Origin of the sequence: Sphingobacterium sp. UBA6645, assembly GCF_002455685.1 — a bacterium.
Classification (GTDB): Bacteria; Bacteroidota; Bacteroidia; order Sphingobacteriales; family Sphingobacteriaceae; genus Sphingobacterium; species Sphingobacterium hotanense.
Window position 1 is genome coordinate 288358 of sequence record NZ_DKLH01000045.1, and the last position, 115293, is coordinate 403650.

Here is a 115293-nt window from a genome sequence, read left to right on the forward strand (position 1 = left end):
TATCGCGTGCAGAACTTTGTGGGCAAAGTTCATCGTGTGTTGATCGAAGGATTCTCTAAACGTTCAGATAAAGACTACTGCGGTAGAAATGACCAGAATACAATGGTTGTTTTCCCGGTAGATGAACGCTATAATGTAGGCGACTACGTTAATGTATTAGGAGAAAGCTGTACATCAGCAACATTGATCGGAAAGATCGTAGACTAATATTTCAAAATAGAAGCTTATAAATGGATCATCAAGATATAAAGAATAGGTTTGGAATAATTGGAAATTCACCCTTATTGAATCGTGCAATCGATATTGCACGCCAAGTGGCACCTACCGATATATCGGTTTTGATTCAAGGGGAAAGTGGTTCAGGTAAAGAGGTTTTTTCACACATTATTCATCAATTAAGTGGCCGCAAGCACGGGCCGTTTATTGCGGTGAACTGTGGTGCGATTCCTGAAGGAACAATCGATTCGGAGCTTTTTGGTCACGAGAAGGGTTCATTCACCGGTGCTCATGAGGCTCGTAAGGGATACTTCGAGGTAGTCGATGGTGGTACCATTTTTTTGGATGAAGTTGGCGAGTTGCCCTTAGGTACTCAAGCTCGTTTGCTCCGTGTGTTGGAAAGTGGCGAATATATCCGTGTTGGATCTTCTAAGGTGCAGAAAACAAATGTGCGTGTTGTAGCTGCAACGAATGTCGATGTCTATGAAGCGGTAAAGAAGGGTAAATTCCGTGAGGACTTATATTACCGGTTGAATACTGTTCCCTTGCGTATCCCGCCTCTGCGTGAGCGTAAGGAAGATATCTATTTGCTGTTCCGTAAGTTTGTCGTAGATTTTGCTGATAAGTATAGGACACCAGGCATACAATTGACGCCTGATGCTCAAGATTTATTGTCCAATTACTCCTGGCCGGGTAATGTTCGCCAGTTGAAAAATATTGCCGAGCAAATCGCTGTACTGGAAAAGGAACGAGTTGTTACTGCTCAAATATTGAGCAACTACATCCCTATCGAATTGCATACCACATTGCCGATGCCGGTAAAGGATGCGAATAAAGAGAATTTTTCCGAAAGAGACCTGTTGTATAAGGTGCTTTTTGATATGAGAAAAGATATGGTCGATTTGAAAAAGCTCGTGGTTGAATTGATTCAGAATGGTTTCAATCCGGGGACTATTGAACAGAACTCGCCATATATCAATCAATTATATCAAGAAGTTCGTCCTGCAACAACGAATATTGTTAATGACGATTATGCGATCGCGCAGCCTCCAACATTAACGATCCACAAGCCGAATCAGCCGAATGGCAACAAGAACGATTATTTAACTTATGATACAGAAGATGTTGAGGAAGTTGAGGAATCATTATCTTTGGTAGACAAGGAGTCTGATTTGATCAAAAAGGCCCTGAGAAAGCATAAAGGTAAGAGGAAGGCAGCGGCTCAGGAGCTAGGGATCTCAGAACGTACCTTGTATAGAAAAATTAAAGATTTAAATCTCGACTAATCTATCAAATTGATGTTCAAGATAAGAGGATTCGCCCTTGGCAGTTTATTAGCCATGTTAATGGTCTGCTTGATTCAAGGTTGTGGTGTAAATTATAGTTTGTCTGGTGGATCAATTCCAGAAAATCTGAAGACTTATTCCGTGGCATTCTTTGAGAATATTTCTCCGGTTGTAAATCCGAATTTAAGTCAGACTTTCACCGAGAAGCTGAAAGAAACGATCCGGACGCAATCTCGCTTAAGTCAGGTGAATCAGGACGGCGATGCCCTTTTTGAGGGTGTCATCACCAACTACGCTATTACAGCGGCTGCAGTTGAGTCTAATACTGATTTTGCCGCATTGAATCGCTTGACAGTTACTGTAAAAGTGACTTATAAAAATACGAAAGACGAAACAGGTGAAAGCGACTTTGAAGAATCTTTTACACAATTCAAAGAGTTTCGCGGTGAATTTACAGCGCAAGAGAACACCCTGTCTGCAGAAATAGTGAAGATGCTAACGGAAGACATCTTTAATAGAGCTTTTAACAACTGGTAATCTACTTATTCAATACAATGGATCAACTTAATATATTTAGAAAAGCATTGGAGAATCCCCTAGAAGTTAGTGAGGCGGATTTTCAGTACTTGCTTTCCAAATATCCTTATGCTCAACCCATCGTTTTTGCAAATGAACGTAGAAAGCAATTGGAACAACAGGCAATTGATAAGCAGAAGACCTTGTTGTATGCCTATAATGCGTTCTGGCTGCGTGATTATCTGCAAAAGCCGGTAAAGGTTATTCCAGAGCTGGAAGTAGATTCCGATGATTATATTAGTTTTGAAGAGGTAGAAGCTCCATCGGCTCTTGCGGAGGATATCGAAGATACTCCCCAAGTGGAAGATTTACAGCAGGAAGAGATTGCTGAAGAGGAACTTAATTATGTAGAAGCCGAAAAAGAGTTATCGGAAGATTCGCCAACGAGCGCTACGGCGGAGGAAGAGAAGGTCGCTGAGGATCATTTAGAAGACGAAGAGCCTGAGGAAGAGATTGATGAGAGCCAACTTTTCGATTATGAGAAGTATGTTTTAGGCGCGAAACCGAGGAGTACTGTTAGGGTTGCTCCAGAAGTGGAGGTCGAGGAGGAGATTGAAGAGGAAGAACCAGTAGCACTGGCCGAAGATGTAGAAGAACAAAATGTGCGTTCCCAAGAGGATATTAGCTTATATAATGATGAGCTCATGCCGTATAGCTTCCGTTGGTGGTTATACAAGACTCGACTTGAACATGCGGATACTTATCAGCCTTTTGCACAGCCCGCATTTCCGAAACCCCATAAGGGACAGTTCGATCCACGTAAGTTGGATGAAGCTATTTTAGATCAGCAGATCCGAGAGAATATTTTCCATTTGCAAAACCCGGAAGATAAGCTCAGCGCGCAATATCAAAAAGATACAGTAGAATTTAACCCCGCGGAAGAGAAAGATGAGGTCATCGAGAAGTTTATTCGTGAAGAGCCTCAAATTCAACCTCCGAAGGCAGAGGAAATCAACAACGAAAATAAAGCAAGAAAGAGCTCTGAAGATCGTCTTTCTGTTGTCACCGAGACCTTAGCAAATATTTACGAAGGACAGGCCATGTATGAGAAAGCGATTTTGGTGTTTAAAAAATTAATTTCCGAGAATCCAGAAAAAAAATCGTACTTTGCGACCCGAATTAAAGAGTTAGAACAAAAGTTATAAATAGAAATATAGAAATGACAACCTTATTTATTATCCTTATCATTTTAGCGAGCTTATTATTATCGTTTTTTGTATTGATACAGAATCCAAAAGGTGGAGGTTTATCTTCAGGATTTTCTGGCGGAGCTAACTTAATGGGGGTTCAACGTACCGGCGATATTTTAGAAAAAGGTACATGGATTTTAATCATCGCATTAATGGTGTTCAGTTTAGCAATCAACATCATGGGGCCTTCAGGAACAAAGACCGGTGGTTTAGGGGATCAGATTGAGGCGCCAGCGCAAGGTCCTAATCTCAACTTGAATCCTAACGCAAATCCTACTGCTCCTGCCACAGGTACTACCGCACCTGCAGCTCAGGCACCTGCGGCTACAGATTCCACTAAATAAGCTTAATCTCACTAAAAATATTTATTTAGCCCTGTCCAATGTGACAGGGCTTTTTTATTTCCAAGTGCAATGGCCTACTTGGCAAGTTAAAATTGTTTGATGGTCATTTTGACAGACTGACACGAATTTCCTTCGCATATGTCAGTAATTGGGCTTGAAAATGGAAAAATTGGCAAGAAAAAAGCTCTTTTTTTGATTGGCATAGTTACTGATGCCTTACGTTCGAATAAGTAAATTAAAATATAATAAACTGATATACAATTATGGCTTTAAGTATTAAACCTATCGGAGACAGAGTAGTAGTTGAAGCTGCTCCAGCAGAAGAAAAAACAGCATCGGGTATCTACATTCCTGACACAGCGAAAGAAAAACCATCTCAAGGTACAATCGTTGCAGTAGGTACTGGAAAACCTGACGAACCTCTTACTGTACAAGTTGGCGATAAAGTATTGTATGGTAAATATGCAGGTACTGAAATTACTTATGAAGGTAAAGAATATTTAATTATGCGTGAAGCTGATATTTACGCAGTTCTGTAATTTAATCAATCAATCATTAACAATCTAACAATAATAGCAGCGAAAGAATGATCGGTACTGTTATTATTCGACTACAATTTTCATAACAATGGCAAAACAAGTAAAATATAACGTTGAAGCGCGCGACGCATTAAAAAAAGGTGTTGATACTTTAGCGAACGCTGTAAAAGTAACATTAGGACCTAAGGGTCGTAACGTAATTATCGAAAAGAAGTTTGGATCACCAGCGATCACTAAAGATGGTGTTTCTGTTGCTAAAGAAATCGAATTGAAAGATGCTTTAGAGAACATGGGTGCTCAAATGGTGAAGGAAGTTGCATCTAAAACTGCTGATCAAGCAGGTGACGGTACAACTACTGCAACAGTATTAGCACAAGCTATCGTTGCTCCAGGTATCAAATCGGTTGCTGCAGGTGCAAACCCAATGGATTTGAAACGCGGTATTGACAAAGCTGTCGCTGCAGTTGTAAATAACTTGAAAGCACAATCTCAAGTAGTGGGAGCTGACAATAACAAAATCAAACAAGTTGCTTCTATCTCTGCAAACAATGACGAGATCATCGGTTCATTAATTGCTGAAGCAATGGAAAAAGTAGGAAACGATGGTGTTATCACCGTTGAAGAAGCAAAAGGTACTGAAACAGAAGTAAAAACTGTGGAAGGTATGCAGTTCGATCGTGGATACTTATCTCCATATTTCGTGACGAACTCAGATAAAATGGAAGCTGAATTAGAAAGCCCTTACATTTTAATCTACGACAAGAAGATCAGCAACATGAAAGAATTGTTGCCGATTTTGGAAAAACAAGTACAAACAGGCAAGCCATTATTGATTATTGCTGAAGACTTAGATGGCGAAGCATTGGCTACATTAGTTGTGAACAAAATCCGTGGATCGCTGAAAGTAGCTGCGGTAAAAGCTCCTGGATTCGGTGACCGTCGTAAAGCTATGCTAGAAGATATCGCTATCTTAACTGGTGGTACAGTGATCTCTGAAGAAAGAGGTTATAAATTAGAAAACGCTGAGTTATCATACTTAGGACAAGCTGAGAAAGTAGTTATCGACAAAGATAACACAACTATTATCAATGGTTCTGGTGTGGCTGATGATATCAAAGCACGCGTTGCACAAATCCGTTCTCAAATTGAGACTACGACTTCTGACTACGATCGTGAGAAATTACAAGAGCGTTTAGCTAAGTTGTCAGGTGGTGTTGCGGTATTATACGTTGGAGCAACTACTGAGGTTGAAATGAAAGAGAAGAAAGACCGTGTTGATGATGCTTTACATGCTACTCGTGCTGCGGTAGAAGAAGGTATTGTTGCAGGTGGTGGTGTTGCTTTCATCCGTGCTACTGAAGCATTGAGTGACCTTAAAGGAGACAATGAAGACGAGCAAATCGGTATTGACATTATCAAACGCGCTATCGAAGAGCCATTACGTCAAATCTGTGCTAACGCAGGTATCGAAGGTGCTGTAATCGTTCAAAAAGTAAAAGAAGGATCGGCAGACTTTGGTTACAATGCACGCACTGACAAATACGAAAACTTAATCGCTGCGGGTGTTATTGACCCAACTAAAGTATCTCGTGTAGCCTTAGAAAATGCAGCTTCTGTAGCGTCGATGTTATTGACAACAGAATGTGTATTGGCAGACGAGCCTGAAGAAAACGTTGCTGGTGCTGGTGCACCTCCAATGGGTGGCGGTATGGGCGGCATGATGTAAGCCCAACAATATCCTATAGAAAATAGCTGTCTCAAAAGGACAGCTATTTTTTTTCCTAATGTCTTAATTTGCAACTGCTTTTAGGCCTCTCTTTTGCTTAGGAAATGCTAAAGAATCCACTTATTTTAGATTATCACAATCAACAGCATGGAATACTCACCAATCTTAGTCACCGTACTCATCTTCGTCTTCGGACTTATCCTTGTATATTTCGTATGGAGCAATGTCAGCAACAAAAAAGTTGTTAATGCCGTCATTCCGACGCATGATACGATCTTGAAGGTGTTGACCGAGGATGTGAAGTTCTTTACGAAGCTAAATCAGGAGCAACAGAACACTTTCGTTAGTAGGGTGGAGTATTTCCTTCAAACGACTAAGATAAGCCCTGAAAAGGGCGCTAAAATCACGGATGAGCATCGTGTATTGGTTGCTGCAAGTGCCACCATACCCTTATTTCACTTCAATTCCTGGTCGTACGAGAATCTGGATGAAGTGTTGATTTATCCCGAAGTTTTCAATGAGAAATACAATACGTTAGACGATGAGCGCAATATACTCGGCATGGTCGGGGATGGCGCGATGCATCGCAAGATGATTCTTTCGCTTCCTGCATTGTTGGCGGGGTTCCAGCAGAATTCCAATAATAACACTGCGATCCATGAGTTTGTGCACCTAATTGATAAGGCAGACGGTGAGGTGGATGGTGTACCGGAATACCTCATTCCTAAGGAATTGATTAATCCCTGGTTGAGGGAGATGCACGAAACCATATCACTTATACGTAGAGACAAATCAGATATTCGCGATTATGCGGCAACGAATCAAGCGGAGTTTCTTGCGGTGGTTTCCGAGTACTTCTTCCAGAAACCAACGCAATTAGAAGAAGACCATCCCGAGCTGTATGGTCTTCTTGATGAAATATACAATGATAAGAAAGAACTAAAGTAGGTTTAAATCTCTTGCTGTATTTCTGTTTTCAAGTTGCCCTGAAATTGGTTGTCGACAAGCAAAATAGCGACCGGGCGAACGCTAAAACTCTGTTTTTCACCTAGAACTTCCTTGTAAGTAACAGCAATTTCTTCACCCTGTTTTTCGACCGCTATACTATCGATGGTCGGTGTCAGGTCGGAAGTCGCTGAGATAATAGCGATGACATATTGTTTATCGAAATCAATGGGCGTTGGCTGGCCATCCTTTCCCATGGTTGCTGCGGGCGAGAACAGTTCGTCGAAAGCCGCTTGGGTTTCAATCTTATGAATACCGTTTCGATCTTCCCCTATCGTATTTTTCACAAAATAATTTTGCGCTAAGACATACGGAATAGCATTATTTGCCGGAGTCTGTAGCTGCTCTGTTTCAGTGCTATCAGCATTCATTGTTTGATGTTCTTTCGGCTGATTATTGCAGGATGCCAATATAAGAAGCGCGGCAGGTATCGTTTTCGAAATTACTCTCATGATAAATATTCCTTTCGTAAATTCTATGTAAATATAAGATTTCCAATTTACTTAGCGTTCTCGGAATTCCCAAAGCAATGCTAGCTCGGATATTGTTTTCCTAGTTATTATTGAATAAATTTGTTAAGCAGTTCGGGTAATCAGCTTGTTTTAATGTAGTTAGGTGAAACAAAATCGGTCGAATAAAAGTTCTTATTGCAGGCGATACTCAACCTTGCGCTCGATGAGCATAAGACAATTCATTCATCAACGTTAAATTAAGATAAAAGCGAATAACTTATGGAATACAGAAAATTAGGCAATAGTGAATTAAGTGTGTCTGCGATCACCTTTGGTGCGTGGGCTGCAGGCGGCTGGATGTGGGGTTCAACCGACAGAAATGATGCAATCCAGGCCATTCGAGCATCCTACGACCTGGGCGTAACTTCTATTGATACCGCACCAATCTATGGACAAGGCACTTCCGAAGAGATTGTCGGCGAAGCGATAAGAGGTCTGCCGCGCGATAAGGTTCAGCTACTAACCAAATTTGGGATGCGCTGGGACTCAGACCAAGGCGAGTTCGCCTTCCACAGTAAAAACAATGATGGTGAAGCAATCGAGATCTATAAATATGCCGGCAAAGACTCGGTAATCTACGAATGCGAACAAAGTTTGAAACGACTGGGGACAGACTATATCGATTTGTATCAGATTCATTGGCCCGATGTCACGACGCCCATCGACGAAACCTTTGAAGCGGTATCGCGATTGGTAGAGCAGGGCAAGGTACGCTATGTTGGCGTATGCAACTACAACGCAGCCCAGATGGCAGAAGCAGAGCGCACCATTCCTCTCGTGTCCAACCAAATCCCTTTCAGCATGGTAAACCGAGCTGTGGAGGATGAAACGGTTCCTTATTGTATTCAGCACGGAAAATCGGTGTTGGCATACAGTCCTTTGGAGCGCGGGTTGTTAACTGGCAAGATCCATGCTGGCTATATCTTCCAAGAAGGCGACCACCGTGCTAATCTTCCTCATTTCCAACCTGACTTTATCGAGAAGGCGAACATCCTTTTAGAGCGAATCAAGCCCCTTGCCGATGATAAAAAGGTGAGCCTGAGTAAGCTAGTTTTACGCTGGACCATCGAACGGGCGGGCATTACAGTGGCTCTGGCGGGTGCTAGAAATGCCGACCAGGCGATACAAAATGCCAAGTCTATCGAACTGAAATTATCTGCCGATGAGCTGGAGTTTGTGAGTGCTGTAGTCGATGCTTTTTAAACCCCTGAAATAATAATGCAGAAGCAATAAGGATGGACATTAACTGATATCCAGTAGTTTTTGAATCTTGTTGTCTTCAGTGAAAGTAAAGATTGACTTGCCTTTCAAGTTAATCTTATCACCCTTTTTTACGCTGCCCGGGAAGTCCATCGCCAGGGTAGCTTCATATTCAATTTCAATTTCGGAGTAGTCGCTGAGATGTTGAATCGAAGTGATGGTCTGCTTTCGATCAGAAAAATATTCCATTGCCATTTCCGCCTGTTCGCGGAACGCATCCTTTCCTTTCAGGGTGTCTGTGGTTACATTATTCTGTATATTCTCAAATTGAATATCATCAGCAAAGTCTGCCAACATCCGAGGGATGTCAAAACTGTTATACGCAGCGATGTAATTACGGATTACTTCTTCTCGTTTGTTCATCTTGGCTTCCTATTCTTTTAATTTTTTTGAAATCGAATCTTTCTATAAAGATAGGATTACCCGATAAAGATCTGCCATATCAATACAGATTTTAATCTTTGCTAGAAGTTAAAGACGTTTTGCTTGAGGCATTCAAATTGGCGAATCGGGAGACAGGTGTCGGAGGAGAGGAGGGTTTCATTTAGAAAACAATAACGACTATTAGGAAACGGTGTCGCGGAATCGAACTACCTTTTAAAAGTTTTCTCCCTGATTTCTAAATATCCCCGAAAAGGGCGATGGGGGGTTGGAATTAGATTTTGTAATTTGCTACTCTAAAAGTAGCGGTCGACATTTTTTTTGTAGGCTCGGTATACGAATTTTATAGATATAGCGTACTCTTTATGAATATGAATTACGAAGAACTTGAACAGTTATTTTATGCCAATGAGATTGAAGCATGTATCGCAGAGGGTGAGAAGGCGCTCGTGTCGTCACCGAACGATCTGGATGTTTTATTTCTAATGGCTGTTGCTCATCATGATCTGGCCTATCGTGAAGGCCACGAGGAAGCATATGCGTCCATACAGCAGTACGTTATACCCTATTTACGAAGAATTTTAGCATTAGACCCTTCAAATAATAAAGCGCTATATAATATATTGAACTATTCTTTGGGGAATGAGTATGTCCTTTGGCAGATTGCACGTCCGCAGAAGCACATTACAGAAGAGAATAAGGATGAGTTTATTGCTTATGCGCAAGCGCTGATAGCACAGCCCGAGTCAGCACCCTATGGTTTTGATTTTTTGGTCAAGATTTACGAATCGCTGGGCGAAACGGAGCATCTTTTGGCGACTATCGAGCGAGGGATTGCTTTTTTTAGGGAAGCCTTTGCGGATAACCGAGACTTGATGGATAGGAATATTTCCTACTTCTGGTTAAAGAAAATCTATGTACTGGATTTTTCAAAGATTGCGACCGGCGGAGAAATTGTTAATATGATTGCCGATCAAATCGAACACTATGTGAGCAATAATAACCAGAGTTATTTGGATTTGGCAGAGATCGCTTATGAAAATCAAGCAGTGGACCTATCCTTGAAAATTATGATGAAATTGATCGAGGGCGACAATTCTGATCATACGACGCAAGAAGGTTTGGTTAAATGGTATCATCGATTTGAGGGATTGATCAATCAGTCGTACAGCAATCCTGATGTTTATTATTATCAGATGATAATCGAACGAAACTATGCAGAAAAGATCGGTAAGGAAGAGGACTTCTATTTTCGCCATGCCGACGCCTTGATGCAGAGCAACCCAAATGAATATGCGAGTTTTCACTTTGCAGGAACTTATTTATACGAACACGGCGATTATTTAGAAGCGATAAAACTACTAGATAAAGCCTGCACGCTACACCTCAATGTGCTCAGTTGGCGTCGGCAGGTGGAATCCAAGTTTTTGGCGCATCAACTGATCAGTTCTTCCGTCCCCACCTTTACGGATAAACCAAGAGATCTTTATAATGCCGGTGTAGATATCGCAAATTTCATATCGGGACTCCATGTGGACGAAGAGACGAGGATGGAGTTTCGAAAGATAGAGTTAGCGATCTATAAACAGGCCTACGACGCTTTCCATAGGTACTTTGATGATTGGGAGTTTGAGAGTGACACGTTAGGCGACCGCCATAATATGGCGATGAACTGCAATAACTATGCGATTGTCTTGGCGGCATTTAAACGTTATGCCGATGCGGCAGAGATTGCTCAAGAGGGCTTGCTGTATTCGGAATTTGCAGAATTGCACAATACTTTAGTAGATTCTTTAATAAAAGGGGAGGACTATGAGGGTGCCAACGTGGCAATTCATAACTTTTTCAGCGTTTATAACGAGGATATGGTGTATTATTACAACTATATCCAGCATCGCGCATCGCAGATTGTCGTGCATGACAAGTTAGGCCTTTCGGAAGATATTAAGGCAGAAGCCGAGGAACTGCTTTTTGAAATCTATGGGCATTACAACGAGAATCCTGATATCTCAGACTATGATTTTCGGGATTTTGAATATGCGAAAAATCTCGTTGAAGGCGTTTTATTTACTTACTTCGCGGATGAACCTAATGAGGTACGGCGGGCGTACTATGCCGAACTGGCAAGTCGTTTCCCCGACGAAGCAAATCCGCAATATCATTTGATGCAGATCAACAACGAGGCGGAAAATTATGCAGATGTTAATAAAGCGGCACGCTTATACATGGAAAATAAGCGTTCGTTCCTGCTGAACGACTTTGATAAGGCCAAGACGATTTATATGATCGTAAAGAGCCATTTTCAATTGGCTCAATATCGCGAAGGGGCGGCGATGTTTGAGGACTATAACCAGTTTGTAGGGCAAACATTGGAAGCTTCGGAATATTCGCTTTGGTTGAGCTATGGTATTCAGTTGCATGATAAGTTGAACAACAAAGCTTTGGTTACGCAATATACAGATCAGTTTCAGGCAATATACGATCAGGAAGGATGGGGCTATGATGATCTGTCGGAGGATGTATATTTGGCAAAGGCCCATACGCTATATCAATCAGGTGATCTGAAAGATGCCCATAGAACATTGAACTATGTTCTTTCCTTCGATAATCCCTCGGCTCTCGCCACAGAATATAAAAACAGTTGGAAAAAGCCCGGCTTGTTTTCTAAGTTTTTCTAAAACGCGATTTAAAGAAATAAGGAAGCTAGTATAGGCGGTCTTCTAGCGGTACGTCCTCATCTAAGATATCTAGTGAAGATATATCTAATTGTAGGGTTGGCTTCGAATATTTTTTTCTAGAACAAGCGATGATAAGGTATCTACAGGATGAATATAGATAAGCAGGCACTGATATGATTTCTGTCAATCGACTTTTGTTTTTCCAAAGTGAAAGAAAAAGATCGTGTAGGATATCTTCAGCAACTTCTTGATCATTTACCTTAGAAAAGATATGCCGGGTTAGTTCAGTGGCAAATAAATCATAAAATATCGAAAATGCACGCTCATTACCATGGCTGATAGCTTCCAACAATTGGTTATAGGAATGAGAATCTTCGTTTGACATTTTTGCTAAAATGGTAAAATTAGGAAATAAAAAATCATAAATTAATCTGAAATATTATTTTATGCCAATGTGATTATGGTTAAATCGGTTAATTAGATAAAGTTTTCGTAAAAAAACAACCGCACAGAGGGTTTCGTTATATCTGAAAGAATATCAAATTAATTAATCGCTCAAATTAAGGAAATGTCGATAGATGAAGAAAATTGAAGTAACTTAAACATTTTGGAGCTCTAGGTCTCCCTTATAAACACAAGCACCCTATAACCATTTTTTAGTTTTCTGACTGAAAAAAAAATTAGAAAAAACTTCTTTGGCTAGAAAGTTGTGACTATCTAAACAAACCGAAATCTAACGGTTTATAAAATTACTTATTGTAATTAATCTATACCATGAAACATCAAATGAAATTAAGGCCCTTGCTTTTACTATCGCTGCTGTTTTTGGCGTGTTCTTCGCCGACGAAAGAGCAGATTTTCCAACGTACCGCATTGAATGCTAATTTGGTTTCTACAGCTTATCGACCCATATATTTCACTGAAATCTTAGAACTAAAGTCAAAAAATAACCTGCCGTCTACCGCGAAGGAATACATTAATTCCAGAACAATTGCCCCGCTGCATGAGGCTATTGAAAAGGCTAAAGAGCTTAAACAGACCAAAGATGCCCAAGAATTGATTAGCGCTTCATTGGATTATATGGTATCCGGGAAACGCCTTTTTGAAAAGGATTATCTACGTATAGCAGAAATGATCGACTCGGGGAAGTCTTCTGAGGAGGTGAAGATCGCAGTTGATCAACTGTTTACAACGACCGAGACTGAAATGCTAAACAAACAAAACAGAATGGTTTCTGTAGCTACAGTTTTCGCTAAGGAACATCGTATTAATTACGTCGTTCGGTAAAGACTCAGCAGGCACTTCGCTAATCCTAGCAAATACAAGAGCCTTTATTAGTTATCCCCTGAATTAGCGGAATCTTGTTACTGTTGGCTCAAGTTTAGTACGTGTCGTGAACTTAATAAACCACACCAGGTCGCCTTTAAATGTTGTAGGTCTGAATCTCTATCGGGGTAAACATGAAGTGGACCCTATATTGATCCACACTTACCTTATTCATTGAGCATATTCTTATGAGGCTTGCATAGGAGAAGCAGGCGAAAAGTCACCCATTGCCGTTATAGAAATATATTTACTATTTTAGTCAAAGGAGAGCAGCTAAAAAAACTAGTACTTTTATTCATGCACTGGTTGTTTCAGCAGGCCTAAATTGATTTAAAAGGAAGTAAGCGACGATGAGTAATATCACCTTGAAGGAATTGGCAAAAAAGTTGGGGATTTCGATATCTACGGTATCGAAAGCCTTGAACGATAGTTTTGAAATTAGTGATGAAACGAAGCAACGCGTTCGTGATATGGCTGATGAATATGACTATCGACCAAATATCCTGGCGAAAAGCCTAAAAACGGGGCGCAGCAATACTATCGCGGTTATTATTCCATATCTAGCAAATCCATTTCAGTCGCAGATTCTTGAGGGCGCTCAGCAGGCGGCCTATGAGCGTAATTACAAGCTGGTTTTTATGCAAAGTAGGGAGAATGCCGACTTGGAGCGCGACTCGTTGCGCACCTTACATCAACAGAATATCGATGGCGTGATCATAACGCCTTCCGCAAACAGCGATCTGAAATACCTCAAGCAGTTTCATCAAAATTGTCCTCTAGTTTTGGTCGACCGTATTGATTTTGAACTGGATACATTCAAGATTGGCGTTAATAATGAAAAAGGCGCTTTCGACGCTACGCAGCATCTTATCGATATGGGAAGAAAGGATATTGTGGTGCTTTGTGGGATGAATATTGGCGTGAGTCAGAAGCGAATTGCTGGATATAAGAAGGCTTTGTTGGCTAATTACATACCCGAAAAGGTAGAAAACATTATTCAAGTGGATTACGGTCAATCCCGAGAGGATTTGATAAAAAACCTGACCAATATCCTAGCAACGAAACTCAAAGAACATAAGGTGCCTATCGGTCTTTTGGGTACAACGGATACGCTTACCGTCAGTGCCCTTGGTATTCTTTCAAAGTTAGGTGTTTCCGTCCCGGAGCAGGTTGCGGTTATTGGATTTGCAAATACGGAAGTTGCGGAGTCGCTCAATCCTTCTTTGTCGACGATTATTCAGCCGGCATTTGATATCGGCTATAAGGGAGTGGAGAAGTTAATAGAATTAGTCGAGTCGAAAAACCGCTCACAGGTTGATTTCGACACGACCATATTGGATACCACGATTATACCCCGTCGCTCTTCTACAGCTTAACAGGTTTCATTCTAGGTACTAATATTTTCATAATACACCAAGCGATCAAGTACGCGACAGCACAAAAGGTAAAGATGATCATATAACCTTCATCAATCCCGTTTACTACCGTCTGGCCTTGTGCAGCCAACTGCTTTAAGAATTCTTCAATATTTGCGACACCCTGTTGCTCAAAGAAAGCTTTCTTACTCTCCACATTGGCCAGTTCCGGGAATCGAGTTACTAGGTTTTCACCATTCACTTGGCTCCAGTTGGTTTCGGCATGGTCAAACAGCTTTCCAGAATAAATATTGATGAAAAATGATCCCAAACCACCTGCTAATCCACCAATTCCGGTAACCGTTGCAATGGCTTTCTTAGGGAACATATCGCCGACTGTCGAGAAGATATTTGCCGACCAAGATTGGTGAGCTGCTGCTCCAACTCCGATTAATAAAACCGGAATCCAGAAAGATATATGACCATAGGGCTGTGCAAGCAATACCACTAATGGGAAGAACGCAAAGATCAACATAGCGCGCATACGTCCGGCGTATGCATTCATCCCTTTATTGATAAAATAAGAAGGTAGCCAACCACCTATAATGGACAGCATTGTGATGCTATACAATACAAAAAGGGCTAACTGACCATTCAAATCGGACGATTTGATGCCATAAACCGAGCTTAGGTAGGCAGGCATCCAGAACAAGTAGAACCACCATACGCCGTCGGTCATAAACTTACCAATTGCGAATGCCCAGGTTTGTTTATGTTTCAAACAGTTCATGATTGTTACTTTACCGGTCGGAACAGCATCCACATTCGTTGTTTGCTGCGCTTCCAAAATATCGTCCTGCTGTATATAATTTAATTCTGCTTCGTTTACTTTAGGGTGTACCTCGGGCTTATCGTACATGTAGATCCAAAAGCCCATCCATACGAATCCAAGCGCACCGATAATAATAAAAGACATTTCCCAACCATACCATTTTGCGATAACCGGGATAGAAAGAGGGGCAGCGAGAGCACCGATAGTCGAACCAGCATTGAATATACTTGTTGCTAATGCTCTGTCTTTTTTCGGGAAATATTCTGCTGTTGTTTTGATCGCGGCAGGGAAGTTTCCAGCCTCACCGATGGCTAATACAAATCGGGCGAAGATAAAAAGTACAACAGACACATTGACCACGCGAGCAACATCATGCACATTGGCAATGGCCTCTTTTGCGCCCTCAAACCCAACGAACCACTCGCCGGCAAGGATGCCTGACGTAGCAATTCCACAGTAGGCATGAAGAATCGCACCAACTGACCAGACGCCTATAGCCCATAAGAAGCCTTTCTTGGTGTCCATCCAATCGACAAAACGACCAGCAAAGAGCATCCCCACAGCATAAAATATGGAGAATAGGGCGGTAATTAGTCCGTAGTCATTATTTGTCCAATGAAATTCTGGCGAGATAAAGTCTTTCCATGTAAGCGATAATACTTGTCTGTCCAGGTAATTGATCGTTGTGGCGAAAAATAGCAACGCACAAATGGTCCACCTATATTTTCCTGCTTTCTGTTCGTTCATTAGTTTATGATCTTGGTTAAGTGCTTTAGGCAAAACTGAGCAGGAACCGTTTGATTGTTAGGTTTTGGGTTGTGCTGTCAGACTGACCTACTGGTATAGCGTTTATAATATTCCCAATTTTATTAAATATCTCTGGTATTTGAAAACTTTAGTTACGCTATCGTTTTCGGAGATTAATACGAGCCGTCGCTACGGCCGCTAAGTAGTCACCTGGAAGCCTGAGAAGTGGGGGTAGGAATCGATACTGCATTTCGGGAAATCCTAAGCCTAGTCGAAATCGATTTCGCAGATAAAAGGGCTTATCGCTAATTGTTAGTCCTATATTAATCAAATAAAACAAACTATGTTATGGAAACTACCTTTGAAAGCAGGTATGCTATTGGACCAAATGAAACCAAAACTTTAGACACGAAAGGACTGCGTGAGAACTTTTTAATCGACAGGTTATTTTGGAACGATCGCATTCACTTTGTTTACACACATTTTGACCGTTACATGGCTGGGGGTGCAATGCCGGTCGATCAGAAGTTAAAGCTAGAAACGATAGAACCTCTTTTAAAAGAGGAGTTCTTCTTGAGCCGTCGCGAATTAGGAATCATCAATGTTGGTGGAGCAGGCACAGTAGAGGTGGACGGCGAACAGATTGACTTAGGAACCAAGGAGGCTTTGTATATAGGCAAGGGTGTGAAGGATGTTTACTTCAGCAGTAACAGTGCGTCAGAGCCTGCAAAGTTCTATCTGAGTTCTACGCCAGCACATCATAGCTATCCGACGAGGAAAGTGACAAAGGAACAGGCGAATAAGATTGAACTGGGTTCGTTGGAGACTTCCAATCACCGCGTGATCAATCAAATGCTATTGCATACAGTCATCGAGACTTGCCAACTGCAAATGGGGATGACTGAATTGAAGCCGGGTTCCGTGTGGAACACGATGCCTGCGCATACTCACGACAGAAGAATGGAAGTTTACTTCTATTTTGATCTTCCGGAAGGCCAGTCAGTTTCGCACTTTATGGGGCCGGTTGACGAAACTCGCCATATCTGGATGCAGAATGAGCAAGCGGTCATTTCTCCACCATGGTCTATCCACTCGGGTGCAGGCACTAGTAATTATACTTTTATTTGGGGGATGGCCGGAGAGAATATGGATTATGATGATATGGACAAGAGTTCGATAACAGAACTGAGATAATATGAAAAAAATACTCTTGCTATGCTTGTTGAGCGCAGGGGCTGTTTACAACAGCTATGCCCAGCAGCAAATCCTCGTGTCGAACCCAACGAATCTGATCCGGCAGGAATTGATATCAATCCCTTACGCGAAGTTTCAGCAACATTTTAATTTGGATACCCTTTTTACGGTGAAGGATGCAAGTGGCAATACATTGCCTCACCAAATAGAGAGATTAGGTGGCCAAACGCCGGTGAATGTATTGGTTCAGGTTGCTGTAGCGCCGAAAGAACGCGTCACATTGACGGTAGCTGAAGGTACGCCGACCGCTTTTGTACCGAACACCTATGCGCGTTATGTTCCTGAGCGGTTTGACGATTTTGCATGGGAGAATGATGTGGTCGCTTTCCGAATGTATGGCAAGGCATTAGAGGGACGTAAAGATGACGCGCAGGGTATGGATTATTGGGCAAAGCGCACCGATCAGCTGATAATCAATAAGTGGTATAAAACTGATGACTACCATAAGGACCACGGCGAAGGAATGGACTACTATTCGGTAGGACATACGCTAGGGGCTGGGGATGTCGCTTTATACTTCAACGATGAGGTGAAATATACCAAGCATTACCGTCGGTATCAGGTATTAGACAATGGACCGCTGCGTACGACCTTTCGTTTAGAGTTTGATCCTGAAGAGGTCGAAGGGCAACAGATTAGCCTAAGCAAAACCATCAGTTTGGATGCGGGTAGTCATTTCAACAAGATTGCCTTGCATTTCAATAATTCCTCTAATAAAGCGACTCCAATTGCGATCGGAATAGTTAAGAGAAAGGAAGAGAATCCTTTGTTAACAGTGGGGAAAGGCAATAATTCTTTAGCTTATTGGGAGCCTGAAATTAATGCAAGCGGGCGTACCGGTGTTGCGGTTATTGTGCCTAATCAAAAGGTAAGATACAATAATAATCGTCCGGAGCAAGCTTTGCTGATCAGTTCGGCGAAAAGCGGGAATGACTTTGTCTACTACAATGGAGCTGCATGGGATCGTGCGGGGAAAATAACCAATGCAGAGGCTTGGAATAAAGCGGTTGAGGAGTATAAGAATAAATTGAAGAAACCTTTGAAGGTAGTTTTAAAATAAGAAATAATGAGTGTTTTGAATACGTTTGATTTAAAGGATAAAGTAGCTATTGTTACGGGTTGTAAACGTGGTATTGGAAAGGCTATGGCCGAGGGTTTAGCGGAAGCAGGAGCGGATATCATTGGTGTTTCGGCATCGTTGGAATTGGAAGGTTCGGCAGTGCAAAAGTCTATCGAGGGTTTGGGAAGAAAGTTCTACGCCTATCAATGTGATTTTGCGAACAGAGAGTCGCTTTATGCATTCATCAAGCAGGTTAAACAAGATCATCCAACCATTGATATCTTATTCAACAACGCTGGAAATATCCTGCGTAAGCCTGCGGCTGAACATCCGGATGAGTATTGGGATGAAATCATTGAAATCAACCAGAATGCGCAGTTTATCCTGACTCGTGAAATTGGTAAGGATATGGTTGCTCGAGGCTCCGGGAAGATTGTGTTCACGGCTTCTTTGCTTTCTTTCCAAGGCGGGATCAATGTACCTGGTTATGCAGCATCGAAAGGAGCAATTGCTTCACTTACGAAGGCATTTGCCAACGAATGGGCTAGCAAGGGCGTAAATGTCAATGCAATTGCCCCAGGATACATTGCGACCGATAATACGGAAGCTTTGCGCAATGATGCTAATCGTTCGGCATCGATTTTAGATCGTATTCCTGCAGGTCGCTGGGGAGAGGCAGAGGATTTTAAAGGTCCGGCGGTATTCCTTGCTTCTAAAGCAGCAGACTATGTTCACGGTACTATTTTAACTGTTGATGGCGGTTGGATGGGTAGATAATACCCGTGCTAAAAATATACAACCAAGAAGCTTCAGGTCATATCATCAACCTGAAGCTTCCTTAACACCTTCTCGCGAGAGAACATGATTATTCCTATCGCCTGTATTATTCTAGGAAGGGATAAAATCGATGCTCAATAGATTACTCCATATGGTTATCAATTGGCTTCAACCTTTATAAACTTTTGACGTACATTGGTACAGTCGATCTCCACACTAACCATAGGGAGACTTAAGTAAAAAATAGACGTATTGGATTTTAGAATTCAGGGTTCCGCAGGTCACCGTGTGCTTTGTTGGTCGTGTCATTCTGGTTCCATACTATAATAAATAACCTATATAAACTATTAATGAGTTAACCATTTTAAACAAAAAATCATGTACAAAAATTATGATGTACGGCCGGGCCTTAATGGTTTGGCGTCCAGAAGGATGAATGGCAAGATTCTGTCCATCATCGCCTCGTTTTTGGTGATGGGTGGTACACAAGCGCATGCGCTTGTTCCTTCAACAGAGAGCAGTATCCACAAGAGTATTTTTAAGCAATCAACAGTAAACGGGCGAGTGACTGATGGCGGATCTCCGGTTCAAGGGGTTTCCGTAACGGTGAAAGGTGTTGCCGGATCAGGCACGACGACCAATGCTAACGGTGAGTTCAGCATTCAGGTGGATAACCAGAATGCAACGTTAGTCTTTACGATGGTTGGTTTTACAACACAAGAAGTTCCATTGCGCGGACAAAGCAATGTGAATGTTAGTTTAGTTTCTACCGATACGGATATCGAGCAGGTAGTTGTAATCGGATATGGTACCCAGAAGAAGAGCGATTTGACGGGTTCTGTTTCTTCGGTAGGATCGGAGAAAATCAATGCTTTTCCATTAGCTGGAACAGCGCAAGCATTACAGGGGCGTGCTCCTGGGGTATCGGTATCCAGTATCAACGGTGAGCCTGGACGGGCGCCGCGCGTTCGTGTTCGTGGAGGAACTTCCATCAACGCAAGTTCCGACCCTCTATATGTAGTGGATGGCTTCCCGGGCAGTACTCCGCCGGCACCTGAGGATGTGGAGTCGATAGAGATTCTGAAGGATGCTTCGGCAACTGCAATCTATGGTTCGCGTGGTGCGAATGGTGTGATCATGATTACAACGAAGAAGGGTAAGATCGGAAAGCCTATGGTGGAGTTCAACAATTCCATTGCCACACAACAAGTCGGGAAGCGATTAGATCTGTTGAACGCATCGGAATTTGGAGCCTACATCAACGATGTTTATGTGAATGGCGGCAATAATAATATTCCTTTTCCCAATCCGGAGTCATTAGGTGAAGGTACGGATTGGCAGGATCTGGTTTTCCGAAATGGAAATCTATTGAGTAATCAATTATCGGTATCCGGTGGGTCTGATAATATTCGATATTACACGGCAGTCAATCATTATGGACAAAAAGGTACGGTGATAGAATCGGATTACCGCCGTTTCTCAGGGACTTCGAATCTGGATATGAAGGTGAATGACCGCATCAAGATCGGTACACGTTTGCTATTTAACAGAAGTATATTAAACGGCGTGAGAACACAAGAGAGCAGTAGTGGTACGACTGCTGCAGGTGTTATCTCGGGAGCTTTACGTTTCGAACCTACGCAGGGCGTCTTTGACGACGCAGGAAACTATACCTTAAAGAAGTTCGGGGATCCACATGATAACCCTGTTGCGGCAGCCAGAGAGCGCGCTAATGAAGTGAAAACTGACTTGTTCCAGGGGAATGGCTATCTGGAGCTTACCTTATTAAAAGATTTGATCTTCCGCAGTACGGTGGGCTTACAGGTAAGCAACCAGCGTACCGGTAATTACGTGTCAAAACGATTGGTAGAAGGACGTAACTTTGGAGGTATAGGCTCCATCGCTGCTCATAAAAATACAAACGTAATCAGCGAGAACTATTTGAACTATAATCTGAAGATCAACGAGGCTAATAATTTAGATGCAATGGTTGGCTACTCATATCAAAGTTCAAGAAACGAGTCATGGCAAGCGAACAATCGGAACTTTATTTCCGACAGCTTCTCATATTGGAACTTAGGCGCCGGTTCTAATTACCAGAATGCCTCCTCGAATTTAGAAGACTGGATCATGTCTTCTTTCTATGGTCGTATCAACTACAACCTATTGGGAAGATACCTATTCACGGCAACAGGGCGTTACGATGGTTCATCGCGTTTTGGAGAAAACAATAAATGGGCATTTTTCCCGTCGGCAGCCTTCGCATGGAATGTGAGCCAAGAGCCGTTCATGGAATCTGTCGAAGCGATCTCCAACTTAAAGATCAGAACAAGTTACGGGGAGACGGGTAACTCCGAGATCGGTTCATATCAGTCCTTAGCGCGCTATTCCGCAACCTTGGCGACGATGGGTGGAGTACCTGTGAATGCTGTTCGTCCTACGAACGTTGCCAACCCTAACTTAACTTGGGAAACAACGAAACAAACTGATGCAGGTATCGACATCGGATTCTTGAATAACAAAATCAACCTGACGGTAGATTATTACTACAAGAAAACGATCGACTTACTGTATTCTGTTCCCTTGCCGATCTACTCCGGATACACAGGCTCACTTCAGAACGTGGGTAGTGTTGAGAACAAAGGATGGGAATTTGCATTAGGAACAACGAATATCGATCGCGAATTGAAATGGAATACCGACTTCAATATTACCTTCAACAGAAACAAAATCCTTCAACTGCCGGGTGGCGATATCCGTTATAATACTATTCCTGGGCATATGTTGTCTACCGACTCGCAGATCTTGCGCGAAGGTGAAGTGGTTGGAGCGTTCTACGGTTGGGTATTTGACGGTGTATACCAACAGGGCGATGACTTTAGTCCGCAACCTAGCAAAAAGCCGGGCGACGTGAAGTACCAAGATATCTTTGGGCGCGATGCTTCCAATAACTTGGTTGTCGGCGCTGATGGCAAGATTAACGCAGATGACAGAACAATTATCGGTAATCCTCATCCGGACTTTATCTTCGGTTTTAACAATGACTTCAAATACAAGAACTTCGATCTAAATATCTTCTTCCAAGGGTCTTACGGTAATGACATGTTGAATATTACGCGCATGGAATTAGACTGGATGGCTGGAAAAGGAAATGCAACAAAAGATGCATTGAACCGCTGGACACCAACAAATACCAATACGGATGTGCCACGTGCTAGTGCTTCTAATAATCCGGAAGTATCCTCACGTTGGGTTGAGGATGGTTCTTACCTACGTTTGAAGAACTTAGCATTGGGCTATAATGTTCCCAAAACTGCTATCGGGAAAATCGGGATAGATCAATTGCGATTATTCGCAAGCGCCCAGAATATCTGGACATGGACCAATTACTCCGGATTTGATCCAGAAGTTAGTTTCCAGGATTCTAACCGGAACATCGGTTTAGACTACATGGGCTATCCGAACATCAAGTCTTTCACATTTGGTATTAATGCAAGGTTTTAATTCGACTCTTTTAATTATGAAAAAGATATTTAAGTTTTTTGTTATCGCTGGTTTATGTGTTGTATCGGCTTCCTGTACGAAGTTGGATGAAGAACCGACCAGCATATTAGTTCCTTCACAGTATTTCAATACAGAAGCCGATGCTGAGGCTGCGGTAATGGGTATATACAGTTTAGTTGCGAACGGAGATGGATATGGGCGTCGTTTAACCATGGTGCTACAATTATTGGGTGATGATATGGACATTGCCGATATCGGTACGCAATCCAGCCGTATTCAGCTCAATAGCTTTAGCCATGACGCTAGTAATCAGGATATCCTTGCGGTATGGCGTACCGCATATTTAGGTATCGGTGCGGCCAATGCGGCAATCGATGGTATTCCGAAAGTGCAGATGGACGAGAAGAAGAAAAATGCGCTTATTGCTGAGGCTAGGGTATTGAGAGCATTGTTTTATTCACATTTAGTACAATTGTTTGGCGATGTACCTTATATGGGTGCTAGCGTTACGGATCCAGCAACAGTAACTGACATTCCGAGAACGAAGGCTGATGAAGTATATGGCCATATGATCGAGGATTGTAAGTTTGGGGTGGCTAATCTGCCCGATACTTATGCAAGTAATAACCGTGCAAGACCTTCGAAAGGTTCAGCACAGACATTATTAGCGTCGATTTACATGATACAAGGGAAGTGGGCTGAGGCCGCGACCGAGGCTGAGGCGGTAATCAAAGCTGCAAGTTCTTATAACTATGCTTTGGTAAGAGACTTCCAAGATCTATGGAAAGCAGACTTGGGTTTCCAATCCGAACACGTATGGGTTGCTGACTTTACGGGAGGTATCACAGGAGAGAACAGTTCAAATGTGGATTATACAGCACCAATGACGGGAGTACGTGATGCTGACATGCAAGGATGGAGCGTATTAGTCCCATCAAATGGGATGTTTGCAAGCTTCTCGGATCAGGATTATCGTAAGAAGATCAGTTACTTGTTAGAAACACCAATAAAGGGTGTTATGACACCGTGGAGTAAGTTCCGTTGGCCTAAGATACATACGGCTAAATGGTGCTTATTTCCAGGCGACAATGCAGGTGCTGATGGGGCAGACTCGGATATCAAGCATGTTATCTTCCGTTATGCTGAGGTTTTATTGATGGCTGCAGAAGCAATCAACGAAAGCAAAGGCGGTCCTACGGCGGAAGCTTACAGTTATCTAAACGCTGTTAGAGCGCGAGCGCGCTATACGCCGCAAGGACAACAGGCCTATCCTGCCGATGCGACGGGAATGACACAGGCGCAATTCAGAGCGGCAGTACGCGAAGAGCGTCGTGTAGAACTGGCATTCGAATGGAAGCGATGGTATGATATCAAACGTTGGAATATCGTTGTTGAATCTTTCACAAAACCCGATGCTTTAGAAAAGCAGGCTAACGTGAAAGATCATCATAAACTATTACCGGTGCCGCAAGATGAGATAAATAGAAATCAAAACTTGTTGCCGCAGAATCCGGGGTATTAATACCTAGAAATAAAGTCAGCCTGCATTTAGTTGAATGCAGATATCGATTAAATTATAATGAGAGAAGAAGCTGTCCAATTGGGCAGCTTCTTCTTCATTTTTCAACTTAATAGTGATAATAAAACGCAATCGGGGAGATTGCATACATCTTTCTAATTAACAATTATGGAGAGGATTTTTTGTATTTTAATTATTGCCTAGTATCTTCTTCCTAAGCCCCTTGTTCTCTTGAGGGCGTATGAGCAGGCGATAGCTGTTGCCATTGTTTGCCGACTCAGGATCATTGCTGATAATAACCTGTACTAGCTCTTTGGATTGCGGTCGTATATACGAATTGGTTAATGTGTTATTCTTTCCGACCTCCGTCTTCAGCAATCTATAGTCTGCTTTCTTCAGCTCATCGAGCGTCTGCTCGTAAAAAACAGGTTCTGAAAGCTCGAGGAATATCCTATTCTTGCTCGTGTTTTTGACATGGATAGTCCCTAAGAGATGGCCTTGCGCATTCCTGTAGATTACGGAGTCCTGCTTGAGGTCATCATCCCGCCAAGTTCTGTATAGCGAGAATCCTTTTTGATATAAGACATTTTGGACTTCTGCGACAGCCTTGCTGCGTAAGCTCTTCAATTCTGATAAACTGATTTCCTGAGCTTGAGTCGCAGCGAGCGGGAATATCATCATGCATATTAGAACTGGAAGTAGATGTCGCATACAGAACAATCGGTATCTTTTTAAATTCAATTTATACGCCTGTTGGGTTATGTTTCAACTTGTTTTCCATATCGATATACTCGCTATCGCTCTTCAATCTGTATGACTTAGCACGGACGGTCACCTTGAATTTCTTTCTTTTCTGATCTACGATATAACGTGGGTTAAGTACGCCGTCAGCGCCATTTTCAATCGCTTGTCTTTCTGCAGCAAGGAGAGCTGCTTGCTTCAATTGCTCAAGTGTATAGCGCTTAAACTGTTTTTTGTTTTCCACCGTAAAGATTGCATCCTTGTCCAAGATCGTATACTCGTTACGCTTTAACGTATTGCTGATTTGTGTCGTTTGCGAGTTGATGCTATTCTCTATGTTTTTTGAAGATCCACAAGAACCGAAAAATAGGCCAGACACTGCTATTGCTAGCATATACTTAAATGATTTCATGATGAAAATTGAATTAGATTAATAAATATTTCGATGCAAAAATGCGTCATTTCTAAAATTGATGGGAAATAAGCATAGGGTAGTTTGTCGTATAGTTTCGCACTAATCTTGGAGTAGGGGGAGAAGCTTACCCTGCGGGTAGTGGTTGCTAAGTGATTTTAGGCGAGGTCGATAGCTGGTTTCTGTATCGGCGTTATGGTTTGTGTGGAATAGAAACGAACCGCCAATACTTTCTGTAATCGACAAATGAAATTGTAGCAATGGAGGATTTGTTTCTAAAAAAGCCTTCCAAATACTCGGGAATTAAGGTAATTTTGTTGTTAACATCTATTATTATCCTACGAAAAACAAGCAATAGCATCTACAGCGAACGCTCATTTTCGACTATCTTATTTCAATAATGCGAAAGGCTTTACTAGTATTTTTTACCCTTTTTTGCGGTCTGTCTTTACATGGACAGTCTATCGATCCCTTACAGCTGAAGCGTAAGATCGCTAAGCTGAACGACCAGCATCAGTATGATAAATCTATTCTCTATCTCGAAGAAATCCTTAGCAGCGAGGACGCCACGGCCTATGATCGTTTTCATGTCTATGTGCAAAAGTCGCTAACCTATAAGCGTCTATTCAATTATACGGTCGCCTTGAATAATCTGGATCTAGCTCTTTTGGAGGCAGAGCGCGACAGTTTACATGCTGACGAAATAAAAAGCAGAGTTTTGATCGAACGTCTTTTCGTGTATTTCGATCTACAACGCTATGATGAGTTTGATAAGTTACTGGAGATGATTACGCCTAAGCATCTACAACATGTCGATCAGGAGACTGTCGCTATTTATACGAGTATCCTTGGGATATTAGCGATGCGCGAAGGTCATTATGAGGAGGCCGAAGTTCAGCTAAACCGGGCAATCGCGCTGTTGCAGAAAGAGAGTCCTAAAGATTTGCCAAATGTTTACCGTGTCAAAGTAGCCCTATATGGTAAAATGGGGCGGCATGCAGATGCTATTGAGGCATACGAAAAAGGATTGGCCTATGCGGAGCAATACAAAATGGATCTCTATCGTATCATTATGTACGAAACAATCACTACATATTACAAGGAGCTGGGAGATTATAAAAATGCTTTTCATTATCAGCTAAAGGTTAGCGAGACGCGTACTAAATACAATGCTAACAATGTTAGCGGGGTATTGACGGAGCTGGAGAAGGAACTCTTGCAGCAGCGCAAGAATATGGAAGTGGAATATGAAAAATCATATAAAACCTATCTGCTTATTATTGGTGGAATCTTGTTATTGCTGATTATTACGTTGGTGAGGCTCTTGATTGTAAGTTTACAGAAGCGCGTATTGGTCGAGCGGGAAAATAATCATATACGTAATGAAATTGAGAAGTTGACTAATGAGCGCAACGAGCTTGGAATAAAAAGAATCGATATAACTTCAGTAGGATTAACCGAGCGGCAGCAGGAGATCATTAAATTGGTGCAGCAAGGAATGACGAACAAGCAAATTGGTGATACGCTATTTATATCTGAAAATACCGTTAAATATCATCTCAAACAGATTTACGAGATTCTTGGTGTGGAGAGTAGAACCGATTTAAAGCGATCTACCCTGTAAGAAAGATTGCTAAAACTCAAAAATAGCCCTCTCCATTGAAAAGTCTTTTTTTGACCGTTCAATAGGAAAGGGCTGCATGCAACAACTCAATTTAGTTTTTCATAGCTGCTAGGGCCGTTCTCTTGCTTGCTCGTCATGGTTTTTCTTCTTGGCACTTCGCATGCGCCCGACGAACAGGTGTTTATATTCAATATCGGTAATAGGGTGAAAAGCGCACCTAAGCCTGCTATCAGCCAATGTGAAGCCATCACTCCCTGAATGGTGATAACCACCCCCATAGCCAATCGAAGCAACCTGATCACATTCCAACTTCTTAAATAATTCATATTCTCGTCCTTTCTTTTATCAACAAAATAGCCATCTTCTTCTTTCAAAGATATCCGCTTAGCATAAACATATCGGTAACCTGAGTTACATAGACTACCGATTAAAGGAGACGCATTCGGTTTAACGTAATTTTTAGGGGATGATATTTAAAGCGATACTATGTCTTTTTTCTCATTGTTGTTACCATAAAAACATGCGCTTATTTTTTAATACATTTGATACCAACAACAAAACCTACATCGCCTTGAAGAATATAGTAACAGGAACTGCGCTTTTATCGCTCGTTTGCCTAGCAACAATTGGACGCGCTCAGGATGAAAGAAAAGAAGTAGTTACCTTTGAAGACGCCTACAAGCGAACTTATCATATCAGTAAAATAGATAGCCAAAAGCCACAGATTGACGGCAAGCTCGACGAGGATATCTGGCAGAACCGAGGTATGTGGTCGGAGAAATTCTCTCAGGTTATTCCTTTCGAGCGCGTGCATACCAATTCGTGGACACGCGTCAAGTTGTTTTACGACGATCAGAATATCTATGTCGGTGTTTACTGTAAAGATGAACATCCTGAGACGATGAATGCGTTTATTGGGAATCGCGACGATAACAGCAATGGCGATTTGATCAGTATTGCCTTCGATACCTATCATGACTATCGGGTTGCTCCGGAGTTCAATATCAATCTTGGTGGAAATAAAACGGATTTAACGGTAACTGATAAGCTGTCGGTCAACCTCAGCTGGAATGCAGTATGGGAGGGGAGGACGCATATCAATATGCAGGACTCTTCCTGGACGGCAGAGCTTCGGATACCGTTTAGTCAACTTCGCTACAATCAAGAGAACGAGGATGGGGTATGGGGGCTGCACGTCCGCCGAATTATCCGTAGAAATAATGAGGTACAGAACTGGAGTTTAATTCCTATAAAAAATAACGGGCATGTCTTTTCCTTTGGAGAGATGCATGGTATGACGGATCTTCCGAAACCTAGAGGGATCGAGTTTCTGCCCTATGCGATGACAAAATATGTAAATGAACCGAAGATTCCGAATAGTCCTTTCCAGAAAGGACAGAAGTTTCACGTGAATGCGGGGCTGGACGCGAAGTTCTCTTTGAGCGACTATACCTTGGATATGACCATCAATCCCGATTACGGGCAGGTGGAACTCGATCCTTCGGTTATGAACTTGACGGCATACGAGGTTTTCTATGATGAAAAGCGCCCATTTTTCTTAGAGGGGAAACATATCTTGGAATTTGACAACAATGAGCGGGGAATGATGTTCTATTCACGTCGTATCGGTGCAATGCCTTCCTACAAACCACAAGGAATAGACAATATAGAAAACTTCGCCAGTACTCCTAGCTTTATTCCAATTTTAGGCGCTCTTAAGCTGACGGGAACCAACAAAAATGGGCTAACCGTAGGCTTGCTGGAGAGTATCACAGGCAAAACACAATCGCAGACCTCGAGAAAAGGCGTACGCGGAGAGGAACTGGCCGAGCCGCTGACAAATTACACCGTTACCAGGTTGCAGAAGAATTGGGACGGAAATACGCTTTTTGGCGGGATGATTACTTCCGTGAACCGAAAGCTGGATGAGGATCATCTAAAAGAGGCGCTAGTAGAGAACGCCTTTACCGCCGGATTGGATTTTACCCAGTATTTCAATAAGCGATTGTATTATATCGACGCCAAGGCGATGTATAGCACCTTAAACGGCTCCGCTAGCTCGATATTGATGAAGAAACGTAACGCCACCCATTATTATCATCGGGCCTCGGGTATCGATTATCTTGATTTGGATCCAACGGCAACTACGCTCGCCGGTACCGGGGGGTATGTGAAGGCCGGAAAAAAAGGAAATGCACAATGGAATTATTCGCAAACGTTTAACTGGTCTTCCCCAGGCTTCGATCTGAACGACGTTGGCTATAACAAAGAGTCGGATTACATGCTTAACGAATCGGAGGTCGCCTTCCGCAAGACCGATCCTTGGGGGCCATTTCGATTTGCAGGTATCAACCTGACCCAAAAGAATATCTGGAATTTTGGTGGGCAGGCAATCAATAATGATGTCGCTCTTCGTTTTCGGAGCTTAAGTACTGTTCATCGTTTTGAAATGGACGTGAAAGAGACCTTCAGCTGGAATACGGTGGATAGCCGTAGGCTACGCGGCGGACCGGATATGCGCTATGGATCGAACTTCGAAACGAATGTCGATTTGAGTACCGACCGTGCCAAACGCGTGGTTTTTAAAATTCTTTACAACGGGCGGCACTATCTCGAAGAAAAAACAGCTTACAATACGCTACAGCCTAGTTTTATCTTCCGAATCGGTAATCACGTCAAGCTGACAACGCAATTTAACTATGCCAACAACACCGATGAACTGCAATATGTAAACACTGTTGCGGCTAGCGATGGTAACGAGGAGAGCACGGAATATGTATTAGGACGAATGAAACAACGTACCTATGGTATCACGATGAACATGCAAGTGAACCTGACGCCGGATATTTCCATACAATATTATGGCTCCCCATTTACATCGACTGCAAAATATGATCGATTTAAAACCGCATTAGATACCCGATCGCATAATTACGCGGAACGTTTCTCTGCCATTGCGGATCAGGAAATCACGGCAGGAGATGGTAACTATGCGGTGATAAAAGATGGCAAGTCGTTTAGTTTTAAAGACCCGAACTTTAGCTTCAATGAGTTTCGTTCGAATTTAGTTGCCCGTTGGGAATACAAGCCAGGGTCGACGGTTTATCTGGTTTGGGAGCACAATCGATCAAGACAAGATCCTCGCTATTACCCAACATGGGGAAACAACATCGATCGCATGTTCGGATTCCAAGGAGTCAACACACTGATGTTAAAGATGAACTATTGGTTTGCACTGTAATCTGAAAAACCGTGTTAATGCTATTAAAACAAGTATTTATTACGGTTTTTTCACAATGATTTGTAAGTCAGCAATTTAGTTGTTAAATTGTAGGTAGAAATAATTGACAAATTGCCTGTCAGGTATTGCGAATCTCCATTCGCTAGAGCGGGTTATCTTAGTCAATCGAATTATCATCAATTACATATTAAATAGGAGGACTAACATCATGGACAGCTTAAAATTCGAAATCAGCACCGCCACGCAGCAGCAGCTGCAAAGAGTTCAAGAAGTATTGAACGACGTAAGTTCTATCAATGAATGGCAAATTGCCCCCTATGTTGACGGCTATTTGGTGTCCCTCAAAGGCATCAATATGCAAATTGCCAACATCTTGACTTGTATTTCGGCACTAGGCCTGGATGCAGAACGATTGTATGAGGAGTAATAGCCATCCCACCGTTAACAAAACTCCATTTACCTTTTAAACAGCTTCTGTTTATTGAAACAAAATACTTATTGGAAGTACCGTCATACTCATAATACGAATAGAAATGATGGAACTTATGCTGTTATAGAGGCGCTGAATGTTACATTGAAAATACGCTTGTACCTTCGTATTAACGAAGAAGAATCTGTAGGTTTAGGCAGACGTCTCCCTGGTAGTATTTACTTGATAAATTGCGTAATATTTCGTATCTTTGACATATTCACAAAGGATCATAACTCTTATATCCAAGGCACATCTCCCTTCTTAAGATATTAATCTTCCTTATTTATTCACCCTTAATACTATTTAATGGCTAAAAGTCAACTCACATTTAAGAAAAAAGAAACTGCAAAGAAGAAGCTTCAGAAGAAGCAAGAAAAACAAGAACGAAGAGAAATCAATAAGTCGAACAATAATAAGGGCAAAGCTCTTGAAGAAATGTTTGCTTACGTGGACGAGTATGGAAATATTTCTGATACTCCGCCATCGCAACCTTACAAATTCAAAGAAGAAGACCTTCAGCGTCCTGCTGACCCGACGGAAGAATACCATTTCGGAAAAGTGTCTTTCTACAACGAAGTAGGTCATTATGGTTTTATCCGTGACAACGAAACGCGAGAAACCGTTTATTTTAATGACAACTTAGCGGGTATGGTATTGAACCTTAACCAAGCGGTTAAATACAAATACGCGCGTTCTAAGCAAGGAAATCAAATTACGGAAGTAGAGAAGATTTAATCTTTACTTTCCTACGAGATAAATTAGAAGCTGCCAAAAAGGGCGGCTTCTTCTCGTTTATATGGATTTTGTTTACCGCTTTTCCCTATCCTCGTTGAGACTTGGTCGACTGAAACCCAATGTAAAGCCTTTCAAACCCAATACAAACCCCAATCAGAAGCCTTTCCGAGCGGCTATGATATGGGTTTTAATTTAATATAGGTGGGGAGTGAGTTATTCAAGGTCAGACCTTAGTTATTAGATCATAGCATGTCAACACTTCTTTTTCTGAAGGGTGACTTATTATCCTTTTTTATTTGGCTTTTCGGGAATGTGCAGCTTGGTGCCAAGCTTCTGATTTAGTTGCTTTATAAAATGAGTGGCTAACATGGGAGAATCGATTTCCATTCGCTCATGGATGAAAAAATAAATGTTCTGTAATCCTGCCTTTTTCCATTCGGCAATCTTATCGACCCAATCGTCCAGACGAGCATAATCTGATGGATGATTTGCTCCGACGTAGCGTATAAATGCCGTGGGGGTCGTTAATCGCATATGCAACATATCGCGACGTCCGGGCGTATCGACAATGATGTTGGTCGTTTTATTTTTCTCGAGCAACTTGTAAAGTTTCTCCGCATTTTCACGCTCAAACCATTCTTCATTTCGAACTTCAACCGCCAATGGGTATCCTTTTGGGAATTTTTCGACGAAGCGCACCACGCGGTCAAAATCCTTCGGTTTGAAGTTGTTGATTATCTGTAGGAATGCCATTCCGAGTTTCTCTTCAAACAGTACAGTGGAATTAACGAAGCCTTCAAGTTTTTCTTCGAAATTCAGGAGTCGACCGTAGTGGGATATGGACTGCGTTATCTTTGGGAAGAATTTAAAGCCATTCGGAGTTTTGTTTTTCCAAGTTTCCACCTGCTCCTTGGTTGGCGATTTGTAGAACGTAGCATTCATTTCGATGGAATTGAACTGTGTAGCGTAGTAAGTCAGCTCGTCTTTTGTGCCGCGTGGATAGAATCCTTTCAGGTCGCTGCGGTTCCATTTTGCGCAACCTACGTATACGGCCAGGGGTTTCTTGCTTTTATGCTTTTTTAGTAGGGCAAGCGTTTCCTTTAGGGTTTCGGGGAGTTTGAAGTCGATGGATGAGGGGTCTGCTACTTGTCCGAATTTCATTGTTGATGATGTTTATGGAGGTGTTTTTTAATTAACAATGTTATCAGGAGAATGTTGAGCGGGGAGGGATAAATAATTCGAGAGAGGGATTGAGGAGGAATGCGCATTGGGGTGTTTTTGCGTATTTTAAGTGTGGAGAAGAAGTTCATGGTAGCTTTGTTGCGGAAGAATATTGGCGTTTGGATGTTGATTAACGTGGGTAGCAAAAATCGAAGTAAGTGTTAATATAAATTGCTTCTAAATTCTGCGAGCGTGGTTTTAGTCACCTTGCCGGACTTTGCCTCCTTTATTGCCTTTTCAGTATCTTTACTATAACGTGGTTCTTCATGCTTTACAAAAGCGAGTGTTTTAAGGTATTCAATGAATTCTTTTGCGTGCTACGGGGATCTATTTTTATAGTGATTTCCAGATCCACATATTTTATTAATACTATCCCAAAGTTACTGAAAAATTAAAATGCTCGCTATCGGCTGGGAAAGAAAAGAAAACACCGCATGAAACATATAAACATTTAAGATATAAATTCATTTTCTCCCAAAATATCGTTATTTGGAATTTTCGATCATGACTGATGGTGACATTACAAGACATAAAAAAAAGCGACTTTTTCAAGTCGATTTTCGTAGCCCCAACCGAACAAATCTCGAAACATTTTTTAGAAGATTTGGAACGATTGTCGACTATAGTTGTCGAATATTCTTGATATTGATGCGGATAGCTATGTTATTGTCTCTAATGCTGATATTTTTGGGGAGCTAGTGATACAGAGGCTGGAATTTCCCAAACATTAGTATTTCGTATATTTATCAACTAATAATGTGAAAACTTATGTCGATTCAGTGGGGTGAAAATAAGAGAACGGAAATTCAAGGTTTAACATACGTCCAAAAGATTGTAAACGATGCCGGGTGCATATTTAACAAAATCGATGGCAGTACAGATATTGGCTTAGATGGCTATATAGAATTCATTAGAGGCAATCATCCCTCTGGTTTATGTATTGGTGTACAGATAAAGGCCGGGAATTCAAACCTCTCCGGAGCTAACAATGAAGTATCATTGAAAGCAGATAAGAATCATTTTGAATATTGGTACAATCATATTCTACCAATTATAGGTATTGTTTATATTCCTCAATATGAACAAGCCTATTGGGTAGATATCTCTCAATATTTAGCAGATGACGAAGAAAAAATAGATAAAGGGCCATACACCATAAAAATAGATAAGGGAAATATTTTTGATCTTCACAACTTCACATCATTCCAGTACCAGCTAACAAAATATTCATCTAGTTATGGTAGTGATAAATTTTTCGGAAGATCTCTTAAATTTTTAGCTAATTACCGACATCCCGAAAGTAGATTTGAAGCCATAAAATCGTTATTTTCGTTTCATAGAAATAAAACGGAAACTTGGTTCTACCTAATAAGCCGATTTTGTTTTGAGGAAGAACACAATGTTCAACTTGCTTTAATCTATTCTTATCGTCATTTGTTATCTCATGGAGACATTTGGTGGCATGTTGGTAATATAATGGATCATGAAATTAGTCAGCAAGCAAGAACATTAATTGCTACATATTTTGGTATAAATGAAGTATCAAAGCTATTAGATCATATTAATGATAATGGCATAACTAGAGGGGCTGTTGGTTATGATGTCAATCTAATAATTCGATTAATTGCAAATAGGATTGATTATTTGAAAGCAATTATTCGCAAGGATGAAACTAAGGATGAAAAGAGATTCTGGGCAGCGATTTGTCTGATAAATGAATTCCAAGATTATGATTTAGATAGGGCTATTCATTTTGCAGAAAGTATGCTGTCGAATTTTCCAAATTCTGAGTATGCAGAACGATTTGAAAATATAAAAGAAACGCTTACGGAATGTAGAAATATTGATTTCATTGGCTAGGGGTATAATTATCCCAATACCCTCTTTCCCATATTGCCGAATATTTTCATTAGGAGCTCAAAGTTATTTTAACATAATGATAATATGTTTTTTAGCACAAATTCAGGGATAAATTTATCGCTCAAATTCTCTTCTTCATCAAACAGTTCAGCAAAATACAATTCGCAGCCATGATTTATATCTTTCGCAAATTCTGATCTTTCGTAATGTTTTATTCCTTTATTCGATTGATCGGTTTTAGGATAGAAAAGGAAGGATTTATGAGCATTAAACTGGAAATTATATACAAACATCTGCTTCAAATCAGTGTCTGATGGAGTATCTTCGTCTATCACTTTCCATTTTGTATCGACAACAAAATTGTTTAAAGCTTTCTCTTTAGTTTGATAACTTATTATAATGTCTGGTCTGATTGTTTTGTCTCCCCAGAATTTTTGTTTGCTTTGTCTTCTAACGGAAAAATTTTGGTCAGGTAAAGAACTTTCATATTTTTTAAGACATTTGAATATATAATTTTCAAACAATTTATTCATGTCAAATAAAAGAGCCAATATATGCTGATTTCCAGCAGAAAAATTAGGACAATAGTTAGCTATAATTAATTTAGCCAAAGATATTGCATCTTGATACTGTTCTGTTTTGCGATCAAAGTTCAACTTGTCCAGTTCAGAAACGGAGCCTCGCCAACTGTCAATATCAGTGAAATAAAGAAGTTGTTGGGAAACAGTTTGCTTTATTGATATATCAGAATAACAATTTTCAACAATATTCAATGCTGTTTTTAAAATGCTGTTGTACTTATTATTATGATCGTAAATTGTGTGTTCTGTATAAAACCGCTCTTTATGAACTAAGTTATGTTGGATATGCTTAGATAGCAGCAAACGTCCTTTCAATACTTTTTCATTTCCTACATGGTGATGGTATTTTTTGACTAATCCTAGATGAGTTAAACGTTCTACCTCTTTTATAAAAGTATACAGATAAATATCCAGCAAATTCCGCCTTGTTATGCTTTGGGAAGCAGATTCAGTTTCATTCAACTTAATATATCCGGCCATTTGAAGCATTCTTAGCAAAGCAGGTTGCCACTTTGATCTGGATTGCTCCCCGTAAGATTTATTGTCTGCCTTGGGAAGAATTTCGATGACTTTACTGCCCACCTGTAAAACACCTACATATGACTTGAATGTTATTTTATTAAAACCTATTGTAAAGTACTTACCGCCATGCAGATCATTAAATTTTACCAACGCATTAAAGTGGTATTGGTTAAAGCCTTTCTCACCAACGTTCAATCTTTCATATTCAAAAATAGTAATAGTATTGCTCTTACTCATATATACGTCTTACCATATTTTGGAACTCCAAATCGTCAATCGTATCCAGGTTTTTAAGAGTATACACTGTTTTATCTTCGATATCAGAGCTGTCGTAAGTTCCTATTTTCATAAATACAGCCTTGTTTTTTTTGATTTCCAGAAAATCAGCTCCTATGACCAGTCCGATTTTAGCATAATCATTATAAAAATATTCTTGTAGCAGGGGTATAATTTTATTGCTAAATACTTGCCTTAGCTCTTTTATATCAACTATCTTTATAAGAAAGGCATGTCCTATCGTATGATCCCGGTTTAATAATTTCTCAAGCCTATTGTTAATGATTTCCAATAGCTGCTGAAGGTTGATATCAAGATCTTTCATTTCAGTTTTCAGTAATTTAGGATCTGGTAATACTTCTTCAAATGAAAACCGTCTTCTCAAAGCTGTATCCAATGCTTCAATACTTCTGTCGGCCGTATTCATTGTTGCCACAATTCTTAAATTTAGCGGAACGCCAAACAAACTTTTCGAATAAGGTAGCGAAGTGATTATTTCAGAACTTGTACCCAGACGTTTATCATCTTCTATTAGTGTGATCAGTTCCCCGAAGATAGAAGCAACATTTCCTCGGTTCAGTTCATCAATAATCAGATAATACTCCTGTGTATCTTTAAATCTTTTTTGTCTGTTTATTCTGGAATCTGACAGGCAATCCTGGAGCGTTTCATATCCAGCCAATTGCACGGCTTTTTCACACGCCTGATAAAATATTCCGGGTACTATTTCATACTGTAACTTTTCGGAACCTTCGTCTTCTGAATCCGCTAAAACCGGCTTGATACCTTCTATAAAATCTTCATAGGAAAATGATTGATGAAAAGTTATAAATGAGAAATTCTTGGGTTTGATGATCTTATTATTTACCAGTTCTTCTTCTCCGAAATAAAACCCGTTTTCTCTAAGTAATGTCAGTAAGGTACTCCACCTTGTTCCTCCGTTGAGTCGTACAAATGTTTTTGTTTGAGAACTATTGAGATAAATGGGGTGTTCAAACTGCTTCAGCCATTTTACCGGCACAGTCTGAAAAGAGAAACTATTTTTTATAGCTTCCTGGTAATTATAATCTTGTGTAACTTCTGCTATGCCAAATAGCCTTCGCCCTGAAATCACACATATATAGTCTCCTTTTTTTACGTAACGTAAGTAGGATATCAACTGATAATTTCCCCATCCCTCATCCTCTATGTGTTTAGGTGTTAATTGCTCTAAATCACCCCATGATTTGTCCACCCATTCGTAACCAAGTACCTTATCTCTTTTGAGTTCATCCCATAAATAGCCATTTCGCCCGGGAGCCAAATGCCAGAAATTGCGGGATGTGTCCAACATAATCCGATCCTGAGCTTTTTCAGTAACTTCTTCATCTAAACAGAAATTCTTGCGTACCAGATACGTTTTCCCCGTTCCAGGAGGACCATAATAGACTTGATTGAAAGACTTTAATTCGAAAGAAGATTGAAATAATCTTTCTTCCTGTACAGGTTCGTCTTCGGTTTCTACCGTTTCCGGATCGTCCGGACTTCCGTATTCATTAAATAAGGCATCATACATCCGGAGTATCGGTAACTGCTGATAAGAATATGAAATGCCTTCCTTTACTCCTTTCTGAATTTTTTTCAGCGCACTATCTTTCATTTTTCGGCCATTGCCTTCTTTGGAAAGATTATCCTTAAAATTAGGAAACAGGCTTTGATCAAAGAAAGGAGCCTTTACGATTTGTAACTGTTTGTTGTCATCGAAATAAAGCTGGATATCAATACTGTTTGTTTCAATGTCTTTTTCAGAATGTAGTATGTTTATTTTCCGGAAATTATTTTTTTGTTCGTAGGTATTACGGTCTAATAGCATAGATTCGGTAAACGAAGAGTCAGCCAAATGTATAGGATAAAATGCTTTGGGAGATTGTCGAATCGTTAAAACAATCAGGCTGCTGTCTAATCTAAAATATTTAAACGCCACAAATTTCCGGGAATCCAAAGGAAGGTTATTATGTATTACCTCAAAAGTCATTTTTGGATGTCCATCAATATCAAGCCTCTCTTTTGCTTTCCATAGATGTATATCTTTTCCGGATATAATAAATGCATAGTCACCTACTTCCACTTCTCCAAGTTTCATCGGACTCAGTGTCTCATAATAGGCTTCCTTGATTTGTTTGTTATCTGGTGTTGGTTTTATTTTTCCGAAAAATAGCTTCATGGTTGTTTATTTTTTATGAATAACGAAAGTTGAGCCGTCTACTTTTCCAGTTCATTAGACAATTCTTTCAAACTGGCCAGAGCCGATTCTATATTATCGATGATTTCTGAAGCCAGGATATCGGGATCGGGCAGATTTTCCAGATCAGTAAGGCTTTCATCTTTGATCCAGAAGATATCCAGAGAAGTTTTGTCTCTTGCGATGATCTCTTCATACGTAAATTTACGCCATCTTCCATCCGGATTTTCTTCGCTCCACGTTGCTTTACGTTTATAAATATTGTTAGCATTATAACAATGCACAAAATCTTCCAGATCCGCCTCGGTCATCGGTTTCTTTTTCAGCGTATGATGCACGTTGGTACGGTAGTCATATATCCATACCTCTTTTGTTGAAGCTTCTTTTCCTCCTTTTTTATTGGTAAAGAACAATACGTTGGCCTTTACTCCATTAGCATAGAATATACCGGTTGGCAGGCGTAGTATGGTATGTAATTCTGTTGTTTTCAGCAGTTGCTTTCGAACCTCTTCACCTGCACCTCCTTCAAATAAGACATTATCTGGTAATACTACTGCTGCTTCGCCGTCTATTTTCAATAATGTTTTGATGTGTTGAAGGAAATTCAACTGTTTGTTAGATGTCGTTTCCCAAAAATCCTGGCGATTGTAGCTCAGATCATCTTTTTCGGCTTCTCCTTCATCATTAGTAACTATGTAGGAGCTTTTTTTGCCAAATGGCGGATTTGCCAGGACATAATCGTGTGTGTTATGATCTGGTGCGATAAGCGCATCACTTGACTTGATCAATGGTTCTCCATCTATTTCACCTATGCCATGCAGGTACAGGTTCATCAGACACATCCGGCGGGTATTGGCTACAATTTCGTTGCCATGAAAGGTTTTGTCTTTTAAAAACTTCTTCTCTTCTTTATCCAGCTTATTATGCTCTGTAATATAATCATAGGCGGCCAGAAAGAAGCCGCCAGATCCGCAGGCAGGATCTACGATGGTTTTCATCGGTTGAGGTTGTACACATTTTACCATAGTACGTATTAAGGCACGAGGTGTGAAATATTGCCCTGCACCAGACTTGGTATCTTCTGCATTCTTTTCTAATAAACCTTCATATATCTTACCTTTGATGTCAGCACCCATTAATGCCCAGTTTTCTTTATCTATGAGTGCAATAATTTTTAATAATTTTGCCGGGTCCTGGACTTTGTTCTGACTTTTGGTAAAGATCTGTCCCAACATACCCTTTTCTGTAGACAGTGTTCGTAACAATTGGGTGTAGAAGTTTTCTAATGCCGCGCCATTCTTTGAGCGAAGATTTTCCCAGGTACAGCGTTCTCCGTCTTTTAATTCATTTCCATCTACATCTTTGATAAATGGCAATTGAATCTTCTTATCATAGGGTGGCTTATTTAATTCTTCCACCATTTTCAAGAATAAGAGATAGGTTATTTGTTCCAGATAATCACCATAACCTACTCCGTCATCACGCATCACATTGGCAAGGTTCCATATTTTTGATATTATTGTCGCTTCTGTCATTCTCTTTTTATATTATTAGCCAATGCTTTTACTGCATCATTCCATTTCTTTAGCGCATCACAACACTGATGTGTTAATTCTTTAGTGCGTCAAATTTTTGTTTTAGTGCATCATTTAGTTCGTATTCTCTATATTTATCAGAGCCTATTCGTTGTAATAAATGATGCGAGTTTAATAGCAACAGATCTCTTTGCATGGTGGCTCTTGATACATTAAGGTTGTTCATCAGAGCTTTAAGTGGTAGAGCTCCTTCTATATATAGTAGTTTTATTACCAATATAAGTCTATTTTTTACTGCATCACTTACTGCATCACTTACTGCATCACTTACTGCATCACTTACTGCATCACTTACTGCATCATTAAGTCTTTTTATTGCATCATTATCAAGAAGAGCTCCTGCTTTATGAGTATCTGTTTTAGGACCACGAAATGTAAGTATTACCTCTCCTTTACTTTGTTTCCAAACTGGTGTCGGAAGACCAGCTTCTTTACATTCTTCTAAAATCTTTAATGTCCCACGTCCCAGCTTATCAATATACCCGATCAGAAATACCATATGGGCAATATCCGGATTGACCGGAAAAGAACGGTGATTGGTCTTAAGATCTTTAATGTTAATGTCATCCGGTAGATTTCCGCTATTGGCAATGGTCAATTTATCTGGATAAACCGAAAGTGTCATTTGACTCTTAAAACGGCTATAGTCCCGATGTATTAAAGCATTGATAATTCCTTCCTGCAATGCTTTTTCAGGATACGCAAAGTCCACCCGTTGCCAATGCTTTTCATCGAAAATGCTTTTTGTGCCTAGATTCTGAACATATTGTTCTAAGCGTTCCCGTATAGAGAACAGGTTTCCTTCCAATACTTCATCACGAATCAGTGATTTATCAGTCTTACCTTCGGCATATTCCGTAAGTCGTACTCGGGCCTGTGGTAGAAAACGAATAGGATTTTTGGCAAACAATATCACGCAGGCATTAGTAAAAGAGCCGTTATTAAATAATCCGTAATGATTCAAAAATTCTAGTAAATCCTCTCCTTCATAATTGCTGCGACGATTCTTTTGTGATGTCTGCATAATTTTACGGATCAGCTTTTGATCAAGATCTTCCCATTCTACGCCAAAGGATACCTGACGTTCCCAATGCAATTCATTTTGTTGTCGGGTATGGATTAAGGATGCAATTTCTTCAGAGGTTGCTTTTTGGTTATGAATACCTCTTCGGAAATAAATGGTTCCTTCAAAAATATAGGGTTGTTTAGATCCTTCCCATACACGGACAATCATAAAACGTTGCCCATTATAGGTTTCTATATTTGCATCGAAAGGTGTTTCCGGGACAATATGTTGTACCAGATACTGCTCTGCTTCTTCTACCGAAATATCATTTGGAATACCAACCAAGTTTTTGTTTTGATCAATTCCTATGACTAATCGCCCGCCTTTTGCATTCAAAAGACCGCAGATTGTTTGTGCAATTTTTTCCAAATCAAAGGACGGAAGAAAAGCTAATTCTTCGTTCTCGCCCTTCGCAATCAGGTTTTTGAATTTTGAACTGTTATTCTCCATCTCTTAAATTTTTTAAATCTCTTATAAATCTCTCATCCCCAAATTGGCTTACCACAAAAGGAGCTCCATCTAAAGGATACTTATAAAATTCCTGTGTCCATCTTCTATTACCTAATGGTAATCCTTCACCTATTGCCATATTGTACATATCAATAACTCGTAGATCGTCCAATACATTAGTCTTTCTCAATCTGAAGTTTTTACGTTTACCGTCTCTATAAAACATTTTTTGTTTCAGAAGCTGTTTTGCAAATACAACATGTGAATGTGCTAAAAACCCCCTAGGTTTATCTAACTCTATCGCCTTTTCAAACTCTTGAAAAGTTATTCCTGAGCCATAAAAAGGCAAGACAATTCCAAAAAAGAAATCACAGTCTTCAACTGCTTTTAAACAAGAGACCAAAGGTGGTTGTCCAGGAATATTATATATTGTTCCCATATGAGAACACAAAACTTCATACCCCATTCCAGTTAAGGTTGCATATATCTGTTCTATCTCGTTTTTAAAGTGATAAACAGTCGATGACAACATAATTTTTATAGGTCTTTCTGCTGGCATAGGCTTACTTTTTCTTTTTGGGAAAATCTACAAGTGTTCCATAACCGGTTGGTACAAGATTGACGGTGTCTTTTTGCATCCACTCAATGGCTTTGTAAAAACGATGTTCTTCCAACCCCAGTTTCCGGTCTGACCAATTGTAGCGGGCTTCCTGAACAATTTCCTGATCTGTAGGGTTGTTCTTTCCTAAAATTAGCAAATTATTCCAGGCTGCATATACCGTGGCAACAATTTCAGCTTGTTCCAGATCGAATGTGAGGAATAAATGAAGTAATTGATCAACTCGTTGTTTCTGCTCTTCTGACAGATTCTTTTCGAATTGTGTAATTGCTTTTCCGACTCCTTTGCCCGAAACATACGTATATCCGATTTTATTTTTCTGTACGGAAAAATAACCCGCCATCTTTGCCCGGTGTTCCACTGCTTTCAAACGCTTATAATCATCCGGACCCGCAGCATCCTTCACGGGCTGTCTACCCAAAGGGATTTGCAGGTGGTATTCGACCAAATGAGAAAGCTTTTCACATTTGATGTGCGTCAATAATGTATGATGTTTTGGATTGTCTTCATGGAGCCGGATTACTTTAGCGATCAAACCTGCCTGAATATCAGCAGATATTTTTCCTGTTGCTGCAGCTGTGGGTTTGGCCGGAGTAATAGCTTTTTCTTTCTCTGCCTTTTTCTTGCCGGTTTGTTTTTCTGCTTTTATCTTTTCTAACAGCACCGAAGCCGGCTCATAATCCGGTTCTTTTCGGCAAACTTCCAGTTCAGCCTGTGTCAATAATGCTCCGGCAAAGGCTTTTTTCAAGATACTTTGCCGTAAAGCCTCAGCTTTATCCAAGCTGGTTTTGATCTGATGTTCTACTGCATCACAGACGGATAAGCGGGACTCTATCTCTTTAACGATTTGGTGTTGCTCTTTGATAGTACATAAAGGGAATGGCAAGTTCTTAACTATTTCAAGATTAAGTACATCCATAGTTGTGCCATGGTTTTCTAATTTATAAAGGCTCTTTAGAAAAGAACTTTCAAAATAATATTTAAAAAATTTAGGACTATAATACTTATTTAAGGTTATCTTAATCAAGCGTGGATTAATGATTCCTTGGGGAGCATTTTCTGGTAGTATTAAAACTTTACCAACCGTACCGACTAAAGAAATCAAGATGTCATAAGGTTGAACCGAACAACTATATAATTCTTTATATTTGTTCAGGTCAATATAGTAATTGCCAATTTCTATGTTGCCCGCTATAACCTGTTCTTGTCCGTAGACTTTGTAACCATTATCCACATAAAATTCCTTTTTTAGAGAAGATCCAAATGGTCCTGCTTTTAGTGAAACAGCTGAAAAATGAACTACTTTATCAATTTTTACCCATTTCCATAAACTATTTAACGTTGGAATTTTAGCTAATTCATCTGTAGTTAAATTTTCTAGCGCTTTTAAAAATTTAGGTTTGTCGGGTTTCGATTTTTCGCTTTGATTTTTTAGCCATTTATCCTTTTCTGTGCTCCATTTCTTTAGTTGAATTTCAGAATAATTCTCTCTATCATAATCTATTTGCTGCAATAATTTCTCAGCAGAAGTTAGATCCGTTTGTGCATTTCTCCACTCCTTTGTAAACTCTCCTTCAAATGCCTTTTTTAAAACAGCCTGCCGATAGATTTTTAATTGTCCCTGTGCTTTTTTCAGATCTGCAATACTGGCATCTAAAGCAGAAAATAGCTGTTCCATCTTTTTGACAATGGCACGTTGCTCGGAGAGTGGGGGTAAACCAAAATATATTTTAGAGAATTCAGAAATCCAATATCTTTTATGTGTTTCTGACCTGACTTTATTCACTTGCATAGCACCAAATACAAACTTTAGATTTACTAAGTTTGACTTTGGTAACAATATTTTCATTGCAGATGATTTTACCTTAAACCTAAAATTTACAAATTGACTTGCAGTCGTAAAATCATCAAATATAATTGTGGGCAAATTGTCAAAAATGCCAAAATTCTCCTTTGTATATCCTTTAATAAATCCTTTTCCTGCCGTTAATACAGGTGTGGGATATTTGTCATTATAATCTTCTTCTTTAACGATATACTTCGTTGGTTGTTCATAATCCAACAAATCCTCAAAAGTACATTCTATCCAGTCTTCTCTCATTATGCAGCTAATGCTTCATTTAATTCATTAATAATTTGTTCCATCTTATTCCCAAAGAGCTGGTACATTTTGCCACGGCCACCCCGGGCATCAAAAGGTGTATAATCCAGATCTTCCAGTTCAATGTGGTAGGAGCTGATGATATGATCCTTGATCATACGCAGCCAATCCATTTGCTCTGTTGTAAAACGGTTGTGCTGGCCCGCATTTTGGGTAAAGATCCACTGCTTAAAATTTTCGTCAATGGTTTTATCATAAGGCCGCAGCTCGGTATCAATGCCACACACCTTGCGAATCAACGAAACCAAAGCTGTTAATTCATCTTTTGGAGCTTCACTCTGGGTTGCACCGATGGTTTTATAGGCCGACCATATATGAACAGGGGCGAAGGTCGGTTTTTCCAGACGTATTTTTTCCATGATTTCTTTAATCATGTTAAATGTCACCATACGTCGGTTATAGGGTTGGTTGTAATAAATGCTCAATGCTTTGATCTCATCCTTATTCGCTTCCAGATAGGCTTCAAAATCTTGTATAAGCGACCGGGCATTATCCATAGAAGTGGTATCCCATTCTGATCGGGTTACGGTATCCAGGTTGATATGGTCTATAATCTGATCGTGCTGCTTACGCACATTATCCAAGTACTCATTTAATTTTCCGTTGAACGTCAATGAAGCTGCTTTGATCAGCTTGTTTTGTACCTCTTGTCGTAGCTGATCTTCTTGTGCAGGCGTACGATCCGCAACAGGTATCTTTTGTAACTGCAATTGTACCAGATCTTCTACACGATCCGCATCAAAAGCCTCGATCAGTTCTCTTGTGATCTGTTTTAGATTTTTGCCACCGGAAAATTCCAATAACTTTTCCTGTTCTTTTTCAGATAACTGTTTGTCAAGCCTTATCAGTCGGTTTGCCAGGGATAAAAACACATCTTCATCTTTCACACCCATCGTCACCGCTCCCAGCAAATCTTTAAGGGAAACGGTCGGCTTTCGCTCCAAAGGACGACTGTCTGTTTTCTTAGACTTGGTCGCTCCTACGGCATCAACAATGATGAAATGGGTTTTGTTATAGGCTGTCTTACTGACGAGTTGCAATTTATCATCGGCAATGGTACGTGTACCACGACCTTTCATTTGTTCAAAATAATTGATACTCTTTACATCCCGCATAAACAGTAAAACTTCTAATGGCTTTACATCAGTGCCTGTAGCAATCATATCTACCGTAACCGCAATACGTGGATAGTAGTCATTTCGGAACCGGTTCAATACAGACTTGGGGTCTTCATCTATTTTATAGGTTACTTTCTTGCAAAAATCATTGCCTTCCCCAAATTCCTCCCGTATCATTTGTATAATATCATCGGCATGGCTGTCTGTTTTGGCAAAGACCAATGTTTTGGGGACTTCATAATTCCCTTCTCTATCCCAACGATCAGGATAAATTTTGGTTTCTAAAGCATTTTTGAATTCCCTGACAATATTTCTTATTTGGGAAACATTAACTACTGCTTTGTCCAAATCATTTCTACGGTATTCGGTATCCTCGTCCTCCTGTTGCCATCGTTTAGCACGGGATAATTTATCTCGTCTGTCTACATACCATCCGGATTGGATAACACCTCCGTTCTTCGATATTTCGGTTTCTATCGTATAAACTTCGTATGGCACATTCACACCATCAATTACTGATTCTTCATAGGTATATTGACTCACTACATTTTCATTAAAAAACCCGAAAGTCCGTTTATCCGGTGTAGCTGTAAGACCTATCAGAAAAGCATCAAAATAGTCTAACACCTGTTTCCACAGATTGTAAATGGAACGGTGGCATTCGTCTATAATAATAAAATCAAACTGTTCTATGGGTACTCGTTCATTATATGCAACAGGAATAGCTTCTTTTTTTGCCAGCTGCTTTTCCAACCAGGAAGATTGCTCATTAGGATTTTCTTTCTCTTCATTTTCGTCCAGTTCTTCACCTTTGAGTATCGAATACAGTCGCTGGATTGTCGAGATACAGACATGACTATCTGCTGCTATATGGCTTGATGAAAGGCGTTGTACATTGTATAATTCCGTAAACTTGCGATTGTCATCCTGAGGCTGATAAGCCATAAACTCCTGTTCAGCCTGTTCTCCCAGGTTTTTGGTGTCGACCAGAAAAAGAATTCGTTTTGCCTTAGCAAATTTCAATAGTCGATAAACAAATGTAGCTGCAGTAAAGGTTTTTCCTGCTCCGGTCGCCATTTGTATCAGTGCCTTTGGTCGATTTGCCTTAAATGATTTTTCAAGGTTTTGTATTGCTGTAACCTGGGCTGGTCGTAGACCTTCTGTGGCTAAATTGCCTAAATCTTGTAACCGTCCTCGTAATGATTGTTGTGATTTATACCATTCCCAAAGTGTCTCTGGTCGATGAAAGTGAAATAAATTACGGCTGCGGGCATTGGGATCACGATAGTCTGTGAACCGAGTTACAACGCCTGTACTTTCATATACAAACGAAATTGCCTCACTGCTATTGAAAAATTTGAGCTGTGCTGCTGCATAAGTCTTCGATTGCTCCTCTACGACGGTCAGCCGATGTCCTTCGTCTTCTTTTTTAGCTTCGATAATACCCACTGGAACTTGTTCGACAAACAACACGTAGTCGGCTGGTCCCACAGAAGTCTGATATTCCCGGATAGCGACTCCTCTCGATGCACTAAAATCAATATCCTTCTTTGACTGCACAGCCCAACCTGCCTGACGAAGCATTTCGTCAATTCGGTCACGTGCTATCTGCTCGGGATTTTGATTTATAATTAAAGCCACTCGCTGTTTATCTTGTTATATTAAAATCTGCAGTGCAGTAAAAAATTGCTCTTAATTGATTAAAAGAGTAAAAATATCCAATCTAAACATTTTACGCAAGTAAAGTTTGAGATATTAACCTGATATGATGCCAAAGTACTAAAGTAAATAATTCTCAATCTGAAAACCAGCAAGCTTAATCCTAAAACTTAAAGGTGAAAATCCATTTTTTTTTTCAACCATTCGACTTCGGATAAATGGTTTAGCTCACTGCGCAAGGGCAAGTAGTTTTGAGGCACTAAATTCTATTTAGAGTGCCCCAAAACACAACTTGCCATGTTACAGCGAACATCAAAAAATCGTTTTACAGAAGTAAATTTTATGGAGGACAAAATGAAGTTTAAAAAACTTGAAAGCAAAAATGCTCAATCAAAATACAGAAAAGGTATACCGTATAGTATACTGTTTTCCTTGCTATCAGTCGACTTAATCGCTATAAGTATACCATCGGTATACCAATATCCTCTGCAACTCCCGCTTGCCTCTTTCAAAACATTAGTGTATTTCTTTTATGTTCTTAGTGCTATTAAATTCTATCGCATCAGATTCTCGGAAAGAAGTCTATCTGTCCAGAATGGTTGTTAGCTATCCGAAATGTAGAAGTTCTGGAATTCTTGCCTGCCTGCCTGCTATCAGACTTGCTTCCTTGAAAGCCTGATGGCAGGACAACTTTCACTTCTGAGTGTTTGTGATAGCTGTGGAATTAGTTATGGTTCAATTTTCTCTCTTAAAATTGTTTTCAAAACAGAAAAAAAAGAAAGCCATTTTAACAGGGCGGACAGGCGAAAAAACCAAAAGGAAACGGAATAAATCCCGAAGGGTGGCAGGGCAATCAAACAACTCGGAGAAGCCACCTTTTTGCCCTGCCATTATGCCGTAAGCTTTTGGTTGGGGGGTGCGGTGGCTGTCCGCTTTATTTTTGCGACCTTTTTATTCTTTTCTGGGAACATATCTTAATCATTTCTTTGATAGTATTTGGCAACCGAAAGCCAAATGCAACCTTTGATGGCAACAAACTAAGCTCAACCTGCTTGTCAGTCTAACTTTAGTCAGAACAAAAAGTTAGGCGATGCAGGAGAGAAAAGAAATAGAGAAAATACCTATCGAAGAAGCAATGGAGCTTCTTCGAGAAAATGGTATTGATGTGGGGCAGGAAGAAGCCGAACTGATCATGGAATTCCTGTATAACCTTACGATGATCGTAATTCGGGAATGCTTTGATGTTGAATGATTTATTTCGTAAATTAGCTAATCCCAAGACACATTATCCATTTAAAGAGATTAGCGATGAAGAGAGCAGATTTATACATACGTGTATCCACCGATGAACAGGCAGACAAAGGATATTCTCAACGTGACCAAGAGGAGCGTTTGAAAAGATTCTGTGTTACCAATAAGATTACCGTTGGTCAGGTTATTTACGAAGATCATTCTGCTAAAACTTTTAACCGTCCCCAATGGATGAAACTGTTGAGCAACCTTAAAAAGAAAAGTTCAAAGACTGACCTTGTCCTGTTTACCAAATGGGATAGGTTCAGCCGTAATGCAGGCGATGCCTATCAGATGATCAATACACTTAACAAATTAGGCATAGAACCACAAGCAGTCGAACAACCTTTAGATCTATCTATTCCCGAAAATAAGATGATGCTTGCCATTTATCTGGCAGCCCCGGAAGTAGAAAACGACCGAAGAGCTTTGAACACATTCTACGGAATGCGCAGGGCAAGGAAAGAAGGGCGCTTGATGGGGAAAGCTCCATTCGGATATATCAACAGAAGTAAAGAGGATGGCAGAAAGTACGTTGCATTTAAAGACCCCGAAGCATCTGCAATGCGTTGGGCTTTCAACGAAATAGCAAAAGGAATACTTGCTGCTGACCAAGTACGACAAAAAATGAACACGCAAAGTCCTGTAAAATTGAGTCGAAGTGCATTTCATGTAGCCATTCGTAATCCTTTATATTGTGGAAAAATATTCATTGCCAAGTTTCAGGACGAAGAAGCGCATTTAGTACAGGGGCAGCACGAACCGCTGATATCCGAAGAACTATTTAATAAAGTACAACATGTATTGGACGGGAACAAAAGAGTGGAACGTCCCAATACCAAAATACTTTCAAATGTCAATCTTCCATTAAGAGGTTTCTTGGTATGTCCTGATTGTGGTCGCAATCTTACAGGAAGTGCTTCTAAAGGAAGAACGAGCCGTTATTACTATTATCACTGTTTTTCGGCTTGCGGATTTCGTCAGAAAGCTGAATTTGCCAACGATATTTTTGAAACGGGTATGCATCAGTTCGAATTGGACGGTGGTATAAAGAATGTTCTGAAAAAATTGCTATTGGACAACTACAAGAAGTTTGTGCAAGATCCAATGAACGAAAAGAAACGGATAGTACAGGAAATAGACAGGCTCAATGCTAGACTTTCGGTTGCACGCAACAAATTGCTTTCTGAAACGATAGACGATGAAGAATATCTTGACATTAAGAAAGAGTGCAAAGGACAAATTGAGAAGTTGGAAGAACAGCTAAGTAAAGATGGTTCAGATACTAAAAATTTCAACGTCGACAAGACTTTGGATAAAGCATTACAACATATTCAAAACATCCCGAAACTGTACAGAGAAGGCGAAATCCAAACAAAGAGAGCCATAATTGGTTCGATATTCCCCGAAAAATTGGAGTTTGATGGAAAAACGTATCGAACCGCCCGAATGAACGTAATCGCAAATCATATCTTTCAGCTAAACAACGGATTAGCCTTAAAAAGAAACAGGACAAACGAAAATATATTTCATTTGTCCTGTTTAGTAGCCCGTAGGGGAATCGAACCCCTGTTTCAAGAATGAAAATCTTGCGTCCTAACCCCTAGACGAACGGGCCTTATTGTGTTTCGGTGTGCAAATATAGAATTTAGTTTTTTATTCGCAAAATATTTTTGATAAAAATTGAATAACTACGTTTTTTGCCTAATTTTAAGCATTAACATTCATTAAATTATGCAACTATTAACGAAAATGGGACTGGTTATTCTCCTATCAAGCATGTCTAGCCTATTTGTACAAGGTCAAGACCTTAATCTAAAATGGGATTATGGAAAGACGTACGATGGTAAAGACGATCTGGGGCTTCAACTAACACTACTCAATAAATCCGACAATACATTAAAACTTAACGATTACGCCTTATGGTTCAGTTCGATGTATCCCATCAACGAAGGTAATTTTGGTGCTTATACCATTCATAATCGAAATGGGAATTTATACAGTATAGATTTTCATAATCAGTCAGTCGCTCCGCAGGACTCTTTATTGATCAGCTACCAATCGCCTTATCCGATTGCGCATACTTCACTGATTCCAAACGGTTTTTACTTGCAGCACCATAAAGATCATAAAGATGTTATCGAGATCGGCGATCCAACAATTACACCATTGAAATTATCGAAGGCTGAACAGCAGCAGTTTCTCTCTGCACTGTATGAGAAGAATGCTGCGAGAAGTGGCGATGCGGACCAGTTGATACTACCAACACCGATGTCTATCAAAGAGGGTAGAGGCACGTTGACACTTTCTGGCTCAGTGGGATATTACATCGATGTTGCATTTAATTTCGAAATGAATATGTTTCAGGAATTCGCGACTCAGCTTGGACAACTGAGTTTTACAGAAGCCCAGCAGAACGCTGCCAAGGTTAGGGTATTATTCGATAAGACTTTAGGAGAAGAAGAATATAAGCTTTCGATCAGTTCGACCGGTGTAGAGATAAAAGCTGGGAAGCCTTCAGGGGCATTCTATGCAATTCAATCGGTGAAATCTTTAATGACGGCGGATCAATTAAATAGCATTGGAAATGTCAATCTACCATACTTAGAGGTGCACGATAAACCTCGCTATGAGTATAGAGGGCTGATGATTGATATTGCTAGAAATTTCAAGGATAAGAAAGTTATTCTAAAATACCTTGATTTGATGGCGATGTACAAAATCAATAAGCTGCATCTTCATTTTATTGATGATGAGGGATGGCGTCTGGAAATCCCGACATTACCGGAATTAACGGACATCGGATCTGTTCGCTCGCCTTATTTTCAGGATGGACAAAGTTTGCAGCCGGCTTATGGCTCGGGAACTGCAGTAACCAATGGGCATTATCTTTCTAAAGCAGACTTCCAAGAAATTTTAAAGTATGCCGCAGCGCGCTATATCACAGTTATTCCTGAGATTGAAACACCTGGACATGCACGCGCCGCAATCAAGGCTATGGAAGCTCGCTATAATCGTCTCATGGCGCAAGGTAAGCAAAAAGAGGCCGAAGAGTTTTTGTTATATGAAGCCGAGGATAAGTCGGTTTATAGCTCTGCGCAGTATTGGAACGATAATGTGATGAATCCGGCTCTTCCTTCTGTTTATCGCTTCTTGGATGTGGTTATCACCGAGATCCAACAAATGTACACAGAAGCGGGCTTGAAGTTGGAGACGATTTCTTTAGGAGGTGATGAAGTTCCATCGGGCTCATGGGAAAATTCGCCAAAGATCAAAGAACTGATGGTCAAGGAAGGTTTCACGTCAGTTTATGAGGTCTGGCCCTATTATATCGCTCGTATCCAGGAAATCTGTGCTGCTAAAGGCCTGCAGATGGCGGGTTGGGAAGAGATAGGAATGGTTAACAAGGGTAATGGAATGGTCGTTAATGAAGAACTGTCACATAAGAATATGTTGCTGGATGTTTGGAATAACGTAATTGGAGGAGGACAAGAGGATTTGGCATATAAACTAGCAAATGCGGGATACAAGACTGTGTTTGCAAGCTGCGCGAACTATTATCTTGATATGGTGTGGGATAAGGATTTCCGTGAACCAGGTCTTAAATGGGCATCCATCACTGATCTATATCAGTCTTTCGCCTTGCTTCCAGAATCATTCTTCTCCAATATGAAGTATACAGAAGCGGGCTCTAAATTGGAAGATAGCTATATCGCTGGAAAGGTAAGATTAACGGAGAAAGGGAAATCGAATCTAGTGGGCTTAAAGGCCGCGTTATGGCAGGAAACTGTATTAACCGCCGATCGAATGGATTATATGCTCCTACCGCGCTTATATGCATTAGCGGAACGTGCGTGGAGACCTGCACACGCTTGGGAAAATGACTTTAAGTTTGACAAGAAAGCGTTTAATAAAACCTATACTGCCTTTATCAATAAGGTAGGCAAGCAAGAGCTTCCGAAATTGCAGCAGCTTGCAGGAGGATTCCAATACCGTTTGCCATCGGTGGGGGTGAAGCAACAAGGTGATAAGCTACTTGCTAATGTCGAATACCCAGGATTCGTGATACATTATACGACCGATGGGTCGGAACCTAATTCAAATAGCCTGGTGTTCCCAAAAGAAGGAATTAAGTTAAGAAAAGGAAATAAAGTTAAACTTGCTACTGTTTCTACTGATCGCAGAGTAGGAAGGGTGAGTGAGTATATTAATGAATAGCTAAGGAATAGAAAAGCCCGCGATTTGCGGGCTTTTCCATTAGAATGTTTTGAACTTTTGCTTTTCCATATCTGTAAAGGATGCAACCTTTTGATAGGAGATGCTATCTGAGCTACCTTTAAAGCTCGTAGGAAGCACTAAACCACTACCGATGTCTTTATAGCCATTAACGATATAACTCTTGCTATCGACGTCTATACGCTTAATTAAGCCGGTTTCTTCATTAACATAGATGCTTCCTGATTTACCAAGGAAGTTGTTGAAAGTTATCTTCTTCAAACGCTCCGCATTGATGATCTTACTTTCGGTCTGATCGCTCAGCGAAGAATTGGATAATAACGTAACGGGTAGCGACAATACCTTTAAGTCCAGATTATACTGTTCGATTATATTTGAAAGATCGTCCCTATAATCTTGAACTGGAAGTGCTGCTCCGTTCTCATTGAATACTCCTGTTAGTTTCTGCGTGCGTACGTTGAATAATAACACAACACTCTCGTTGTTGATTCCACCTTCAAAGCGGACATCACCGGTTTTCTTATCCAAGAGGAACTTACGCTCCGAACTAATCGAGCTAAATTTGCTGTTACCTGATACGGTAAACATCATATAGTTTGTGTTATCCCATTTGCTTTTCCCGCCGATACCCGTCCATATCTTATCACTGATGGAACTGCTCTGAGCGAAGATGGGTTGCAATGGAATTGTTACTATAATAAGAAACATGTACATATAGTAAACTATATTCTTCTTATTTTTCATAATACTGAAATTTTATGTGAACTAGGGTACACCCTATTTTTGTGATTACCTGCTTCTATATTTCTTTTTGGGATATGAACCATAGGCAGCGCACGTTTGGGATGCACATGAAGATAGGATGCTTGTTCCTAAGAACACAACACCCAGAACTATAAATAGATAACGCTTCATAACACTAGTTAATCAAAAACAATACCACTAATGGCTCTGATGGATTAAGCCCATTTGAATGGCTGTGATAGCGGCTTCTTCTCCCTTATTGCCATGTTTTCCTCCTGCGCGGTCGATCGCTTGTTGTAGGTTGTCGGTCGTTAAAACGCCGAAAATAACAGGTTTACTGTGTTTTAAACCTACTTGTGCAAGCTCAGTACCGACAGCTTGGCAGATAAAATCAAAATGTCTTGTCTCGCCCTGAATTACACAGCCTAATGCAATAACTGCGTCTAGATCTTTATTTCGAAGAGCAATATCACTTCCTGCAATAAGTTCATAACTACCCGGAACCTCAATCAGCTCGATATTTTCTTCCTTTGCGCCGTGATCCAATAAACCTTTGTATGCTCCGTTCAACAATGCGCCAGTAATCTGTGCATTCCACTGGGATACCACAATTGCGAACTTTAAATTCTCGGCACTGCCAACTTCGATATGGGAAAAATCTGAAAGGTTTTTTAAACTGCTTGACATAATAAAAAATGTTATCCTATAAAAAAGGGCCACCTGTTGGGGGCCCTCAAAGTTACTAAAATTTTATAATTACTGTTTCGCTTGTACTCTAGCGATAAAGCTGTCGATCGTTGTCGCTTCTGCGCTCTCAGGGAAATCATTGCGAATCTTCTCATAAGTAGCTTCAGCATTTTTGTAGTCTTGAAGCTCTTCGTATACTAATCCTAATTTCTTCAAGAATACCGGAGTAGTAAATGTATTAGATGATTTCTCCGCAGCTTTCTTATAGAAGTTTGCAGCTTTATCATAAATCTTCTCTTCAGAATACGCATCGCCTAATAGACCGATTACTAAAGGGTCAAGGATTGCGCTTCCAGTCTCGGAGTATTGCTCTAGATATTTGATTGCTTCTTTGAAGTTCTTTTGGCGAAGGTATAGACCACCTAAGTATGCATTAGCGATGTTTGCGGATTTTGTATTGCTGTATTCGTCCGCAATCTCTTTGAAACCTGCGAAAGAACCGTCGCCTTCGATAGCTTTCTTCTGCAATGAATCAATGGTAGCGTACTGCTCCGCTTGGTACATTTCAGCTGCTGCCTTCTCTGCTCTAGGTGCTAGATATAGTTTTTGATAGCCGATGTATAATAAAATCAATACGATAATACCAGCAACAATAAAGATGATGCTCTTTTCGTTTTCTTGAAAAAAAGATTTCTTCGAACCGCCAGTAGTCGTTGAAGAAACGTTTTGTTTATTTTGTGACATTCTTAGTTTGAATAGATTACGGAACGCAAAAATACACTTTTATAGAATACTTGCAATAATTTCCCGAAAATAATTAAGTGGTTTGCGAGTTAGCAGCTTCGACAGTTTCTTTGTCCAATTGCTCATAAATAGAGTTTTGACTCTTGAACTCCGGTACAATAACCTTCATCTGCCTTACAATGTTCATGTTGTTATGCATGTTAAGTGCTTTGGAAAGGTTGGCTATCTCGGTTTTTACCAATTCGAAATCATTCTCCCTTACTTTAGCAATCATGATTTTTTCATGGTGCGTTGAAACTGTGTTTTCTAAGTCGTTGAGCAACTCCTCATAAAGTTTCTCGCCAGGACGAAGGCCTGTAAATTTGATTTCAATATCCTTAAATGGCGTATGTCCTGATAATTTTATCATCTTCTTCGCCAAGTCGACGATTTTTACCGATTTACCCATATCAAATACGAAGATCTCGCCACCATTACCCATGTTGCCAGCTTCTAGCACGAGTTGACAGGCTTCTGGAATGGTCATGAAATAACGTGTGATATCAGGATGGGTTACCGTCACGGGGCCCCCCTTTTCGATTTGGTCTTTAAAACGAGGGATTACTGAACCGTTTGAACCTAATACATTCCCGAATCGAGTGGTAATAAACTTGGTCCCCTTACCGTCATTTAAGTTAAATAGGTAATTGTTCAGGGTTTGCACATACTTTTCAGCAATTCTTTTGGTTGCACCCATCACATTCGTCGGATTCACAGCTTTATCCGTAGATACGAAAACAAACTTGCCAACCTCGAATTCAACAGCAAGATTTGCTAATAGATATGTGCCGAATACGTTGGTTTTAACACCCTCGCTAGGGTGGTTCTCCATCATCGGAACATGCTTATAAGCCGCAGCGTGGTACACAAAATGCGGTTTGAACGTTTGGAACAGCTCGCGCATTCTTTCCTCATTGCGGATGTCAGCAATATAGGTATGATATATTTGATTTTTAAACTGATCCTGAAGGTCGAGTTGAAGGTTGTGTAGCGGAGACTCAGCTTGATCACAGAGGATAATCATTTGTGGTTCGTAACGGCCTAGTTGCTTTGATATTTCGCTACCAATGGAACCCGCAGCACCTGTCACTAATACACGCTTGCCACGTAGTTGATCTAACAATTTTTCATTAGAAATCTGAATAGGAGCACGTTCTAACAAGTCTTCAATCTTAATCTTTTTGATTTGACTTGGTGAGAGATCACCATTCATAATCTTATTGACCGGTGGCAATGTCAATACATTGACGTTATGCTCGAGAGCCTGATCGATAATCGCATTCTTGGTGTCGATATCAATTCGCGATGAGGCAATAATCAATTCGTCGATACCATATTTGTCGATAATGCGTTGGAAGTCTTTAGAAGCAAAAATCTTAAGACCATCGATGGATTTACCGATTTTTTCTTCATTGTCATCAATATAGGCGACAATGGTCTTGTCGGAACGGAAATCATGCTCGAACGTACGTTTTACGGCGATGCCCAAATCACCAGCTCCATATACTGCAGCACTTTTGCGACCATTGCGAGCCGACTTGGTATATTGAAAAAATATCTTGATACAGGTTCTGTATGTTGTCAGCCCTGTAAATGCAAACAAAGAATAGATAATGATTAAGTTGGTCGGTACCGAAAGATGAATATCAAATGCAATGAAGACCAACTTCACCAAGAACATAATAATCGAAGTAAACACGATGGTCGATAAAATTCGAATCGAATCTACCGCTGAAGTGTAACGAACGATACCGCTGTATAGTCTGAAAACAAAAAATGAAACGGCAGTTAAGCTAATGCAGAACAGAAAAGATGTCGCAAAATCTACTCTTGAAAAGGCTTCGAGCTTAAAATTATGGTACAAAGTGAATGCAAAGAGAAAAGCAATCGCCGAAACTGCGATATCAAACATGAAAATAATCCATCTTGGAACAATCCTGATATGATTCAATGGTCTAAAGAGCTTCATTGTGATAGGTTAGAATGCAAACTTACGATTATTTTAACTTCTGAACTTCCTATTTTTTAGTAAATATAATCTTAAAAGCGTGTTTAATTGAAAGAATATTACGTATTTTTAGGGTAACATATTAAGTTTTAAATGATAAACGTGTCGAAGATTGCTCAGCAGGGTGTGTTACAACCTCAAGAAGCCATGCTGAAAACGGGAAAGAAAAAGGGACGATTGACCATAGGAATACCCAAAGAAACATCTTTTCAAGAAAATAGAATCGCGCTAACTCCACTATCCGTCGGCTTATTGGTCGAGAACGGACATGAAATCATTTTGGAAAGCGGTGCAGGTAACAAATCTAACTTCCTCGACCATCATTATAGTGAGCAAGGCGCACAGATTGTCTACGACGCTAAGGAAGTCTTCAAAGCGGATATTATCATCAAAATATCAAGCCCTACATTGAAGGAAGTCGAACTGATGAGAAACCGGCAGGTTCTCTTTAGCTCACAGCAGCCTTCGCTCATGGGGATTGATATTCTCAAAGCCTTAATGAAAAAACAGATAACGGCACTTTCCTACGAATACTTGCAGGACGAGGGCGGACATCTTTCTGTCGTACGTGCCATGAGTGAAATTGTAGGTGCTACTTCGGTATTGATTGCCGCAGAATACTTAAGTAATGTTTTTGACGGGAAAGGCCTCATGCTAGGCGGTGTAACAGGTGTTCCACCTACCGAGATGGTGATCATCGGCGCAGGCACAGTAGGTGAATTCGCAGCACGAACTGCTATTGCCTTAGGTGCTCAAGTCAAAGTATTCGATAGTTCTATCTATCGACTTAGGCGTTTGCAGAGTAACGTCGGCAGCCGTGTATTCACTTCTGTTATTCAGCCTATCATCCTTAATAAAGCCGTTCTTACCTCAGATGTTGTTATTGGCGCGGTTCGCGCTAAGAACGGAAGAACTCCTTGTCTGATTTCAGAAGATACCGTATCGAAGATGAAGCCTAATTCCGTGCTTATCGACGTGAGCATCGATCAAGGCGGTTGTTTTGAAACCTCGGAAGTTACCAACCACGATAAACCGGTATTCAAAAAGTACGATGTCATTCACTATTGTGTGCCCAATATCGCGTCCAGAGTAGCTCGCACCGCGACCTATGCCTTAACCAATATCTTTACCCCGATTCTACTGGAGATTGGTGAATCCGGAGGTATGAACGCCATGATATGGGCGAATCAAGGGATTCGCAGTGCAATCTATCTATATCACGGGAACCTGTGTAACAAGGATATGAGCGAGAAATTCAACCTGCCATGCAAAGATCTTGATCTGATCGTTATGGCCAACCTATAAACCATGAAAAATTTGTTTTTTGTATTATCCATTATGCTATCTAGTGCTGCGTTCGCTCAGGATAAAGGCGAAATGAGACCTTTGTATTCCGGAAACCAGATTCCGGGAGCCACAAAGCCGACCGCTGAATTGGCGGATAAGGAAATTCCGAAGCTTTATGTCCATCCCGCTGCGCAAAACAGTAAGGATTTGGCATTCTTGGTCATCCCCGGGGGTGGCTATGCGGGAGTAGCGATGAACCATGAAGGACATGATGTGGCCAATCGTTTAAATGATTTAGGCTACAATGCTTATGTGTTGGAATATCGTTTGCCTAAGGTCGAAACGATGAAAGATAAGCGTTTCGGACCCTTGCAGGATGCTCAGTATGCGTTAAGAACAGTAAGGAAAGAAAACCCGGGCAAGCGTGTGGTCGTATTGGGTTTCTCGGCTGGAGGACATCTGGCAGGGTCACTAAGCACCTTATACAATAGACCGCAAACCGAAGAACTGAAAGATACCAACTTACGCCCTGACTTCTCGGTGTTATGTTATCCCGTAATCAGTATGGATGACGCTATCACACATAAGGGTTCAAAAAATAACCTCATTGGTCCTGATTTCAAGGCGGAGGATGTCGAGCTGTTTTCTTTAGAGAAGCAAGTCGACGAGAACTCGCAACCGACCTTCTTGATGAGTGCAAAGGATGATAAAGGAGTGCCAATCGAGAATAGCTACCGCTATCAGGAAGCTTTAAAGAAGAATAAAGTCGAAAACATGATCTTTACCTATGAAGAAGGTGGACATGGTTTTGGCTTAGTCAATAAGACCGACGCTCGCGATTGGTTTGATGCGATGATTCAATGGGTCGAAAAAGTAAAGAAATTCTAAAATAGCATCGAGCTTAAGACTCGAAATGATGAACAGAAGATACGAGAATATTAATTCTCGTATTTTTTTTGATGGCTTTTGCCGGGAACTGAACAGCATGCAAGGTCAGTTCATCGTTTCCAATGATCAATTCGGTAAACATCCCTCTGAATTTGCTGTCTTTTACCCAATATTTTCCTTCGCTAGCCTCTTCAAACTGAATAGCCTCTTGATGAATGGCTATCAATCCTTTAGCATCAATAGCTAACTTTGAAGCCTGTTCTGCTGTTAATACATTGCTTTTAGCGAGCAATCTTGCCGTATAGGGATTCTGGGGATGGTAATAAAGTTCCGTTGGATTGCCTTGGTCTACGATAAGCCCGTTTTTCATGACGATCAGGTAATCCGCCATCGCCAAGACTTCTGCCGGGTCATGGGATACAAGTACTACCGTTAATCCAGTATCCTTTACGATTTGTTGAATATCCTGTTGAAGATCGTCGCGAAAAGCAGCGTCGACTTGGTTGAAAGGCTCGTCCATCAACAAAACCTCCGGATCATTGATTAAAGCGCGACAAATTGCCACCCTTTGCTTCTCGCCGCCGCTTAGGTCGGCTACTCTTTTCTGCGCCAAGTGGTCCATCCGCAACTTCGCCAGCACTTCTTGGGTCTTATTACGTTTCCTGTCCAGGTCGGTATTTGGAAGTTGGGACGCCACATTATCCCAAACCTTCGCATACAGGTTGAGGTCATCAAATCCCTGCGACACCAGTTTCATCGCATCATGTCCAGGAATAAGCTTATCTTTTCTTGTCGGAACCAGCCATCCTCTATAGCGTACTTCGCCGGTAGCAGGTTCTGCCAAACCATAGATTAAACGCAGAAGCGTACTTTTTCCACTTCCCGATTCACCGATAATGGCAGTAATCTTCCCCTCCTCAATACCAAAATTTACCTCATTGACGGCAACGACGCGCTGCGTGCCTTCAAAAATACAGGACAGGTCTTTCCCATGAATTAAGGGTAGATTAGGTTGCTGTACATCGGAGAATATGTATTGACAAGAAGATGTTTTCTGACTCATATATAAAACTTTCATGCTTCCATTGAAACAGCAACAAAAAAGAATTCCTTGTTGTTCATGGAAAACAGACAATTCAAAAAAAGAAATGTCGGGCTTTTCAACCCGACACAAAAATACATTTTACAATCTGTAATTACTATTAAAAACCCAGTGTTAAACCGAACGTAAGGTTTCTTACGCCTTCCTGCGCCGGGCTTTTCTCGAACATATCGTTGATATAATATTTGGTAAACAAGCCAAAGTTGTCATAACCTATACGTGCAAAGCCTCCGTATTGGAATGTCGCTAAGTTGTAGGTGTCTTTGTATTTCTGTTTCCCAAACTCCTCGCTTTTCAATCGCTGTGTACCCTTCAACAATACACCGGTCATCGCGCCGAAAGCGAATTTCAAGCGTTTGCCATTGTTCAACTTATGGCTTCTTAACTCGAAGCTCAAGGGCAGTCGAAGGTAAGTGGATGTAAAAACGTTCTTTTTGTATTTAGAATTAGGGTCAAGGTATGCAAATTCTAAGGGAGTCACATCTTTCAGCAAAAGTATGTCATTTTCTAAGCGAAGATAGTTCCACTCGAATCCTGCAGATGCGTACACTTTAAAGACATCGCTGAAACGGACGCCGAATTGTGCGACATCAAAACCAAAGTTCGATGCTTTCTTATAGTCTAAATTCTTATTTCCTTCGGATAGGGTAAAGCTGCCATTATCTACTAATCTTGAGAAACCCCAGTCGACGCGAGAGAATGTAATCCCGCCAAAGGTACGTGGATAAGTTATTTTTTTCTCGTCGTCTTTGTCGTCTTTGCCCACGTTAATATCAATCTCTGCGCGCACCTTTCGTTCCGTAGAGTCTGTTTTTGCCTCTTTGCTAATTTTGATTTGCGCTTGCGAAAATTGCAATCCTAAGCATAAAACTGCTGCAAATACTAGGGTAATTCTTGGTCTCATAACTTATCTTCTATTTCTTGCTAAACTTTTTGTTAAATCTATTCGGATGTTTCCTTCTTCATCGTTGCTGAAAGATACATCGCCATTACCGATATTGATGTTATCGGCAATACCGTTCAATACTTTTGTTAATATACTTTGTTTTGGTTTTTTATCGGTATTCGCTTTTTGCGCATACATTACTTCTTCATTTTCTATGATGTTCACCAGCGGCTGTATAGGTGCGACCTCACGATGGCTTAGCTGTATTTCCTTATCCATCGCTTTTAGCTCGGGCAACTCCACGCTGTTTTCCATCACTTCAATAGGTTCTACCTGTTCCTTTTCGATAGCGGCATAAACTTTTTGTTCCTGTTCTTTTACTTTCACAGTAGCTGTCGACTCCTGTTTTTTGGCTACCAACCTACTTGTTTTTTTTCCTTCGATAGAAATGGGAGAAGTTTCTTGTGGAACAACAGGGTAATTCTGGCTTTCCACTTCTTTTGTTTCAACAAATTCCTCTGTCTTCGGATAGGACAGTTCCGGTGCCTTCGCAATTTGTCGATGCTCAGCGGGTTGTGGTAATGCATCTTTCGAACGGTAGATGTAAATACCCACACCGAAGAATAACATGATGGCTGCGGCAGCGGCGAAATAGCGCCATAATACAATTGGCTTTGTCTCTACAGGCTCCTCAGTCGGTAGTTCCGAAGCAATTTTATCCCATAGCCCTGCAGGTGGCCGGGCCTCAGCATCCCTTAAGTTCTTGGCAAACAAGTCGTCTAATTCTTGATCTTTCATATGCCTAGTTCCTCCATTTTTATAATTCGTTCTCGAAGCCATTGCCTCGCTCGCGATAGTTGAGATTTGGAATTGCCTTCCGAAATCTGAAGCATATCCGCAATCTCTCTATGATTATAGCCCTCTATCGCATATAGGTTAAATACTGTTTTATAACCGAATGGTAGCTCTTTGATCAGTTTTAAGAGGTCTTTATAATCCAAATTGTTGAGCTGTAGCGTGGAATGCGCGACCAAATCCGCTCCGGAAACCTCTTCTGTAGAAAGGAAACTCATTTTGTTCCTTCTATAAGTTTCAATTGCGGTGTTGACCATGATTCTACGGATCCAACCTTCAAGAACGCCTGTGCCTTCAAAAAGTGCACTTTTTGTAAACACCTTAATAAATCCCTGTTGAAGCATGTCCTCAGCTTCAAAGGAATCCCGAGCATAACGAAGGCAGATAGCGTACATTTTGGGAGCGAAGTGCTGATACAGCTCAGCCTGCGCTTTTCGATCGTTAAGCTTGCAACGATCCCAAATATGTATAATTCTCTCTGGCTCCAATTGATGTTCGGTTTATTATAAAGACGCCGTCCCTCGCAAAAGGGTTGCAACAGAAAAGAAAATTATTTGATTTTTATCTTTCGGCTTTGAGTATCAATGATTTCTATTTCAATATTCACAGCGTCATCAGGGAGAATGTTTGGGATTTTCTCCGGCCATTCGATAAAACAGTATGCCCCCGAATAGAAATACTCCTCATAGCCCAAATCGTAGGCTTCCTGTTCATCCTTCAATCGGTAGAAATCAAAATGATAAATAGGACCAGCGGCAGTAGCATATTCATTGACAATGGAAAAGGTAGGACTCGAGGTACTATCCTCAACATCTAATACCTCACAAATAGCTTTGATAAAGGTGGTTTTTCCAGCACCCATCGCACCGTTAAAAAGAAAGATCTTCGCATCCGGTTTTTGTTGTAATAACCACTGCGCAGCAGCAGTCAGGTCATCCGTTGAGTTTACCAAGTATTCCATGCCCAAAATTAGCGAATATATACTATTGTTTTGGGGTATATGTTATAAATGGGATAATCATCTCTTCCAGCGATATGCCCCCATGTTGGAATGTACCGCTAAAGTGATTGACGAAGTGATTATAATTGTTAGGATAGACAAAATAGGTGTCTTCTTTTGCGAATACAAAAGCTGAGCTCACGTTTAAACGTGGTAATTGTGCTTCTAATGGGTTTTTAATAATAAATACATCCTTGTCTATAAAGTTGAGGTTTTTGCCCTGTTTATAGCGTAGGTTGGTATTGGTGTTTCTGTCGCCGATGATTTTACTTGGTTTACGGACGCGAATGGTACCGTGGTCGGTCGTAATAATGACGCGAACATTTTTCTGCGATAACCATTTTAGTACCTCTAATAAGGGAGAGTGTTCGAACCAGGAAAGTGTCAATGAGCGGTAGGCCGCTTCGTCATTAGCAAGTTCGCGGATCATGGCCATATCGGTGCGGGCGTGAGAAAGCATATCGACAAAATTGTAAACAAACACATTTAAGTCGATCTGCATATGCTTATTGATGTTTTCTAATACATCCCTTCCTTGTTCAAGCGTAATAACCTTGGTATAGCTATGCTTGATATCGCGGCGATAGATTCGTTTTACTTGATCGGCTAGGAAAACATCTTCGTAGAGGTTCTTGCCACCTTCATCGTCGTCATTCTGCCATTCTTTTGGGAAGCGTTTCTCCATTTCCAGTGGCGTTAAGCCTGAGAATATAGCGTTCCGAGCGTATTGTGTTGCGGTAGGAAGTATACTGTAATAGCTATCTTCCTCTTCCACGCGGTAATAATCAGAGATTACCTCATTGATGACCTTCCATTGGTCATAACGTAAGTTGTCGATCAGGAAAAAGAAGGTGGGCTTATCGGCTTCCATTTTTGGGAAAACCTTCTTCTTAAAAAGCTGATGTGATAAAATAGGTGCTTCTTCTGGGTTTTTCATCCAGTTGAGGTAGTTTTTCTCAATAAATTTGGAGAACAACAAGTTGGCTTCAGACTTCTGCATGGTCAAGATTTCATGCATGCCCGCATCTTCAAGTTTCTCCAAAGATAATTCCCAATAAAGGAGTTTTTTATAGGCTTCCACCCATTCTTCGTGGTTCAGATCATCGTTCATTCGCATTCCGAGTTGGCGGAAGTCCTGCTGATAGGCCATTGAAGTTCGTTCGCTCACCAATCGTCTATTTTCGGTGAACTTTTTGATCGTCAGAAGGATTTGCTTCGGATTGACCGGCTTGATCAGGTAATCGTCGATTTTTGCGCCGATAGCATCCTCCATCAGGTGCTCTTCTTCGTTTTTCGTTACCAGTACAGTAGGGATAGAAGGGTTGATGGACTTTAAAATGTTCAATGTTTCCAGGCCCGTTAATCCCGGCATATTTTCATCTAGAAATACTAAGTCGAAGGGTTCGCTTTTGAATGCTTCAACAGCATCGGCACCATTGTTTACGGTTTTGACCTTATAGTCTTTTTGTTCCAACAATAAAATATGAGGTTTTAAGAACTCAATTTCATCATCAGCCCAAAGTATATGTGTTTTTTGCATGGAATTTCACTGAATATACTTGCTAATTTACGTCTTTTTTCTTTGTGACAACGGAATATTAACCTTGCTTAACATTCACGTTGCTGTTTAATTGCTTGATTTGGAAGGCCCATTCGAACAAGCCTGATAATATTTGACTGTTTTTAATTAGTAATTTAAATCTCAGGGAATAATAGTTTTCTTTTTTGAAATTCTAGTTAATACAACCGTTTGTGTTTTTGTAGAATTGTCGGGTTTCCACTACCATAAGCCTGATATTCTTTTGATTTTAAGCATTATCTTTACCCCATATGGGGGAAAAGGTCTTTAAACTGTCTTTTTTGCGCTTTTTTTAACATTAATTAAGTATCATCTATGTATCTTTGCACGTATCTTAGCCTAGTATTAGATGGTTTGATGTCAAAACTAGGTTGTGTAAAGTGCTAGTTATTAGTCAGTTGAATAAGAAGAAAATAATAAATGACCCAGTTTACGGATTTGTAACAATTCCGTCGGGTTTCATTTACGATATCATCCAGCATCCATTTTTACAGCGTCTACGCTACATAAAACAGGTAAGCATGACCCATTTGGTTTATCCGGGGGCATTGCATACGCGTTTTCAGCATGTTATCGGGGCGATGCATTTGATGGGCTTAGCAATCGAAACGCTTCGGGGTAAGGAGGTAGAGATTTCGGAGGAAGAGGAGGAAGCAGCTTTAGCGGCTATTTTGTTGCATGATGTGGGCCACGGTCCATTTTCTCATTCGTTGGAGCACACCTTAGTGGAAGGTGTTTCACATGAAATCATTTCAGCTTTGCTGATGGATAAGTTAAATACGGAATTTGACGGGCGATTAAACCTGGCGATTACCATATTTAACAATAAATACCACCGTAAGTTCTTACATCAGTTGGTGTCTGGGCAACTGGATACCGATCGGATGGATTATTTAAATAGAGATAGCTTTTTTACCGGTGTATCTGAGGGGGTGATTTCCTTTGATCGTATTATCAAGATGTTGAACGTGAAGGACAATGAATTGGTAGTCGAGAGCAAAGGGATCTACTCGGTAGAGAAGTTCTTGATTGCGCGGAGGCTGATGTATTGGCAAGTTTATCTGCATAAGACGGTGATTACCGCCGAGCAGATGATGATCAAAGCCTTGGCCCGAGCAAAAGAATTGAGTAATCAAGGTGTTAGCTTATTTGCTACGCCAGCACTAGCTCATTTCCTGAAGAATCAAATCAACAAGGAAACCTTCCTAGAGGATGAGTCGCATTTGTCCTGGTTTACGCGTTTGGATGATACCGATATTATGTCGGCAATCAAAATCTGGGCAAGCCACGAAGATCCGATTCTAAGCTTGTTATGTTCAAAAATCGTTCATCGTGAACTGTTCCGAACAGAAATGAGCAAAACGCCTTTTTCTGCCGAATATCTGGAAGAAATAAAGGAAAGGGTTCTGAAAACGTTTGATGTCGAGGAAAAAGATTTGGGCTATTTTTTATATGAGCAGGTAGTAGGCAATAGTGCTTATGACACCTCGATAAACAGCATTCGTGTGTTGGAGAAGAATGGTCGCCTATGTGATATAGCCGAAGCATCTGATTTATCCAATATTGAAGCGTTGGCGAAACGTGTAGAAAAATATGCTGTGACCTATCCAAAGGAAATTGGGTATGTTAATGTCGAGATGCTCGAAGATTGTTAAAATACATATAATTACCGAATGCAATTCACCGCTGAACAGATAGCAACATTACTGAAAGGAACAGTGGAAGGGAATCCTGCCGTGTTGGTAGATAGTCTTTCCAAAATCGAAGAGTCTAATTCATCGAGCCTAACCTTTTTGGCCAATCCAAAATACGAGCATTTTATTTATGAGATCGAAGCTGGTATTATCGTTATTAACGAAGAGCTTGTCCTGCAAAAACCTGTAAAATCTACATTAGTTCGTGTAAAGAACGCCTATTCGGCGTTTACAGAGCTGCTTAAATTATATCATGAACTTCGTAATGAGCGTCATGGCATAGAGGAAGCTGTGCATATACACGAAACTGTGGAGATGGGCGAAAGCCCTTATATTGGCGCCTTTGCTTACATCGGCAAGAACGTAAAATTGGGTAATCGCGTTAAGATTTATCCGCAAGTTTATATTGGCGATAATGTGCAGATCGGCGACAATACCGTTTTGTTTCCTGGAGCAAAGGTCTATGAGGATTGTATCATCGGTAAGTCGGTAATTGTGCATGCGGGTGCAGTAGTGGGTAGTGATGGCTTTGGTTTTGCGCCGAAAGAAGACGGAACCTATGATAAGATCCCGCAGATTGGGAATGTTATTATTGAGGATTTCGTTGAAATTGGAGCAAATACGGTGATCGACCGCGCAACAATGGGGTCGACCGTTATCCGCCAGGGCGTTAAATTGGACAACCTCATCCAAATCGCACACAACGTGGAAATCGGGAAAAATACGGTAATTGCAGCACAAACTGGAATTTCCGGTAGCACAAAGGTCGGAGAACACGTTGTCTTAGGAGGACAAGTTGGTGTGGTAGGCCATATTACGATTGCCAAGGGAACGCAAGTGCAGGCGCAATCTGGTATCAACCGTTCCATTTTAGATGAGAATAAGAAATGGGGGGGAAGCCCGGCATTTCCATATAATAATGAGCTACGCTCGCAGGTTCTATATTCCAAATTACCGGAGATGGAACGCCGTTTGGCGGAGCTTGAGAAGCAATTAAAAGAGAAAAATAATACCTAACTTTACCCGAATTACGCAAAACTATAATGATAGATATGAACGTTAAACAAAGAACCATTAAGTCCGATATCGAATTTTCGGGTGTTGGGTTGCACACGGGTAAGCAAGTGCACCTGACGTTAAAACCAGCACCGGAGAACCATTGGTATAAATTTAAACGTGTGGATTTAGATGGCGAACCTACTGTAAATGTTGACGCTGATAATGTGACAAATACGGCTAGAGGAACAACGATTTCTCAGAATGGCGCATCTGTCAGTACTATCGAGCACCTTATGGCTGCCCTTGTGGGTTTGCAGTTGGATAACGTATTGATCGAAATTGATGGCCCTGAAGTGCCAATTCTAGATGGTAGTGCTGCCATCTTCATAGATAAAATACAAGAAGTAGGTTTCCAAGATCAGGATGCTGATAGAGATTTCTTCGAAGTAACGGATAATATCCATTACAACGATCCTGAGAACAAAGTGGAAATCGTAGCGATGCCGGTAGATGGCTACCGCATTACTTGTATGATTGATTTCAACTCGCCGGTATTAGGAAGTCAGCACGCTTCCATCACTAACATCGATGAGTTTAGCAAAGAAATTGCGTCGTCACGCACATTCTGTTTCTTGCATGAATTAGAAGCTTTAGTAAGTCAGAACCTGATTAAAGGTGGAGACTTATCTAATGCGATCGTTATTGTCGACAAGGAAATTGAAGAAAATGAGTTGGAGAAACTTCAAGTATTGTTCCACAAACGCGTTGAAGTTGCGCAAGAGGGAATCCTGAATAACATCTCATTACGTCATCAGAATGAACCTGCCCGTCATAAACTATTGGATATGATCGGTGATTTGGCTTTAGTAGGCAAACCTATCAAGGGGCATATCATGGCGGCACGCCCTGGCCATGCGGCAAACGTAGCCTTTGCGAAACGTATTAAAGCGCAAATGAAGCGAGAAAAGAACAAAAAGAATGTGAAGGTCTATGACCCGAATACGCCGCCGGTGTACGATACGGTTCAGATCATGAACATATTACCTCACCGTCAACCATTCTTGATGATTGATAAGATCTTGGAACTTTCGGAAACCCACGTTGTTGGTTTGAAGAATGTAACCATGAATGAGGACTTATTTATGGGGCATTTCCCTGGTGCACCATTATTTCCTGGAGTATTGCAAATTGAAGCGATGGCTCAAACAGGAGGAATATTGGTTTTAAATACGGTACCTGATCCTGAAAACTGGTTGACTCTATTCTTGAAGATTGAAAACGCAAGATTCAAGAACCAAGTTGTACCGGGTGATACAGTTATCTTCACTTGTGAATTGTTAGAGCCTATTCGTCGTGGTATTGCACGTATGAAGGGTGTCGGCATGGTTGGAGACAAAGTGGTGAGTGAAGCTGAATTAATGGCTCAAATCGTGAAGGTAAAAGGATAATTAAAAAGAAATGATTCAACCCTTATCATACATACATCCTGAAGCTAAAATAGCACAGAATGTAGTCATTGAACCCTTTAGCACCATACACAAGGATGTGGAAATTGGCGAGGGAACGTGGATTGGCTCGAACGTGACCATCATGAATGGTGCACGCATTGGTAAAAACTGCCGGATATTTCCTGGGGCAGTAATTTCCGGTGAGCCGCAAGATCTAAAATTTGAAGGCGAGGTCACAACAGCGGAAATTGGTGATAATACCACGATTCGCGAATGTGTGACTATCAACCGCGGTACGAAAGATCGCTATAGAACCGTAATTGGAAAGAACTGCTTGATTCAAGCATATAGCCATATTGCGCACGATTGTTTTATCGGCGACAACTGTATCTTCTCTAACTCGAGTACCTTAGCAGGCCATATCACTGTTGGTGATTATGTGGTGCTTGCAGGTATGGTGGCAGTACATCAGTTTTGTAAAATCGGATCGCATGCCTTCGTTACTGGTGGTACACTTGTGCGTAAGGACGTTCCTCCGTATATTAAAGCAGCGCGCGAGCCCATTTCTTATGCCGGTATCAACTCGGTTGGGCTAAGAAGAAGAGGCTACAGCAATGAACAAATTAATGAGATTCAGAACATCTACCGTGTGCTGTTTGTTCAACACAGTAATTTAGGTAAGGCTTTGGATATTGTCGAGGCAGAATTTGAAGCAACTGAACTAAGAGATGAGATTCTTGGCTTCGTCAGAGCTTCTAACCGCGGTGTTGTAAAAGGTTTTGGACAGGGTAGATCGGGTATTTAACTTTAAGCAAGTGATTATTTGAATATAACTTTACAAGATATTGGTAGAAGGTATAATCGAGAATGGATTTTTAGACATATCGATTATACCTTTTCTTTTGGAAACCGCTACGCTATTTTGGGTCCCAATGGTTCTGGTAAGTCTACTTTGATTAAGGTGCTGACCGGTGCATTGACCCCGAGTGAAGGAACTCTAGGATACCCAAAGGACGGGAAGGAAGTGGAGATTGAGGAAGTCTACCGACATACGGCTATTGCAGCGCCTTATGTTGAATTGATTGAGGAATTTACCCTTAGCGAACTGATAGATTTTCATTTTCAATTTAAGCCGCTCCTGAATGGATTTTCATTAGAAGCCGTTAAGGAATGCTTGGGATTTGGTGAAAATGTATTTCAAAAGGAGATTCGTCATTTCTCCTCAGGGATGAAGCAACGCGTAAAGCTTGTTTTGGCTTGTTGTTCCGATAGTAAGATTCTTTTCTTGGACGAGCCGACGAGCAATCTGGATAAAGTGGGTGAGGCATGGTATTTAGATTTAGTAGAGGATACCGTAAAAGACCGCCTGCTGATCATCGGTTCCAATCAAGAACATGAGTATGCCTTCTGCAACGAATATCTTGAAATAATGGATTTTAAATAGACAATTTGGGTTACTTTTTATATTTTTGTGACCAATAATTAATATAGACTATGGCAAAAGCTTCAGATGTAAAGAGTGGGAATGTCCTACGTTTTAATGGTGAATTAGTAACGGTTGAGGAGTTTATCCACCGTACGCCAGGAAACTTACGTGCGTTCTATCAAGCTAGAATGCGCAATGTGAAGACCGGTAAATTAGTAGAATACAGATTTAGAACCGATGAAGAGGTAGAGATTGCTCGTGTAGAGACTAACGACTACCAATATTTATATGAGGATGGAGACTTTTTCGTAGTAATGGACAACGAGACTTACGAACAGTTCAATATCCCGAAATTGCTTTTCGGAAGCACAGCACGTTTCTTGAAAGAAGGTATGAATGTAATCGTTGCGTTTGAGAGCGACGAGCCTATCATGGCACAAGCGCCTCAGAACGTTGAATTGGAGATTACTTATACAGAGCCTGCGGTTAAAGGTGATACATCAACAAACGCGTTGAAAAAAGCAACTGTGGAAACAGGAGTGGAGATCAATGTGCCTTTGTTTATTAACCAAGGTGATAAAGTTAAAGTTGATACGCGTACTGGTGATTACATCGAACGTGTAAAATAATATTTAGGTTTAGGTTGATTATTCGGTCTTGTTAGCGCTCAGCTGCAAGGCCGTTTTTTTTGATACACATGAAGAAGCAAGAACTACGCGAAATCTATAAGGCACGACGCAATGGCTTAACAGAAGAGCTATTGACCTTGTTGGATGAGCAGCTATTAGAGCAATTGCAGCAATATGATTGGTCGGCAGTTCGGTATCTGCATCTTTATCTATCTATCGAGAAGTTCAAGGAGTTCAATACCTGGCCATTCATTAAATGGATTTGGCAGCAATACCCGGAAATAACATTAGTTACTTCGAAGTCAGATTTTGAAACACATCAGCTTCATCATTATCGTTTAGAGAAGGACGGCAAGCTGCTGAGCAACTCTTGGGGTATACCAGAACCTATCGATGCTGAGGAGGTGGCTGTGGAGCTTATCGACGCAGTCCTGACGCCCTTGTTGGTTGTTGATCAGCACGGTAATCGAGTGGGCTATGGAAAGGGTTTCTACGATCGTTTCTTAGCAAATTGTAGACCCAATGTATTGAAGTTCGGAATATCCTATTTCGAACCTGTTCCGTTGATTGAGGACGTCAATGAATGGGATGTCGCAATCTCCCGGCTGTTTACTCCCGGTAAAACTTTTTATCTAGAAGGCTAATCCGGACTACAAATCTCAAATTAAAGAGCATTTTCTGCAATTTCGCCAATATGTAGGCGTTCTGATTGTATTCATGCGATTTAGCATACATGCTATGCAGCACAGAAAGAGGGATAGATCAGAGATCTTTAAGATAATAGAAATGACGTTGTCTAAAAAGCTATGATTAACATAATTTCGTTATTTACTCCCTGTGATGCTTATTCAAGCATATAACCGGCTAATAGATAAATCAATTAGCCACAAGGTTAACATAAGCTTTTTAGACACGTTCTTTCGTAAAGAACGAGGAGATTTGAAAAGAGAATTTCATTCATATAATCCTAACTTGTAATAGTTAAAGAAAGGGCCTTCCGATTGGATGGCCCTTTTTATTTTGATAAATATAAGCTGTCCTCAAGGGCAGCTTTATCTTTTACTTGTAGAGGATTCTGAACTTGATAGTATTATCGATCTGCTTCAGCTGCTTCAGCATCCTTTTATCATATGCGGCATCGATATCCGTTACTGCGTAGCCTATTTCGCCACGCGTCATCAGGAATTGAGAGAATATGTTGATGTTATTCTCCGCATATACATTGTTGATCTGCGCCATGATGCCCGGTACATTCTTATGGATATGTAATAGACGGTGCGCGCGTGTAAGCTTCGGTAACAGCATATTAGGGAAGTTGCGGCTTTGATCGGTATCACCATGGTTGATGAAATCGGCCATTCGGCGTGGGATAAACTCCGAATTGCGTTTTTTTCCTTTTTTGTCGTCGAAGACAACAATTCCCTTTTCATTACAGATCGTCTTTGACACACGGCCTTTGATATCGCCTAAGTATCCGATAGTCTTCAATTTGTCGGCTCTACTCAGTTGCTCGTCCGTGATGCTGATATCCGAACCTAACAGAATCATGCCGACATCTTTGGTGTATTTTTCTTCGAAAGTTTCTTTTACGCGGATGGAGAATCCATCGCGTTTTAAGATATGGGAAGCAATCTCCGGAACATTACCCACGATAAGACAAAGGATTCGGTTCTTTGGATAGGATATTGCTCGTGGAAGGTCATTAACATATAGGAATTCATCAAAGCTTGGTGCGATATGGTCTGCTTTATCGGTCACCGATTGGCGAGCGATGTTCTCCGTAAAGGCGTAGAACTTCTCGATTAACCCGGATTCTTTTAACTGAAAATCAGAATAGCCATCTCCTATACCGAAGATTCGGCCTTGAATTTCCAATTGCTTTAACAGTTTCACTTTTCCGCCCTCATCTGACAAGGGGTTTGCTTCATCATATCCGATGATGTTGCCCGCTTCATCAAATTTAAACGTGTTGGCGTAGATGTTTTCTTTCTTGATGTGATAAGGAATAACTACAGGCGTAATAAACTCTTTGAACCCCCCAGACACAATCCAAGCAGTATCTGCATTGTCTTTGAAGAACTCTTTGTTCCGGCTGAAGGATTTTGAGACCTTTTTCTTCAGGTGGACAATTAGTTTGGCAAGGTGATCACGGTTTGCTTCTAAAAGCTTAACACGGCCAGCAAGGCTTTCACGAAATGAAATCTTCCCTTCCATCGCCAGATTCGTAAATCTTTCGATTTCCTCATAAATTGCTTGGCGGTTGGGGTTGTTTTCTAATGAAATTCGTGCTAATTCGTCTAAGGCTTCGACTTGGGTAAAGGTGCTGTCGAAGTCAATAATGTAGTAATTTTTCACGTTATTATATTCTGTTTAGATTGTTTTCGTGTAATAGGTGTCGATTACTTCCTTCAAGGTATTATCCAATGGTTTGAAGGATACGCCTAGGGCTTTTGTAATCTTGCTATTGTCGTATTCTAGTTTCTTGTTGGCTGCTCTCGCAGTCTCTTTGGTCAAAGCAGGACGCTTTCCATTGAGAAAAGATGCAACTTTCGATAGGCGCCATGCCATCGACAAAACAACACGACTCGCAGCAATACTTGGTCTAGGTTTCTGCATATAGTCGCTGATCTTGCTCAACAAGTCTTGATTACTAATGTTTTCTGCATTGAGGATGAAACGCTCGCCCGTAATATCCGAGTTCATCAATTTGATCATGATCTGGGCAACATCATCTACATCTACAATGCCTACGCTGCCTAAAGGATAGATTTTATTTCCCTTTTTTACCATGTCAAATATGGTTCTAGATCCATTCTCTCCCGGGCCAACGCCCATGATGATTGATGGATTGACGATGACAGCGTCTAAGCCTTCAACAATTCCTCGCCACACTTCCATTTCACTCTCATATTTGGCTAGAGAATAGTTAGAGATTTTTCTGTTGTACTCCCACTTGTCGGACTCTTTAATCGGAAGTCCTAACTTATTGGTGCCTAAAGCCGCAATAGAGCTGACGTGGACTAGGCGGGCCTGATAAAGCAGGGAAAGATTAACGATGTGTTTGGTACCTTCGATGTTCGTTTGGAACATCGCTGTGGCATCCTCCTTATGGTAGGAGATTTTAGCAGCGCAGTGGTAAACTTGCTGAATGGTTGGGAATATCTCTTCCAACGCAAAATAATCAGTGATATCCGCGTCTACCCATTGTATTAAAGAAGAGGATTTTAAATGATCGGGAATGATAGAAGTAGGTCTTTTCAACGCTACGATACTTTCGCCATTATCAATAAGGTGTTTTAAAACTGTTGAACCTAAAAATCCTGTACCACCTGTAACTAAAATCACGTTAAACTTATTGTTGAAAATTGCTGAATTCAAAGATAACCTATTGAAAAGTCCTATGCAAGACATTTTAGACCGTACATCTTACTTTTGAGTAAATATTTTATCCAGCACTTTGCAGCTATCCAAAAAGACTTCCTAACTTTTTGTTGAAAAAATGTTCTTAGCAATATTTATTTATAAAATGCATCTTTGTTAAAACCCACGGAAGCCATAGTTTTAACTTCCTGCAACAGCGCAATATATGACACTAGCAGACTTTCTAAGCCCCATCTCCCTAGCCGATCTAGGTGAAGAAACGACTTATTACAACTCTCAATTCGGAAAGATCATCGAAAAATATACCGACAGCTTTCCGGATATCTTTGAAGCGGATGTAAAACCGAACATAGCCATCATTGGGATTGAAGAGGATCGAGCGGCGGTGAACAACAAGGGAGCTGCTAAAGGAGCGAATCAGGTCCGCAGACATCTCTATGATCTATATCAGGGAGATTATACGGTGAAGATTGTAGATCTAGGGAATATTAAAGCCGGAGCAACCATAAAGGATACTTACGTGGCGGTGAAGCTTGTGTTGGAGGAATTAATCAAACATGATATTTTACCGATCCTAATTGGAGGTGGCCATGATTTGACGTATGCGCAATACACTGCTTATGAGAACTTAGAACAGCGTGTAGAAGTCGCTATCATCGACTCTAAATTTGATTTAGATCAGGATTATAGTGAGCATACGTCATTAAACTCAAATACCTTCTTAAACCATATCATACTACATCAGCCGGATTATCTGTTTAACCTTAGCAATATTGGATATCAGACATATCTAGTGAGCAAGGAGTCTATCAATATGTATGATAAGCTTTTCTTCAATGCGTTGCGTCTTGGTGCATTTTCCGGCAAGCTTGATCAAGCGGAGCCTATCATTCGATCGGCTGATATGGTCAGTTTCGACATTAGCGCTATCCGCGCATCGGAAGCGGGCGGTAATGCGAATGCAGGACCCAATGGTCTGTACGGCGATGAGGCCTGCCAATTAGCGCGCTATGCCGGCATGTCAGATAAATGTTCGTCGGTAGGCTTTTATGAATACAACCCGAGCTTTGATCCTATGGGGCAAACGGCAATGTTGATATCGCAAATGATATGGTGCTTTGTGGATGGTTATTACAGTCGTAAGAAGGATGCGCCTATGTATCCGAAATCAAACTACATGATCTATCGTACGACTTTAGAAGCGGAAGATTACGAGTTAGTATTCGTGAAGAGCAAGAAATCGGATCGTTGGTGGATGCAGGTGCCTTATTTCGGTTCAAAATCCGTAAATGAAAGGTTCTATCTGGTGCCTTGTCGCTACGAGGATTATCAGTTGGCCGTGGCAGGTGAGATGCCTGATTTATGGTGGAAAACTCATCAGAAACTACAATAGAATTCTTTTTTTAATTATTGGGAATGGAAAGTTTGTATATAGCGATCATCATCATTTTGTTGGTCATAGTAATCTATGCGCTGTGGCGAAACGGACAGGCGGTTAGTAGATCCATGCATGAACGTGCGATAAAAGAGCAACAGCAATTACAGATCGAGTATGGCAAGTTGCAGGAAAGAGAGCGATTAATCAATGTTGAGCGCGAAAGATTGCAAAAGGAACTAACGGCAGAAGTCAATAATAGGCAAGCCATTGAGCGGACTTTGGAAGGGACGAATGCTTACCTACAAGCCCAACAAGATAAGTTTGCGGAGCAAAAGATAGAGATGGAAAACCTCAAAAAACAATTCAATTCGGAATTTCAGGTCCTTGCGAATAAGATTCTTGAAGAGAAGACGCTCAAGTTTACTCAGCAGAATCAGCAGAACATAAGTTTGATTCTAGACCCTTTGAAAGAAAAGATTAAGTCGTTTGAGGAGAAAGTAGAGAAAACCTATCAGCAGGAGTCTGCGGAGCGCAACGTTTTAAAAGGCGTTGTTGAACAGCTGATGCAACAGAGTATGCAGATAAAAGACGAGGCGAATAATCTTGCTAAAGCCCTAAAAGGGGATAATAAGAGACAGGGGAACTGGGGAGAAGTTATTTTAGAGCGTGTATTGGAGCGTTCGGGATTATTGAAAGACCAAGAGTATAAATTGCAAGCAGCCATCCTTGACGAGGACGGGAAGAGGCTGCAACCTGATGCCGTCATCTTTCTCCCTGACGAGAAGCACTTGATCGTCGATTCGAAACTATCCCTCGTTGCCTACGAAAGAGCGGTCAATGCAGATACAGAAGAAGATAGAGCATTATTTGTTAAACAGCATGTGCAATCCATTGAGAACCATGTTAAAGAGCTTTCTGCCAAGGATTACCAGTCTTTGTATAAGATTGTGTCGCCGGAGTTTGTATTGATGTTCATTCCGATTGAATCCTCGCTTAGTCTTGCCGTTAACCATAAGCCGGAGTTGTTTTCCGATGCTTGGGATAGGAGAGTGGTTATTGTAAGCCCGTCGACCTTGCTTGCTACGCTAAGGACCATAGCGAGCATTTGGAAACAGGAGCGCCAGAATAGAAATGTTTTGGAAATAGCTAAAGAGGCGGGCCTATTATACGACAAATTCGTTGGTTTCTTAGACGATATGGACCAGATTCAAGGTTTTATTCAAAAGGCTGCTTCGAAGCATGAAGATGCGATGAAGAAGCTATCTACGGGCTCTGGAAATGTAATTAAGAAAGTCGAATCACTGAAGGTATTAGGCGCGAAAGCGAACAAACAAATAAACGATAAGCATCTAGAAGAATAAAGGGCTGTCTTTCGACAACCCTTTATCAATATTAGTATCCTGCTGCTTTGTCATCCCCTCGAGGGTCAGCACCAGTTTGTAGTTTGCCATTCGGCAAAACCACAATATTTTCAACACGTCCGATAGGACCTCTTTTATTGATTCCATAGCCATCTTTCTGTAAGCTTGCGCGCGTCTTTGCATCAATTGCTTTTTCTTCTACGTCGATGTAATCTGGTTTCCATTGATGGTGAAACCGCGGCGCAGAAACAGATTCCTGTGCGGTCATATCGAATTCTAATACATTCAAAATCGTTTGGAAAACAGAGGTTATGATGGTAGAACCACCAGGCGTTCCGACCACCATCTTCAGCTTCCCATCTTTCTCGATAATCGTCGGAGTCATCGCGCTTAGCATACGCTTGCCGGGTTCTACGGCATTGGCTTTGCCACCTAACAATCCATACATATTCGGTGTACCAGGCTTCACGGAGAAATCGTCCATCTCGTTATTCAACAAAAAGCCAGCGCCTTCCACCCAGACTAATGCCCCATAAGACCCATTGATAGTGGTGGTCAATGAAACTGCATTGCCATCCTTGTCTACTATGCTATAATGCGTTGTTTCTTCCGATTCATATCCCGGGAATTTCGCCGCCTTCACCTCATCGCTAGGCGTTGCACGCTTCAAGCTAACCTTTGCCATGCGATCTTGGTTAAACTTCGCATCCGTTAGGTTGGCTACCGGTACGCTATAAAAGTCAGGGTCGCCTAAATGAGTAGCGCGGTCGGCATATACGCGGCGTTCGGCTTCCACCATCGCGCGTACAGTGCTGTCGTGTTGAAAGCCCCATCTTGCTAGGGGATATTTTTCAACAGATTGCAATAGCGCCATTAATGCTACGCCGCCACTTGAAGGTGGGGGCATAGAGATAACTTTGTAGCCTTTATAGTTGCCCACAATAGGGGTTCTCCAAACGGCTTGGTAGTTTGCAAGATCCTCCAGACTGATGATACCATTGCCTTTTTTCATCTCGGCAACGATGTATTCCGCTGTTTTTCCTTTATAGAAGCCATCACGACCTTGGTCTGCAATGCGTCTTAGTGTTTCCCCTAATTCTTTCTGCACAAATAAATCTCCCGCTTTCCATTCAGCGTCACGAATAATAGCTGCGCCATTAGGATTGTGTTTTTTAAAGCGCTCTTGGTATCGGTTGAATTCTCCTGCCTGCTGCGCCGTAATCGGGAATCCTCCCTCGGCCAACTCGATAGCAGGCTGCAAAAGTTCTTTCCAGCTTAAGCTGCCATATTTTTTGAAAGCTTCCTCCATGCCGGCAACTGACCCGGGAACACCGGCAGCCAATTGTCCGTAAAGACTCAAGTCTGTAATCGGATTACCATCCTTATCCAAATACATATCCCGATGTGCTTTTGCAGGTGCTTTCTCACGAAAATCAAGAGAGTTTACTAAACCTGATTTATCGCGATAAACCATGAACCCACCTCCTCCGAGGTTACCCGCGTTGGGATAAACAACGGCTAATGCGAATTTAACAGCAATAGCAGCATCGACCGCATTTCCTCCTTTTTTAAGAATAGCAACTCCCACCTCTGATGCGATAGGATGTGCGGTTACCACCGCGCCGTTATTATATTCTTGCTGATCTTGGGTCTGCTGTTGAGTAACAGAACAGGAACCTAGAAAGAAGGCGATGAATAATAAATAAAATATATTAGGTAATTTCATGTGCTAAAGATATTAAATTTGGCCCTATTACTTGAATATATTAACCCTCAAATAACAATCTGAACGCATGAAACACCTTTTTATCATCCTTTTGAACTCCCTTTCTTTAACACTCTCGGCGCAGACTATCAAAGTCCTGAGCTACAATATCCACCATGCAAATCCGCCGGGGAAGCCAGGTGTTATTGATTTGCCGGCTATTGCGAAAGTGATTGTCGACTCCAAAGCTGAGATCGTGGGGATTCAAGAAGTCGATATCCATGTGTCTAGGTCGGAGATGGTCAATCAAGCGGAAAAGCTTGCTGAATTGACTGGAATGGACTATTATTTTTCCAAAGGTATTGACTTGGAAAAGGGATACTATGGCACGCTAATTCTCTCTAAACATAAGATTGTAGGCAAGAGAAGATATGATCTGCCTATGCCGGTAAAAAGTGAAAATAGATCTTTGGCTATCGTTGATGTAGAATTGCCAAATGGCAAGCGTGTTTCCCTAGCGAATACACACCTTGATCTACATGAAGAAAATAGAATCGCTCAGGCACATTTTATCAACGAGCTGGCCGAGCTATATAGCAGCCCTCTAATTCTTGTTGGTGATCTGAATGCTAAACCCGGATCCGAACCTATCAAGCTGTTGGAGCAGTTCTTCGTAAGAAATACCACATCCAATGTGCCTACCTCTCCGAATGTCAATCCGCGCAATGAAATAGACTACATTATGCTCCTTGATAATGTTAAGTTCAAATGGAAATCGTATAAAGTGATACCAGAGCATGAGGCCTCTGATCATTTGCCCTTATTTGCAGAGATAGAGATTCAGTAGATAAAAACAATGAGAAGCTATTTCAGCTTCTCATTGTTTTTATGTCGCTCGCTATCGCGTTTAGTCTTTTTATCTAAGTTTTTGGTCAAGGCATCGGTCAGATCAATACCCGTTTGATTGGCTAAACAGATCAGCACAAAAAGGACATCCGCCATTTCATCGGCAAGATTTACTTCCTCATCCGATTTCTTAAAAGATTGCTCTCCATATTGCCGAGCCATAATACGCGCCACTTCACCGACCTCCTCCATTAACATCGCTGTATTGGTTAGTTCATTGAAATAGCGTACTCCCGTGCTATTTATCCATTTATCTACTATGGCTTGCGCTTCTGCTATCGTCATTATCTATTTCCTTTAGAAGTTGTCTTTATCTTTTGTATTCATGATAATCGTAACGGGGCCATCATTGCAAAGATCGATCTTCATATCAGCGCCGAAGATCCCCAACTGCGACGGCTTGCCCAGCAAATCCGATAGGTAATCTCCCATCGCCTCATACATAGGTTTCGCTATATCAGGTTTGCCCGCGCGAATAAACGAAGGTCGATTGCCTTTCTTCGTCTGTGCGAACAAGGTGAACTGCGAAATCAGCAAAATATTGCCTTCAATTTCCTGAACGGACTTATTCATCAGCCCCTGCTCATCCGAGAAGATACGTAGATTCACTAACTTCTGTCCCAACCACTCCATATCAGCCTTTGTATCGCCTTCTTCTACACCCAGAAGTACCAACAATCCTTGCTCAATTTCTCCCGTTATCTTATTGTCCACCGTGCAGCTCGCATGGCTCACTCGTTGTATTACTGCTCGCATGCACTAAAAGTAAAAAGATAATAACGATTTGCCAATCCTTAGAACCTAATATTCAATCCTAACATAAAATTAGTCTCTGCCTGTGGGTAGTAAAAATTATAGTAATCTCGCGTCCCTTTGCTTTCAAACTTCTGCCCCCAAGTGTAACCTGTTGTCTCGTACTTGCTGTTGAAGATGTTGTTCACCGTCAAGTTCAAGTCGATACGCTCGATTCCTAATGCCGAGAAACTGTAAATACCCTGAAGATTGTTTACAAATGAAGGGGCTATGCTACGTTCCTTCGCACCGCTATTGTCTAAGTAAATTCTTGAGACATATTTGCTTAACAAACTAAAAGATAAAGCCTCTGTAGGTTTGTATGTAAAGATATTCGACAGAACAGCTGCAGGTGACTTCGCAATCGTAGTCGATTTATAGAAAATTTCTTCCTCGCCGACATAATTCCAATCGTTCTCATTATCATAGACCAGAATTTTCTCCGTGAAGTTCTTGATCTTATTCTGACTCAATGCTGCGGTCACTCCCCAAACAAACTGTGAATTAATATTCCAGGCAGCATCCAATTCAAAACCAATCCGATAACTATCCTCCACGTTCTGGCGCAATGCCGCTCCGACATCATTAAGTGCTCCAGTAGGAATCAACTGATTCTTGTAAAACATCCCATATACATTCGCGCCAATATTGAACTGCTGATCTCTAAAGCGATAACCCGCCTCTACATTCTGCATTTGTTCCGGCTTCGGGAATTCATTCAATGGGTTCTCTACGTAGTCCGAACGCTTTGGCTCTTTGCTCGCAAAAGCATAGGATGCATAAAGATTACTGTTCGAATTGATGAAGTAGGTCGCTCCAACCTTCGGATTAAAGAAGTTGAGCTTGTCTTTGAAATAAAGATGTTTTACTTTATCATCGTCTCCTTCTCCTAAGTAGTAAATATTTCTGTACTGCAAATCCACGTTAAACAACCAATCATCCAATCGATAATCGGCCTTCACAAAGAAATTGAAGTCGTTTTTATCGGCCTCATTGTAATAATAACGATCGCCTAAATTACTGTCTGATGCATACCGCGCCCAAATAACCTCGCCATAATGCTTCCCTCGATATTGATTATATGCACCGCCAAAGATGAAACTCAGGTTGCTGTTCGCTCTGTAGTTTGCAGAATAGGTCGCCCCATAGAAATGATTGTCTAACCAGCGACGGCGAATGAGGTCTGATCGGCTGATCGTATCTTGCCCATGAAAGAGCGTGTCCATGCCGTAACGAATCATTTTATCGTTCGGACGGAATTCCTCGTAGTAGCCTGCGCCACGCGTATAATGCAACGCTGCATTGAGATTCAGTTTGTCGCTCGCTTCAAACGTGTATTGCAAATGGGCATGCGTTTGCGTGTAATTATCCGTTTGATTGTCATACGTATAATAATTAAACTTTCGGCCTTCCTCTTTCAAACGGTTGATTTCTTCGGGGCTGTACAATTCCATCGCCGCAGCGTAATCATCCAATCGACTATAGTCGCCGGTAATCAAAGGCTCCGGCGTACCATACCATGACTGATAAGTCTTTTCTTTTCCAGAAAAAACTGTTGCTTTTAGAATGTGCTTGTCGGTGTACAATCCTCCATCGACATAGAAAGACTTTAAATCTGAGCTTGCCCGATTTATATAGCCGTCAGACGCTACGCGAGATAATCTAGCATTAAAAGCATATTTATTATTAATTAATCCCGAACCTACTTTTAAAGTGTTCTTCCAGGAGTTGTACGATCCGAAGGAGTTATTCAATTCCGCATATGGCTCCACTTCAAGCGCATCCGTCTGAATATTTAGAGAAGCACCGAAGGCGCCTGCTCCATTGGTGGAAGTGCCGATACCACGCTGTACCTGGATACTTTGCACAGAAGAAGCAAAATCCGGAAGATTCACAAAGAAACTGCCCATGCTCTCTGCATCATTTAAGGGTATACCGTTTAGGGTGATATTGATACGTTCGTTGTCCGATCCACGTACCGTCATGCTCGTATAGCCAATTCCAGCGCCCGCGTCTGAGCTAACAACAACCCCCGGAGTTTGATTGATCAGGAAAGGAATATCCTGGCCCAAGTTGTTCTTGCGGATTTCTTCCTTATCAATGTTCTTATAAGTTGTTGCTGCGTTTTCTTTCGCGCGAGTTGCCGTTACGAAAACCTCCTCAGTTACGAATGAACTTTCTTTTAGTTGAACATTTAAACTGTTTTGGTCGCTTGGATTAATCTGTATAGAATAATTTTGATATCCAAGAAATGTTACCTGTAATAAATAATTTTTTGTAGCTAAATTACTAAAAACAAACAGCCCATTTTGGTCTGTTTTACCCGTTTCCGAAGCTAATTTTACCGTAGCTCCCGCTAGTGGTTCTTGGTCTTTGTTACTGACTTTTACTGTCAATGCATGTTGCGCAAAACCCAACATGATCAGGTGGCAAAAGGCAACTGTCGCCCATACCTTTTTTAACATAATGTTTGTTTGTGTAAATGAGTTAAACTTCACTATTGCAAGGGGTTACAATAGCCCTTATTTAACCGCCCACTCCCTACGCTGGCATTATCCAGATCAGGTACGCACTGCCGTTATTTGAGCCGTGCTGGGTATAATCTCAGCCTTTATTTGTGTTGTCGAACAACAAGGCACCCCTATTTGATGGTACAAAATTAACCTTTTATTACCTTTAAACAAAATCGATCCTTTACTGTAACAAATTTGTAATTATTGTTTTATTAGTTAACATTTGTTGAAATTTTTGTAAATTTACTGTTATATAACCCTCCGGGGGTGGATTACGCTAACTTTAACAAAACGGTTTTAAAAAATTTATGAAGTATTATGCTGCTGATATTGTATTTCCAGTAACTGGCCCTGCAATAAAAAAAGGGATCGTAGCAATGGACGACCATGGAACTATTAAAGGGATTTACAACCAAGGTGAAGTCGACGATTCAAAAGTAGAATTTCTGAAAGGAGCCCTAATTCCTGGCTTCGTAAATGCACACTGTCATCTTGAACTTTCGCATATGGAAGGCGTTGTCCCGCAACACACCGGATTACCACAGTTCTTAATGAAGGTAATGACCGAACGTGGGGCGAAAGATAAGGCCGTTGACGAGGCTATGAAAGCTGCTGATAAAGCGATGTATGAAAATGGAATACAAGCTGTGGGTGACCACGCGAACTCCTCACTATCCGCTAAAGTGAAAGAAAATAGTCCGATGCTGTATCATACTTTTGTCGAGGTGATGGCATTATCTAATGACGATGTAGAGGCGCGGATTGATCAAGCAAAAGAAATTGAATTCCATTTCGATTACAAAAGATCTTCTATTACGCCGCATGCACCGTACTCATGCTCAAAAACCTTATTCAAAACCTTTAAGAAAGCCGTTGGAGAAGATAATATCATCAGTATTCATAATCAAGAAAGTGATGAGGAAAACAAACTTTTTAGATATAATAAAGGCGAATTCCTAGACTTCTATGAGAAAATGAAACTTTCTGTGGATGGTTTCCGTGCGCAAGCTAGAAACTCGCTGCAGTCTTTCTTACCATATATTCCAACAAAGAATAAACTAATCTTAGTTCACAATACATACACTTCCATCAAAGATTTAGACTTCGTTGATCGCATGGGCAGAAAGGTATATTTCTGTTTGTGTCCAAAAGCAAATCTATACATCGAGAACAAGCTTCCTAAAGTGGAAAACTTCCTATTGGGAGGTCATGAAATCGTAATTGGTACGGATAGTTTGGCATCCAACACATCGTTAGATATATTGGATGAACTAAAAGTACTTCATGCGGAATATCCACATCTTGATTTTAATGAAACTATCAAATGGGCTACTATTAACGGTGCGAAAGCATTGAATATTGACCATGAATTAGGTTCCTTAGAGGAAGGTAAAAAACCGGGTCTTGTTCTGTTAGAAGGCATGGAAAGCTTTAAACTAGATCAGAAAATTAAAGTTAAACGAATCCGATAGCTTTTTCTAATTCTTCTTTTACCTTTGTAACCATGAAGCATTTGAATGTCTTGGTCAAAGGAAAAGTACAAGGGGTGTACTTTCGTGCCTCTACGAAAGCGGTTGCTGATCAGTTAGGCGTAAAGGGTTTTGTATTAAATAAGCCTGACGGAACCGTCTATTTGGAGGCCGAAGGAGATACCATCGCCTTAGATTTACTGCTAGACTTTTGTGACGAAGGCCCAGCCGGGGCGGAAGTTACCGGTGTAGAGGTTACTGAGACAACAGAACTGAAACATTTCAAGAACTTCGAAGTCATAAAAAAAATTAAGTAAGGTGTCGGTAGTAAAGAAATTTATAAGCGATACGGCGATATATGGTCTTACCACCATCTTATCCCGTATGCTTAGTTTTTTAATGACCCCACTGCTGACAAAGAAGTTCGCGACAGCAGTGTACGGCGTTTTTACCAATCTATATGCCTACGCTTCCATGATCAATGCGATCCTTGCATTCGGAATGGAAACCACCTTTTTCCGCTACCTGCAAAAGGTGGAAGGCGACAAGCAGAAAGTTTTTGATACCAGTTTCTTCGTTACGATAATAAGTAGCGCTTTGTTCGTGCTCACCGTTCTGACCTTTGCCAACCCGATTGGCTATTGGTTGGGCAACGGGGAGAATGTTGCCGAATATGTCACCTTCGTAAAATATTTTGCTGTTATTCTTGCCGCTGACGCGCTTGCCGTGGTGCCCTTTGCTAAACTGCGTGCAGAAGGTAGACCCATCAAATATGGCGTTATTAAGATCGCCAATATCCTGATCTACGTCTTTTTTATCTTGTTTTTCCTCTATTTCTTGCCTTATCTGACAGCGGAATATACCTTTTGGAAGGAGTTTGCTTCGGGTTGGTTTCGAGAAGGATGGCTAGGGAATGTGTTCATAGCAAACCTAATCGCATCCGTAGTTACCCTGGTGATGCTGATACCACAGATGATCAGTTTCAGATTCCGTGTGGATGGCGCGCTCATCAAGCAGATGTTAAGCTATACTTTTCCTATTCTGATTGCGAATATTTCCTTCATCATCAACGAGAATCTAGATAAGATGATGCTGCCCCGTCTTATTCCTGGCGAAAGGGGAGATAGCGAATTGGGTATCTATGGAGCCGTGGCTAAAATTGCTGTATTCTTGAATCTATTTGTAACGGCTTTTCGTTTGGGCGCAGAGCCCTTCTTTTTCAGCTATTCGAAAAACGAAAACGCAAGGAAAACCTATGCCATGATCATGGAATATTTTATTATTGCGATGTTGGTCGTAATGGTTGGTATCTGTGCTAATATTGACTGGTTAAAGCATTTCATTCCGAGCAAAGAAGGCGGTGAGCAAAACTACTGGTCGGGACTGTTTATTGTTCCCGTATTGCTCCTAAACTACGTTTTGTTGGGTATTTACATGAATTTATCCGTATGGTATAAGCTGTCTGATCAGACGAGATATGCGCTTTATATTTCGGGTATCGGCGCATTGGCGACCATTATATTGAACTTTGCCCTAATTCCAACCTACTCTTATGTGGGCGCTGCCATATCCACTACGATTACTTATTTACTGATGGTTACACTTTCCTATGTGTGGGGGCAAAAGAACTACAGTATACCTTATAATGTGAAGAAAATTGCAGGCTATATGCTTTTGGGGGTAGCCTTAGCGTTTGCAGCATTTCATCTGCACTTTTGGATCGGAAACCTCTTGTTTATCATATTCCTCAGCATAGTAGCTTACTTGGAAAAGAATATGCTGCTGAAAGTCTTGCGTAGGAGGTAACTGCAGAGAATCTACTTTTTGCTTGCTTAACTCGAACATTGCCAAAAGATTTCTTGGAAAAAGAATAGCAATAAAAAAGTCGCTTTTTAAGCGACTTCCTCAGCAAAATTATGCTTTATTTCTTCTAAGACTTCGATGATTTCATCGTACTTCATCAGCTCCACCAGTCTCATTCTGTATTCTTTAAAATTAGGAATGCCTTTGAAATAGTTGGCATAATGCCTTCTCATTTCGAAGATGCCCGTTTTGTCGCCTTTCCATTCGATCGACTTCGTCAAGTGCGTGCGGCAAACTTCAACGCGCTCGGCAACGGTAGGTCCATCCAGTCGCTCGCCTGTTTCGAAAAAGTGCTTCACCTCGCGGAAAATCCAAGGGTATCCAATGGATGCACGTCCGATCATAATACCATCCACCTCGTATTCCTGACGCCAAGCCGCTGCTTTATCGACTGAATCCACATCGCCATTCCCGAAAATAGGAATCTTGATGCGCGGATTGCGTTTCACATCGCGAATCATAGACCAGTCTGCCTGTCCTTTATACATCTGCGCGCGCGTTCTACCGTGGATAGATAAGGCTTTAATACCGATATCCTGAAGACGCTCTGCAACTTCATACACATTCTTTGTACTATCGTCCCAACCTAAGCGTGTTTTTACAGTAACGGGAAGATGTGTAGCCTCAACAACTGCTTTGGTCATCGCTACCATCTTATCAATATCTTGCAATAAACTAGCGCCAGCACCACGACAGGCTACGTTCTTTACCGGACATCCATAGTTGATATCGATTAAATCCGGATTGGCCGCCGAACAGATCTCTGCAGATTGACGCATATGCTCAATATCAGATCCGAAGATCTGAATCCCGATAGGGCGCTCATACTCGAAAATATCCAACTTCTGTCTCGATTTCGCTGCATCACGAATCAATCCCTCCGAAGAGATGAATTCCGTGTACATCATATCAACCCCATTTTGTTTACACACAAAGCGGAACGGTGGATCACTCACATCTTCCATCGGAGCTAGCAACAATGGAAACTCCCCTAAATCAATATGTTCACCAATCTTTACTGACATGCTTGTTGAAAATTTTTACAAAGGTAAGCAAAATTCTTATTTCCTTGCCAAACTGCCCTCGAGTGGCATAGATGGGAGATTCAGCTGACAATCACTTGCTTCAAAAACGATGTCGGTCCTGGACATGCTCGACACAGAACCCTTTCAAACCCAATACAGACCCAATACAAACCCCATACAAACCCCTTTCAAAAGCGCTTCGAAAGGGGGTTGCATTGGGTTTGAATAGTCTTTAGATAGGGTCTGTGTCCTAGCACATATAAACTAGTCTTTATTCACTTTGTCTGTAAATTCCAGAATAGCCAACATCGGGTTTTCTGTTTTCATAAAGTTTTCGCCGATCAGAAATGCCTGAAACCCTGCTTTCTTTAGCTCGTTGATGGTTTGAGGGTCTGAAATTCCACTTTCGGAAACTTTGATATATTGATTCGGGATCTTATTTACAAGATCATAGGAGTGATCCAGCGAAACGACAAAGTCTTTCAGATTGCGGTTATTGACGCCAATAGCGTCGATGGTATCAAATAGACTTTTGTTTAATTCTTCTTCATTATGTACTTCCAAGAGTACACTTAGACCGAGCGATTTTGCATAGCTGGACAGGCTTTGGATCTCCTCTTTGCTTAAACAGGCTGCTATCAATAGGATGATATCGGCGCCGTAAGCTTTTGCTTCGGTAATCTGGTATTCGTCGACGATAAACTCCTTGCGCAATAGGGGGATTTGTAGGACTTCGCGTGCTTCCGTCAAATCTTTTAGATCGCCTTGAAAGAAATCTTTGTCGGTTAATACGGAGATCGCAGAAGCTCCAGCTTCTTGGTAGCCTTTAACAACTTCCTGTACCGAGTCGCGCCCGTTTATCAATCCCTTCGATGGGGATGCGCGCTTGTATTCGGCAATAATTCCCGATCGCTCGGGATGTAAAATGGATTCGCGAAGATTGTAGCATTCTCTTTGAAATAGCGGATAGGATTTTAGCTCTTCGCTAGATACTTTCGCTTTTGCTTCAGCGACTTCCTCTCTTTTTCGCTCAACTATTTTATCTAATATCGTCATGATGTATTCTGCTGATGATTGTCTTGGATTATTCTATGTTAATCTTTTAACCAGTTTTCAATTAAGGTTTTGCCATTGTCGGTCAAGATTGATTCCGGGTGAAATTGCATTCCTCTAACATCGTATTCTTTATGCGATAATGCCATTATAACACCAGAGGGATCAACAGCTGTTATTTTTAATGATTCGGGTAAAGTTTTATCCTCTACAGCCCAGGAATGGTATCTTCCTATTTTTGAATCGGACGGGAAATTTTGAAATAATTTTTCCTCAGGGTCTGTGACGTGTATGCTTGTCGCAACACCATGTAAAGGCTTCGGCATATTGTACAGCGTGCCGCCGAAAACTTCGGCAATGGCCTGCTGCCCTAGGCAAATTCCAAGAATGCTTTTGCTGGGCGCGTAGGTGCGGATGACATCCATCAATAAACCGGCTTCCTCAGGGATGCCCGGCCCAGGCGATAATAATATTTTGTCGTATTGTTCGACGTCTGCAAGTTCAAACTTGTCGTTGCGAACGACCACGTAAGCTGTGTTTAATTCCTGTAGAAGGTGAACGAGATTATAGGTGAATGAATCGTAATTGTCGATTACTAAAACTGGCTTGCTCATGTTATATAGTTTCCGCTAATTCTAAGGCTCTGCGAAGGGCCGATATTTTGTTGTTTACTTCTTGTAGTTCTTTTTCGGGATCGGAGTCCAATACAATTCCCGCTCCGGCTTGGTAGTGCAGGTTATTCTGCTTGCTCAAAAACGAACGAATCATGATGGCATGGTTAAAATCGCCGTTAAATCCCATATAGCCAATTGCTCCAGAGTAGAAGGAGCGTTGGAATCCCTCATAGCGATCGATCAAGGTCAATGCCATATGTTTTGGCGCGCCCGATAGCGTGCCGGCAGGGAAAGTATCGCCTACGACGTCGAATGGATTTGCATTCGGATTTAACTTGCCGCTTACCTTGGACACCAAGTGGATCACATGGGAATAGTACTGCGCTTCTTTATATGATTTCACTTCCACTTGCGTGCAGTGACGACTGAGGTCATTTCTTGCCAAGTCGACCAACATCACATGTTCGGCAGATTCTTTCGGGTCGTTCTTCAACTCCTCCGCAATCTTCTCGTCCTGTTCCATGTTTCCCGTTCTTTTGAACGTTCCGGCGATAGGGTAGATGCTCGCGACATCTTTTTTGATGGTCAATTGCGCTTCCGGAGATGATCCGAATAGCTTAAAATCGCCGTAATCGAAATAGAACAGGTAAGGCGAGGGGTTGATGGAGCGCAGTGCGCGATATACGTTGAATTCATCACCAGAGAAAGGGGTTTTAAATCCGCGCGAGGGAACGATTTGGAATACATCGCCGCGCTGAATATGTTCTTTCATCTTCAAAACAAGGTTTTTGAAATCCTCGTCGCTCATGTTTGAAGTTTCTGCCCCTTTCTTTTGGAAGGTATATTCCGGAAAATTCTTGTTTTGAATAAGAAATTGAAGACGATCTAGTTCGCTGCTTTCGCTGTCTAATAGGTTTTCGAAGATATGTAACCGATTCCTGAAGTGGTCTATAGCGATAACAAATTTGTAGACATGGTATTGAAGAGTAGGGATATCTTTTTCAGGATGCGGGGGAGTAGTTAATTGGATGTCTTCGAAATAGTTGACGGCGTCGAAGGTGAAATAGCCGAAAATACCGTTTGAAATGACATTTACTTCAGGTGCGTTTTCCGATTGAAAGGATTTTCTGAAGTTGGAGACTTCCTCCCGCAGATTAAGTCCTTCAGCGTTCTTGCTGATTTTTTGTCCGTCGGGAAGCGAAATGTTCAGGGTTTTGCCTTCCAGGATGATACCCGCAATAGGCTGGCAACAAATATAACTGATGTTGTTGTCGCGGCTATGGTATTCTGAACTTTCCAGCAAGAGGCTATTCGGGAAAGTGTCACGAAGTCTTAAGTACATGCTCACAGGTGTTGTCGTATCTGCGAGGATGTTTTTATGATTCGTTTTAAAAGTATAGTTCATATGTTGTTTATAATATATTGTGTCAAAAATAAAAAAAGCCCGACGTACTCTACGTCGGGCTTACCATTCAGTGGTTTTGGTTGATTATGAAAATCTTATCGTAAAATATACCACCCTCCCGACTTATTTAGTCAGAAGCCACCAACGGTTAGTATATTGAAATGCTCTCATTATTAATACGCAAATTTAAAGGAAATTTTGAAATATCAAACTTTATTTAAAGAAAAAATAAAGAAAGTAAGTTTTTATTAATCATTTAGCAAATCTGGACGCCTTTCTTTTGTTCTTTGTAGCTGTTGTTCGTGGCGCCAAGCTGTGATTTTTGCTTCATGCCCACTCAATAGGATGTCTGGAACCTTATGGCCCCGCCACTCTACCGGGCGAGTATATATAGGAGCATCTAAGAGTCCATCTTGAAAAGAATCGGATAGGGCAGAGGTTTCATCGGAAAGCACTCCCGGAATTAATCGGATGATGGCATCTACAAGAATTGCGGCTGGCAACTCACCTCCCGATAGTACATAATCGCCAATGGAAATCTCCCGGGTAACATATATATCACGGATTCGTTGATCGATACCTTTATAATGTCCGCACAGGATGATGACGTTTTCTAATGTAGATAAGGAGTTTGCGATATCCTGATTTAAGGTAACACCGTCAGGAGTCATGTAGATAACATCGTCGTAGTTACGCTCAGATTGCAGTTTTTCGATACATGCTGCGAATGGCGCGATTTGCATAACCATTCCTGATCCACCACCATAAGGATAGTCGTCTACAGATTTTTGTTTGTTTTCACTGTAATCGCGAAGGTTGTGTACATGGATTTCTGCAATACCCTTTTTCTGTGCTCTTTGTAAGATAGAATGGGCAAACGGACTTTGTAATAAGTCTGGTAGAACAGTAATGATATCGAATCTCATAGCTGCAAAGGTAGGAAGAAAGGGTGAAAAATAGCGTGTTTCTATTCGGGTGAAAATGAAACTACGCAATTGTAAAATAATAGTTGCATAACAGTTATTTTACATAAAAATATATGGCTGATTTTAATTATTACTTTTATGATTTCTTCATATCAGTTGATATTTTCATTTAGAAAATCATAAAAACTAACTGTATCGATTGATAAGTTTTAAATGTTTAATACATGTTTTGTTAAAATATTGTGTAGATAAAATATTAGTAAGAATTACGAAATAAATTAAAAAATTACTTGAATTATTTGTAGTGACAACTTTGCCATCCTAAATTGCTGAGCGTTTTAACAAAACTTTAACATTTTGTTACTAATAGCAAACCAAAAAGCGATTAACTAAACAACAACAAAACATGAAACAAAAATTACTCAGTATTTTTTTGCTGTGTACTTTATTCGTAGGGGTATCGTATGCGCAAAATCGGCAAGTGAGGGGTAAAGTAACATCAGCAGCTGATGGCACACCTATCAGTGGAGCGTCTGTTTTAGTTCAAGGAACTAGCGCCGGAACGCAAACTGATGGCGAAGGAAATTACCAACTCTCCGTAGCAAATGGAGCAACGCTAGTTTTTAGCTACATCGGCTTCGAAAGCAAGACCGTTTCGGTTGGTTCACAATCTACAATTAACGTTTCTTTAGTAAGTAACGAGAACACTTTAGATGAAATTGTAGTGACTGGTGCTGGTTTAACAGCAACTAAACGTTCCTTAGGGGCAGCGCAGACCACAATTAAAGCAGAGGATCTCCAGAAAGCAAAACCGACAAACGTTGTAACTGGTTTAACCGGTAAAGTAGCCGGTTTAACAGTGCAAGGTGTTGGCTCAGGTGTTAACCCTAATTATCGCGTGATTTTACGAGGTATGCGCTCGTTGACAGGAAACAACCAAGCTTTAATTGTCATTGACAACGTGATTTCACCATCTTCAATGTTAGGAAACTTGAACCCTGATGATGTAGAGGATATTACGGTATTAAACGGTGCTTCCGCTGCTGCATTATATGGTTCTCAAGCATCAAATGGTGCCTTGGTTATTAAAACCAAAAGAGGAGCAGCTTCTCAAGGAATGGAAGTAACTATTGAAAACACCACTACGTTTGAGGATGTAGTGTTCTTGCCGGGCGTTCAAAAGCGTTTTGGTTCAGGATATGCTGCCCATATGCCTAGCTATGAGCCTTACGAAAATCAACAGTATGGTCCTGCATTTGATGGATCTGAAGTTGTAATTGGTGAGGCTTTGGAGGATGGTTCTATACAGAAAGGAAAATACGCTTGGACTGGTGATAAGGACAATTTTTGGGAAACTGGCGTTGCGAACATGACTAATCTTTCTGTTGCATCTAAACATGACAAGAGTTCATTCCGTTTCTCAGGACAATATTTAAAATCAACAGGCACAGTTCCTTTTGACAAATATAACAGAGCGTCGGCTCGTGTCAATGGTCAAAGAGAGCTTCATGAAATGTTGAATATCTCCTATACCGCTTATTATGCTCAAAATCGTTACGATCAAACATCTGTTAATGCAACGATCTACGACAATGTGCTACAATCTCCAGGACACATTCCATTGCTTTCTTATAAAGATTGGGAAAATAATCCTTTTGGTAATCCTAACGGTTATTACAATGCATATTATAACAACCCTTACTTCGTAGCAGCGAATAACCGTCAAAATATCAGAAATGATTATTTTATGGGGAATACGCAATTAGATTTCAAACCTTTAGAGTGGTTAGATTTCACTGGTCGTGTGGGTATGACAACTGCGAATCAGTCGTATAAATACCACACAGGTAGATTTATATTCACTCCTTATGCAGCTGGTTTACATTCTGGAACTTATAAAGCATCGAATATTCTAGGATCTGTAACGGATGCCTTTAACTATACTACAAACATCGTTTCTGATTTCATCGCACATGCAACACATACAAACGGTGATTTCAAATTGGATTATACAGCTTTATTTCAATATGTTCAAAATCAAAACTCAGGCATGTCAGCTTCAGTTAACGGTTTAGTGTTGAATGATCTTTACAATCTTGGAAATAGTGTTAACCCGGCAAGTGCAGGACAAGCTAATTATCTAGCGAGAGTGTTCGGTTTATCAGGTAAAGTAGATGTTGCGTATAAGAATTATTTATTCTTGAGTTTTACGGGAAGAAATGACTGGGTATCTATCTTAGATCCAAACAACCGTTCATTCTTCTATCCTGGTGTAACTGCTTCATTCGTACTAACTGATGCAATTGAAAGTTTACAAGACTTAAGTTATTTGAACTTTTTCAAATTACGTGGAAGCTGGTCTAAAGTTGGTCAGGTGAACGTTGGTAATTATACAAACTTTGGTGCATATAGTTTATTGCCGACTTTCAGTCAAGGGTCGGGGTATCCATACAATGGAGTTGGTGGTTTTACTTTAGAAAACCAAATCCCCCAACAAGGCCTAAAGCCGGAGATTACAAGATCATTTGAGGTGGGTTTCGAATCCTCATGGTTAGACAACAGAATCTCTGCTGAAGCAACTTACTTCAACAACAGAACTGTCGATAATACAGTTCCGACAAACGTTTCAATTACATCAGGGTATGACAAATACCTATTGAACGCTGGTATCACATCAGGGAAAGGTTTAGAAAGCCGTTTAACAGTAACTCCTATTCGTAATAACGATTGGAATTTAACGGTAGGTGGAAACTTTACGTATATCGATAACCGCGTAGAAGAATTGGCTGCAGGTTTAGATAAACTTGCTTTAGCTACATACGGAGGAACAACTGGTTCATACGCGATTGCTGGTGAAAAATTCCCGGTACTTATGGGATATGGTTACAACAGAGATCCTGAAGGAAGAATCATTGTCGATAAAATTACAGGTTACCCTACTGCTAGCGAGCAATTGATTAATCTGGGAGCAGCTCTACCTACGCATACATTAGGTTTGAACTTGTCATTGTCATGGAAAGACTTATCATTCTACACAAGTGCTGAATACCGTACTGGAAATTATATTTTCAATAACGGCGGTAGTTCATTCGACTTCTCTGGTGCAGGTATCAACACGGTTGCTTACGATCGCGAACGTTTCGTTATTCCTAACTCATCTTATTGGGATGAAGCGTCGAATTCTTACGTAGCGAACACAAACATTACTACTTATGATGGTGGTTCTAGTTATTGGACTATGGGGCCTCCAAGAACAGACATTGATGAAACATATGTAACTTCGGCTGCATTTTGGAAAATCAGAGAAATGTCCGTGACTTATAATGTTCCAAGAACATTTTTGGATAGACAGAAAGTTATTAAAGCTGCTCGCGTAAGTGCTCAAGGGAGAAACTTGTTCTTATGGACTCCATCAACTAACGTCTATACAGATCCTGAGTATTCAGATGGCAATGGCGCATCTAACGGAAATGCAATTGGTTTGACAGGCTTGTCACAAACGCCTCCTTCACGTTACTTGGGCTTCTCTGTAATGTTAACTTTTTAATTAAGAATGATCATGTTTAAAAAACTTTTAAAATATACACTAATTGGAGCTGTACTGACTACAGGCTTTAGTTCTTGTGAGAAAGCTTTGGATATAAATGATAACCCAAACAGTCCTACAGAATCAACTCCGCAATTGGTTTTGCCACAAGCAATTGTAGGCACCTCACGACTTGTTCCAACATTTAGCACTTATGGCGGTCGCATTATGTACTTTGCAAATGCTGGCGGTGTGAGTGGTTGGGGTAATGGATTTTTAGATTACAACTATTCTACAGGTGATAATGCTGCATTATGGACGAATACTTATAATGTCCTAATGGATATTGCCTATACGCTGAAGAATACGGAAGCTGACGAAAATTTGGCTGCATATCATCAAGCAGCTCAGGTTTTTTGGGTATATAATTTTATGAATTTGGTCGATACGTATAATGATATTCCTTATAGTGAGGCGTTCAAAGGCGTTGAAAATCTTTATCCAAAATACGATAAGGCACAGGATATCTACGCTGATTTAGCGGCTCGCTTAGACAAGTCGATTGCATACTTTAAAACAAATACTACATTATCGCAAGAGTTTACCAATGGAGATATTGTATTTAAAGGAAATGCAACAAATTGGGCTAGATTTGCAAACACCTTAAAGTTGAAGTTAGTAATTAAAGGCAAGGGTAAAGTAACTTTTGCTAGTGAAACAATTGATGCTGTAGGTTTAATTACCGATGACGTTCAAGTGCAACCCGGCTTTGCTAAATTGGATGGTAAGCAAAATCCAATGTGGAATACTTGGGCTTATGTTGCTAGTGGTACATCTGTTGGAACATGGGGAACTCAATTTATTCCTACGTACTTTGTAATCGGATTTTATGACGGATATAAAATTGACGATAACGAGCGTGCAAAAGTAACTTTCGCAAATGGTTTGTCGGTTCCTAAAAATCAATTAGGTTACCAAGACGATCCGCCGACTGGCGTATCGCCTTCTGCGTGGGTATTGCGTCCAACAACCGGATCCATTAGTGCATCCAATTATAGGGGTATTGGGATAATCAAAGGCCCAACTGCGGCTCAACCTATAGTGTTGTTAGCCGAGGCGAAGTTTCTAGCTGCTGAAGCTGCCGTTCGTGGAATCTTATCTGGTGATGCGAAGACGTTGTTTGAAGAAGGTATTGCTGCTTCGTATACATACTTAAACAAAAACGAAGTAGGAACATTTGCAGGTGCAATGTCAGCGGCGGACTATTTAGCACTTTATTTAGATGATAATTCAACATCTCCATTAGTCAACTTTTCGCTTGCGACTACCGACGCTCAGAAATTAGAGGCAATTATTACACAGAAATATATCGCTTTCAACTTCTTGTTCGGACATGAGGCTTGGAATGAATACAGAAGAACAGGGTATCCATCAATTAAAGGTGCGAATAACACTTCTAACTATTATGATACTTTCGTGTCGATTGGTTCGGTTTCAACGGCTCCGGATAAATTACCAACTAGATTATTGTATCCAAATACAGAATCCGCTTACAATGGTGACAACGTTCCAACAGTGAACAAATTCTCAAGTAAGATTTTCTGGGCAAAATAATTTAAAAAAAATGAAAAATATTATAAAAACTATATTAGCAGCAGCAATCCTGCTAAATACAACATCCTGTTTGAAAGATGATGAATTAATTGGTCCGGATGCACCCGGAGCAATTACCAACATCGTAGAGTTTGGAAATGTTTCTACTCCAATATCCGGTGTGACGAGTCCTCTTCCTGTTTATTCGCTGGCATATGACATTGTTCCATCAGCGACGTTAGACTTGCCAATTAAAGTGGTAGGTGCTGAAGCAGCAACGTCAGATACTAAGGTTGTAATCGAACTTAACAATGCTTTGGTAGGTCGTTATAATGACTATCTGAATGAAGATCCAGAGAATGAAATTGAATATGCGGTATTACCTAGCGAACGATACGCAGTGACTACAACGGAAGTCACCATTAAGAAAGGTGAACGCGTAGCTACGATTCCCGTTCAGTTTAAACCAAGCTTATTCACTTTTGATAAAGACTATGCAATAGGATTCACTATTAAGTCAGCAAGCAATGGAGAGGTTTCGGGTAACTTTGGAAATATTGTAATTAATGTTGCAGCCAAAAACCCTTACGATGGAACTTATAACTATAGAACATCCGCAAATACTTCGCTAGTTCCGAATGCGAATAAAACTGTGCAACTCGTTACTGTAGGACCAAACAGAGTGAAATTGAGTCCTGGATTACTTGGTACATATTCGAATGAGGTATACTATAATCTTGACCCTACTACAAATATGGTTACAGTAGAATGTCCTTCGCTAGGTGTTCAAACGCCACAAGATACACGTAGTAAGTGGGATCCAGCCACTAAAACCTTGAAAGTTTATTGGAAACAAGGAAACGGTGGACGTACGTTTGAAGAAACGTTTACATATATTGGTTCAAGATAATTGAGTATATTTAAGGGAGGATCGTTATTAAGTCCTCCCTTTTTAGCCTTAAAGAATTTGCCTATGAAATCGATTTTGAAAATGTTATGCTTGTTCGTATTGTGTCCAACATTACTTTTTGCGCAAGAAAAATCTGCTCTACCGAAAGGAGGAATTGAGAAATTCATCGAGGATATCCAAAGCGAAACGAAGATAAGCGACAAAAAGCTATTAACGGAATTTGATTTTGAATTTACAGTGAGTGATCTTGGGAAATTGGATACCTTTAGGTTTATTCGATCAAGCTCAGACGCTGAGCGCGATTTATTAGCAAAAACAATTGTAGACTTAGGAAATTGGGATCCTGCTATGAAAAATGGTCACAAGGTTTCGAGTGTTGTAAGATTCCCTTCTCATCTTGTGTCGGAAACGTATATTCAAAATAGATTATCAGGAGTTATGCCTGCAGAGCCTGAGATTGGATTAGAGGAATTTAGGGTACTTTTTCAAAAATCTTTTAAATACCCCGATGCTGCAATTAAAGCAGGAGTTTCTGGAACTTATACTCTAACATTTACTGTGAAAGAAGATGGTACTCTAACAAATATTAAGTTGCTCGATGATCCTGGATTTGAGATTTTAGAAAATGCTACACGAGCTCTTAAGCGTGCAGGAAGATGGAAACCTGCATCTTCAAAGGGAAAATATTTGAAAACGACATCAAGTTTTGATTTTACGCTATCATTGAAAGAATTTAGAAGACATATTTAGATAATTGTAGAGAAATTAAGAACAATTTGTTACATATTAGTTATGTAACGAACATTTTTACAAACTGACTCGTTCAGCTCGCAAAAATATGTTCTAAAGGGAGAATAAAATATTTTATTCTCCCTTTTTGTTTGGTTTAAACGGACGGGATTGAGTTCGTTAGTTTTTCAAAGACCTTAATTTAAGAAGCTAGAGAGTCAAATTATTAAAGTCAGGTAGTTCTGAGAAGAAAATTCTGACTTTTTGCTTCATTCGTTTCTTTAATTCTAAAATCAATTAATGATTTAGAACTTTTATTCTGTTATCATTGATTGTGTAAACTTATTCGATTCCCAATAGATAATATAAGAGGTCATGGCGCTAGTTGCATAAAACACCAATGTTACCACATCATTACGAATTTCTTAATTCTAGAATTCATAAAACTTTAAATCATTGATATTCAATCATCCTAAACCTCCAAATTTTAATTTTAGATAAAACTATACTTATTAATAACCGACATTTATTTATCAATAATTTATAAAATAACGCCATTTCCCCAATTACTTTTGTAAAAAGTTTAAAAAACAACCAATATTTTGAATTATTCACAAAAAATTGATTAACAAGGTATTTTGTTTGTCTTAAGGTTAATGAAAGTCTATATTTGCACCCTGTTTAACAATTTTTAACAGTTATTGCTCAGAATTCTTTAATTATTACAAACAAAATGAAACAAAAATTACTCAGTTTTATTTTTGTGATGACGTGCCTTATTGGGGTTGCGTTTGCACAAAATCGTCAAGTGAGTGGTCAAGTAACTGCGGCAGATGGGGGCGCTCCATTATCAGGAGTATCTGTCATTATCGTCGGTACGACTACTTCTACCCAAACAGACGACTCGGGAAACTATTCCCTTACAGTTGCTGACAATGCTACTCTAGCATTCTCTTATGTTGGGTATGTTTCTCAACGTATTTCAGTTGCTGGTAAGTCAGTAGTTAATGCTGCCTTAGTAAGCGAAGAAGCTACTTTAGAAGAAGTCGTTGTCGTAGGTTACGGTAGCACAACAAAAGAAGCTTTTACGGGTTCAGCGAAAAAAGTTGATGGTGCTAAACTACAACAAAAGAACGTTTCCAACATTTCACAAGCGATTGCTGGTGAGGTTGCTGGTTTACAAGTAGTGAATACTACTGGTCAGCCAGGTAGCTCTGCTACTATTCGTATCCGTGGTTTTGGTTCTGTAAATGGTAACCGTGATCCTTTGTATGTTGTTGATGGTGTTCCTTTCTCAGGAAACATTACATCAATCAACAATGCAGACATCGAAAACGTAACGGTATTGAAAGATGCTGCTGCGACCGCAATTTACGGTTCTCGTGGTGCGAATGGGGTTATCTTGATTACGACAAAAACAGGTCGCGGTCAACAATCATTCGTTGAAGCAGATGCTAACTTCGGTAGCAACATGTCATTACTTCCACGTTATGATGTAATCAAATCAGCAGAAGAATATATCGGATTAAGCTGGGAAGCGATGTACAACGAAGGTATCACTAGAGGACAAGACGGTGTAGCATTCGCTAATCAACGTTTATTCTCAGGTTCTGGTATCAACGCATTGAACAACATATGGAACGTATCTTCAGTTGCAGATTTAATCGATCCTACAACAAGAACAGTGAAATCAGGCGTTACTCGTAAGTACAACCCTGAAAACTGGGAAGACTATGCATTCCAAAGTGCAGCGAGAACTGATATCAACGTAAGATTTGGTGGTTCTAGCGAGAAGACAAACTACTTTACTTCCCTAGGTTATTTAGGCGATAAAGGTTACTCGATCAACTCTGATTTCGAGCGTTTAACAGGTCGTTTAAGCTTAGATCACAAAGTAAACAAATTCATCAATGTGGGTATGAACGCGAACTACTCTAAAGTAGAGCGTAATACTGGTGGTCAGTCTGAAGACTCAGGAAGTATTTTCTGGTTCGTAGACAACATTCCTTCCATCTACCCATTATTCCAAAGAGATGCTGACGGTAACACAATCGACGATCCTTACTACGGTGGAAGCGTATTCGATTATGGTACAGTTTCAAAACGTAAATTCGGTTCATTAACGAATGCGATTGCTGATGCTACTTATGACATCAAACGTCATAACCGTAACGAATTAAACGGTAGAGCATATGTTAACTTCAATATTATTGACGGATTAACATTCGAAAACTCTTTAGGTATTCAGTACTACAACAATATTTACAACGACAGAGCTAACAAATTCTACGGAAGTGCAGCAGGTCAAAACGGTTCATTGTACCAAAGACGTACAGAGTTGAACTACTATAACTTGTTAAACTTATTACGTTATAGAAAAGACTTCGGCGATCACTCTTTCGAGGCATTAGCTGCTCACGAGGCTGTAAAATGGGATTCAAATATCCTTGATAACTCAGGGTACAACCTAGTATCAAACGATATCTTAGACTTCAGCAACGTAGTTGTATCTAACCCAATCAAATCTTGGACTGAGGACTACTCATTAGAAAGTTACTTCGGTCAGATCAACTACGATTACAAAAACAAGTATTACTTGTCAGGTAGTTTAAGACGCGATGGATCTTCAAGATTTAAAAACGAGAAATGGGGTACTTTCGGTTCGGTAGGTGCAGGATGGATTGTGTCTAACGAAGACTTCATGAAAGATCAGAACATCTTCAAGTTCTTGAAATACAAAGTTTCATATGGTGTATTAGGTGATCAAGCAGGCGTAGGTTACTACCCAGGTTATATCACTTACAACGTAGAAAATGTAAACAACGAAGCTGCATTCACGTTCAACAACAAAGGTAATGAAGACCTTACTTGGGAGACTTCAAAAATGTTCCAAACAGGTGTTGAATTCGAAATCGGCAACTTCTTAACAGGTACAGTAGAATACTACATCAAAAATACAGATAACTTAATCTTTGACTACGGTATGGGACCATCAATCGGTTACCAAACTATCAAAGTAAATGATGGTCAATTGAGAAACCAAGGTATCGAGTTTGATTTAGTAGGTCATATCGTTAAGAATGAAAACTTCTATTTAGATTTAGGTATCAACGGTGAGGCGTTCAAAAACAAAATCACTAAAATGCCAATCGATCCTTCGACTCAATTACCAAAAGTTATTGATATCCAAGGAAGCTACGGATGGGCTGAAGGTCATTCAATCTATGATTTCTACATGAGAGACTTCGTAGGTGTGGATCCTGAGGATGGTCTAAGTATGTGGAAAGTGTACTACACTGACAACAACGGAGACGGTTCATTCAATGCTGGTGAGCAAATCGCATCAATGGCATTGTTCAACAACCCAGACAACAAAGAAATCAAAGAAGGAACAACAAAAACTTATTCGCAAGCAACACAATACTACGTTGGCAAATCAGCTATTCCAGCTATCAGAGGTGCTTTCAACCTAAGAGCAGGTTACAAAGGATTTGACTTAAGCGCGCAACTATTGTATAGCCTAGGTGGATATGCTTATGACGGTGCATACGCTATTTTGATGAATAACGATGCTATTGGTAGCAACAACTGGCATAACGACATCTTCAATAGATGGCAAAAACCAGGCGACGTTACTGACGTGCCTAGATTAAGCAATGATTGGGACGCGAATGTTAACTCAGTATCGACTAGATTCTTAACGAAATCAAACTACTTGATGTTAAATAACGTTCGTTTAGGATATAACTTCAAATCAGATTGGATTAAAACTTTTGGTGCTCAAGCATTATCAGTATGGGTATCTGCGGATAACTTAGCTATTGCTTCTGCAAGAAAAGGATTTAACCCTTCAACTCACCAAGCTGGTTCTTCTAGCATGTACAGATACTCACCTTTATCAACGGTAAGTGCTGGTTTAAGAGTTAAGTTTTAATTTTATAAGCGTTTAAGAAAATGAAAAAAACATTAAATATATTGTTGGCAGGCTCTTTAATTTTTGCTTCTTGTAGCAAAGATTTCTTAGACAGCGCCCCAACAGAGCAATTGTCTACCGACCAAATCGAAGAAGCCGGTAAGCAAGATCCTAACGTTTTGAATGGTTACATCACAGGTTTGTATGCGACAATGTACACTACATTTACAGCGCTTCCTGCAGATGAAGACCATGATGACTTCGGACAAAAAGGATACGATATCTATATGGATATGTTAGCGTCAGACATGGTATTAACCGGTCTGAACTACGGATGGTATTCAAACGTTGTTCGTTATATCGCGACAACTGACTACACACGTGCTGAGGCTTCAAAACCTTGGAACTACTATTACAAAATCATTATGTCTGCAAACTCGGCAATGGACGCTATCGGTGGCTCAGAAGTGGAGATCCCTGCAGATCAAAAAGATGCTCGTTTTGTAATGGGACAAGCAAAAGCTATGCGTGCGTATGCTTACTTCTACCTAGCAAATCTATATGCTCCTGAGTACGGTTCTGGTAATGATAAAATCTTACCTATCTATACGAACACAGATCAACCAAATCAACCTCTTTCTACAACGAAAGAAGTATATGATCTAATCATTTCAGATTTGGAAACTGCGGTAGAATACTTAAATGGATTCAACAGAACAGGTAAACACCAAATCAACAAATACGTTGCTGAAGGTTTGTTAGCTTACGCTTTGGGTGCTAGAGGTACGCAAGCAGACTGGCAAAAAGTAGCTACTTTAACTAATGATATCATTACTAATGGTGGCTTCCCTTTGACTACAAAAAGTCAATCAGCAGCTGTATTAGACGGACAAGGATTAGTTGTTAATGGCGACGGTGGTTTCAATAACATTGCTACACCAAGCTGGATGTGGGGTGTTGATTTAACATTAGCGAGCAACTTAGACTTAGTATCATGGTGGGGACAAGTAGATTACTGGAGCTATAGCTACGCTGCTGCTGGTGACCCTAAAGCAATTGATAAAGGTCTTTACGCTAAAATCCCTGCAAACGACGTTCGTAAAGGACAGTTTGATGCAGACGAGTTAATGCCAATCAACAAATTCTACACACCTGAGCGTGAAGCAATGGGTCAACGTCAAATCGTAACTGACTACTTGTACATGCGTGTTGATGAAATGGTATTGTTAAATGCAGAAGCAAATGCTAATATCGGAAACGAAGCTGCGGGAATCGCATCGTTGAAAAAATTATTAGACTTGCGTTTGGATAATACAAGCTACCTTTCAACATTGTCAGGTCAGCGCTTAAAAGACGAAATTTACTTACAAACTCGTATCGAGCTTTGGGGTGAAGGTAAATCTTACTTAGCATTGAAACGTAACAAAGCGACGGTTACAAGAGGTGAAAACCACTTATACTTCGCAGGTCAATCGTTCAAATACAATGCAGATCAATTGACATTCCCAATTCCACAAGTGGAAATTCAGAATAACCCTCAAATTAATTAAATTGAATTTTCTTAATAGAAAAGGCCTCGCGATTTGCGAGGCCTTTTTGTTTGAAAGTGTTTGTTTTCGATTTCTATATATCGTTCTCTAAACGGTTGCTGCCAGAATGCTTAATTCTTGGGCCACGCGTCCGGCAATACTTGCGAAGGACTTCGTTACAGGATCATCAGCATCTAGGGCCACCGGGAATCCATTATCACCAGCATCTGCAACGGCTTTTACCAAAGGAATCTCTCCGATAAACGGCACATTGTTTTGTTCAGCAAGACGTTTTCCACCATCTTTTCCGAAGATGTAATATTTGTTGTCGGGAAGTTCGGCAGGGGTAAAGTATGCCATGTTTTCGATAACACCCAAGATCGGTACTTGCACGCCTTCCATCTGATACATCGCCATACCCTTGATCGCGTCGGCAAGCGCGACTTGCTGTGGTGTCGTCACGATGACAGCACCAGAAATAGGGTATTGTTGAGCCACCGTAATATGTATATCACCCGTACCTGGAGGCATATCGACTACCAAATAGTCTAGCTCGCCCCAGTCGGTATCATTGAATAGTTGTTTGATTGCTGAGGTCGCCATCGGGCCGCGCCAAGGAATCGGTTGGTTCGGATCTGTAAAAAATCCGATTGACAGTAATTTCAACCCAAATTTTTCGATAGGTACGATCTTGGTCTGCCCATCGGCCGTCTGCGTAGATTCTGGTCTTGCTCCATCTAGTCCAAACATGATAGGCACCGAAGGGCCATAGATATCAGCATCCAATAATCCCGTCTTTGCACCTGTCTGCGACAGTGCCAATGCTAGATTGGCTGCAACGGTTGATTTTCCGACGCCCCCTTTTCCAGAGGATACTAATACGATGTTTTTGATGTTCTTTAACTGAGCGTTTTCCACAGGACGGACACGAGCGGTCATGTTGATTTCTACTTCTACATCCTTAGACACGAAAAAAGCAATAGCATTGCGGCAAGCATGTTCTATATGGCCTTTTAGCGGGCAGGCAGGAGTGGTAAGTACAACGTCGAATTTTATCTTATTAGGTAGAATTTCGATGTTTTCAATCATGTTTAGAGTGACTAAATCTTTCTTCAGATCAGGCTCTTCCACATTACTCAAAGCATCTAAGATTTGTTGTTTTGTAATCATGGTTTCACAATATTCATACAAACTTAAGGAAAGAAGGACAATATCATGTCATAAAGATGTTTTTAATGAATTTTATCTATTTTTATCAAATTAATAATGAAGTAACGGTCTATTTATGCTGGTAAAAGAATGGCTGAGGAAGCTTGATTTTTCGTTCCTGCGGAAGCGCTGGTTTTTAATTACAGCGGGTGCTGTTTTGGGGATCTTCCTGATTGGATTATTCTTGGGGCTATCCGTTCGGGGAAAAATGTTAGATCAAGCGGTGGTGAAAGTGAAGAAGAAACTCAAGGAAGATTATCAGCTCGATTTACGTATTGGGAGCTATGATTTTGCAGGCTTGACGACTGTGGAGTTCCAAAAGGTCCGCGTTGTTCCAGATTCCGCAGATCAGTTGGCGGCTATGGATAAATTTAAAGTGTCCGTAAAGCTGTTCCCCCTAATTTCCGGGACAATCAAATTGGGTTCTTTGGAAATGGAAAATGCCGATATCACCTTGGTGAAAGAAGATAGCACCTCTAATTATGACTTTTTATTTCGAAAGAAAGCCAAGGATTCAACTGCTGTTGATACCAGCAGCCGAACATTAGCCGAGACGGTCGATCGATTGATCAAGCAGGTTTTCCTGAAGGTTCCTCGCGATTTGAACATGACGAATGTGAATTTGTCGTATCAGGATAGTTCAGGAACTCAGATGGTGCGTATTCCAGTTGGCGAAATCGACAATGGAGATTACGATGTCGATGTCTTCTTGAACGAGCAGGACGCGAAATGGAATTTCAGTGGCGAGGTCAATCCCGATAAGCAGACATTGAGCGTTAAGATCACTTCGGATAATAAGGATGCTGAATTGCCGTTCTTGCGCAGAAAATACGGACTTCAGGTGAGTTTTGATGAACTTGCTTTTCACCTAGACGATGTATCTCGGAAGGGTAAAGATGTACTGGAAGTATTGGGTGGTTGGTCGACCAAGAACCTGAAAGTTTACCAGCGACGCCTATCTGGTGAACAGATCGTTCTTCCCGAAGGTGCGGCGCTTGGCGGATTTCAAGTGTCGGAGAATACGATTCAGTTAATCGAGGGTACCAAGGTGCAGGTCAAAGAATTTTCTTTTGAACCTCGACTAAAATACACACGTAAGCCTAAGAAGTTATTGAGCATGGCAGTCCATACGGGTAAGTTTAAGGCGCAGAATTTTTTTGATGCGATACCAAAAGGGCTTTTTGACCAGCTTGACGGTTTACAGGTTGAGGGCGATATTCAATATGACATGGATTTTGAGGTAGATTTGGATGATCCCGATCAGTTGAAATTCAGTTCCAAAATAGACGATGCGGCATTGAAAATTGTAAAATGGGGCAAGGCCGATATTGCCGCCTTAAACCAGCCCTTTGTTTATGAGGCTTATGATGATACGACAAAACTACGCGATATCGTTGTGGGGCCCGCCAATCCAATGTTTACTCCGCTGGATCAGGTTTCTTCGATTTTAAAGAAAACGGTGTTGAATACCGAAGATCCTTTTTTCTATAAACACAAGGGGTTCGAACTGGAAGCCTTCCAGTTGTCAATCGTTACGAATATTAAAGAGAAGAAGTTCAAACGTGGAGCAAGCACCATTTCTATGCAGCTGGTAAAGAATGTTTACCTGAATAGGAATAAAACAATGATGCGCAAGTTTGAGGAGATCTTGCTTGTTTGGCTAATGGAGCAATCTGGGCAGGTAAGCAAAGATCGCTTATTGGAAATTTATCTGAATGTAATCGAATGGGGCAAAAACGTCTATGGTATTGCGGAAGCTTCGCAGTATTATTTTGGTAAGAAACCTTCAGAAATAACGATTGGGGAGAGTTTGTTCCTATCGAGTATTATCCCGCGACCGAAAACCGGTCTATCGTCATTTGACTATACCGGACAATTGAAACCCTGGGTCATGAAGCATTTTAATACCTATGGTTATATCATGAACAAGATGCGGCAATTGGATAATGAAAATGTCCCTGCGAATTACGGGTTCTATCAGGTACAATTGCAGCCAAATCTGCGCCCGGCGCGTCCGAAAGGCGTTGTTGATACGGCGGCATCTTTCGATGATCTTAAAGATATGGCCGAAGAGATGGATTTAGAAGACCAACTGCGCAAGTCTATCCGCGAGCGATTATTCGGTAAGGAAGAAAACAAAGAGGAAAACTAAGCATGAAGAACATAATAATTGATGACCTGCATTTTGAATTGATGATCGATTATGATCAGATTCAAAAGCGTATCCGCCTTATCGGAATTGATATCAATCTTCGTTATGAAGATAAGCATCCTGTTTTTATCGGCGTTCTGAATGGTTGCTTTATGTTTATGGCTGATCTGATGAAGCAGATACATATCCCATGTGAGATGTCGTTCGTTAAGCTAGCATCCTATACGGGAACAGATCAGGGGCGTATTTCGGAATTGATAGGTGTGGGGATGGATTTGACGGGGCGTCATGTGGTGATTGTAGAGGATATCGTAGATACGGGCAATTCGTTGGTTCATACGATTGAAGCGCTGGAGAAACTTCAGGTGGCGAGTATTTCCGTGGCGACATTACTCATGAAGCCGGAATGCCTTTTATATTCTTTTGATAACATCATGTATGTAGGTTTCGAGATCGAGAAGGAATTTGTAGTAGGCTATGGCCTGGACTACAATGGTCAATGTCGAAACCTACAGCATATCTATAAGCAGTTCGATCCGCTTACTAACGAAAAGAGCAGCTAAGCATATGGTCATTGACCATACCTACCGCCTGCATATAGGCGTAGCATATAGTGGTCCCAAAGAATCGAATTCCTCTTTTCTTCAAATCCTTGGCGATCGCGTCTGAAATAGGGGAAGTCGCTGGAGCCTGACGATAGTCTTCATAGCTATTGATGATAGGCTTTTTGTCGGGCATGAATGAATATAAGTAATTGTAGAAACTGCCGAACTCCTTCTGAATCTCTATAAAGATCTGTGCATTGCTGATCGTTGTTTTAATTTTCAGCTTGTTCCTGATAATTCCCGGGTCCTGTAATAAACGCTCTTGATCTTTCTCTGTCATCGCGGCAACCTTTTCCACATCGAAATCAGCAAATGCTTTTCTATAGTTTTCGCGTCGTCGCAGGATCGTAATCCAGCTTAATCCAGCTTGCGCAGATTCCAATATGAGAAATTCGAATAGTGTTTTGTCGTCCTTTACTTGTTTTCCCCATTCCTGATCGTGGTAGGCTTGATACTCGGCATCATTGCCACACCAGCCACAGCGTACTAGCTCTTTATTGCTCATTTTTCAATTTCTAAAGCGATTATTTTATTCTAACTTTACGGCACTCATGAAACATCGTGTGCTATTCAGTTTTCTGTTAATTTTTACCGTATTGTTTGGTTTTGCCCAACAAGGTGCCGCTACTATACCAGTAGGCAATGTGCAAACAAGCTTACCTGCTGATAGTCTACAAGTTAACGATAGTTTGGCGCGGGTTTCACCCTTAGACTCCCTAGATTCGGCATTTAAATATACTGAAATCATCCCCGGTTTAAGGAAAGATAATAATTTCTTAACAGAGCGCTTGAAGCAGCAGCTGAAAATTGGGCGCCACGACTTGCTGTTTGGTGTAGAAAGAATTGAAGCATCAACGGATGCGGAGCGTATAATTTCGGGAAAATTGAAAAGCCAGCGTCCGATTTGGGTCTTGATTATTGTTTTCTTTCTATTCTTGATTTTGGCTATTATACGCATTGTTTTCCCAATGGAACTGCGTACCATTGTTGATGCCTACTACAAAGAAAGGTTGTTATTACAAGTTAGTAAAGAGGATAGTTTGGCAACTTCCTGGCCCTATATTTTCCTCTATGCTTTGTTCAGCCTGTCGCTCGGGCTGTTCATCGTCTTGGTTATGTCGAGTTTCAGCGACAAAAATTATCTTACTTTTGAGAATTTTATAAAAAATGCAATTTTCGTAGCGGCTTTATTCATCGCTAAGATTTTAATTATTCGCTTTGTCTCTTTTATATTTTCTTTAGAAAAGATTGTGCGTGAGTATGTTGCGGTCTTGTACCTCGTCTATTTTAACAGTATGTTTTTATTGATGCCATTCTTGTTAGCGCTACTGTTTGTACCTGTGGCATATTTTCAATTTATTACGGTTGTTTACGTTGTTTTAATAATAATTTTATTCACTTACCGCTTCCTACGGACCGCTTTACACCTGTTCGGGAATTTCAAGTTTTCTATTTTTTATTTAATTCTTTATCTTTGCAGTCTCGAACTAGCACCTATTTTAATATTAGTTAGAGCACTTAGTAAATAAGAAAGAATTTATGCAGATTGATGTAGAAAGATCCAAAAAAGTAAAGAGCATTCTTGTTACTTTACCAAAACCTGAAAACGATAAATCTCCCTACTTCACCTTAGCTGAGAAATACAATCTACGATTGGACTTCCGCGGTTTTATCCATGTGGAAGGTGTTCCGGCTAAAGATGTACGAAAAGATAAGGTAAATTTTGCGGACCATACTGCAGTAATTTTTACGAGTAAAAATGCTGTAGATCACTTCTTTAGAGTTTGTGAAGAAATGCGTTTTGAGGTATCCGCAGAGATGAAATATTTCTGTATATCCGAAACCATTGCTTTATACTTGCAGAAATACATACAGTACCGCAAGCGTAAAATCTTCTTCGGTAAACAAACTGCAAAAGATCTGGAAGACGTGTTGAAGAAACACAATAAAGAGAAATTCTTATTCCCATGCTCTGACGTAGCAAACGAAGAAACACAACGATGGTTGCAAGAAAACGGATATGATTTCACTCCTGCCGTTCTATTCAGAACGGTCATCAGCGACATCAAAGATCTAAAGGATGTATTCTACGATATCATCGTCTTCTTTAGCCCTTCAAGCGTACAGTCACTATATGAGAACTTCCCAGATTTCGTACAGAACAATACACGCATCGCAGCGTTCGGCTCAAGCACTCAACAGGCTCTACTAGATCATGACCTTATCCTTGACATCCCTGCCCCAACGCCAAATGCACCAAGCATGACGATGGCAATCGAACAGTATATTAAGCAAGTGAATAAATAGTAGTTTAGATATTAGATGTAAGATAGTAGAAATTAGAAATTTCTAATCGCCTAGAGATAGAAAAATTGCTGTTGAAGATATTTTAAGCCCTTAGGATTTTTTCTAGGGGCTTTTTTTAATTTGAGATTTTAGACATTAGGTATTAATCTGTGCAAAAGCTCTTTTTCATTTTGAAAATAGCCGTCTTAGCCGTGTCTGATGTCTAATATCTAATGTCTACACGACTGTGACAAATCCCCATCATGAATCTGCTTCGCCAGATTTTTATAATATTTGCTGCTGTTGGATGGAAAAGTGGGATAAAAGTTATAAACATTCGGCTACAATATCTTGTTTTATTGTTGATAATGGTTGATTTTAATGGTAATCGGGGTAATTTTGGGACCGGCCAAATTATCGTGAATCGGATATGATTTTTATGTTAAAATGGAAAAAGAATTGAATTTTTCTTGTTTAATAAGATTCCATTTAAGATTTTTGGCTTTCGTGGTAGCGAAACTATCCAAATCTTCATTAGTGAAATTTATATTGAATAATATTATATAATGATACTTAAACCTTTCAAACGTATACTCCAGGGTGCATTATTATTAACGGTTGTACTTACTGGATGTAATAGACCAGATAGCTCTGGCGAATTGGTTGGTACTCGATTAGACAGGTTAAAAGAGAATAAAACACCTTTCGGAATGGTGCTCATCCCGGGGGGAACCTTTATTATGGGGCAGTCTGATGAAGATATTACCTTTTCTCAAACCTCGCAGAACAGACAGGTTACCATCGCTCCATTCTATATGGACGATACAGAAATCTCAAATAGCGAATATCGTCAGTTTGTAAACTGGGTTCGTGATTCCATCTTAATTTATAACCACCTCAATGATCCTTCGTATTTCAAGACTTCGGCAACCGGCGACTCGAGACATATCGATTGGGAGAGAGTGCGCAAGAATTCGCCATGGAATGCACAGACCCCAGCACAACAGGAAGGTTTAAACCAAATGTATTACCAAGGCGAAGACCGTATTTTTGGTAAAAATGAATTGGATGTACGTCAATTGACCTACCATTATGAATGGTACGATCTGCGTGCTGCGGTTGCTGCCAAAAATGACCCTTCAAAGAAACGTTCGGATTTTATCTTAAGAGATACCATGTTGATCTATCCGGATACGACAGTTTGGTTAACAGATTTTTCATATGCTCAGAACGAGCCTTTGGTAGAAAGTTATTTTTCCCATGCTTCTTATGATGAATATCCGGTAGTAGGGGTGACCTGGCGACAAGCGCAGGCTTTCAATACCTGGAGAACATTATTATTCAACAACAATGCTGCAAATAAGCGTCGTGAAGAACGTGCTCCTTATCAATTGCCTTCCGAGGCTCAGTGGGAGTATGCTGCTCGCGGTGGTAAAATTGGAACTCAGTTTCCATGGGGTGGTCCGACAGCTCGCAACGCGAAAGGCTGTCTGATGGCTAACTTCAAGCCAGGGCGTGGTAACTACCTGGATGATGGTGCTGCTTATACAGCTCCCGTTTATTCGTACTTCCCGAACGACTACGGTTTGTATAACATGGCAGGGAATGTCGCGGAATGGACGCAATCAAGTTATAATGAATCAGCCTATTCTTTCGTTCATGATATGAACCCGACATATACTTACCATGCTTCGCCATCCGATCATGAGACGATGAAGCGTAAGGTTATTCGCGGTGGCTCATGGAAGGACGTTGGATACTTCTTGCAAAATTCAACTCGTCAGTACGAGTATCAAGATACAGCGAAAGCTTACTTAGGCTTCCGCAGTGTATTAGCCTATAAAGGGGTTTTGAATAGATAATCAATCAACATATACTAAACAACATAAACTACTAACATTTTAAACGATGGCAAGAAAGAAAAGATTCGGATTCGGTATCAACACGCTTATTAACTGGGGTGCCTCAGTGGTCATTATTGGACTAATGTTCAAAATTCTTCACTTCAAAGGTGGAGAGTGGATGATTGGTATAGGCTTGGCCGTGGAAGCTGTATTATTCTTCATCATGGGGTTTTTATCTGCGGAAGAAGACGTGGATTGGACTCGTGTTTATCCGGAGTTAGACGAAGATTTTAAAGGCGAATTGCCGACACGTAGCGTGCAACAGGTACAAGTGGCACAACCTACCGCGATTGGTAATACGGCTGCACTCGATAAATTATTGCAAGACGCGAAGATTGACGAAAACCTGATCGGAAACTTAGGAGATGGTCTTCGTACGTTTGGTGATAAGGTAGCTGCTATTTCAAAAGTAGCAGACACCGCTACGGCGACAAATCAGTTTGCAGATAAATTAAATGCTGCCGCAACGGGTGCATCACAATTGAGTCATGCGTTTGAACGTGCTGCTGCTGACTTGCAGACTTTCAATGAGTCGGCTACGGATATGCAACAGTTTAAAGAGCAAGTAAACACTTTCAATAAGAACCTATCATCGTTGAACGCCATCTACGGTGGAATGCTTTCTGCAATGAATCCAACATCTGGAAACAGATCATAACGAAGTTTGAACTAGATTTTTAACATTTAAAAAAATAGAAAACTGACTTATGGCAGGTAGAAAAGAAACACCAAGGCAGAAGATGATCGGGATCCTTTATTTGGTTCTACTAGGCTTAGTAGCACTAAATGTAAGTGATTCCCTTCTGGATGCTTTCAAAAACTTGGGTGATAGTTTAAAAACATCGACAGAAAATACCCAAACGGGTATCGATAATATGTTCCTTTCTTTCCGTGAAACGAAAATGAAGGAGAACCCGGAGCGCGCACAGCCTTTATTAACGAAAGCTGAGCAAGCACAGAAACTAGTAGCGGCTTTGACGAGCAAAGTAGCGGAATATAACCGATTGTTTATGGAAGAAGGTGGTGGTCTGGAAGAGAGCACCGGCGATGTAAGCAAGCGTAGTAACGTTGATATCTCTCCTCGATTGATGATCAATCAGGGTCGCGGAAAAGAATTGCGCGACTTGATTAATAAGACCGCTGCAGAATTGAAGAAATTGACGAACAACGAGGTTGATTTTGCGCTTTTAGCAGCAGATCCGAAGGCTCGTGGTGGGGTTAAGAAGACTTGGGAAGAAGCCAACTTTGGAGATGGTATTCCTTTGACCGCTGCTATCACAGCATTAGAGAAAATCAATGCAGATGCGAAAAATGCGGAGTCTGCAGTTGTAAAACATATTTTTGGTAAGATGGATCAAGCTGTGGTAAACTTAGACCGTTTCTCGGCAGTTGCTGTTGCTCCGACTTCTTACTTAATTCAAGGCCAGCCTTACACAGCAAAAGTATTCCTGACGGCATACGACTCCAAGTCGACTCCTCAGATTTCAGTAAACGGAAGTCCTTTGCAGGTTGTTGATGGGCAAGGGATGTACTCGGTGAATACGTCGTCAGAAGGGGTATTCAGCTGGAAAGGTTTGATCAGCGTTCAGCAAACTGACGGTACAGTGAAGACTTACGAAACAGAACCGATTTCTTATCAGGTTGCTCGCCCTTCGGCGGTGGTATCTCCGGATAAGATGAATGTATTATACATCGGTGTTGATAACCCTATTTCGGTTTCTGCTCCTGGTATTGCGCGTGAGAATCTGATTGTTTCGGGTTCCGGAGTTTCGATTTCAGGGTCTGGCGGTAAATATAATGCTCGCGTTTCTTCAACCGGAGAAGCAACGGTTAATGTATCGGCAAAGATTGGCGACAAGACGCAGCAGTTGAGCAGTACGAAGTTCCGTGTGAAGCGTATTCCTAAACCTACGGCTCGCGTTGCTGGTAAAACAGGAGGTCGTATCTCTGCAGCACAATTACGCGGTCAGAACGTGGTTGCTGCCTCATTAGATAATTTCGAATTTGATGCGAAGTTCCGCATCTCTAAATTCAATATGTATATCGCAAAACCACGTGTAGACCCTATAGGACCTTACACAACCAGTGGATCAAACTTTAGCGGACAGATGAAGTCTGGCTTATCAGGAGTGACCAGTGGTTCGGTGGTAATGATCTATGATATCGTAGGGGTAGGGCCTGACGGCGTTGCCCAAAACTTGGACCCTATTACGTTCCAGGTTACCAATTAATCAATTTAGATGATTAGTATCATGAAAAAGTTAGTATTAGCAGCAACTGTTTTTTTCTCCTTGCAAGCCTCGGCACAACAGGAGAACCTGAACAATAGTGTAGACCCCGTTCAGGCAGTTGACACCTTGCCTCCAGTTGATGGATATGTAGTGAAATCAGATTTCGAAAATCGGAAGGTCGTTCCTTATGCTAATATTCGTCAAACGGATATCGCTTTCAGCAAACGCGTATGGCGTGAAATGGACCTGCGTGTGAAGATGAATCAAGCTTTCGCGTCTCCTAAGTCGAGTTTGATCAATATTCTCTTAGAAGCGATCCAAGAGGGTAAATTACGCGCATACGATCCAACGCCTACCAAAGATGACCCTAACGGCGATTCGTTCAAGACTTTGTTAGCACCCGATCAGGTAATGGCTCGTTTTGGAGGCGATTCGATCTTGGTAGAAGAATTCAATGAGAATAATGAGGTAATCGGATCTAGCTACCAACAGCGTGATTTCGATGCAACGCAGGTGGTGAAGTTCCGTATCAAAGAGGATTGGATATTTGATAAGCAACGCTCGGTATTCGAGGCTCGTATTGTGGGCATAGCGCCTTTGATTACGCCACAGATCCCAGGTGCGTCGGATATTATCATGCCGGTTGACGGAACGGGAACAGATGCAGGGAGCAGTGCTCCAGTAGACCCATTTGATCCATTTGCGGTTCCTGCAGAAAATAATACGGAAACAACAACGAATGCAACTCCTCCTGCAGATGTAGCTCTTCCTCCGGTAGGTGGCAATAGTTTCATCCCGCAGATTGATGCGACACCGGCTTTCTGGGTATATTTCCCAGAGGCACGTCATGTCCTTGTAAATAAAGAGGTCATGAATCGCCATAACGACGCTACAGGTTTGAGCTATGATGATATCTTTATCAAACGCATGTTTGCAAGCTATATCGTGAAGCAATCAAACCCTGAGGATCTTCGAATCAAAGATTATATCAGTGATGATATGGAGCGCCTGTTTGAATCAGAAAGAATTAAGAAATCGTTGATGGATTACGAACAAGACTTGTGGTCTTACTAGAAATCTGACGGTTATCATTTTTTAGAAGAATATTTCTGCATAATTTGTCACTGTTTCGCGGTAAAAAATGTTAATTGCGATACATTGGGAATATTTATTGTAGAAATATTTTTTTTATGTTTGTACTAACACGTAAATGGTAATCTTGTGAAATTAAAACCTGTAAATAGTATCTCTGGGATTGCTCCAAATGACTTTGTAAAAGATTATCTGAACAAGGGTCAGCCGGTCATCATAAAGGATTTCGTAAGTAAGGACAGCCCTTGTTGGACCAAGTGGAGCTACGATTATTTCAAGGAAATAGCGGGCAACGAGCAAATCGATGTATATGGACGCGAGGAAGAATCCCAAAACCATGCTGCGAGCCCTCCGGTGGGCAGAATGAGCTTTGGCCAGTATCTGGATAAAATTAGCACAGAGCCTACGGAATTACGTCTTTTCTTATTCAATTTGATGAAGATAAGACCAGAGCTGAAGAAGGATGTAATCTTCAATGATGTGACAGGAGGAAAGGTTCTTCAATGGCTACCCTATATGTTCTTTGGTGGAGAGGGCTCCGCAACGCGTAATCACTTCGATATTGATATGTCGCATGTTTTCATTACGCAATTCCAAGGAAAGAAGCGTATCTGGTTGTTTCCAAATGATCAGTCTGACTTAATGTATAAACTTCCCTATAACTTTCATAGCATTGCTAACTTGAAAACTAGCAGTGTTAGTGAATACCCTGCCATTGAGTATTTGGATGGCTATGAGGCAGTAATTGGTCCGGGGGAAACATTATATATGCCGGCGGGATGGTGGCATTACATCCAGTACGAAACTGAAGGCTATTCAATCTCTGTTCGTGCATTAGCAAATTCACTTACTGAAAAGCTGAAAGGGGCGAGAAATTTATTCGTGACTCGTCATTTTGATGATACAATGCGCAAAATATTTAAGGATAAATGGTTTGATTACAAAATCAAAACTGCGCAGTCTCGAGCTAGTCGAGCGATAAGAAAATATAAAAAATAAGAGAAGAGGCTGTCTAAAAAGG

The 115293-nt window shown here is 40.8% G+C and carries 94 protein-coding genes, 1 tRNA gene and 1 pseudogene (1 of these 96 only partly in view); 56 read left to right on the plus strand and 40 right to left on the minus strand.

From position 1 onward, the window contains the following. The 8 genes from miaB to B2400_RS08585 all read left to right on the plus strand — a co-directional run. Window positions 1–207, plus strand: the 3' end of a protein-coding gene (gene miaB / locus B2400_RS08550) for a tRNA (N6-isopentenyl adenosine(37)-C2)-methylthiotransferase MiaB (RefSeq protein WP_149524609.1). It extends 1227 nt beyond the left edge of the window; 207 of the gene's 1434 nt are visible here — the last part of the coding sequence; its start codon lies beyond the left edge, outside the window; its stop codon occupies window positions 205–207. 23 nt (window positions 208–230) lie between these two features. Further along, window positions 231–1502, plus strand: a complete 1272-nt coding sequence (locus B2400_RS08555; RefSeq protein WP_293932626.1) for a sigma-54 interaction domain-containing protein — start codon at window positions 231–233, stop codon at window positions 1500–1502. A gap of 12 nt (window positions 1503–1514) precedes the next feature. After that, complete coding sequence (locus B2400_RS08560) at window positions 1515–2039, plus strand: LptE family protein (protein ID WP_149524611.1); 525 nt, start codon at window positions 1515–1517, stop codon at window positions 2037–2039. A gap of 17 nt (window positions 2040–2056) precedes the next feature. Continuing rightward, window positions 2057–3223, plus strand: a complete 1167-nt coding sequence (locus B2400_RS08565; protein ID WP_293932628.1) for a hypothetical protein — start codon at window positions 2057–2059, stop codon at window positions 3221–3223. Window positions 3224–3237: 14 nt separating this feature from the next. Then, window positions 3238–3612, plus strand: coding sequence for a preprotein translocase subunit SecG (gene secG, locus B2400_RS08570; protein ID WP_293932630.1), 375 nt, complete (start codon window positions 3238–3240; stop codon window positions 3610–3612). Between the two features lie 263 nt (window positions 3613–3875). Further along, window positions 3876–4151 carry a co-chaperone GroES gene (locus B2400_RS08575; protein WP_149524614.1) on the plus strand — a complete coding sequence of 92 codons (276 nt, stop codon included), beginning with the start codon at window positions 3876–3878 and terminating at the stop codon, window positions 4149–4151. A gap of 88 nt (window positions 4152–4239) precedes the next feature. Next, window positions 4240–5877 (plus strand): chaperonin GroEL, encoded by a 1638-nt coding sequence (groL, locus tag B2400_RS08580; protein WP_149524615.1) that lies wholly within the window; start codon window positions 4240–4242, stop codon window positions 5875–5877. Window positions 5878–6024: 147 nt separating this feature from the next. Continuing rightward, window positions 6025–6825: a zinc-dependent peptidase gene (locus B2400_RS08585; protein ID WP_293932633.1), complete on the plus strand. Its 801-nt coding sequence runs from the start codon at window positions 6025–6027 to the stop codon at window positions 6823–6825. 2 nt (window positions 6826–6827) lie between these two features. Here B2400_RS08585 and B2400_RS08590 read toward each other — a convergent pair whose 3' ends face one another. After that, window positions 6828–7334 (minus strand): hypothetical protein, encoded by a 507-nt coding sequence (locus B2400_RS08590; RefSeq protein ID WP_149524617.1) that lies wholly within the window; start codon window positions 7332–7334, stop codon window positions 6828–6830. 279 nt (window positions 7335–7613) lie between these two features. Between B2400_RS08590 and B2400_RS08595 the strand changes: the two genes are divergently transcribed. Next, the gene (locus tag B2400_RS08595; protein WP_293932636.1) at window positions 7614–8597 is read left to right on the plus strand and encodes an aldo/keto reductase; all 984 of its coding nucleotides are present in this window, start codon (window positions 7614–7616) and stop codon (window positions 8595–8597) included. A gap of 39 nt (window positions 8598–8636) precedes the next feature. On the opposite strand, the gene B2400_RS08600 is transcribed toward B2400_RS08595, so the two are convergent. Next, window positions 8637–9017 carry a nuclear transport factor 2 family protein gene (locus B2400_RS08600; RefSeq protein WP_293932638.1) on the minus strand — a complete coding sequence of 127 codons (381 nt, stop codon included), beginning with the start codon at window positions 9015–9017 and terminating at the stop codon, window positions 8637–8639. A gap of 389 nt (window positions 9018–9406) precedes the next feature. Between B2400_RS08600 and B2400_RS08605 the strand changes: the two genes are divergently transcribed. Continuing rightward, window positions 9407–11713, plus strand: coding sequence for a hypothetical protein (locus B2400_RS08605; protein ID WP_293932639.1), 2307 nt, complete (start codon window positions 9407–9409; stop codon window positions 11711–11713). A gap of 25 nt (window positions 11714–11738) precedes the next feature. On the opposite strand, the gene B2400_RS08610 is transcribed toward B2400_RS08605, so the two are convergent. Next, a complete protein-coding gene (locus B2400_RS08610) occupies window positions 11739–12098 on the minus strand; it encodes an RNA polymerase sigma factor (RefSeq protein ID WP_293932641.1) in 360 nt (119 codons plus the stop codon). 389 nt (window positions 12099–12487) lie between these two features. On the opposite strand from B2400_RS08610, the gene B2400_RS08615 reads away from it, so the two are divergent. Then, entirely contained in the window at window positions 12488–13000 is a 513-nt protein-coding gene (locus B2400_RS08615) for a hypothetical protein (RefSeq protein ID WP_293932643.1), read from the plus strand. A 389-nt stretch (window positions 13001–13389) separates the two neighbouring features. Beyond that, window positions 13390–14415, plus strand: a complete 1026-nt coding sequence (locus B2400_RS08620; RefSeq protein ID WP_293932645.1) for a LacI family DNA-binding transcriptional regulator — start codon at window positions 13390–13392, stop codon at window positions 14413–14415. Here B2400_RS08620 and B2400_RS08625 read toward each other — a convergent pair. Beyond that, window positions 14405–15973 carry an MFS transporter gene (locus B2400_RS08625; protein ID WP_293932647.1) on the minus strand — a complete coding sequence of 523 codons (1569 nt, stop codon included), beginning with the start codon at window positions 15971–15973 and terminating at the stop codon, window positions 14405–14407. The genes B2400_RS08620 and B2400_RS08625 overlap by 11 nt on opposite strands. A 348-nt stretch (window positions 15974–16321) precedes the next feature. Between B2400_RS08625 and kduI the strand changes: the two genes are divergently transcribed. From kduI to B2400_RS08650, 5 genes are all read left to right on the plus strand, one after another. Next, window positions 16322–17167: a 5-dehydro-4-deoxy-D-glucuronate isomerase gene (kduI, locus tag B2400_RS08630; RefSeq protein ID WP_293932649.1), complete on the plus strand. Its 846-nt coding sequence runs from the start codon at window positions 16322–16324 to the stop codon at window positions 17165–17167. 1 nt (window position 17168) lies between these two features. After that, entirely contained in the window at window positions 17169–18287 is a 1119-nt protein-coding gene (locus tag B2400_RS08635) for a DUF4861 family protein (protein WP_293932651.1), read from the plus strand. A 6-nt stretch (window positions 18288–18293) separates the two neighbouring features. Beyond that, window positions 18294–19064 carry an SDR family oxidoreductase gene (locus B2400_RS08640; RefSeq protein WP_293932653.1) on the plus strand — a complete coding sequence of 257 codons (771 nt, stop codon included), beginning with the start codon at window positions 18294–18296 and terminating at the stop codon, window positions 19062–19064. 378 nt (window positions 19065–19442) lie between these two features. Further along, the gene (locus B2400_RS08645) at window positions 19443–22568 is read left to right on the plus strand and encodes a SusC/RagA family TonB-linked outer membrane protein (RefSeq protein ID WP_293932655.1); all 3126 of its coding nucleotides are present in this window, start codon (window positions 19443–19445) and stop codon (window positions 22566–22568) included. Window positions 22569–22584: 16 nt separating this feature from the next. Further along, window positions 22585–24090, plus strand: a complete 1506-nt coding sequence (locus B2400_RS08650) for a RagB/SusD family nutrient uptake outer membrane protein (protein ID WP_293932657.1) — start codon at window positions 22585–22587, stop codon at window positions 24088–24090. A 186-nt stretch (window positions 24091–24276) separates the two neighbouring features. Here B2400_RS08650 and B2400_RS08655 read toward each other — a convergent pair whose 3' ends face one another. After that, window positions 24277–24768 carry a hypothetical protein gene (locus B2400_RS08655; protein WP_293932659.1) on the minus strand — a complete coding sequence of 164 codons (492 nt, stop codon included), beginning with the start codon at window positions 24766–24768 and terminating at the stop codon, window positions 24277–24279. A gap of 61 nt (window positions 24769–24829) precedes the next feature. Continuing rightward, complete coding sequence (locus tag B2400_RS08660; protein WP_149524638.1) at window positions 24830–25240, minus strand: hypothetical protein; 411 nt, start codon at window positions 25238–25240, stop codon at window positions 24830–24832. Between the two features lie 400 nt (window positions 25241–25640). Here B2400_RS08660 and B2400_RS08665 point away from each other — a divergent pair, with 400 nt between their 5' ends. Further along, the gene (locus B2400_RS08665; protein ID WP_293932661.1) at window positions 25641–26864 is read left to right on the plus strand and encodes a LuxR family transcriptional regulator; all 1224 of its coding nucleotides are present in this window, start codon (window positions 25641–25643) and stop codon (window positions 26862–26864) included. Window positions 26865–26950: 86 nt separating this feature from the next. Here the strand turns inward: B2400_RS08665 and B2400_RS08670 are convergent, their stop codons facing one another. Then, a complete protein-coding gene (locus B2400_RS08670) occupies window positions 26951–27238 on the minus strand; it encodes a hypothetical protein (protein WP_149524639.1) in 288 nt (95 codons plus the stop codon). A 146-nt stretch (window positions 27239–27384) separates the two neighbouring features. Here B2400_RS08670 and B2400_RS08675 point away from each other — a divergent pair, with 146 nt between their 5' ends. The 3 genes from B2400_RS08675 to B2400_RS08685 all read left to right on the plus strand — a co-directional run bounded on the left by B2400_RS08675 (window position 27385) and on the right by B2400_RS08685 (window position 31312). Continuing rightward, a complete protein-coding gene (locus tag B2400_RS08675) occupies window positions 27385–30105 on the plus strand; it encodes a DUF5916 domain-containing protein (RefSeq protein WP_293932663.1) in 2721 nt (906 codons plus the stop codon). A gap of 208 nt (window positions 30106–30313) precedes the next feature. Beyond that, the gene (locus B2400_RS08680; protein ID WP_293932665.1) at window positions 30314–30532 is read left to right on the plus strand and encodes a hypothetical protein; all 219 of its coding nucleotides are present in this window, start codon (window positions 30314–30316) and stop codon (window positions 30530–30532) included. Window positions 30533–30883: 351 nt separating this feature from the next. Then, window positions 30884–31312: a cold-shock protein gene (locus tag B2400_RS08685; protein WP_246172413.1), complete on the plus strand. Its 429-nt coding sequence runs from the start codon at window positions 30884–30886 to the stop codon at window positions 31310–31312. A 282-nt stretch (window positions 31313–31594) separates the two neighbouring features. On the opposite strand, the gene B2400_RS08690 is transcribed toward B2400_RS08685, so the two are convergent. Continuing rightward, entirely contained in the window at window positions 31595–32473 is an 879-nt protein-coding gene (locus tag B2400_RS08690) for a DUF72 domain-containing protein (protein WP_293932668.1), read from the minus strand. An 828-nt stretch (window positions 32474–33301) separates the two neighbouring features. On the opposite strand from B2400_RS08690, the gene B2400_RS08695 reads away from it, so the two are divergent. Continuing rightward, window positions 33302–34393 carry a DUF4365 domain-containing protein gene (locus B2400_RS08695; protein WP_293932670.1) on the plus strand — a complete coding sequence of 364 codons (1092 nt, stop codon included), beginning with the start codon at window positions 33302–33304 and terminating at the stop codon, window positions 34391–34393. 68 nt (window positions 34394–34461) lie between these two features. Here the strand turns inward: B2400_RS08695 and B2400_RS08700 are convergent, their stop codons facing one another. From B2400_RS08700 to B2400_RS08730, 7 genes are all read right to left on the minus strand, one after another. After that, complete coding sequence (locus B2400_RS08700; RefSeq protein ID WP_293932671.1) at window positions 34462–35733, minus strand: McrC family protein; 1272 nt, start codon at window positions 35731–35733, stop codon at window positions 34462–34464. Beyond that, the gene (locus B2400_RS08705; RefSeq protein ID WP_293932673.1) at window positions 35726–37975 is read right to left on the minus strand and encodes an McrB family protein; all 2250 of its coding nucleotides are present in this window, start codon (window positions 37973–37975) and stop codon (window positions 35726–35728) included. Before B2400_RS08705 ends, B2400_RS08700 begins: the two co-directional genes overlap by 8 nt. A gap of 38 nt (window positions 37976–38013) precedes the next feature. Then, on the minus strand, window positions 38014–39528 hold the full coding sequence (locus B2400_RS08710; protein ID WP_293932675.1) for an HsdM family class I SAM-dependent methyltransferase: 1515 nt from the start codon (window positions 39526–39528) through the stop codon (window positions 38014–38016). A gap of 73 nt (window positions 39529–39601) precedes the next feature. Continuing rightward, complete coding sequence (locus B2400_RS08715) at window positions 39602–41104, minus strand: RNA-binding domain-containing protein (RefSeq protein ID WP_293932677.1); 1503 nt, start codon at window positions 41102–41104, stop codon at window positions 39602–39604. Next, the gene (locus B2400_RS08720; RefSeq protein ID WP_293932679.1) at window positions 41094–41663 is read right to left on the minus strand and encodes a DUF4062 domain-containing protein; all 570 of its coding nucleotides are present in this window, start codon (window positions 41661–41663) and stop codon (window positions 41094–41096) included. Before B2400_RS08720 ends, B2400_RS08715 begins: the two co-directional genes overlap by 11 nt. 4 nt (window positions 41664–41667) lie before the next feature. Beyond that, complete coding sequence (locus tag B2400_RS08725; protein ID WP_293932681.1) at window positions 41668–43824, minus strand: restriction endonuclease subunit S; 2157 nt, start codon at window positions 43822–43824, stop codon at window positions 41668–41670. Continuing rightward, window positions 43824–46643, minus strand: coding sequence for a DEAD/DEAH box helicase family protein (locus tag B2400_RS08730; protein ID WP_293932683.1), 2820 nt, complete (start codon window positions 46641–46643; stop codon window positions 43824–43826). Before B2400_RS08730 ends, B2400_RS08725 begins: the two co-directional genes overlap by 1 nt. A gap of 1108 nt (window positions 46644–47751) precedes the next feature. Here B2400_RS08730 and B2400_RS08735 point away from each other — a divergent pair. Together B2400_RS08735 and B2400_RS08740 are read left to right on the plus strand one after the other, a co-directional pair. Further along, window positions 47752–47913: a hypothetical protein gene (locus tag B2400_RS08735; RefSeq protein ID WP_293932685.1), complete on the plus strand. Its 162-nt coding sequence runs from the start codon at window positions 47752–47754 to the stop codon at window positions 47911–47913. 56 nt (window positions 47914–47969) lie between these two features. Continuing rightward, window positions 47970–48365 (plus strand): annotated as a pseudogene (locus B2400_RS08740) (recombinase family protein); the annotation flags it as partial. 26 nt (window positions 48366–48391) lie between these two features. Here the strand turns inward: B2400_RS08740 and B2400_RS08745 are convergent. Beyond that, window positions 48392–48586: a hypothetical protein gene (locus B2400_RS08745; protein ID WP_293932687.1), complete on the minus strand. Its 195-nt coding sequence runs from the start codon at window positions 48584–48586 to the stop codon at window positions 48392–48394. Between B2400_RS08745 and B2400_RS08750 the strand changes: the two genes are divergently transcribed. Continuing rightward, window positions 48516–49535 carry a recombinase family protein gene (locus B2400_RS08750; RefSeq protein ID WP_293932763.1) on the plus strand — a complete coding sequence of 340 codons (1020 nt, stop codon included), beginning with the start codon at window positions 48516–48518 and terminating at the stop codon, window positions 49533–49535. The two genes, B2400_RS08745 and B2400_RS08750, sit on opposite strands and share 71 nt — an antisense overlap. On the opposite strand, the gene B2400_RS08755 is transcribed toward B2400_RS08750, so the two are convergent. After that, window positions 49498–49569, minus strand: a tRNA-Glu gene (locus B2400_RS08755). The two genes, B2400_RS08750 and B2400_RS08755, sit on opposite strands and share 38 nt — an antisense overlap. A 116-nt stretch (window positions 49570–49685) precedes the next feature. Between B2400_RS08755 and B2400_RS08760 the strand changes: the two genes are divergently transcribed. Then, entirely contained in the window at window positions 49686–52169 is a 2484-nt protein-coding gene (locus B2400_RS08760) for a family 20 glycosylhydrolase (protein WP_293932689.1), read from the plus strand. 39 nt (window positions 52170–52208) lie between these two features. On the opposite strand, the gene B2400_RS08765 is transcribed toward B2400_RS08760, so the two are convergent. From B2400_RS08765 to B2400_RS08780, 4 genes are all read right to left on the minus strand, one after another. Then, window positions 52209–52931, minus strand: a complete 723-nt coding sequence (locus B2400_RS08765) for a hypothetical protein (RefSeq protein ID WP_293932691.1) — start codon at window positions 52929–52931, stop codon at window positions 52209–52211. A gap of 198 nt (window positions 52932–53129) precedes the next feature. Then, complete coding sequence (gene ribH, locus B2400_RS08770) at window positions 53130–53618, minus strand: 6,7-dimethyl-8-ribityllumazine synthase (protein ID WP_293932692.1); 489 nt, start codon at window positions 53616–53618, stop codon at window positions 53130–53132. A gap of 69 nt (window positions 53619–53687) precedes the next feature. Further along, window positions 53688–54362, minus strand: coding sequence for a tetratricopeptide repeat protein (locus tag B2400_RS08775; RefSeq protein WP_286650306.1), 675 nt, complete (start codon window positions 54360–54362; stop codon window positions 53688–53690). Window positions 54363–54435: 73 nt separating this feature from the next. Next, a complete protein-coding gene (locus B2400_RS08780) occupies window positions 54436–56370 on the minus strand; it encodes a polysaccharide biosynthesis protein (protein WP_293932695.1) in 1935 nt (644 codons plus the stop codon). Between the two features lie 132 nt (window positions 56371–56502). On the opposite strand from B2400_RS08780, the gene B2400_RS08785 reads away from it, so the two are divergent. Both B2400_RS08785 and B2400_RS08790 read left to right on the plus strand, forming a co-directional pair. Beyond that, on the plus strand, window positions 56503–57714 hold the full coding sequence (locus B2400_RS08785) for an alanine dehydrogenase (protein WP_286650308.1): 1212 nt from the start codon (window positions 56503–56505) through the stop codon (window positions 57712–57714). A 3-nt stretch (window positions 57715–57717) separates the two neighbouring features. After that, window positions 57718–58584 carry an alpha/beta hydrolase gene (locus B2400_RS08790; RefSeq protein ID WP_286650309.1) on the plus strand — a complete coding sequence of 289 codons (867 nt, stop codon included), beginning with the start codon at window positions 57718–57720 and terminating at the stop codon, window positions 58582–58584. A 13-nt stretch (window positions 58585–58597) separates the two neighbouring features. Here the strand turns inward: B2400_RS08790 and B2400_RS08795 are convergent, their stop codons facing one another. From B2400_RS08795 to B2400_RS08820, 6 genes are all read right to left on the minus strand, one after another. Beyond that, window positions 58598–59647 carry an ABC transporter ATP-binding protein gene (locus B2400_RS08795; protein ID WP_260041415.1) on the minus strand — a complete coding sequence of 350 codons (1050 nt, stop codon included), beginning with the start codon at window positions 59645–59647 and terminating at the stop codon, window positions 58598–58600. 139 nt (window positions 59648–59786) lie between these two features. Then, window positions 59787–60590, minus strand: a complete 804-nt coding sequence (locus B2400_RS08800; protein WP_293932700.1) for an outer membrane beta-barrel protein — start codon at window positions 60588–60590, stop codon at window positions 59787–59789. Window positions 60591–60593: 3 nt separating this feature from the next. Continuing rightward, window positions 60594–61370 (minus strand): anti-sigma factor, encoded by a 777-nt coding sequence (locus B2400_RS08805; RefSeq protein ID WP_293932702.1) that lies wholly within the window; start codon window positions 61368–61370, stop codon window positions 60594–60596. Further along, window positions 61367–61915: an RNA polymerase sigma factor gene (locus B2400_RS08810; protein WP_293932704.1), complete on the minus strand. Its 549-nt coding sequence runs from the start codon at window positions 61913–61915 to the stop codon at window positions 61367–61369. The genes B2400_RS08805 and B2400_RS08810 overlap by 4 nt, the downstream gene beginning before the upstream one ends. Window positions 61916–61977: 62 nt before the next feature. Next, window positions 61978–62388 (minus strand): tRNA (adenosine(37)-N6)-threonylcarbamoyltransferase complex ATPase subunit type 1 TsaE, encoded by a 411-nt coding sequence (tsaE, locus tag B2400_RS08815; protein WP_149524665.1) that lies wholly within the window; start codon window positions 62386–62388, stop codon window positions 61978–61980. Window positions 62389–62410: 22 nt separating this feature from the next. Then, on the minus strand, window positions 62411–63967 hold the full coding sequence (locus B2400_RS08820; RefSeq protein ID WP_149524666.1) for a PglZ domain-containing protein: 1557 nt from the start codon (window positions 63965–63967) through the stop codon (window positions 62411–62413). Between the two features lie 410 nt (window positions 63968–64377). Here B2400_RS08820 and B2400_RS08825 point away from each other — a divergent pair, with 410 nt between their 5' ends. The 7 genes from B2400_RS08825 to B2400_RS08855 all read left to right on the plus strand — a co-directional run bounded on the left by B2400_RS08825 (window position 64378) and on the right by B2400_RS08855 (window position 70846). Next, the gene (locus B2400_RS08825) at window positions 64378–65661 is read left to right on the plus strand and encodes an HD domain-containing protein (protein WP_394344161.1); all 1284 of its coding nucleotides are present in this window, start codon (window positions 64378–64380) and stop codon (window positions 65659–65661) included. Between the two features lie 18 nt (window positions 65662–65679). Next, window positions 65680–66717 carry a UDP-3-O-(3-hydroxymyristoyl)glucosamine N-acyltransferase gene (gene lpxD, locus B2400_RS08830; protein WP_293932707.1) on the plus strand — a complete coding sequence of 346 codons (1038 nt, stop codon included), beginning with the start codon at window positions 65680–65682 and terminating at the stop codon, window positions 66715–66717. 35 nt (window positions 66718–66752) lie between these two features. After that, the gene (locus tag B2400_RS08835; protein ID WP_286650314.1) at window positions 66753–68147 is read left to right on the plus strand and encodes a bifunctional UDP-3-O-[3-hydroxymyristoyl] N-acetylglucosamine deacetylase/3-hydroxyacyl-ACP dehydratase; all 1395 of its coding nucleotides are present in this window, start codon (window positions 66753–66755) and stop codon (window positions 68145–68147) included. Window positions 68148–68157: 10 nt separating this feature from the next. Further along, window positions 68158–68952, plus strand: a complete 795-nt coding sequence (gene lpxA / locus B2400_RS08840; RefSeq protein WP_149524669.1) for an acyl-ACP--UDP-N-acetylglucosamine O-acyltransferase — start codon at window positions 68158–68160, stop codon at window positions 68950–68952. 18 nt (window positions 68953–68970) lie between these two features. After that, window positions 68971–69591, plus strand: coding sequence for an ABC transporter ATP-binding protein (locus B2400_RS08845; RefSeq protein ID WP_149524670.1), 621 nt, complete (start codon window positions 68971–68973; stop codon window positions 69589–69591). Window positions 69592–69641: 50 nt separating this feature from the next. Then, on the plus strand, window positions 69642–70202 hold the full coding sequence (efp, locus tag B2400_RS08850; RefSeq protein ID WP_149524671.1) for an elongation factor P: 561 nt from the start codon (window positions 69642–69644) through the stop codon (window positions 70200–70202). 68 nt (window positions 70203–70270) lie between these two features. Further along, window positions 70271–70846, plus strand: a complete 576-nt coding sequence (locus B2400_RS08855; protein WP_293932711.1) for a 5-formyltetrahydrofolate cyclo-ligase — start codon at window positions 70271–70273, stop codon at window positions 70844–70846. A gap of 415 nt (window positions 70847–71261) precedes the next feature. Here the strand turns inward: B2400_RS08855 and B2400_RS08860 are convergent, their stop codons facing one another. Both B2400_RS08860 and B2400_RS08865 read right to left on the minus strand, forming a co-directional pair. Beyond that, on the minus strand, window positions 71262–72557 hold the full coding sequence (locus B2400_RS08860) for an HAD-IB family phosphatase (RefSeq protein ID WP_293932713.1): 1296 nt from the start codon (window positions 72555–72557) through the stop codon (window positions 71262–71264). Window positions 72558–72572: 15 nt separating this feature from the next. After that, on the minus strand, window positions 72573–73580 hold the full coding sequence (locus B2400_RS08865; protein WP_293932715.1) for an NAD-dependent epimerase/dehydratase family protein: 1008 nt from the start codon (window positions 73578–73580) through the stop codon (window positions 72573–72575). A gap of 208 nt (window positions 73581–73788) precedes the next feature. On the opposite strand from B2400_RS08865, the gene B2400_RS08870 reads away from it, so the two are divergent. Together B2400_RS08870 and B2400_RS08875 are read left to right on the plus strand one after the other, a co-directional pair. Then, window positions 73789–74976, plus strand: coding sequence for a formimidoylglutamase (locus B2400_RS08870; protein WP_293932717.1), 1188 nt, complete (start codon window positions 73789–73791; stop codon window positions 74974–74976). Window positions 74977–74999: 23 nt separating this feature from the next. Continuing rightward, window positions 75000–76322: a DNA recombination protein RmuC gene (locus tag B2400_RS08875; RefSeq protein WP_293932719.1), complete on the plus strand. Its 1323-nt coding sequence runs from the start codon at window positions 75000–75002 to the stop codon at window positions 76320–76322. A gap of 31 nt (window positions 76323–76353) precedes the next feature. Here B2400_RS08875 and ggt read toward each other — a convergent pair whose 3' ends face one another. Then, a complete protein-coding gene (ggt, locus tag B2400_RS08880) occupies window positions 76354–78048 on the minus strand; it encodes a gamma-glutamyltransferase (protein ID WP_293932721.1) in 1695 nt (564 codons plus the stop codon). A gap of 67 nt (window positions 78049–78115) precedes the next feature. Here ggt and B2400_RS08885 point away from each other — a divergent pair, with 67 nt between their 5' ends. Then, entirely contained in the window at window positions 78116–78874 is a 759-nt protein-coding gene (locus B2400_RS08885) for an endonuclease/exonuclease/phosphatase family protein (protein ID WP_293932723.1), read from the plus strand. Between the two features lie 17 nt (window positions 78875–78891). Here B2400_RS08885 and B2400_RS08890 read toward each other — a convergent pair whose 3' ends face one another. Genes B2400_RS08890 through B2400_RS08900 form a run of 3 tightly spaced genes read right to left on the minus strand, consistent with a single transcriptional unit; the run spans window position 78892 to window position 82190 of the window. Beyond that, window positions 78892–79218: a nucleotide pyrophosphohydrolase gene (locus tag B2400_RS08890; RefSeq protein WP_286650321.1), complete on the minus strand. Its 327-nt coding sequence runs from the start codon at window positions 79216–79218 to the stop codon at window positions 78892–78894. 12 nt (window positions 79219–79230) lie between these two features. Next, complete coding sequence (gene dtd, locus B2400_RS08895) at window positions 79231–79689, minus strand: D-aminoacyl-tRNA deacylase (RefSeq protein WP_293932726.1); 459 nt, start codon at window positions 79687–79689, stop codon at window positions 79231–79233. A gap of 38 nt (window positions 79690–79727) precedes the next feature. Further along, window positions 79728–82190, minus strand: a complete 2463-nt coding sequence (locus B2400_RS08900; RefSeq protein WP_293932728.1) for a TonB-dependent receptor — start codon at window positions 82188–82190, stop codon at window positions 79728–79730. 356 nt (window positions 82191–82546) lie between these two features. On the opposite strand from B2400_RS08900, the gene B2400_RS08905 reads away from it, so the two are divergent. From B2400_RS08905 to B2400_RS08915, 3 genes are read left to right on the plus strand one after another with little or no spacing between them, the layout of a single operon-like run. Further along, complete coding sequence (locus B2400_RS08905) at window positions 82547–83710, plus strand: amidohydrolase family protein (protein ID WP_149524681.1); 1164 nt, start codon at window positions 82547–82549, stop codon at window positions 83708–83710. Between the two features lie 32 nt (window positions 83711–83742). After that, a complete protein-coding gene (locus B2400_RS08910) occupies window positions 83743–84024 on the plus strand; it encodes an acylphosphatase (RefSeq protein ID WP_293932731.1) in 282 nt (93 codons plus the stop codon). Window position 84025: 1 nt separating this feature from the next. Next, on the plus strand, window positions 84026–85513 hold the full coding sequence (locus tag B2400_RS08915; protein WP_293932733.1) for a polysaccharide biosynthesis C-terminal domain-containing protein: 1488 nt from the start codon (window positions 84026–84028) through the stop codon (window positions 85511–85513). 86 nt (window positions 85514–85599) lie between these two features. Here B2400_RS08915 and dusB read toward each other — a convergent pair whose 3' ends face one another. From dusB to trmD, 5 genes are all read right to left on the minus strand, one after another. Continuing rightward, window positions 85600–86595: a tRNA dihydrouridine synthase DusB gene (gene dusB / locus B2400_RS08920; RefSeq protein WP_149524684.1), complete on the minus strand. Its 996-nt coding sequence runs from the start codon at window positions 86593–86595 to the stop codon at window positions 85600–85602. Window positions 86596–86859: 264 nt separating this feature from the next. Next, the gene (trpC, locus tag B2400_RS08925; RefSeq protein WP_293932736.1) at window positions 86860–87651 is read right to left on the minus strand and encodes an indole-3-glycerol phosphate synthase TrpC; all 792 of its coding nucleotides are present in this window, start codon (window positions 87649–87651) and stop codon (window positions 86860–86862) included. Window positions 87652–87689: 38 nt separating this feature from the next. After that, window positions 87690–88262 carry an anthranilate synthase component II gene (locus B2400_RS08930; protein WP_293932738.1) on the minus strand — a complete coding sequence of 191 codons (573 nt, stop codon included), beginning with the start codon at window positions 88260–88262 and terminating at the stop codon, window positions 87690–87692. Between the two features lies 1 nt (window position 88263). Next, the gene (locus B2400_RS08935; protein WP_293932740.1) at window positions 88264–89667 is read right to left on the minus strand and encodes an anthranilate synthase component I family protein; all 1404 of its coding nucleotides are present in this window, start codon (window positions 89665–89667) and stop codon (window positions 88264–88266) included. A 248-nt stretch (window positions 89668–89915) separates the two neighbouring features. Then, entirely contained in the window at window positions 89916–90593 is a 678-nt protein-coding gene (gene trmD / locus B2400_RS08940; protein ID WP_286650328.1) for a tRNA (guanosine(37)-N1)-methyltransferase TrmD, read from the minus strand. Window positions 90594–90999: 406 nt separating this feature from the next. Here trmD and B2400_RS08945 point away from each other — a divergent pair, with 406 nt between their 5' ends. From B2400_RS08945 to B2400_RS08970, 6 genes are all read left to right on the plus strand, one after another. Further along, the gene (locus B2400_RS08945) at window positions 91000–94140 is read left to right on the plus strand and encodes a SusC/RagA family TonB-linked outer membrane protein (RefSeq protein WP_286650329.1); all 3141 of its coding nucleotides are present in this window, start codon (window positions 91000–91002) and stop codon (window positions 94138–94140) included. A gap of 12 nt (window positions 94141–94152) precedes the next feature. Beyond that, window positions 94153–95733 (plus strand): SusD/RagB family nutrient-binding outer membrane lipoprotein, encoded by a 1581-nt coding sequence (locus B2400_RS08950; protein WP_286650330.1) that lies wholly within the window; start codon window positions 94153–94155, stop codon window positions 95731–95733. A gap of 10 nt (window positions 95734–95743) precedes the next feature. After that, the gene (locus tag B2400_RS08955; RefSeq protein WP_293932743.1) at window positions 95744–96622 is read left to right on the plus strand and encodes a DUF1735 domain-containing protein; all 879 of its coding nucleotides are present in this window, start codon (window positions 95744–95746) and stop codon (window positions 96620–96622) included. A gap of 63 nt (window positions 96623–96685) precedes the next feature. Beyond that, window positions 96686–97372: a TonB family protein gene (locus B2400_RS08960; RefSeq protein ID WP_286650332.1), complete on the plus strand. Its 687-nt coding sequence runs from the start codon at window positions 96686–96688 to the stop codon at window positions 97370–97372. A gap of 712 nt (window positions 97373–98084) precedes the next feature. Next, window positions 98085–101285, plus strand: a complete 3201-nt coding sequence (locus B2400_RS08965; RefSeq protein WP_293932744.1) for a SusC/RagA family TonB-linked outer membrane protein — start codon at window positions 98085–98087, stop codon at window positions 101283–101285. A gap of 20 nt (window positions 101286–101305) precedes the next feature. Beyond that, a complete protein-coding gene (locus B2400_RS08970; RefSeq protein WP_293932745.1) occupies window positions 101306–102814 on the plus strand; it encodes a RagB/SusD family nutrient uptake outer membrane protein in 1509 nt (502 codons plus the stop codon). An 87-nt stretch (window positions 102815–102901) separates the two neighbouring features. Here the strand turns inward: B2400_RS08970 and B2400_RS08975 are convergent, their stop codons facing one another. After that, the gene (locus tag B2400_RS08975) at window positions 102902–103963 is read right to left on the minus strand and encodes an Mrp/NBP35 family ATP-binding protein (RefSeq protein WP_260041324.1); all 1062 of its coding nucleotides are present in this window, start codon (window positions 103961–103963) and stop codon (window positions 102902–102904) included. 115 nt (window positions 103964–104078) lie between these two features. On the opposite strand from B2400_RS08975, the gene B2400_RS08980 reads away from it, so the two are divergent. Further along, a complete protein-coding gene (locus B2400_RS08980; protein WP_293932748.1) occupies window positions 104079–106154 on the plus strand; it encodes a transglycosylase domain-containing protein in 2076 nt (691 codons plus the stop codon). Window positions 106155–106156: 2 nt separating this feature from the next. Then, window positions 106157–106717 carry a phosphoribosyltransferase gene (locus tag B2400_RS08985; RefSeq protein WP_149524694.1) on the plus strand — a complete coding sequence of 187 codons (561 nt, stop codon included), beginning with the start codon at window positions 106157–106159 and terminating at the stop codon, window positions 106715–106717. Here B2400_RS08985 and B2400_RS08990 read toward each other — a convergent pair. Beyond that, complete coding sequence (locus B2400_RS08990; protein ID WP_286650336.1) at window positions 106698–107264, minus strand: DNA-3-methyladenine glycosylase I; 567 nt, start codon at window positions 107262–107264, stop codon at window positions 106698–106700. The two genes, B2400_RS08985 and B2400_RS08990, sit on opposite strands and share 20 nt — an antisense overlap. A gap of 46 nt (window positions 107265–107310) precedes the next feature. On the opposite strand from B2400_RS08990, the gene B2400_RS08995 reads away from it, so the two are divergent. From B2400_RS08995 to B2400_RS09025, 7 genes are all read left to right on the plus strand, one after another. Beyond that, on the plus strand, window positions 107311–108288 hold the full coding sequence (locus tag B2400_RS08995; protein ID WP_286650337.1) for a DUF4271 domain-containing protein: 978 nt from the start codon (window positions 107311–107313) through the stop codon (window positions 108286–108288). 10 nt (window positions 108289–108298) lie between these two features. After that, window positions 108299–109066, plus strand: coding sequence for a uroporphyrinogen-III synthase (locus B2400_RS09000; protein WP_149524697.1), 768 nt, complete (start codon window positions 108299–108301; stop codon window positions 109064–109066). 545 nt (window positions 109067–109611) lie between these two features. Beyond that, window positions 109612–110907, plus strand: coding sequence for an SUMF1/EgtB/PvdO family nonheme iron enzyme (locus B2400_RS09005; protein ID WP_293932752.1), 1296 nt, complete (start codon window positions 109612–109614; stop codon window positions 110905–110907). Between the two features lie 46 nt (window positions 110908–110953). Further along, window positions 110954–111607 (plus strand): gliding motility protein GldL, encoded by a 654-nt coding sequence (gene gldL, locus B2400_RS09010; RefSeq protein ID WP_260041305.1) that lies wholly within the window; start codon window positions 110954–110956, stop codon window positions 111605–111607. 49 nt (window positions 111608–111656) lie between these two features. Further along, complete coding sequence (gene gldM, locus B2400_RS09015) at window positions 111657–113180, plus strand: gliding motility protein GldM (protein WP_286650339.1); 1524 nt, start codon at window positions 111657–111659, stop codon at window positions 113178–113180. A gap of 21 nt (window positions 113181–113201) precedes the next feature. Further along, entirely contained in the window at window positions 113202–114254 is a 1053-nt protein-coding gene (gene gldN, locus B2400_RS09020) for a gliding motility protein GldN (RefSeq protein WP_149524701.1), read from the plus strand. A 147-nt stretch (window positions 114255–114401) separates the two neighbouring features. Further along, window positions 114402–115271 carry a cupin-like domain-containing protein gene (locus B2400_RS09025; protein WP_149524702.1) on the plus strand — a complete coding sequence of 290 codons (870 nt, stop codon included), beginning with the start codon at window positions 114402–114404 and terminating at the stop codon, window positions 115269–115271. Window positions 115272–115293: the final 22 nt, after the last annotated feature.

Bases quoted from the DNA above. Each gene is read 5' to 3' on its own strand.
- tsaE (WP_149524665.1), bottom strand. From the start codon at position 62,388: ATGGAATACTTGGTAAACTCAACGGATGACCTGACTGCTGCTGCGCAG.
- B2400_RS08930 (WP_293932738.1), bottom strand. From the start codon at position 88,262: ATGAGCAAGCCAGTTTTAGTAATCGACAATTACGATTCATTCACCTAT.
- B2400_RS08985 (WP_149524694.1), top strand. From the start codon at position 106,157: ATGAAGAACATAATAATTGATGACCTGCATTTTGAATTGATGATCGAT.
- secG (WP_293932630.1), top strand. From the start codon at position 3,238: ATGACAACCTTATTTATTATCCTTATCATTTTAGCGAGCTTATTATTA.
- B2400_RS08665 (WP_293932661.1), top strand. From the start codon at position 25,641: ATGCGAAAGGCTTTACTAGTATTTTTTACCCTTTTTTGCGGTCTGTCT.
- B2400_RS08690 (WP_293932668.1), bottom strand. From the start codon at position 32,473: ATGAAATTCGGACAAGTAGCAGACCCCTCATCCATCGACTTCAAACTC.
- lpxD (WP_293932707.1), top strand. From the start codon at position 65,680: ATGCAATTCACCGCTGAACAGATAGCAACATTACTGAAAGGAACAGTG.
- B2400_RS08785 (WP_286650308.1), top strand. From the start codon at position 56,503: ATGATAAACGTGTCGAAGATTGCTCAGCAGGGTGTGTTACAACCTCAA.
- B2400_RS08635 (WP_293932651.1), top strand. From the start codon at position 17,169: ATGAAAAAAATACTCTTGCTATGCTTGTTGAGCGCAGGGGCTGTTTAC.
- B2400_RS08935 (WP_293932740.1), bottom strand. From the start codon at position 89,667: ATGAACTATACTTTTAAAACGAATCATAAAAACATCCTCGCAGATACG.
- trpC (WP_293932736.1), bottom strand. From the start codon at position 87,651: ATGACGATATTAGATAAAATAGTTGAGCGAAAAAGAGAGGAAGTCGCT.
- B2400_RS08620 (WP_293932645.1), top strand. From the start codon at position 13,390: ATGAGTAATATCACCTTGAAGGAATTGGCAAAAAAGTTGGGGATTTCG.
- B2400_RS08735 (WP_293932685.1), top strand. From the start codon at position 47,752: ATGCAGGAGAGAAAAGAAATAGAGAAAATACCTATCGAAGAAGCAATG.
- B2400_RS08875 (WP_293932719.1), top strand. From the start codon at position 75,000: ATGGAAAGTTTGTATATAGCGATCATCATCATTTTGTTGGTCATAGTA.
- B2400_RS08790 (WP_286650309.1), top strand. From the start codon at position 57,718: ATGAAAAATTTGTTTTTTGTATTATCCATTATGCTATCTAGTGCTGCG.
- B2400_RS08890 (WP_286650321.1), bottom strand. From the start codon at position 79,218: ATGACGATAGCAGAAGCGCAAGCCATAGTAGATAAATGGATAAATAGC.
- B2400_RS08765 (WP_293932691.1), bottom strand. From the start codon at position 52,931: ATGAAAAATAAGAAGAATATAGTTTACTATATGTACATGTTTCTTATT.
- B2400_RS08675 (WP_293932663.1), top strand. From the start codon at position 27,385: ATGCGCTTATTTTTTAATACATTTGATACCAACAACAAAACCTACATC.
- B2400_RS08750 (WP_293932763.1), top strand. From the start codon at position 48,516: ATGCGTTGGGCTTTCAACGAAATAGCAAAAGGAATACTTGCTGCTGAC.
- B2400_RS08715 (WP_293932677.1), bottom strand. From the start codon at position 41,104: ATGGAGAATAACAGTTCAAAATTCAAAAACCTGATTGCGAAGGGCGAG.
- B2400_RS08660 (WP_149524638.1), bottom strand. From the start codon at position 25,240: ATGAAATCATTTAAGTATATGCTAGCAATAGCAGTGTCTGGCCTATTT.
- B2400_RS08945 (WP_286650329.1), top strand. From the start codon at position 91,000: ATGAAACAAAAATTACTCAGTATTTTTTTGCTGTGTACTTTATTCGTA.
- B2400_RS08725 (WP_293932681.1), bottom strand. From the start codon at position 43,824: ATGAGAGAAGACTGGATAGAATGTACTTTTGAGGATTTGTTGGATTAT.
- B2400_RS08775 (WP_286650306.1), bottom strand. From the start codon at position 54,362: ATGTCACAAAATAAACAAAACGTTTCTTCAACGACTACTGGCGGTTCG.
- B2400_RS08645 (WP_293932655.1), top strand. From the start codon at position 19,443: ATGTACAAAAATTATGATGTACGGCCGGGCCTTAATGGTTTGGCGTCC.
- groL (WP_149524615.1), top strand. From the start codon at position 4,240: ATGGCAAAACAAGTAAAATATAACGTTGAAGCGCGCGACGCATTAAAA.
- gldL (WP_260041305.1), top strand. From the start codon at position 110,954: ATGGCAAGAAAGAAAAGATTCGGATTCGGTATCAACACGCTTATTAAC.
- B2400_RS08720 (WP_293932679.1), bottom strand. From the start codon at position 41,663: ATGCCAGCAGAAAGACCTATAAAAATTATGTTGTCATCGACTGTTTAT.
- B2400_RS08855 (WP_293932711.1), top strand. From the start codon at position 70,271: ATGAAGAAGCAAGAACTACGCGAAATCTATAAGGCACGACGCAATGGC.
- B2400_RS08795 (WP_260041415.1), bottom strand. From the start codon at position 59,647: ATGAGTCAGAAAACATCTTCTTGTCAATACATATTCTCCGATGTACAG.
- B2400_RS08705 (WP_293932673.1), bottom strand. From the start codon at position 37,975: ATGAAGCTATTTTTCGGAAAAATAAAACCAACACCAGATAACAAACAA.
- B2400_RS09005 (WP_293932752.1), top strand. From the start codon at position 109,612: ATGATACTTAAACCTTTCAAACGTATACTCCAGGGTGCATTATTATTA.
- B2400_RS08610 (WP_293932641.1), bottom strand. From the start codon at position 12,098: ATGTCAAACGAAGATTCTCATTCCTATAACCAATTGTTGGAAGCTATC.
- gldM (WP_286650339.1), top strand. From the start codon at position 111,657: ATGGCAGGTAGAAAAGAAACACCAAGGCAGAAGATGATCGGGATCCTT.
- B2400_RS08590 (WP_149524617.1), bottom strand. From the start codon at position 7,334: ATGAGAGTAATTTCGAAAACGATACCTGCCGCGCTTCTTATATTGGCA.
- B2400_RS08900 (WP_293932728.1), bottom strand. From the start codon at position 82,190: ATGTTAAAAAAGGTATGGGCGACAGTTGCCTTTTGCCACCTGATCATG.
- B2400_RS08960 (WP_286650332.1), top strand. From the start codon at position 96,686: ATGAAATCGATTTTGAAAATGTTATGCTTGTTCGTATTGTGTCCAACA.
- B2400_RS08910 (WP_293932731.1), top strand. From the start codon at position 83,743: ATGAAGCATTTGAATGTCTTGGTCAAAGGAAAAGTACAAGGGGTGTAC.
- ggt (WP_293932721.1), bottom strand. From the start codon at position 78,048: ATGAAATTACCTAATATATTTTATTTATTATTCATCGCCTTCTTTCTA.
- B2400_RS08565 (WP_293932628.1), top strand. From the start codon at position 2,057: ATGGATCAACTTAATATATTTAGAAAAGCATTGGAGAATCCCCTAGAA.
- B2400_RS08995 (WP_286650337.1), top strand. From the start codon at position 107,311: ATGAAACATCGTGTGCTATTCAGTTTTCTGTTAATTTTTACCGTATTG.
- B2400_RS08980 (WP_293932748.1), top strand. From the start codon at position 104,079: ATGCTGGTAAAAGAATGGCTGAGGAAGCTTGATTTTTCGTTCCTGCGG.
- B2400_RS08650 (WP_293932657.1), top strand. From the start codon at position 22,585: ATGAAAAAGATATTTAAGTTTTTTGTTATCGCTGGTTTATGTGTTGTA.
- B2400_RS08835 (WP_286650314.1), top strand. From the start codon at position 66,753: ATGAACGTTAAACAAAGAACCATTAAGTCCGATATCGAATTTTCGGGT.
- B2400_RS08955 (WP_293932743.1), top strand. From the start codon at position 95,744: ATGAAAAATATTATAAAAACTATATTAGCAGCAGCAATCCTGCTAAAT.
- lpxA (WP_149524669.1), top strand. From the start codon at position 68,158: ATGATTCAACCCTTATCATACATACATCCTGAAGCTAAAATAGCACAG.
- B2400_RS08950 (WP_286650330.1), top strand. From the start codon at position 94,153: ATGTTTAAAAAACTTTTAAAATATACACTAATTGGAGCTGTACTGACT.
- B2400_RS08800 (WP_293932700.1), bottom strand. From the start codon at position 60,590: ATGAGACCAAGAATTACCCTAGTATTTGCAGCAGTTTTATGCTTAGGA.
- B2400_RS08700 (WP_293932671.1), bottom strand. From the start codon at position 35,733: ATGAGTAAGAGCAATACTATTACTATTTTTGAATATGAAAGATTGAAC.
- B2400_RS08975 (WP_260041324.1), bottom strand. From the start codon at position 103,963: ATGATTACAAAACAACAAATCTTAGATGCTTTGAGTAATGTGGAAGAG.
- B2400_RS08905 (WP_149524681.1), top strand. From the start codon at position 82,547: ATGAAGTATTATGCTGCTGATATTGTATTTCCAGTAACTGGCCCTGCA.
- B2400_RS08695 (WP_293932670.1), top strand. From the start codon at position 33,302: ATGTCGATTCAGTGGGGTGAAAATAAGAGAACGGAAATTCAAGGTTTA.
- B2400_RS08885 (WP_293932723.1), top strand. From the start codon at position 78,116: ATGAAACACCTTTTTATCATCCTTTTGAACTCCCTTTCTTTAACACTC.
- trmD (WP_286650328.1), bottom strand. From the start codon at position 90,593: ATGAGATTCGATATCATTACTGTTCTACCAGACTTATTACAAAGTCCG.
- ribH (WP_293932692.1), bottom strand. From the start codon at position 53,618: ATGTCAAGCAGTTTAAAAAACCTTTCAGATTTTTCCCATATCGAAGTT.
- B2400_RS08655 (WP_293932659.1), bottom strand. From the start codon at position 24,768: ATGATGATATTCCCGCTCGCTGCGACTCAAGCTCAGGAAATCAGTTTA.
- B2400_RS08970 (WP_293932745.1), top strand. From the start codon at position 101,306: ATGAAAAAAACATTAAATATATTGTTGGCAGGCTCTTTAATTTTTGCT.
- gldN (WP_149524701.1), top strand. From the start codon at position 113,202: ATGAAAAAGTTAGTATTAGCAGCAACTGTTTTTTTCTCCTTGCAAGCC.
- efp (WP_149524671.1), top strand. From the start codon at position 69,642: ATGGCAAAAGCTTCAGATGTAAAGAGTGGGAATGTCCTACGTTTTAAT.
- B2400_RS08710 (WP_293932675.1), bottom strand. From the start codon at position 39,528: ATGACAGAAGCGACAATAATATCAAAAATATGGAACCTTGCCAATGTG.
- B2400_RS08990 (WP_286650336.1), bottom strand. From the start codon at position 107,264: ATGAGCAATAAAGAGCTAGTACGCTGTGGCTGGTGTGGCAATGATGCC.
- dusB (WP_149524684.1), bottom strand. From the start codon at position 86,595: ATGTCAGTAAAGATTGGTGAACATATTGATTTAGGGGAGTTTCCATTG.
- B2400_RS08640 (WP_293932653.1), top strand. From the start codon at position 18,294: ATGAGTGTTTTGAATACGTTTGATTTAAAGGATAAAGTAGCTATTGTT.
- B2400_RS08585 (WP_293932633.1), top strand. From the start codon at position 6,025: ATGGAATACTCACCAATCTTAGTCACCGTACTCATCTTCGTCTTCGGA.
- B2400_RS08625 (WP_293932647.1), bottom strand. From the start codon at position 15,973: ATGAACGAACAGAAAGCAGGAAAATATAGGTGGACCATTTGTGCGTTG.
- B2400_RS08615 (WP_293932643.1), top strand. From the start codon at position 12,488: ATGAAACATCAAATGAAATTAAGGCCCTTGCTTTTACTATCGCTGCTG.
- B2400_RS08870 (WP_293932717.1), top strand. From the start codon at position 73,789: ATGACACTAGCAGACTTTCTAAGCCCCATCTCCCTAGCCGATCTAGGT.
- dtd (WP_293932726.1), bottom strand. From the start codon at position 79,689: ATGCGAGCAGTAATACAACGAGTGAGCCATGCGAGCTGCACGGTGGAC.
- B2400_RS08760 (WP_293932689.1), top strand. From the start codon at position 49,686: ATGCAACTATTAACGAAAATGGGACTGGTTATTCTCCTATCAAGCATG.
- B2400_RS09000 (WP_149524697.1), top strand. From the start codon at position 108,299: ATGCAGATTGATGTAGAAAGATCCAAAAAAGTAAAGAGCATTCTTGTT.
- B2400_RS08805 (WP_293932702.1), bottom strand. From the start codon at position 61,370: ATGAAAGATCAAGAATTAGACGACTTGTTTGCCAAGAACTTAAGGGAT.
- B2400_RS08575 (WP_149524614.1), top strand. From the start codon at position 3,876: ATGGCTTTAAGTATTAAACCTATCGGAGACAGAGTAGTAGTTGAAGCT.
- B2400_RS08605 (WP_293932639.1), top strand. From the start codon at position 9,407: ATGAATTACGAAGAACTTGAACAGTTATTTTATGCCAATGAGATTGAA.
- B2400_RS08595 (WP_293932636.1), top strand. From the start codon at position 7,614: ATGGAATACAGAAAATTAGGCAATAGTGAATTAAGTGTGTCTGCGATC.
- B2400_RS08685 (WP_246172413.1), top strand. From the start codon at position 30,884: ATGGCTAAAAGTCAACTCACATTTAAGAAAAAAGAAACTGCAAAGAAG.
- B2400_RS08555 (WP_293932626.1), top strand. From the start codon at position 231: ATGGATCATCAAGATATAAAGAATAGGTTTGGAATAATTGGAAATTCA.
- B2400_RS08965 (WP_293932744.1), top strand. From the start codon at position 98,085: ATGAAACAAAAATTACTCAGTTTTATTTTTGTGATGACGTGCCTTATT.
- B2400_RS08600 (WP_293932638.1), bottom strand. From the start codon at position 9,017: ATGAACAAACGAGAAGAAGTAATCCGTAATTACATCGCTGCGTATAAC.
- B2400_RS08560 (WP_149524611.1), top strand. From the start codon at position 1,515: ATGTTCAAGATAAGAGGATTCGCCCTTGGCAGTTTATTAGCCATGTTA.
- B2400_RS08680 (WP_293932665.1), top strand. From the start codon at position 30,314: ATGGACAGCTTAAAATTCGAAATCAGCACCGCCACGCAGCAGCAGCTG.
- kduI (WP_293932649.1), top strand. From the start codon at position 16,322: ATGGAAACTACCTTTGAAAGCAGGTATGCTATTGGACCAAATGAAACC.
- B2400_RS08780 (WP_293932695.1), bottom strand. From the start codon at position 56,370: ATGAAGCTCTTTAGACCATTGAATCATATCAGGATTGTTCCAAGATGG.
- B2400_RS08820 (WP_149524666.1), bottom strand. From the start codon at position 63,967: ATGCAAAAAACACATATACTTTGGGCTGATGATGAAATTGAGTTCTTA.